The 115,343-nt window shown below is 68.4% G+C and carries 98 protein-coding genes, 3 tRNA genes and 2 pseudogenes (2 of these 103 cut by a window edge); 48 read left to right on the top strand and 55 right to left on the bottom strand.

Annotated elements, in window-relative coordinates:
* Positions 1 to 789, bottom strand: partial view of an alkaline phosphatase gene (locus tag FDZ84_RS18775; RefSeq protein ID WP_168586983.1) — the 5' portion only. It extends 750 nt beyond the left edge of the window; the window shows 789 of its 1,539 coding nt (coding positions 1-789); the start codon lies at positions 787 to 789; the stop codon falls past the left edge of the window.
* 183 nt (positions 790 to 972) lie between these two features.
* Between FDZ84_RS18775 and FDZ84_RS18770 the strand changes: the two genes are divergently transcribed.
* Complete coding sequence (locus tag FDZ84_RS18770; RefSeq protein WP_168586982.1) at positions 973 to 2,073, top strand: zinc-binding dehydrogenase; 1,101 nt, start codon at positions 973 to 975, stop codon at positions 2,071 to 2,073.
* Between the two features lie 23 nt (positions 2,074 to 2,096).
* Here the strand turns inward: FDZ84_RS18770 and FDZ84_RS18765 are convergent, their stop codons facing one another.
* A complete protein-coding gene (locus FDZ84_RS18765) occupies positions 2,097 to 3,002 on the bottom strand; it encodes a DMT family transporter (RefSeq protein ID WP_168586981.1) in 906 nt (301 codons plus the stop codon).
* Positions 3,003 to 3,113: 111 nt separating this feature from the next.
* Between FDZ84_RS18765 and FDZ84_RS18760 the strand changes: the two genes are divergently transcribed.
* Positions 3,114 to 3,968 (top strand): LysR family transcriptional regulator, encoded by an 855-nt coding sequence (locus tag FDZ84_RS18760; RefSeq protein ID WP_168586980.1) that lies wholly within the window; start codon positions 3,114 to 3,116, stop codon positions 3,966 to 3,968.
* A 60-nt stretch (positions 3,969 to 4,028) separates the two neighbouring features.
* On the opposite strand, the gene FDZ84_RS18755 is transcribed toward FDZ84_RS18760, so the two are convergent.
* The 3 genes from FDZ84_RS18755 to FDZ84_RS18745 all read right to left on the bottom strand — a co-directional run bounded on the left by FDZ84_RS18755 (position 4,029) and on the right by FDZ84_RS18745 (position 8,921).
* On the bottom strand, positions 4,029 to 4,511 hold the full coding sequence (locus FDZ84_RS18755; RefSeq protein ID WP_210435611.1) for a DUF4233 domain-containing protein: 483 nt from the start codon (positions 4,509 to 4,511) through the stop codon (positions 4,029 to 4,031).
* Positions 4,508 to 5,875 (bottom strand): folylpolyglutamate synthase/dihydrofolate synthase family protein, encoded by a 1,368-nt coding sequence (locus tag FDZ84_RS18750; protein ID WP_168586979.1) that lies wholly within the window; start codon positions 5,873 to 5,875, stop codon positions 4,508 to 4,510. The genes FDZ84_RS18755 and FDZ84_RS18750 overlap by 4 nt, the downstream gene beginning before the upstream one ends.
* Before the next feature lie 340 nt (positions 5,876 to 6,215).
* On the bottom strand, positions 6,216 to 8,921 hold the full coding sequence (locus tag FDZ84_RS18745; RefSeq protein WP_168586978.1) for a valine--tRNA ligase: 2,706 nt from the start codon (positions 8,919 to 8,921) through the stop codon (positions 6,216 to 6,218).
* Positions 8,922 to 9,048: 127 nt separating this feature from the next.
* Here FDZ84_RS18745 and FDZ84_RS18740 point away from each other — a divergent pair, with 127 nt between their 5' ends.
* The gene (locus FDZ84_RS18740) at positions 9,049 to 11,346 is read left to right on the top strand and encodes an FdhF/YdeP family oxidoreductase (RefSeq protein WP_168586977.1); all 2,298 of its coding nucleotides are present in this window, start codon (positions 9,049 to 9,051) and stop codon (positions 11,344 to 11,346) included.
* Positions 11,347 to 11,577: 231 nt separating this feature from the next.
* Here FDZ84_RS18740 and FDZ84_RS18735 read toward each other — a convergent pair whose 3' ends face one another.
* Positions 11,578 to 12,186: a DUF1963 domain-containing protein gene (locus FDZ84_RS18735; protein WP_168586976.1), complete on the bottom strand. Its 609-nt coding sequence runs from the start codon at positions 12,184 to 12,186 to the stop codon at positions 11,578 to 11,580.
* Between the two features lie 545 nt (positions 12,187 to 12,731).
* Positions 12,732 to 14,069, bottom strand: a complete 1,338-nt coding sequence (locus FDZ84_RS18730; RefSeq protein ID WP_168586975.1) for an OFA family MFS transporter — start codon at positions 14,067 to 14,069, stop codon at positions 12,732 to 12,734.
* Between the two features lie 105 nt (positions 14,070 to 14,174).
* Between FDZ84_RS18730 and fdhD the strand changes: the two genes are divergently transcribed.
* Both fdhD and FDZ84_RS18720 read left to right on the top strand, forming a co-directional pair.
* Positions 14,175 to 15,011 carry a formate dehydrogenase accessory sulfurtransferase FdhD gene (gene fdhD, locus FDZ84_RS18725; protein WP_168586974.1) on the top strand — a complete coding sequence of 279 codons (837 nt, stop codon included), beginning with the start codon at positions 14,175 to 14,177 and terminating at the stop codon, positions 15,009 to 15,011.
* Positions 15,012 to 15,084: 73 nt separating this feature from the next.
* Entirely contained in the window at positions 15,085 to 15,960 is an 876-nt protein-coding gene (locus tag FDZ84_RS18720) for an alpha/beta hydrolase family protein (RefSeq protein WP_168586973.1), read from the top strand.
* Positions 15,961 to 15,965: 5 nt separating this feature from the next.
* Here FDZ84_RS18720 and FDZ84_RS18715 read toward each other — a convergent pair whose 3' ends face one another.
* Complete coding sequence (locus FDZ84_RS18715; RefSeq protein ID WP_168586972.1) at positions 15,966 to 16,604, bottom strand: alpha/beta hydrolase; 639 nt, start codon at positions 16,602 to 16,604, stop codon at positions 15,966 to 15,968.
* Between the two features lie 258 nt (positions 16,605 to 16,862).
* The gene (gene clpX, locus FDZ84_RS18710; protein WP_168586971.1) at positions 16,863 to 18,143 is read right to left on the bottom strand and encodes an ATP-dependent Clp protease ATP-binding subunit ClpX; all 1,281 of its coding nucleotides are present in this window, start codon (positions 18,141 to 18,143) and stop codon (positions 16,863 to 16,865) included.
* 101 nt (positions 18,144 to 18,244) lie between these two features.
* Between clpX and FDZ84_RS18705 the strand changes: the two genes are divergently transcribed.
* A complete protein-coding gene (locus tag FDZ84_RS18705) occupies positions 18,245 to 18,421 on the top strand; it encodes a hypothetical protein (protein WP_168586970.1) in 177 nt (58 codons plus the stop codon).
* Between the two features lie 210 nt (positions 18,422 to 18,631).
* Here FDZ84_RS18705 and FDZ84_RS18700 read toward each other — a convergent pair whose 3' ends face one another.
* The 3 genes from FDZ84_RS18700 to tig form a co-directional block, all read right to left on the bottom strand.
* Positions 18,632 to 19,264, bottom strand: a complete 633-nt coding sequence (locus FDZ84_RS18700; RefSeq protein ID WP_168586969.1) for an ATP-dependent Clp protease proteolytic subunit — start codon at positions 19,262 to 19,264, stop codon at positions 18,632 to 18,634.
* A gap of 38 nt (positions 19,265 to 19,302) precedes the next feature.
* Positions 19,303 to 19,929 carry an ATP-dependent Clp protease proteolytic subunit gene (locus FDZ84_RS18695; protein WP_168586968.1) on the bottom strand — a complete coding sequence of 209 codons (627 nt, stop codon included), beginning with the start codon at positions 19,927 to 19,929 and terminating at the stop codon, positions 19,303 to 19,305.
* A 214-nt stretch (positions 19,930 to 20,143) separates the two neighbouring features.
* A complete protein-coding gene (tig, locus tag FDZ84_RS18690) occupies positions 20,144 to 21,499 on the bottom strand; it encodes a trigger factor (protein ID WP_168586967.1) in 1,356 nt (451 codons plus the stop codon).
* A 202-nt stretch (positions 21,500 to 21,701) separates the two neighbouring features.
* On the opposite strand from tig, the gene FDZ84_RS18685 reads away from it, so the two are divergent.
* Positions 21,702 to 22,640, top strand: a complete 939-nt coding sequence (locus FDZ84_RS18685) for a sucrase ferredoxin (RefSeq protein ID WP_168586966.1) — start codon at positions 21,702 to 21,704, stop codon at positions 22,638 to 22,640.
* Here the strand turns inward: FDZ84_RS18685 and FDZ84_RS18680 are convergent.
* Positions 22,597 to 22,809, bottom strand: coding sequence for a hypothetical protein (locus FDZ84_RS18680; protein WP_168586965.1), 213 nt, complete (start codon positions 22,807 to 22,809; stop codon positions 22,597 to 22,599). The genes FDZ84_RS18685 and FDZ84_RS18680 overlap by 44 nt on opposite strands.
* A 136-nt stretch (positions 22,810 to 22,945) precedes the next feature.
* Positions 22,946 to 23,019: transfer RNA gene (locus FDZ84_RS18675), tRNA-Pro, on the bottom strand.
* 115 nt (positions 23,020 to 23,134) lie between these two features.
* Here FDZ84_RS18675 and FDZ84_RS18670 point away from each other — a divergent pair.
* From FDZ84_RS18670 to FDZ84_RS18650, 5 genes are all read left to right on the top strand, one after another.
* A tRNA-Gly gene (locus FDZ84_RS18670) sits at positions 23,135 to 23,205 on the top strand.
* A 1,009-nt stretch (positions 23,206 to 24,214) separates the two neighbouring features.
* Positions 24,215 to 25,684, top strand: a complete 1,470-nt coding sequence (locus FDZ84_RS18665) for an MDR family MFS transporter (RefSeq protein ID WP_168586964.1) — start codon at positions 24,215 to 24,217, stop codon at positions 25,682 to 25,684.
* Between the two features lie 55 nt (positions 25,685 to 25,739).
* On the top strand, positions 25,740 to 26,366 hold the full coding sequence (locus FDZ84_RS18660; protein ID WP_168586963.1) for a 2'-5' RNA ligase family protein: 627 nt from the start codon (positions 25,740 to 25,742) through the stop codon (positions 26,364 to 26,366).
* A gap of 77 nt (positions 26,367 to 26,443) precedes the next feature.
* Positions 26,444 to 27,658 (top strand): GNAT family N-acetyltransferase, encoded by a 1,215-nt coding sequence (locus FDZ84_RS18655; RefSeq protein ID WP_168586962.1) that lies wholly within the window; start codon positions 26,444 to 26,446, stop codon positions 27,656 to 27,658.
* A 70-nt stretch (positions 27,659 to 27,728) separates the two neighbouring features.
* On the top strand, positions 27,729 to 28,565 hold the full coding sequence (locus FDZ84_RS18650) for a hypothetical protein (RefSeq protein WP_168586961.1): 837 nt from the start codon (positions 27,729 to 27,731) through the stop codon (positions 28,563 to 28,565).
* A 182-nt stretch (positions 28,566 to 28,747) separates the two neighbouring features.
* Here FDZ84_RS18650 and FDZ84_RS18645 read toward each other — a convergent pair whose 3' ends face one another.
* Complete coding sequence (locus FDZ84_RS18645; protein WP_168586960.1) at positions 28,748 to 29,440, bottom strand: B3/4 domain-containing protein; 693 nt, start codon at positions 29,438 to 29,440, stop codon at positions 28,748 to 28,750.
* Between the two features lie 38 nt (positions 29,441 to 29,478).
* Positions 29,479 to 30,087, bottom strand: a complete 609-nt coding sequence (locus tag FDZ84_RS18640; RefSeq protein ID WP_168586959.1) for a LysE family translocator — start codon at positions 30,085 to 30,087, stop codon at positions 29,479 to 29,481.
* Between the two features lie 137 nt (positions 30,088 to 30,224).
* Here FDZ84_RS18640 and FDZ84_RS18635 point away from each other — a divergent pair, with 137 nt between their 5' ends.
* On the top strand, positions 30,225 to 30,824 hold the full coding sequence (locus FDZ84_RS18635; RefSeq protein WP_168590169.1) for a phosphoribosylanthranilate isomerase: 600 nt from the start codon (positions 30,225 to 30,227) through the stop codon (positions 30,822 to 30,824).
* A 1-nt stretch (position 30,825) separates the two neighbouring features.
* Here FDZ84_RS18635 and trpC read toward each other — a convergent pair whose 3' ends face one another.
* The 8 genes and pseudogenes from trpC to FDZ84_RS18590 form a co-directional block, all read right to left on the bottom strand.
* Positions 30,826 to 31,614 (bottom strand): indole-3-glycerol phosphate synthase TrpC, encoded by a 789-nt coding sequence (gene trpC / locus FDZ84_RS18630; protein ID WP_168586958.1) that lies wholly within the window; start codon positions 31,612 to 31,614, stop codon positions 30,826 to 30,828.
* A 12-nt stretch (positions 31,615 to 31,626) separates the two neighbouring features.
* A complete protein-coding gene (gene trpD, locus FDZ84_RS37835; RefSeq protein ID WP_210435610.1) occupies positions 31,627 to 33,282 on the bottom strand; it encodes an anthranilate phosphoribosyltransferase in 1,656 nt (551 codons plus the stop codon).
* Positions 33,279 to 33,962 (bottom strand): YggS family pyridoxal phosphate-dependent enzyme, encoded by a 684-nt coding sequence (locus tag FDZ84_RS18615; RefSeq protein WP_168586957.1) that lies wholly within the window; start codon positions 33,960 to 33,962, stop codon positions 33,279 to 33,281. The genes trpD and FDZ84_RS18615 overlap by 4 nt, the downstream gene beginning before the upstream one ends.
* 74 nt (positions 33,963 to 34,036) lie before the next feature.
* Positions 34,037 to 35,464, bottom strand: a complete 1,428-nt coding sequence (locus FDZ84_RS18610) for a diaminopimelate decarboxylase (RefSeq protein ID WP_168586956.1) — start codon at positions 35,462 to 35,464, stop codon at positions 34,037 to 34,039.
* 201 nt (positions 35,465 to 35,665) lie between these two features.
* Positions 35,666 to 35,827, bottom strand: a pseudogene (locus FDZ84_RS18605) (sensor histidine kinase KdpD); the annotation flags it as partial.
* Positions 35,828 to 35,963: 136 nt separating this feature from the next.
* The gene (locus FDZ84_RS18600; protein WP_168586955.1) at positions 35,964 to 36,773 is read right to left on the bottom strand and encodes an Fpg/Nei family DNA glycosylase; all 810 of its coding nucleotides are present in this window, start codon (positions 36,771 to 36,773) and stop codon (positions 35,964 to 35,966) included.
* An 18-nt stretch (positions 36,774 to 36,791) separates the two neighbouring features.
* Entirely contained in the window at positions 36,792 to 37,121 is a 330-nt protein-coding gene (locus FDZ84_RS18595) for a hypothetical protein (RefSeq protein ID WP_168586954.1), read from the bottom strand.
* A 3-nt stretch (positions 37,122 to 37,124) separates the two neighbouring features.
* Positions 37,125 to 37,595: a ribose-5-phosphate isomerase gene (locus tag FDZ84_RS18590; RefSeq protein WP_168586953.1), complete on the bottom strand. Its 471-nt coding sequence runs from the start codon at positions 37,593 to 37,595 to the stop codon at positions 37,125 to 37,127.
* A gap of 56 nt (positions 37,596 to 37,651) precedes the next feature.
* On the opposite strand from FDZ84_RS18590, the gene FDZ84_RS18585 reads away from it, so the two are divergent.
* The 6 genes from FDZ84_RS18585 to FDZ84_RS18560 all read left to right on the top strand — a co-directional run bounded on the left by FDZ84_RS18585 (position 37,652) and on the right by FDZ84_RS18560 (position 44,582).
* The gene (locus FDZ84_RS18585; protein ID WP_168586952.1) at positions 37,652 to 38,341 is read left to right on the top strand and encodes a 2-phosphosulfolactate phosphatase; all 690 of its coding nucleotides are present in this window, start codon (positions 37,652 to 37,654) and stop codon (positions 38,339 to 38,341) included.
* Positions 38,342 to 38,568: 227 nt separating this feature from the next.
* Positions 38,569 to 39,153: a YbaB/EbfC family nucleoid-associated protein gene (locus FDZ84_RS18580; RefSeq protein ID WP_210435609.1), complete on the top strand. Its 585-nt coding sequence runs from the start codon at positions 38,569 to 38,571 to the stop codon at positions 39,151 to 39,153.
* 18 nt (positions 39,154 to 39,171) lie between these two features.
* Positions 39,172 to 39,477 carry an ESX-1 secretion-associated protein gene (locus FDZ84_RS18575; protein WP_168586951.1) on the top strand — a complete coding sequence of 102 codons (306 nt, stop codon included), beginning with the start codon at positions 39,172 to 39,174 and terminating at the stop codon, positions 39,475 to 39,477.
* The gene (locus FDZ84_RS18570; RefSeq protein WP_168586950.1) at positions 39,474 to 43,589 is read left to right on the top strand and encodes a hypothetical protein; all 4,116 of its coding nucleotides are present in this window, start codon (positions 39,474 to 39,476) and stop codon (positions 43,587 to 43,589) included. The genes FDZ84_RS18575 and FDZ84_RS18570 overlap by 4 nt, the downstream gene beginning before the upstream one ends.
* Complete coding sequence (locus tag FDZ84_RS18565) at positions 43,589 to 44,077, top strand: hypothetical protein (protein ID WP_168586949.1); 489 nt, start codon at positions 43,589 to 43,591, stop codon at positions 44,075 to 44,077. Before FDZ84_RS18570 ends, FDZ84_RS18565 begins: the two co-directional genes overlap by 1 nt.
* Positions 44,078 to 44,141: 64 nt before the next feature.
* A complete protein-coding gene (locus tag FDZ84_RS18560) occupies positions 44,142 to 44,582 on the top strand; it encodes a hypothetical protein (RefSeq protein ID WP_168586948.1) in 441 nt (146 codons plus the stop codon).
* A 237-nt stretch (positions 44,583 to 44,819) separates the two neighbouring features.
* On the opposite strand, the gene FDZ84_RS18555 is transcribed toward FDZ84_RS18560, so the two are convergent.
* Complete coding sequence (locus FDZ84_RS18555; RefSeq protein WP_371812902.1) at positions 44,820 to 45,077, bottom strand: endonuclease V; 258 nt, start codon at positions 45,075 to 45,077, stop codon at positions 44,820 to 44,822.
* 120 nt (positions 45,078 to 45,197) lie between these two features.
* A complete protein-coding gene (locus tag FDZ84_RS18550) occupies positions 45,198 to 45,812 on the bottom strand; it encodes a DsbA family protein (protein WP_168586947.1) in 615 nt (204 codons plus the stop codon).
* Positions 45,813 to 46,076: 264 nt separating this feature from the next.
* Here FDZ84_RS18550 and pepN point away from each other — a divergent pair, with 264 nt between their 5' ends.
* Together pepN and FDZ84_RS18540 are read left to right on the top strand one after the other, a co-directional pair.
* A complete protein-coding gene (gene pepN / locus FDZ84_RS18545; RefSeq protein ID WP_168586946.1) occupies positions 46,077 to 48,650 on the top strand; it encodes an aminopeptidase N in 2,574 nt (857 codons plus the stop codon).
* Between the two features lie 160 nt (positions 48,651 to 48,810).
* Positions 48,811 to 49,557 (top strand): response regulator, encoded by a 747-nt coding sequence (locus FDZ84_RS18540; RefSeq protein ID WP_168586945.1) that lies wholly within the window; start codon positions 48,811 to 48,813, stop codon positions 49,555 to 49,557.
* A gap of 291 nt (positions 49,558 to 49,848) precedes the next feature.
* Here FDZ84_RS18540 and FDZ84_RS18535 read toward each other — a convergent pair whose 3' ends face one another.
* Positions 49,849 to 50,352, bottom strand: a complete 504-nt coding sequence (locus FDZ84_RS18535) for a DUF5130 family protein (RefSeq protein ID WP_168586944.1) — start codon at positions 50,350 to 50,352, stop codon at positions 49,849 to 49,851.
* Positions 50,339 to 50,599, bottom strand: coding sequence for a hypothetical protein (locus tag FDZ84_RS18530; RefSeq protein WP_168586943.1), 261 nt, complete (start codon positions 50,597 to 50,599; stop codon positions 50,339 to 50,341). Before FDZ84_RS18530 ends, FDZ84_RS18535 begins: the two co-directional genes overlap by 14 nt.
* 389 nt (positions 50,600 to 50,988) lie before the next feature.
* On the opposite strand from FDZ84_RS18530, the gene FDZ84_RS18525 reads away from it, so the two are divergent.
* On the top strand, positions 50,989 to 51,318 hold the full coding sequence (locus FDZ84_RS18525; RefSeq protein WP_246869092.1) for a hypothetical protein: 330 nt from the start codon (positions 50,989 to 50,991) through the stop codon (positions 51,316 to 51,318).
* Positions 51,319 to 51,388: 70 nt separating this feature from the next.
* Here FDZ84_RS18525 and FDZ84_RS18520 read toward each other — a convergent pair whose 3' ends face one another.
* Complete coding sequence (locus tag FDZ84_RS18520) at positions 51,389 to 52,039, bottom strand: HNH endonuclease (RefSeq protein WP_246869091.1); 651 nt, start codon at positions 52,037 to 52,039, stop codon at positions 51,389 to 51,391.
* A gap of 225 nt (positions 52,040 to 52,264) precedes the next feature.
* Between FDZ84_RS18520 and FDZ84_RS18515 the strand changes: the two genes are divergently transcribed.
* From FDZ84_RS18515 to FDZ84_RS18485, 7 genes are all read left to right on the top strand, one after another.
* Positions 52,265 to 54,382 carry a prolyl oligopeptidase family protein gene (locus FDZ84_RS18515; RefSeq protein WP_168586942.1) on the top strand — a complete coding sequence of 706 codons (2,118 nt, stop codon included), beginning with the start codon at positions 52,265 to 52,267 and terminating at the stop codon, positions 54,380 to 54,382.
* Between the two features lie 167 nt (positions 54,383 to 54,549).
* Positions 54,550 to 55,521: a mechanosensitive ion channel family protein gene (locus FDZ84_RS18510; RefSeq protein ID WP_168586941.1), complete on the top strand. Its 972-nt coding sequence runs from the start codon at positions 54,550 to 54,552 to the stop codon at positions 55,519 to 55,521.
* A gap of 135 nt (positions 55,522 to 55,656) precedes the next feature.
* Positions 55,657 to 56,040, top strand: coding sequence for a globin (locus FDZ84_RS18505; protein ID WP_168586940.1), 384 nt, complete (start codon positions 55,657 to 55,659; stop codon positions 56,038 to 56,040).
* Between the two features lie 148 nt (positions 56,041 to 56,188).
* Positions 56,189 to 57,250 (top strand): DUF3459 domain-containing protein, encoded by a 1,062-nt coding sequence (locus tag FDZ84_RS18500; RefSeq protein ID WP_168586939.1) that lies wholly within the window; start codon positions 56,189 to 56,191, stop codon positions 57,248 to 57,250.
* A 93-nt stretch (positions 57,251 to 57,343) separates the two neighbouring features.
* The gene (locus FDZ84_RS18495; RefSeq protein WP_246869090.1) at positions 57,344 to 58,639 is read left to right on the top strand and encodes a heparan-alpha-glucosaminide N-acetyltransferase domain-containing protein; all 1,296 of its coding nucleotides are present in this window, start codon (positions 57,344 to 57,346) and stop codon (positions 58,637 to 58,639) included.
* A 109-nt stretch (positions 58,640 to 58,748) separates the two neighbouring features.
* Positions 58,749 to 59,015, top strand: a complete 267-nt coding sequence (locus tag FDZ84_RS18490) for a hypothetical protein (protein WP_168586938.1) — start codon at positions 58,749 to 58,751, stop codon at positions 59,013 to 59,015.
* Between the two features lie 3 nt (positions 59,016 to 59,018).
* Positions 59,019 to 60,335, top strand: coding sequence for a hypothetical protein (locus tag FDZ84_RS18485; RefSeq protein ID WP_168586937.1), 1,317 nt, complete (start codon positions 59,019 to 59,021; stop codon positions 60,333 to 60,335).
* 30 nt (positions 60,336 to 60,365) lie between these two features.
* Here the strand turns inward: FDZ84_RS18485 and FDZ84_RS40695 are convergent, their stop codons facing one another.
* A complete protein-coding gene (locus FDZ84_RS40695) occupies positions 60,366 to 60,599 on the bottom strand; it encodes a DUF397 domain-containing protein (protein WP_168590164.1) in 234 nt (77 codons plus the stop codon).
* 469 nt (positions 60,600 to 61,068) lie between these two features.
* On the opposite strand from FDZ84_RS40695, the gene FDZ84_RS18475 reads away from it, so the two are divergent.
* The gene (locus tag FDZ84_RS18475) at positions 61,069 to 62,694 is read left to right on the top strand and encodes an AMP-binding protein (protein WP_168586936.1); all 1,626 of its coding nucleotides are present in this window, start codon (positions 61,069 to 61,071) and stop codon (positions 62,692 to 62,694) included.
* On the opposite strand, the gene FDZ84_RS18470 is transcribed toward FDZ84_RS18475, so the two are convergent.
* The 7 genes from FDZ84_RS18470 to FDZ84_RS18440 form a co-directional block, all read right to left on the bottom strand.
* The gene (locus FDZ84_RS18470; protein WP_371812901.1) at positions 62,672 to 63,265 is read right to left on the bottom strand and encodes an NB-ARC domain-containing protein; all 594 of its coding nucleotides are present in this window, start codon (positions 63,263 to 63,265) and stop codon (positions 62,672 to 62,674) included. The two genes, FDZ84_RS18475 and FDZ84_RS18470, sit on opposite strands and share 23 nt — an antisense overlap.
* Before the next feature lie 387 nt (positions 63,266 to 63,652).
* Positions 63,653 to 63,850 carry a DUF397 domain-containing protein gene (locus FDZ84_RS18465; protein WP_371812865.1) on the bottom strand — a complete coding sequence of 66 codons (198 nt, stop codon included), beginning with the start codon at positions 63,848 to 63,850 and terminating at the stop codon, positions 63,653 to 63,655.
* A gap of 23 nt (positions 63,851 to 63,873) precedes the next feature.
* Positions 63,874 to 64,350 (bottom strand): DUF5753 domain-containing protein, encoded by a 477-nt coding sequence (locus FDZ84_RS18460; RefSeq protein ID WP_246869192.1) that lies wholly within the window; start codon positions 64,348 to 64,350, stop codon positions 63,874 to 63,876.
* 16 nt (positions 64,351 to 64,366) lie between these two features.
* On the bottom strand, positions 64,367 to 64,864 hold the full coding sequence (locus FDZ84_RS18455; RefSeq protein WP_168586932.1) for a DUF3558 family protein: 498 nt from the start codon (positions 64,862 to 64,864) through the stop codon (positions 64,367 to 64,369).
* Positions 64,865 to 64,881: 17 nt separating this feature from the next.
* Complete coding sequence (locus FDZ84_RS18450) at positions 64,882 to 65,229, bottom strand: hypothetical protein (protein ID WP_168586931.1); 348 nt, start codon at positions 65,227 to 65,229, stop codon at positions 64,882 to 64,884.
* A 365-nt stretch (positions 65,230 to 65,594) separates the two neighbouring features.
* Positions 65,595 to 65,789, bottom strand: a complete 195-nt coding sequence (locus FDZ84_RS18445) for a DUF397 domain-containing protein (protein ID WP_168586930.1) — start codon at positions 65,787 to 65,789, stop codon at positions 65,595 to 65,597.
* 20 nt (positions 65,790 to 65,809) lie between these two features.
* Positions 65,810 to 66,667, bottom strand: coding sequence for a DUF5753 domain-containing protein (locus FDZ84_RS18440; RefSeq protein WP_168590163.1), 858 nt, complete (start codon positions 66,665 to 66,667; stop codon positions 65,810 to 65,812).
* Between the two features lie 179 nt (positions 66,668 to 66,846).
* On the opposite strand from FDZ84_RS18440, the gene FDZ84_RS18435 reads away from it, so the two are divergent.
* Positions 66,847 to 67,068: a zinc finger protein gene (locus FDZ84_RS18435; protein ID WP_168586929.1), complete on the top strand. Its 222-nt coding sequence runs from the start codon at positions 66,847 to 66,849 to the stop codon at positions 67,066 to 67,068.
* A gap of 40 nt (positions 67,069 to 67,108) precedes the next feature.
* Positions 67,109 to 67,315: a hypothetical protein gene (locus FDZ84_RS18430; RefSeq protein WP_168586928.1), complete on the top strand. Its 207-nt coding sequence runs from the start codon at positions 67,109 to 67,111 to the stop codon at positions 67,313 to 67,315.
* Between the two features lie 279 nt (positions 67,316 to 67,594).
* Here FDZ84_RS18430 and FDZ84_RS18425 read toward each other — a convergent pair whose 3' ends face one another.
* Together FDZ84_RS18425 and FDZ84_RS18420 are read right to left on the bottom strand one after the other, a co-directional pair.
* Entirely contained in the window at positions 67,595 to 68,110 is a 516-nt protein-coding gene (locus FDZ84_RS18425) for a DUF3558 family protein (protein ID WP_168586927.1), read from the bottom strand.
* Positions 68,107 to 68,541: a hypothetical protein gene (locus FDZ84_RS18420; RefSeq protein WP_246869088.1), complete on the bottom strand. Its 435-nt coding sequence runs from the start codon at positions 68,539 to 68,541 to the stop codon at positions 68,107 to 68,109. Before FDZ84_RS18420 ends, FDZ84_RS18425 begins: the two co-directional genes overlap by 4 nt.
* 179 nt (positions 68,542 to 68,720) lie before the next feature.
* Here FDZ84_RS18420 and FDZ84_RS18415 point away from each other — a divergent pair, with 179 nt between their 5' ends.
* Positions 68,721 to 69,011, top strand: coding sequence for a hypothetical protein (locus tag FDZ84_RS18415; RefSeq protein ID WP_168586926.1), 291 nt, complete (start codon positions 68,721 to 68,723; stop codon positions 69,009 to 69,011).
* A 19-nt stretch (positions 69,012 to 69,030) separates the two neighbouring features.
* Here the strand turns inward: FDZ84_RS18415 and FDZ84_RS18410 are convergent, their stop codons facing one another.
* The 7 genes from FDZ84_RS18410 to FDZ84_RS18380 form a co-directional block, all read right to left on the bottom strand.
* Positions 69,031 to 69,672, bottom strand: a complete 642-nt coding sequence (locus tag FDZ84_RS18410; protein WP_168586925.1) for a hypothetical protein — start codon at positions 69,670 to 69,672, stop codon at positions 69,031 to 69,033.
* Positions 69,665 to 70,096 carry a thioesterase family protein gene (locus FDZ84_RS18405; RefSeq protein ID WP_168586924.1) on the bottom strand — a complete coding sequence of 144 codons (432 nt, stop codon included), beginning with the start codon at positions 70,094 to 70,096 and terminating at the stop codon, positions 69,665 to 69,667. Before FDZ84_RS18405 ends, FDZ84_RS18410 begins: the two co-directional genes overlap by 8 nt.
* Before the next feature lie 64 nt (positions 70,097 to 70,160).
* Positions 70,161 to 75,131 carry an NAD-glutamate dehydrogenase gene (locus FDZ84_RS18400; protein WP_210435608.1) on the bottom strand — a complete coding sequence of 1,657 codons (4,971 nt, stop codon included), beginning with the start codon at positions 75,129 to 75,131 and terminating at the stop codon, positions 70,161 to 70,163.
* Between the two features lie 303 nt (positions 75,132 to 75,434).
* Entirely contained in the window at positions 75,435 to 78,356 is a 2,922-nt protein-coding gene (locus FDZ84_RS18395; RefSeq protein ID WP_168586923.1) for a hypothetical protein, read from the bottom strand.
* A 107-nt stretch (positions 78,357 to 78,463) separates the two neighbouring features.
* Positions 78,464 to 80,140 carry an energy-dependent translational throttle protein EttA gene (gene ettA / locus FDZ84_RS18390; RefSeq protein ID WP_168586922.1) on the bottom strand — a complete coding sequence of 559 codons (1,677 nt, stop codon included), beginning with the start codon at positions 80,138 to 80,140 and terminating at the stop codon, positions 78,464 to 78,466.
* A 141-nt stretch (positions 80,141 to 80,281) separates the two neighbouring features.
* Positions 80,282 to 80,692 carry a single-stranded DNA-binding protein gene (gene ssb, locus FDZ84_RS18385; RefSeq protein WP_168586921.1) on the bottom strand — a complete coding sequence of 137 codons (411 nt, stop codon included), beginning with the start codon at positions 80,690 to 80,692 and terminating at the stop codon, positions 80,282 to 80,284.
* 122 nt (positions 80,693 to 80,814) lie between these two features.
* Positions 80,815 to 82,836: a cytochrome c oxidase assembly protein gene (locus FDZ84_RS18380; protein ID WP_168586920.1), complete on the bottom strand. Its 2,022-nt coding sequence runs from the start codon at positions 82,834 to 82,836 to the stop codon at positions 80,815 to 80,817.
* Between the two features lie 94 nt (positions 82,837 to 82,930).
* On the opposite strand from FDZ84_RS18380, the gene FDZ84_RS18375 reads away from it, so the two are divergent.
* The 3 genes from FDZ84_RS18375 (at position 82,931) to FDZ84_RS18365 (ending at position 84,317) form a co-directional block, all read left to right on the top strand.
* Entirely contained in the window at positions 82,931 to 83,515 is a 585-nt protein-coding gene (locus FDZ84_RS18375; protein ID WP_246869087.1) for a DUF3558 family protein, read from the top strand.
* Between the two features lie 134 nt (positions 83,516 to 83,649).
* Positions 83,650 to 83,726 (top strand) — tRNA-Arg (locus tag FDZ84_RS18370).
* A 429-nt stretch (positions 83,727 to 84,155) separates the two neighbouring features.
* Positions 84,156 to 84,317, top strand: a complete 162-nt coding sequence (locus tag FDZ84_RS18365) for a hypothetical protein (protein ID WP_168586919.1) — start codon at positions 84,156 to 84,158, stop codon at positions 84,315 to 84,317.
* 239 nt (positions 84,318 to 84,556) lie between these two features.
* On the opposite strand, the gene FDZ84_RS18360 is transcribed toward FDZ84_RS18365, so the two are convergent.
* The 3 genes from FDZ84_RS18360 to FDZ84_RS18350 all read right to left on the bottom strand — a co-directional run bounded on the left by FDZ84_RS18360 (position 84,557) and on the right by FDZ84_RS18350 (position 97,452).
* Entirely contained in the window at positions 84,557 to 84,826 is a 270-nt protein-coding gene (locus FDZ84_RS18360; RefSeq protein WP_168586918.1) for a hypothetical protein, read from the bottom strand.
* Positions 84,827 to 85,840: 1,014 nt separating this feature from the next.
* On the bottom strand, positions 85,841 to 96,694 hold the full coding sequence (locus FDZ84_RS18355; RefSeq protein ID WP_168586917.1) for a hypothetical protein: 10,854 nt from the start codon (positions 96,692 to 96,694) through the stop codon (positions 85,841 to 85,843).
* Between the two features lie 485 nt (positions 96,695 to 97,179).
* Positions 97,180 to 97,452: a hypothetical protein gene (locus tag FDZ84_RS18350; protein WP_168586916.1), complete on the bottom strand. Its 273-nt coding sequence runs from the start codon at positions 97,450 to 97,452 to the stop codon at positions 97,180 to 97,182.
* Here FDZ84_RS18350 and FDZ84_RS18345 point away from each other — a divergent pair.
* Positions 97,451 to 97,624: a hypothetical protein gene (locus tag FDZ84_RS18345; protein ID WP_168586915.1), complete on the top strand. Its 174-nt coding sequence runs from the start codon at positions 97,451 to 97,453 to the stop codon at positions 97,622 to 97,624. The two genes, FDZ84_RS18350 and FDZ84_RS18345, sit on opposite strands and share 2 nt — an antisense overlap.
* A gap of 413 nt (positions 97,625 to 98,037) precedes the next feature.
* Entirely contained in the window at positions 98,038 to 98,463 is a 426-nt protein-coding gene (locus tag FDZ84_RS18340; protein ID WP_210435607.1) for a DoxX family protein, read from the top strand.
* Position 98,464: 1 nt separating this feature from the next.
* Here the strand turns inward: FDZ84_RS18340 and folE are convergent, their stop codons facing one another.
* Positions 98,465 to 99,061, bottom strand: a complete 597-nt coding sequence (gene folE, locus FDZ84_RS18335) for a GTP cyclohydrolase I FolE (protein WP_168586914.1) — start codon at positions 99,059 to 99,061, stop codon at positions 98,465 to 98,467.
* Between the two features lie 170 nt (positions 99,062 to 99,231).
* On the opposite strand from folE, the gene FDZ84_RS18330 reads away from it, so the two are divergent.
* Positions 99,232 to 99,936, top strand: a complete 705-nt coding sequence (locus tag FDZ84_RS18330; RefSeq protein WP_168586913.1) for a metalloregulator ArsR/SmtB family transcription factor — start codon at positions 99,232 to 99,234, stop codon at positions 99,934 to 99,936.
* A gap of 59 nt (positions 99,937 to 99,995) precedes the next feature.
* Here the strand turns inward: FDZ84_RS18330 and FDZ84_RS18325 are convergent, their stop codons facing one another.
* Positions 99,996 to 101,231 carry a sodium:proton exchanger gene (locus FDZ84_RS18325; protein WP_168586912.1) on the bottom strand — a complete coding sequence of 412 codons (1,236 nt, stop codon included), beginning with the start codon at positions 101,229 to 101,231 and terminating at the stop codon, positions 99,996 to 99,998.
* Between the two features lie 267 nt (positions 101,232 to 101,498).
* On the opposite strand from FDZ84_RS18325, the gene FDZ84_RS18320 reads away from it, so the two are divergent.
* The 6 genes from FDZ84_RS18320 to FDZ84_RS18295 all read left to right on the top strand — a co-directional run bounded on the left by FDZ84_RS18320 (position 101,499) and on the right by FDZ84_RS18295 (position 106,891).
* Entirely contained in the window at positions 101,499 to 101,876 is a 378-nt protein-coding gene (locus FDZ84_RS18320; protein ID WP_168586911.1) for a helix-turn-helix transcriptional regulator, read from the top strand.
* Positions 101,877 to 102,102: 226 nt separating this feature from the next.
* Positions 102,103 to 103,431 carry a 2-hydroxycarboxylate transporter family protein gene (locus FDZ84_RS18315; RefSeq protein ID WP_168586910.1) on the top strand — a complete coding sequence of 443 codons (1,329 nt, stop codon included), beginning with the start codon at positions 102,103 to 102,105 and terminating at the stop codon, positions 103,429 to 103,431.
* A 14-nt stretch (positions 103,432 to 103,445) separates the two neighbouring features.
* Positions 103,446 to 104,621 carry a CaiB/BaiF CoA-transferase family protein gene (locus tag FDZ84_RS18310; protein WP_168586909.1) on the top strand — a complete coding sequence of 392 codons (1,176 nt, stop codon included), beginning with the start codon at positions 103,446 to 103,448 and terminating at the stop codon, positions 104,619 to 104,621.
* A complete protein-coding gene (locus FDZ84_RS18305) occupies positions 104,621 to 105,412 on the top strand; it encodes a CoA ester lyase (RefSeq protein ID WP_168586908.1) in 792 nt (263 codons plus the stop codon). The genes FDZ84_RS18310 and FDZ84_RS18305 overlap by 1 nt, the downstream gene beginning before the upstream one ends.
* A 110-nt stretch (positions 105,413 to 105,522) precedes the next feature.
* Positions 105,523 to 106,506: a LysR substrate-binding domain-containing protein gene (locus tag FDZ84_RS18300; RefSeq protein ID WP_246869086.1), complete on the top strand. Its 984-nt coding sequence runs from the start codon at positions 105,523 to 105,525 to the stop codon at positions 106,504 to 106,506.
* A gap of 13 nt (positions 106,507 to 106,519) precedes the next feature.
* A complete protein-coding gene (locus FDZ84_RS18295; RefSeq protein ID WP_168586907.1) occupies positions 106,520 to 106,891 on the top strand; it encodes a hypothetical protein in 372 nt (123 codons plus the stop codon).
* Between the two features lie 476 nt (positions 106,892 to 107,367).
* Here the strand turns inward: FDZ84_RS18295 and FDZ84_RS38965 are convergent.
* From FDZ84_RS38965 to FDZ84_RS18275, 3 genes and pseudogenes are all read right to left on the bottom strand, one after another.
* A pseudogene (locus tag FDZ84_RS38965) lies at positions 107,368 to 107,695 on the bottom strand (transposase); the annotation flags it as partial.
* A 96-nt stretch (positions 107,696 to 107,791) separates the two neighbouring features.
* A complete protein-coding gene (locus tag FDZ84_RS18280; RefSeq protein WP_256413757.1) occupies positions 107,792 to 108,109 on the bottom strand; it encodes an SAM-dependent methyltransferase in 318 nt (105 codons plus the stop codon).
* A 15-nt stretch (positions 108,110 to 108,124) separates the two neighbouring features.
* Positions 108,125 to 109,075 carry a LysR family transcriptional regulator gene (locus FDZ84_RS18275; protein WP_168586906.1) on the bottom strand — a complete coding sequence of 317 codons (951 nt, stop codon included), beginning with the start codon at positions 109,073 to 109,075 and terminating at the stop codon, positions 108,125 to 108,127.
* Between the two features lie 83 nt (positions 109,076 to 109,158).
* On the opposite strand from FDZ84_RS18275, the gene FDZ84_RS18270 reads away from it, so the two are divergent.
* Positions 109,159 to 109,920, top strand: a complete 762-nt coding sequence (locus FDZ84_RS18270; protein WP_168586905.1) for a sulfite exporter TauE/SafE family protein — start codon at positions 109,159 to 109,161, stop codon at positions 109,918 to 109,920.
* A 233-nt stretch (positions 109,921 to 110,153) separates the two neighbouring features.
* Positions 110,154 to 110,321, top strand: a complete 168-nt coding sequence (locus tag FDZ84_RS18265) for a hypothetical protein (protein ID WP_168586904.1) — start codon at positions 110,154 to 110,156, stop codon at positions 110,319 to 110,321.
* A gap of 36 nt (positions 110,322 to 110,357) precedes the next feature.
* Here FDZ84_RS18265 and FDZ84_RS18260 read toward each other — a convergent pair whose 3' ends face one another.
* Positions 110,358 to 111,650 carry a hypothetical protein gene (locus FDZ84_RS18260; protein WP_168586903.1) on the bottom strand — a complete coding sequence of 431 codons (1,293 nt, stop codon included), beginning with the start codon at positions 111,648 to 111,650 and terminating at the stop codon, positions 110,358 to 110,360.
* A gap of 298 nt (positions 111,651 to 111,948) precedes the next feature.
* On the opposite strand from FDZ84_RS18260, the gene FDZ84_RS18255 reads away from it, so the two are divergent.
* Positions 111,949 to 115,343: the 5' portion of a CHAT domain-containing protein gene (locus FDZ84_RS18255; RefSeq protein WP_168586902.1), read on the top strand. Its footprint extends 361 nt past the window's final position; 3,395 of the gene's 3,756 nt are visible here — the first part of the coding sequence; its start codon is at positions 111,949 to 111,951; its stop codon lies beyond the right edge, outside the window.

Genomic DNA, 115,343 nt, shown 5'->3' with positions numbered 1-115,343 from the left:
CAGGATCTCGTCCGGGTACCAGTTGTTGGTGACCTCGTGGTCGTCCCACTGCACCAACTGCGGGACCTGCGAGGCGAAGCGGCGCACGTTCTCGTCCAGCAGGTTGTAGGCGAACTGCCCGCGGTATTCGGCCAGCGTCTCGGCGACCTTGGACTTCTCCGGGGTCACGACGTTGCGCCACACCCGGCCGTCGGGCAGCGTGACGGACTCCTTCAACGGCCCGTCGGAGTACACCGTGTCGCCGCTGTGCAGGAAGAAGTCCGGGTTTCGGGCGGCCATCGCGTTGTAGATCGTCATACCGCCGAGGTCCGGGTTGATGCCCCAGCCCTGCCCCACGACGTCGCCGGACCACAGGAAGCGCACGTCCCGGCGGTTGCGCGGGGCGGTGCGGAAGGTGCCGGTCAGGGCCTCGCTCTCGACGCGCCCGTCGAGGTCCTCGGCGATGACGCGGTAGTAGGCCTGCTCCCCCGGCGGCAAACCGGTCACCTGCAGCTCGCCGGTGCCGTCCGTCTCGGGGGTCAGGACCGGACCGGGGATCCGCCGCGCGCCGCGGAAATCGGCGTGCCGGGAGATCTCCACGAACATCCGCGACGGCCGGTCGGCGCGAGTCCACACCACCGCCCCGTCTGGGCGCGGGTCGCCGAGCTGGACGCCGTGGGTCAGCACCGGGCGACCGCCGCGCGCGAACGCGGGGGCGCCGGAGAGGAACATGCCGGTGGCAGCGATTCCGGTGGCAGCGGCGCCGCGGAGCAGGGCGCGCCGGTTGAGCTGGGAGTGTTCGGGACTCATGCCGCTGGTTCTATCCAGGGCAGGAAGCTTCCGGATCACCGCTGGTCGACGCATAAGTGAAGTGTTCGTGCCGATCGGCCGCCGGTTCACCGACGGCACCTTCGCGCTCACACCTGGTGTCCGGCCGATCGGCGCGATAGCTTCACGGGCAAACCGACTGGCCGGTCTGACAAGGAGGTCCGGATGCGCGCCGCCGTGCACACCGCCGCGAACCAGCCGATGCGGATCGAGGAACTCGCCGATCCCCGACCGAAGGCCGGCGAGGTCGCCATCGACGTGCGATCCTGCGGCGCCTGCCACACGGACCTGCACGTGCTCAAGGGCGAACTGCCGTTCCCGACGCCGACCGTGCTCGGGCACGAGGTGGCCGGCGTGATCGCCGAGGTCGGGCCGGACGTCAGCGCGTTCGAGGTGGACGACCGGGTGGTAACCAGCTTCATCATGCCGTGCGGCCAGTGCGAGCAGTGCGCGCGCGGCAACGAGGAGATCTGCCAGCGGTTCTTCGAGTTCAACCGCGGCAAGGGGCGGCTCTACGACGACGAGACCCGGCTGTTCCGGCCGGACGGCGAGCCGGTCTGGATGTACTCGATGGGCGGCCTGGCGGAACGCTGCGTGACGCCCGCGACCTCGGTCTACCGCGTGCCGGACGGCGTGGAGCTCAGCGACGTCGCTTCGGTGGGCTGCTCGACGATGACCGCCTACGGCGCGCTGCGCCACGCGGCGAACGTGCACGTGGGCGACACCGTGGCGGTGGTCGCGGCGGGCGGCGTCGGTTCGGCGCTGATCCAGCTGGCGGCGGTGTTCGGCGCATCGGTGATCATCGCGGTGGACATCAGCGAGGAGAAGCTGGCTGGGGCGCGGCAACTCGGCGCGACGCACGCGGTCAACTCCGCAGAAGTCGACGCACCAGCGGCGATTCGCGAGCTGACCGGCGGGCGCGGCGTGGACGTCGCATTTGAGGCGCTGGGCGCGGTGCCGACCTTCAACATCGCCCGGGACTCGGTTGTCGAGGGCGGGCAGGTCGTGGTCGTCGGCATCGCCGCCAAGGGCACCACCGGGGAATTCGACCTGGCCACCATCGCCCGGCGGAAACTGCAGATCAAGGGCTCCTACGGCGCGAAGCCGCGGCGCGACATGCCGGTCCTGCTCGACCTGGTGGCCCGCGGCCTGCTCCGCCCCCAGGACGCGATCAGCCGCCACTATCCGTTCGCGCAGGTCCAAGAGGCCTACGACGCACTCAAGCGAGGCGAAACCGTCGGCCGAGCCGTCATCGATATTGGCTAGCGCTCATCCGCCCAGGTTCGGCGTCAGCGGGAGGTCCTGGCGAAGAGGACTCCGGCGATCACCAGGGCCCCGCCGAGCAGGGTGTTCCAGCCGACCGGTTCGGCGAGCAGGACCGCGCCCAGCGCCGTCGACCACAACGGTGTCACGTACGTGACAGTCGATGCGATGGTCGACCCGGCCGCGCGGATCACCCGCATGTTCAGCAGAAACGCGAGGCCGGTGCCCACCGCGCCCAGCAGCACCAGGGATCCGAACGCGGTCGCGCCAGGCCACGCGGGCACCGCCCCGACGACCGCGACCGCCAGCGCGAGTTGGGTCGTGGCGCAGGTGAGTTGCACGGCCGTCAGCGCGGTCGCCGACTCGGCGCGGCCGGAGAAAAACCGCCTGGTGTAGGCGAATCCGGCGCCGTAGCAGGTGGTCGCGGTCAGGCAGGCGAGGCTCCCGACCAGCACCCCGCCGCCGACACCGCGCCATACTCCGAGGACTACCAGCGCCCCGCCGAAGCCGATCAGCAGGCCCACCATCCGGCGCGCGGTCGGCTTCTCCTGCGGGACGAGGAGGAGGACGAAGACGAGCGTGGTCAACGGCGTCGTCGCGTTCCAGACCCCGGCCAGCACCGAGCTGACGTGCGTCTCGCCGTAGGCCAAGAGCGTGAACGGCACGGCGTTGAGCAACAACGCCACCACTGCGGCGTGCCCCCAGGTCCGGGGATCGCGCGGCACCGGAACCCGCTGCGCGGCGCATACCAGCCACAGCGCCACGGCGCCGAAGAGGCAGCGCGCCAGCGCCACCCAGACCGGTGCGACACCGGCGTCGACGGCGACCTTGATCAGCACGAAGCTGGATCCCCAGATCGCGGACAGCAGGACGAAGCCCGGTAACCACCGTTCGGTCCCGCGCTCCGCGGACTCAACCAGTCGCTCGGCCATGCCACCACCTTGTCTGTCGCCGCCGCCGTTCTCCGGCGGCTTTCCGCCATCGCACAAGAACGGGCATCATGAGTCAAACAAGCAGATCTGAGCCATCGATGAGGATTTCTCATGTCGATCAACATCGCGCAGCTCCGCGCGTTCCTCGCGGTGGCGGACGAGGGCGGGTTCAGCGCGGCGGCCGACGCGCTGCGGATCAGCCAGTCCGCGGTGTCCCACGCCGTGGCCGCGCTCGAGAAGTCGCTGGGCTGCCGGGTACTGGTGCGGCAGGGAAAACCCGGGCCGACGGCGTTCGGCGAAACCATCCTCGAACACGCCCGGACCGCCGTCGCCGCGACCGACGCCATCCGCGTGCTCGCGGAGCATCGGGACGGGCGTCCGACCGGCCCGCTCCGGCTGGCCGCGCCGCCGACCGTCTGCCAGGGGCTGCTGCCCGAGTTGCTGGCGCGCTGGCGGGACGAGTTCCCGCAGCTGACGATCCGCGTCTTCGAAGGCGAGGACGACGAGGTCGCCGACTGGCTGGCCTCGGCGACCGTCGAACTCGCGGTGCTCGTGGATCCGCCGCCGGGCGACGGGGTGCCGATCGGCGAGGACCGCTTCCACGCGCTGCTACCGCACGACCACCCGCTGGCCGACCAGGTCGAGATCGACCTCCGCGACCTCGACGACACCCCGTTCCTGCTGTCCTGCGGCGGCTGCGAGCGGCACGTCCGCGACGCCTACCGCCAGGCCGGGGCCCGGCTCGAACCCGCCCACCGCATCCGCGAGCTCGGCACGTTGTTCGCCATGGTCCGCGCCGGGGTGGGGATCTCGGTGGTCCCGGGCCTGGCCGAGCCGATGCTCGACGCCAGGCTCGTGCTGGTCCCCTTGCGCCAACGCGTAACCCGCAGTCTCGTCCTCACCGGGCCGCTGGCCAGGCCCTGGCACCCGGCCGCTTCGGCACTCGTCGAAGCGCTCCGCCGCTAGCTGCCCGTGAGTACTTTTCGGCGCTGTGACACCGAAAAGTACTCACGGGACGCGCAATGTTCAGTCGGCCTGTTCCGGCGGGTAGCCCGGCGGGTGGCCGAGCTGGTCGTAGAGCTGCCCCTCCCGCATGCGGCGGGCGACGTCGCGGCGCAGGTACAGGATGTAGCCCCACACCGCCGCGAAGACCGCACCCATGATCCCGACCGCCGGGTGCACGAAGGCGCACAGGATCATCGCGCCCTGCAGCGCGAGCGCGACGCCGAGTCCCCAGGGGCGGCGCTGCACGAACGCGACCGCCAGCATCAGCACCGAAAGCACCGTGACGATGACGAAGCCGATGCTGGAGACGCCACCACCGAGCTTCCCGACCACCGGCAGCGCGAGCATGAAGGTGATGAACTCCAGCACCAGCGTGCCCGCCATGATCCCGCGCAGGCCCTTCCACGGGTCGCGCACGCCGGCCGGTGCCTCGGGCAGGCCCTTTTCCGGTTCGGGTTTCGACTGATCGGTCACGACGGCTCCCGTTTCTTGCGGATGGCTCACGCCGGCTCCTTGCCGAACAGGGCGCGCGCCTCGCCCGCGGTCACCACGGACCCGGTGATCACCACGCCGCCGCCGGAGACCGACTCGCCCGGTTCCTCGGTCTCCTCGGCCAGCTGGATCGCGGTCTCGACCGCGTTGTCCAGCCGGGGTTCCACCACGATCCGGTCTGGTCCGAAGATGTCCTTGGCCACGCCCGCGAGTTCGTCGGGATCCATCGCGCGGGGCGAGGAGTTCTTGGTCAACACGATCTCCTCGACCACCGGTTCCAGTTCGGCGAGGATGCCGCGCGCGTCCTTGTCGCCGAGCACGCCGACCACGGCGACCAGTCGGCGGAAGGAGAACTCCGAGCTCAGTGCGTCGGCGAGGGCGCGAGCACCGTGCGGGTTGTGGGCCGCGTCGACGAGCACGGTCGGTGCCGCGCGGACCCGCTCCAGGCGTCCCGGGGTGACGACGCCGGCGAAGGCTTCGCGGACCCGCTCGACGTCGAGCTGCCGGTCCGCACCGGCACCGAAGAACGCCTCGACGGCCGCTAGCGCGAGCGCGGCGTTGCGCGCCTGGTGTTCGCCGTGCAGCGGCAGGAAGATCTCGTCGTACACGCCGCCCAGGCCTTGCAGCCGGAGCAGTTGGCCGCCCACCGCGACGGTCCGGGACAGCACCCCGAACTCCTGGCCTTCACGGGCCACGGTCGCGTCCACCTCGGCGACCCGCTCCATGATCGCCTTCTGCGCCTCGGCGGGCTGCGCCGCCACGACGGCGATCGAACCGGGCTTGATGATCCCGGCCTTCTCCTCGGCAATCCCGGCCAGGTCGGTGCCGAGGTACTCGGCGTGGTCAAGCGCGACCGGGCAGACGACCGCGATCTTCGCGTCGGCGACGTTGGTCGCGTCCCAGCTTCCGCCCAGCCCGACCTCGATCACCGCGGCTTCCACCGGGGCATCGGCGAAGGCCGCGAACGCCATGCCGGTGAGCACCTCGAACTTGCTCATCCGGACGTCGCTGCGCGAGTCCACGATGGACACATACGGGGCGACGTCCCGGTACGCCTCGACGTAGCCCTCGGGGCTGATGGGCGCGCCGTCGATGCTGATGCGCTCGGTGGCCAGCTGCAGATGCGGGCTGGTGTAACGGCCGGTGCGCAGCCCGAGGCCGCTCAGCAGCGCGTCCGTGATGCGCGAGGTCGACGACTTGCCGTTGGTGCCGGCGATGTGCACGACCGGATAGCTGTGCTGCGGGTCGGCGAGCAGCTCGGTGAGCGCCCTGATCCGGTCGAGCGACGGTTCGATCTTGGTTTCCGGCCAGCGTTCGTTGAGCTCGGCCTCCACCACGCGTAGTTCCTGCAGCGCGGCGGGATCGGTGCCGGACAAATGCTCACTCCCCTGCGATTTCTCGACTGGGCACGACGAATGTCGAGGTCAGTCTACGTCTCGACGTCGGGCGGGCCGTCGAAGACCCGTTCGGCGGCGGTGGTCGAGCGGCCCGGCGGGCGAGATCGGCGAGCGGCGGCCCCGTTCCGAGGGCCGCGTGCCCTATCGCGAGCCTCACTCAGGTTAGGCATGGCTAACTAATGCAACCGTTGAGCGTGGACGCACCAACCTGGCGACGCGCCCGGAAAGGGGTGCGGCGATTTCGCGCGAAATCGCCGCACCCCATGCGTGGTGGGTGGCGATTTCGCGCGAAATCGCCACCCACCACTCTCGTAACCGATCAGGCCTCCGGCAGCGCGGCCAAGCGCGCGTTGATGCGGGCGATGTCGGCCTGCGCCGTTTCGCGACGGGCCTTGATCTTGTCCACCACGTCGGCCGGGGCCTTGTCCAGGAAGGCCTGGTTGTTCAGCTTCTTGTCGGTGCCCGCGAGTTCCTTCTCCGCCGCGGCCAGGTCCTTGGCCAGCCGCTTGCGCTCGGCGACCACGTCGACGGCGCCGGAGAGGTCCAGCTCCACCGACACGTTGCCGCCGGTCAACCCGACCTCGATGGACGCCGACGAGGTGAACCCGTCGGCCGGCTCGGTGACCCGGGCCAGCGCCCGGACCGCGGGCACGTGGTCGGCCAGGCCCTGCTCCACGACGCCGCCAAGCTTGGCCGCCACCCGCTGACCCGGCTTTAGCCCCTGGTCGGACCGGAACCGCCGGATCTCGGTGATCAGTTTCTGCGCCGCGGCGATCCGCACCGCGGCCGCCTCGTCGGCAGCCGCCCCGGCCACCTCCGGCCACTCCGCGATCACCACGGACTCGCGGCCGGTCAACGCTGTCCACAGCGTCTCGGTGATGAACGGGATGGTCGGGTGCAGCAGTCGCAGCAGCACGTCGAGCACGTACCCGAGCACCTCGCGGGTGCGCTCCACCCGCTCGGCAGCGTCCTGCGGGACACCCGCACCCGGTCGCTGGTCATGGGCAGGCGAAGAATTATCGCCCATGCCAGCTCCAGAAGCGTTTAGCTGGACCTTGGACAGCTCCAGGTACCAGTCGCAGAACTCGTCCCAGGTGAAGTGGTAGAGCGCCTCGGTGGCCTTGGCGAACTGGAAGTCCTCCAGCAGCTCGTCCACATCGGACACCAACTGGTCGGCCCGGTCCAGGATCCACCGGTCCGCGTCGGTGAGTTCGCCGCGGTCGGCCAGCCGCTCCGGCACCCGCGCGCCGTTCATCATCGCGAACTTGGTGGCATTGAACAGCTTCGTGCAGAAGCTGCGGGATGCCGCCACCCACTCCTCGCTGATCGGCGAGTCGGTGCCGGGGTTCGCGCCGCGCGCCAGGGTGAACCGCAGCGCGTCGGTGCCGTAGGTGTCCATCCACACCAGCGGGTCGACGGTGTTGCCCGCGGACTTCGACATCTTCTTGCCGTGCGCGTCGCGGACCATGCCGTGCAGTGCAATGACCTTGAAGGGCTCCACGCCGTCCATCGCGTAGAGGCCGAACATCATCATCCGGGCGACCCAGAAGAACAAGATGTCGTAGCCCGTGACCAGGACGCTGGTCGGGTAGAACTTCCGCAGGTCCGTGGTGTCCGCCGGCCACCCCATCGTGGAGAACGGCCACAGGCCCGATGAGAACCAGGTGTCCAGCACGTCCTCGTCCTGGTGCCAGCCCTCGCCGGTCGGCGGCTCGTCGTCCGGTCCGACGCAGACGACCTCGCCGTTCGGCCCGTACCAGATCGGGATGCGGTGGCCCCACCAGAGCTGCCGCGAGATGGCCCAGTCGTGCAGGTTGTCGACCCAGTCGAAGTAACGCTTGGTCATCTCCGGCGGGTGCACCGCGACCCGGCCATCGCGCACCGCGTCGCCGGCGGCCTTGGCCAGCGGGCCGACCTTGACGAACCACTGCAGCGACAGCCGCGGCTCGATCGGCTCCTTCGACCGCGAGCTGTGCCCGACACTGTGCAGGTACGGGCGCTTCTCCGCGACGATGCGGCCCTGCTCACGCAGCGCCTCGCGGACGGCGACGCGGGCCTCGAAGCGGTCCATGCCGTCGAACTGCGTGCTGGTGTGGGCGATCCGGCCCTGCTCGTCCATGATCGTCAGCATCGGCAGGTCGTGCCGCTTGCCGATCTCGAAGTCGTTCGGGTCGTGCGCCGGGGTGACCTTGACGGCACCGGTGCCGAACTCCGGGTCGACGTGCTCGTCGGCGACGACCGGGATCTTGCGACCGGTCAGCGGCAGCTCGATCTCGGTGCCGACGAGGTGCTTGTAGCGCTCGTCGTCGGGGTGCACCGCGACGGCGGTGTCGCCGAGCATCGTCTCGATCCGGGTGGTGGCGACCACGATCGAGTCATCGCCGTCGCCGTACCGCATGGAGACGAGCTCGCCCTCGACCTCCTTGTGCTCCACCTCGATGTCGCTGATCGCCGAGCGCATCTCCGGCGACCAGTTGACCAGGCGCTCCGCCCGGTAGATCAGGCCGTCGTCGAAGAGCTTCTTGAAGATCGTCTGCACCGCACGGGAGAGCCCGGCGTCCATGGTGAAGCGCTCGCGGGTCCAGTCCACGCTGTCCCCGAGGCGGCGCATCTGGGACAGGATCGCCCCGCCGTGCTTCTCCTTCCACTGCCACACGCGCTCCAGGAACGCCTCGCGGCCCAGGTCGCGGTGGTCGACGCCCTCTTCGCGTAGCTGGCGCTCAACCAACGCCTGCACCGCGATGCTCGCGTGGTCCATGCCGGGCAGCCACAGCGCCTCGTAGCCCTGCATCCGGCGGCGCCGGGTGAGGATGTCCATCAGGGTGTGCTCGAAGGCATGCCCGATGTGCAGGCTGCCGGTGACGTTCGGCGGCGGGATGACGATCGAGAACGGCGGCTTGTCGCTGTTGGCGTCGGCGACGAAGTACCCGGCAGCTACCCAGCGCTCGTACAGCTCGGCCTCTACGTCGGCCGGATTCCAGGTCGACGGAAGTTCACGGGGCTGGGCAGCATGGGTCTGTGTCACGCACCGAATTCTACGAGTGTCTGTTCAGCGCGTTTTCCGGGCATTAGGCTGCGCCGCAACCAGCATCCGTTGTGACTCCCGACACCTCGGCGACGCCGGTCTGTGAATGGTGTCGCACGCTATTGCTATGTCGCGTGGAGCCCCAGAACAGGACATCGACGAGAACGCCCTCCGAGTCGGTCAGCCCGGCCACGCCGCGGCAGGCGTGAAGGGCGTGCTGGTCTCGCTGCAGCGCAGTTGGGAGCAGATGGGCCTGGCCCGGACCGCCCGGACGTTGCCGCTGCTGAACCAGCGCGCGGGCTTCGACTGCCCGGGCTGCGCGTGGCCGGACCCGCGCGAGGCCGAGGGTGACAAGCGCAAGATCGCAGAATTCTGCGAGAACGGCGCGAAGGCCGTGGCCGAGGAGGCGACGACGCGGCGGGTCGGGCCGGAGTTCTTCGCCCGCCACCCGGTCGCCGAGCTGGCCGGCAAGACCGACTACTGGCTGGGCCAGCAGGGTCGCCTGACGCAGCCGATGATCCTGCGCGACGGCGACAGCCACTACCGCCCGATCGGCTGGGGCGAGGCGTTCGAGGTGATCGCGGCGAACCTGCGCGGGCTGGCTTCGCCCGACGATGCCGCGTTCTACACCTCGGGCCGCACCAGCAACGAGGCGGCATTCCTCTACCAGCTGCTGGTGCGCAGCTTCGGCACGAACAACCTGCCGGACTGCTCGAACATGTGCCACGAGTCGTCGGGGTCGGCGTTGACCGAGACCATCGGCATCGGCAAGGGCTCGGTGTCGCTGTCCGATGTGGAGCACGCGGACCTGGTGCTGGTGGTGGGCCAGAACCCGGGCACCAACCACCCGCGGATGCTGTCGTCGCTGGAGAAGGTCAAGCGGCGCGGCGGGCGGATCATCGCGGTCAACCCGCTGCCGGAGACCGGCCTGATGCGGTTCAAGAACCCGCAGAACGTGCGCGGCGTGGTCGGCGACGGCACCCAACTCGCCGACGAGTTCGCACAGATCCGCATCGGCGGCGACCTGGCGCTGTTCAAGGCCCTCAACGCGCTGGTGATCAAGGCGGGGGCGGTGGACCAGGACTTCATCGACGCCCACACGCACGGCTTTGCCGAGTTCGCCGCCCAGGCCACCGACGTCGACTGGGCGGCCACCGCCGAGGCCACCGGGCTGGCCCGCGAGCAGATCGAGCGGATCGCGGAGATGCTGATCTCGTCGCAGCGCACGGTGGCGTGCTGGGCGATGGGGCTGACCCAGCACAAGCAGGGCGTCGCAACCATCCGAGAGGTGGTCAACCTACTGCTGCTGCGCGGAATGATCGGCAAGCCCGGCGCCGGGGTCTGCCCTGTCCGCGGCCACTCGAACGTGCAAGGCGACCGGACGATGGGCATCTGGGAGAAGATGCCGGAGAAGTTCCTGGACGCCCTGGAGCTCGAGTTCGGGGTGCCGGTGCCGCGCCACCACGGTCTGGACACAGTGGACACCATCCGGGCCATGCAGTCCGGCCGGGTCAAGGCGTTCCTGGGGATGGGCGGGAACTTCGTGTCCGCGACGCCGGACACCGACGCCACCGCGCAGGCGCTGCGCGGCTGCGAGCTGACGGTCCAGGTGTCCACGAAGCTCAACCGCTCGCACGCGACCCCGGGCCGGACCGCGCTGATCCTGCCCGCGCTCGGCCGCACGGAACGCGACGTGCAGGGCGGCGGGGAGCAGTTCGTGACGGTCGAGGACTCGATGTCGGTGGTACACGCCTCGCGTGGGCGGCTCGCCCCGGCGTCCGAGCACCTGCTCTCGGAGGTCGCGATCATCTGCCGGCTGGCCCGCGAGCTGCTCGGCCCGGACCATCCCGTGCGCTGGGAGTCCTTCGAGCGCGACTACGACGTGATCCGCGACCACATCGCGCAGGTGGTGCCCGGCTGCGCGGATTACAACCGCCGGGTCCGCGAACCGGACGGTTTCGTGCTGCCGCACCCGCCGCGCGACAGCCGCACCTTTCCGACTGCGACGGGCAAGGCGAACTTCACGGTGAACGTCCCGGAGCCGATCCGGGTGCCCGCCGGACGCCTGCTGCTGCAGACGCTGCGCAGCCACGACCAGTACAACACCACGATCTACGGCCTGTCGGACCGGTACCGCGGCGTCGAGGACGGCCGCCGCGTGGTGCTGGTCAACCCCGAGGACATCGCGGAACTCGGTTTCGCGGCGGGAGATCTGGTGAACCTGATCTCGGAGTGGACGGCGGCGGACGGCTCGCTCGAAGAGCGCCGCGCGGACCGCTTCCGGATCGTCGCTTACCCGACGGCCAAGGGTTGCGCGGCGGCCTACTACCCGGAGGCCAACCCCCTGGTCCCGCTGAACTCGGTGGCGGAGAAGTCCAACACCCCGGTCTCCAAGGCCGTCATCATCCGCCTGGAACGGACCTGACCTGTCGCTGGTGCCGACCGCTGTCGCCAACAGCGATCAGTTGAAGCACGACCAATCCCACGCCACGGGACAGTGTGTTATGTCGTAATCCCGAACCCCACCCCGAATGCAACCCGCGACCGGGATCATGCACACGAGCCACCGCAGCCCTTGGATCGATCTTGTTTCTCTCTCAAGAGCAATGACCAACCAAGGGCTGCACTCGTGATCAACTGGACTCCCGGCAACCACCTAGCAGCATTGCCAGAGGAAGCGGCCTTGGCCGGTTTTCTCGTCGAGGAAGGCGTAGGCGACACCCGCGTCGCCCAGGTTCATGTCGAACGGTTCGTCCGCGCTGTCCAACTGCGCCACGAAGCGCCAGGTGCCGGGTTCGTCCGGCCACTCCTCGCCCTGCAGCCAGCCCGGTTCGCCCCAGAGGCGGCTGCGCAGCAGGTCGTTTTCGTCGTCGATGGCGGCGTCGGGGTGGTGCGGGGTGAGTTCCGCTCGGTGGTCGGGGCCGAACGTCGGGCCGCGGCGGATGCTGGCCACCTGGTAGAAGTCCGCCGGTTCGCCGGGCTGGGCGAAGAAGGCGTTCTCGCCGCCGGCCGGGTCGTAGGTGCCGTCGACGAATTCGCCGGGATCGTCCTCGGTCATGAACAGGTAGCCGAGCCGGACCGCCTCGCCCGGCAGGCGGATCTGGCCGATGAACCGCATCGGCCGGCCGGTGCTCGCTGACAGCGGCCAGGTCGGTTCGGCCAGCCAAACCGGCTGGCCGCCGAACTTGGTGACCGGTTCGGTGATCGGCTCCGGCGCTTCCACGAAGCCCAGGTTCTGCCGATCGAGCGGGGTGCTGGTGGCCATCACATTCCTCACTGTGCGGGGTGCGCGACCGACGTTAGCGTCACCAACCACCCCCGCAGGCGCGGGGCCGTGAAGAGCCGAACAACCTCCTGGACCAGTTCGAAACCTGCGTAATTCGGTGGCGATTTAGTGCCTTGAGGTACTGCTGGTTCGACCGGGTGTCGTCCAGTAACCCGACAGGCTGTAACGAACACTGGCGCTACGGGCGATGCGTCACCGTTCTACCGGGCGGCCGGATCGACGACCTCGACGCGTACGGGTTGCAGAACAACGTCACGTCGATTCATCACGGCGACGAGTTCTCGTGCCCGAGCTGGGGATACATCGCCTCGTAGCGATCCGGCCCGGAGGTCCAGTCCCGCAGCGGACTGGACCTCCTGCTGCACGCGCGACCAGCGCGAGTCCAAAGAGGACAACCGCGCTTCGGATTTGCGCCGAGGGTCAGCCGGTGAAGAGCTGGGTGACCTTCTGGACGAGTTCGTACACGCCGTAGGCGAAGGGCACGCCGACCCACGCCCACGCGAAGAGGAGCAGTCCCCGGCGGTTCATCGCGCACCTCCCGTGGCCGGTTCGTGGAACCTGGGGTTGACCGGCCGCACCAGTTCGTTGGCCACGAACCCGACGACGAGCAGGCCGATCATGATGTACAGCGACGTCGTGTACAGGTCCGGCCCGGTGGCACCGGCCGCCTTGCGGACATCGGCGATCGCGTTGACGATCAGCGGCCCCAACACGCCGGCCACCGACCACGCGGTGAGCAGCCGACCGTGGATCGCGCCCACCTCGTAGCTGCCGAACAGGTCCTTCAGGTAGGCGGGGATCGTCGCGAAACCGCCGCCGTAGAACGAAAGGATCAGCATCGCGAACAGCACGAAGACCGGGACCCCGGTCGCCCCGAACAGCATGATGCCCAGGTACAGCAGCACCCCGCCTCCGAGGTAGAGCCGGTAGATGTTCTTGCGCCCGAGAATGTCCGATGTGGATGACCAGATGAAGCGCCCGGCCATGTTGGTCAGCGAAAGCAGCGCGACGAACCCGGCCGCGGCGCCGGTCGCAACCGGTGTCGAGCTCTCCGCGAAGAAGCTGACGATCATCGGCGAGGCCTTCTCCAGGATGCCGATCCCGGCCGTGACGTTGCAGCACAGGACAACCCACAGCAGCCAGAACTGCGGCGTGCGCACCGCGTTGCGGGCCGCCACGTTCGCCGTAGTGATCAGCGGGCGGGCCACCTGCTTCGGCGCCGCCGCGGGGCGCCAGTCCGGCGGCGGCACCCGCACCAGCGCCACGCCCAGCGACATGAACACCCCGTAGACCAGCCCGTGCACCAGGAAGGTCAGCGCGATCCCGGACCGACCGGTGCCGAAGGCCTCCAGCATCTGGGCCGACCACGGCGAGGCGATCAGCGCGCCCCCGCCGAAGCCCATGATGGCTATGCCGGTCGCCATGCCCGGCCGGTCCGGGAACCACTTGATCAGCGTCGACACCGGCGAGATGTAGCCGACGCCGAGCCCGATCCCGCCGACGAATCCATACCCGAGCACCACCAGCCAGTACTGGCCGAGCGAAACCCCGAGCGAGGACAGCAGGAATCCCAGCGAGAAGCAGGTGGTGGACACCGCCATGGCCCACCTCGGGCCACGGCGCTCCACCAGCGTCCCACCCAGCGCGGCGGACAGCCCGAGCATCACGATGCCCAGCTGGAACGGGAGCGCGCTAAGTGTTCCGGACAGGCCGAGGGCTCCTTCCAGCGGCGGCTTGAAGACGCTCCAGGCGTAGACCTGCCCGATGGACAGGTGCACCGCGAGGCCGGCGGGCGGAACCAGCCACCGGTTCCAGCCAGTGGGTGCGACGATTCGAGTGGGAGCGAGCAGGTCTGCGACCATGGGACCTCCCCGGCGCGGCGTTGATCACAGCGCGGCTGAGCATACTGTGTACAAGCCATCCGAATGAAGCGCGTTTCGCCGACGCAGCCTGGCAGGGAGGGCCCGATGGGACGCGTAACCATACGACGACCGGTGCTGAAGATCGCCGCCGACGGCGCCCGGACCAGGCCGGACACCCTGGCCGCCGAGGAGCCGCTGGAGATCCGGGTCAACGGCGCCCCGCTCTCGGTCACCATGCGCACGCCCGGCCACGACATCGAGCTCGCGCATGGGTTCCTGCTGACCGAGGGCGTCATCCACGACAAGGACCAGCTGTCCACGGCCCGCTACTGCGACAGCCCCGGCCCGGACGGCCGCAACACCTACAACGTGCTCGACATCCTGCTCGCGCCCGGCGTGCGGCCGCCGGACGCCTCGGTGACGCGCAACTTCTACACCACCTCGTCCTGCGGGGTGTGCGGCAAGGCCGCGCTGGACTCGGTCCGGCTGAGCACCCGCCACTCCCCCGCCGACGACCCGCTGACGCTGGAACCCGCCACCCTCATCGAGCTCCCCGGCCGGTTGCGGGCCGCCCAGCGCGTCTTCGACACCACCGGCGGGCTGCACGCGGCAGGCCTGTTCGATTCCGGCGGCGAGGTGCTCGTGGTGCGCGAGGACGTCGGCAGGCACAACGCGGTCGACAAGGTCCTGGGTTGGGCCCTGCTGGCGGACCGGGTGCCGTTGACCGGGTGCGTGTTGCTGGTGTCCGGCCGGGCTTCGTTCGAACTCGTGCAGAAGGCCGCGATGGCCGGGGTGCCCGCGCTCGCTGCGGTGTCCGCGCCATCGTCGCTGGCCGCGGACCTCGCGGCGGAGCAGGGCATGACGTTGATCGGGTTCCTCCGCGGCCAGTCCATGAACGTCTACACCGGAGCCGAACGCATCGTGACGAAGGACATCGCCTGATTGCGCCCCATCCGGTTGGTGGCGGCATATGCCGTTGGCACGATGAGAGCGGAACGGTCAAACGGGAGGGCGCATGGGCTACGGTGAATCGCGCGGCCGCATGCTGAGTCGGCGCAGCGTCCTCGCCTCCGGTGTCGCCGGGCTCGCCGCGCTGGGCGTCGGCCTGACCGCCGACCTCGACTCGCGCCCGGCGGTGCCGCTGGCCGACGCGTCGGACGTGTCCGTGGAGCAGGTGTACTCGCAGGCCCGCAACTGCCCCGTCCACCTCGTCACGATGTACCCGAAAGACGTTGCGCGCGAAGGACTTCCGGTCTGCCTGATGCTGCACGGGCGGTTCGGCGACGCGCGCAAGTCGGCGGGCGGGCTGCCGAACTGGCTGTCCGACTCGGTCGCGGCCGGCCGCATCCCGCCGTTCGCGTTCCTCGCCGTGGACGGCGGCGGGAACAGCTACTGGCACCGGTGGCCCGGCGATGATCCGATGTCGATGTTGCTCGACGAAGTGCCGCGCTGGCTGGCCGAACGCGGCCTCGGCGGCGAAGGCGGCCGACCGTTCGCGGCCGCCGGCATCTCGATGGGCGGGTTCGGCGCGCTGCTCTACGCCCGCCGCCGCCGCGAGCAGGGCAACCCCCTGTCGGCCGCCGCCGTGGTCTCCCCGGCGCTGATCACCAGCTGGCAGGAGATGAGCAAGCGGCGGGCCTTCGCAAACGAGGCGGAGTGGGCGGAGATGGACCCGCTCCGCCACATCGGCGCGCTCGGCGACGTCCCGCTGGGCGTGTGGTGCGGCACCGAGGACCGCTTCATCGACGGCACCCGCCGCTTCATCCGCGCCGCCCAGCCCGACTACGCCTCGACCACCCCGGGTGGCCACAACAGCCGCTACTACCGCAAGGCGCTGCCGGAGCTCGTCGACTTCGTCGGCACCCAGCTCGCCCGCTCAAGCGACAGGTGAAGGGCTCAGACCAGGCGTAGGCGTTCCTGGGACGGGCCCGCGGTGTAGGTGTCCGTGTCGAAGCGGTCGTTGAGCGGGACCGTGCCGTACAGGGACCACCCCAGCACCGCCGGCCACGGACCGTAGCCGCCGTCGGTGTTGAGATGCCCGCCGTCGAGGATCACGTCCACCTCGACCTGCAGGTCCTCGGCCAACGCGTGCGCCTGGTACATCGACAGGTAAGGGTCGCCGGTGCCCACCACGAGGCGGGTGATCCCGGCGGCCCGGCGCAGCGCCGAGGCGTCCGCCGGGTAGGGCGTGATGCCCTGGGCGCCCGGGTGTCGCCAGTCCCGGGCCGGCGGGGACACGAGCAGGACCCGGTCCGCGCGCCGGGACCGCCCGGCGATCGTCGCCGCGTGGTGCAGCCACAGCGCCACCCCGCAGGAATGGGCCGCGACGACCAGTTCGGCTTCCGGCGGCACGGCCTCCAGCCGTTCCCGAAGCACCGGCAGCCAGTTCTCGAGCATCGGCCGGTCGGGGTCGGGCAGGGCTGGCAGGTCCACCTGGACGCCCTGCTCACGGAGCTGCCCGGCGAGCCACTGCTGCCAATGCCAAGGGCCGGAACCGGTCATTCCGTGAACCAGCAGGACATGCATCTCGCTCATGGCACCGCTCCCGGAGAAACGTTGGTCTGGTCGCACCCAATGATCATCTAACCCTGATGGATCCACAGGCCGCGACCGGTATCCACCGATCCGGTAATGATCAAGACCAAGGGCGGCACCCACCCGAGAAGAAGCCCGAAGGGCACCGCCCTCGGCACCCTTCGCAACGACTCGTCAACCGCTGAACGCGCTCGCGACGCGCAGGCCCGGGCAGCAGACATCACCGCACGACCGACTGAGACACCGACCCAGCTGGCCTCAGGCGGACTTCTCGCGGCGCTCGCGACGAGTGGCCTGGCGGGCGACGATCGTCGGGTTGACGTTCTCACGCACCGTCTGCTCGGTGATCACGACCTTGGCCACGTCCGAACGGCTCGGGATGTCGTACATCACCGGCAGCAGGACCTCTTCCAGGATCGCGCGCAGCCCGCGGGCACCCGTACCCCGCAGGATCGCCTGGTCGGCGATGGCCTCCAGCGCGGTCTTGGTGAACTCCAGCTCCACGTTGTCCATCTCGAACAACCGCTTGTACTGCTTCACCAGCGCGTTGCGCGGCTCGGTGAGGATCTGCACCAGCGACGGCTTGTCCAGGTTGGTGACGCTGGCGACCGTGGGCAGCCGGCCGATGAACTCGGGGATCAAGCCGAACTTGATCAGGTCCTCGGGCATCACGTCGGCGAAATGGTCGGTGGTGTCGATCTGGTTCTTCGACCGCAGCTCCGCGCCGAACCCGACGCTGTGCTTGCCGACCCTGTCCTCGACGATCTTCTCCAGCCCGGCGAACGCGCCCGCCACGATGAACAGCACGTTCGTGGTGTCGATCTGGATGAACTCCTGGTGCGGGTGCTTGCGACCGCCCTGCGGCGGCACGCTCGCGGTGGTGCCTTCCAGGATCTTCAGCAGAGCCTGCTGCACGCCCTCGCCGGAGACGTCGCGGGTGATCGACGGGTTCTCGCTCTTGCGCGCGATCTTGTCGACCTCGTCGATGTAGATGATCCCGGTCTCGGCCCGCTTCACGTCGTAGTCGGCCGCCTGGATCAGCTTGAGCAGGATGTTCTCCACGTCCTCGCCCACGTAACCGGCCTCAGTGAGCGCGGTGGCGTCGGCGATCGCGAACGGGACGTTGAGCATCTTGGCCAGCGTCTGAGCCAGGTAAGTCTTGCCGCAGCCGGTGGGCCCGAGCATCAGGATGTTCGACTTGGCCAGTTCGACGGCCTCTTCACCGCGGCTCTCCCGGCGCTCACCGGCCTGGATGCGCTTGTAGTGGTTGTAGACCGCAACAGCCAGGTTCCGCTTCGCCGGGTCCTGCCCGATGACGTACTGGTCGAGGAACTCGTGGATCTCGGCCGGCTTCGGCAGCTCGTCGAGCTTGACCTCGCCCGCCTCGGCCAGTTCCTCCTCGATGATCTCGTTGCAGAGATCGATGCACTCATCGCAGATGTACACGCCGGGGCCGGCGATGAGTTTCTTCACCTGCTTCTGGCTCTTCCCGCAGAAGGAGCACTTCAGCAGGTCGCCGCCGTCACCGATACGTGCCATGACCGCTGACCCCGTCCCCTCCGGCGCGCCGTCCAGTAGCGCGCCTGACCGTATGTGCCTCCGACGGTACCTGTCGTTCCCCGTGTTCGGGGAGACTCACAGTGTCCGCCATGGCCGAGCGTGGTGTGACCAGCACCGCGTTCGGCGTGTCGTGGACAACGGACGGGCGTGGCGAGTCCGCCACTATCCGGCCGTCCGCCCACTTCTACCAGGTGCGCGACCGCGCACTGCGGTATCTGGCGGTTGCTTCATCCCGCAACCCGCATCGCGACGCTTGACGCGGCGTGCGCGGAAGCCGCCGCAAGCGGCGCAGCCGCTTGGCCCACCCTCGCAACCGGCACCGCCGCGGGTTCTCAGAGGCCTTCTCGCGAGGACAGCCCCGACGTGGCGTGTTGGGTCATACACGAGTCGGGGATCCCGGAGTCGAGAAAGCCTCTGAGGTTCCGCACTCGCACCGCTGCTCAGGACGAGCCGTGCATTCTTCTGAATCAGGACTTCTGCGCCGACAGCTTCCGGTAGGGCAGGACCTCGTCGATGATGCCGTACTCGGCGGCCTGCTCGGCCGTGAGGATCTTGTCCCGGTCGATGTCGTCGCGGACCTGCTCCTGAGACCGGTTGGTGTGCTTCGCCAACGTGGTCTCCAGCAGTTCGCGCATCCGCTGCACCTCGGCGGCCTGGATCTCCAGGTCGGAAACCTGGCCGTAGATGCCCTCGACCGACGGCTGGTGGATCAGGATCCGCGAGTTCGGCAGCGCCATCCGCTTGCCCTTGGTGCCGGCGGCCAGCAGCACCGCCGCGGCCGAGGCCGCCTGCCCGAGGCAGATGGTGCGCACGTCCGGCCGGACGTACTGGATGGTGTCATAGATGGCCATCAGCGCGGTGAACGAACCACCGGGCGAGTTGATGTACATCTGGATCTCGCGGTCCGGGTCGTCGGACTCCAGGAACAGCAGCTGCGCCATCACGTCGTTGGCCGACGCGTCGTCGACCTGGACGCCGAGGAAGATGATGCGTTCCTCGAACAGCTTGTTGTACGGGTTCGACTCCTTGACCCCGTACGCGGTGCGCTCGACGAACGAAGGCAGCACGTACCGGGACTGCAGTGACTGGTAAGGGTTCACGACAGGTGACTCCTCGTTGCTAGGTCCGGGCGGGATGATCAGCTGCTCGGAAGGTTCGCGGCACTCGCCACGTGGTCCACGAACCCGTACTCGCGGGCCTCCTCCGCGGTGAACCACCGGTCGCGGTCCGAGTCCTGAGTGATCTTCTCCACCGTCTGACCGGTCTGCGCCGCGATCAGCTCGGCCATCTCCTTCTTGTGCCTGGAGAACATCTTGGCCTGGATCTCGATGTCCGAAGCCGTACCGCCGAGACCGGCCGACGGCTGGTGCATCATGATCCGCGCGTGCGGCAGCGCGAACCGCTTGCCCTGGGCGCCCGCGGACAGCAGGAACTGTCCCATCGAGGCGGCCATGCCCATTGCCACGGTGGCCACGTCCGGCTTGATCAGCTGCATGGTGTCGTAGATCGCCATGCCCGCCGTCACCGAGCCACCCGGCGAGTTGATGTAGAGCGAAATGTCGCGGTCCGGGTCCTCCGCCGCCAGCAGCAGCAGCTGCGAGCAAATCTGGTTCGAGATCGAGTCCTCGACCTGGGAGCCGAGGACGATGATGCGCTCCCGCAGCAGCCGCTCGTAAACCGAGTCGTTGAGCGAGAGCCCGTTCGTCCCCGTCCGCATGGACGGCGACTGCGTGTCGGACGCCGGAACAGTCAGGTGCTGCGTCACGTCTCCCTGCCTTCTCCCACAATGGGCCGTTGTCCACCGGGGCCACTTCGGCCACTCCGCCCACTTCCACAGTGGACCGCGCCCCGGCGATGTCCTGCTTCCCTCTCGGGTGATCCGCTACAACCGACCCTAACGAACGTGGACGGCACCAGCTTCCCAGTACCGCCCACGTTCGCTTAGAGCATGCTATTCAATTGTCCGGTCGAGAGGCGGGTCACTCCGCCTTCGCGGCCTCGGCCTGCTCGGACTCCTGCGGGCCGAACAGCTCGTCGAGATCCAGCTCGTTGCCGGCCTCGTCGGTGACGGTGGCCTGGCGCACGACCGAGAACAGCGCCTTGCTGCGGCGCACGTCGGCGTACATCGCGCCGAGCTGGCCCGACTGCTGGGCCTGCTGGACGAACTGGTCCGGACTCATGCCGAAGCGCTGGGCTTGGTAGATGATCCGCTGGGTGAGCTCGTCGTCGGAGACGGACACGTCCTCGGCGTCGGCGATGGTGTCCAGCACGAGCTGAGTCTTGACCGCCTTCTCCGCCTCGGCGCGAGTCTCGGCGTCGAACTCCTCGCGGGTCTTCTCCTGCTGCTCAAGCCACTCTTCGAAGCGCGCCTCGTCGTGGTCGAACGGGTGCAACGCGTCGTGCTGGCGCGCCTCGATCTCCGACTCGACGATCTTCTCCGGCAGCGGCACCTCGACGGTCTCCAGCAGCGCGTCCAGGACGTTGTCCCGGGCCTCCATGCCCTGCTGCATCTTCTTGACCCGGCCCAGCCGCTCCCGCAGGTCGGCGACGAGCTCCTCGACGGTGTCGAACTCGCTGGCCAGCAGGGCGAACTCGTCGTCGGCCTCGGGCAGCTGGCGCTCCTTGACGGAGTTGAGCGTGACCGAAACCTCGGCGTCCTTGCCGGCGTACTCACCGCCCACCAGCTTGGTGGTGAACGTCTTGGTGTCGCCCTCGCTCGCGCCGATCAGCGCGTCGTCGATGCCCTCGATGAGCTGGCCGGAGCCGATCTCGTAGGACAGGCCGCTGGTCTTGGCGTCCTCGACCTCCTCGCCGTCGACGGTGGCCGACAGGTCGATGCTGACGAAGTCGCCCTCCTGCGCGGGGCGCTCCACCCCGGCGAGGGTGCCGAAGCGGGCGCGCAGCGAGTCGAGCTGCTCGGTCACCTCGTCCTCGGTGACGTCGACGTCGTCCACGCTGACCGACAGCTCGCCGAAGGCGGGCACGGTGATCTCGGGGCGGACGTCGACCTCGGCGGTGAACGCGATCTCCGCGCCGTCCTCGATCTTGGTCACCTCGATGTCCGGGGTACCGAGGGTGCGCACCTCGCTGCTGTTGACCGCCTCCAGGTACTTGGCCGGGACCGCTTCGTTGACGACCTCGTCGAGCACGGGGCCCCGACCGATGCGACTCTCCAGCACCCGCGCCGGGACCTTGCCCGGCCGGAAGCCGGGGATACGGACCTGCTGGGCGAGTGCCTTGTACGCGCGGTCGAAGTTCGGCTTGAGCTCGTCGAACGGCACCTCGACATTGATCCGGACGCGCGTCGGGCTCAGGTGCTCGACGGTGCTCTTCACGTGGTCTCCTAGTGCGAACGTGCTTGATTCCCGGCGCTGCCAACGGGCGCGGCATACCACCACGTCCAACGATGCCGGGCTGACCTCCGAGTCTATTGCTTCCCGCCGGGACACCCGGCCCGGGGTTGCAACTACCGGCGTTGGCAAGCCTCACCTAAGCCCGGATGCTCCGCCGAGCCGTTATCCGTGTTTGAGTGGAAACGTGCACCACACCGCAGCCGACGCCGCTACCTGCGCCGCACTGTCCGAAGCGCTCGCCGAGCCGATGCCCGGCACCGCAGCGGTGGCCGACAGCTGGCTGTGCCTGGAACAGCGCGGCCCCTGGGGCCACAACGCGCTGACCCAGAGCCACCTGGACCCCGAGCTCGGGCGGGCGCTATCCGCGCGGGCCGACCAGCACCGGGTGCGGATCCAGCTCATCCGGCACCCCGGGCGGCACGCGGACACCGCCGGTGACCAGCCGCGGCGGGTGTTCCTCGCGCACACCGCCCCCGGCACTGGCTGGCTGCGGACGGCGACCACCACGGACCCCGCCGAACTCCTCGAACTCGACTTCGCCCGGATCACGGCCGGCCACCACGATGGCTGGGGGCAGCCCGCCACCGAGCCGCTGCTGCTGGTTTGCACCAACGGCCGCCGCGACCGGTGCTGCGCCCTCCTCGGCCGCGAACTGATCACGGAACTCACCAGGCGGCACGACGGCATGATCTGGGAGTCCTCGCACACCGGCGGGCACCGCTTCGCGCCCGCCGCGGTCGTGCTGCCCAGCGGGTACACCTACGGGCGGCTGAACGCGCAAACCGCCGACGCGGTGCTGTCCTCAGCCGCGGCCGGGAAGGTCGTCCTCGACCACTGCCGAGGCCGATCCACGTGGAGCCGCGCCGGACAAGCCGCCGAACTCGCCCTCCGGGAGCGCCTCGGCGAATACCTCGCCGACGCCCTGCGCGTCACCGGCGAAGAAGCCCACCAGGTGCTGATCGACCACCAGGACGGCCGGAGCTGGCAGGTCGTGGTCCGGGAACGCGAACTCGACCCGCCCCGGCCCAACAGTTGCGGCAAGAAGGCGATCCGCCCCACCGCCTGCGCCGTCGAAACCATCAACCGCCGACCAGCGCCCCAACCGCCGAACCCAACTGAGTAGGCGTCACCGCGGTCACGATGCCCTCCGGCGGCGCCGACGCAGGCGAAACCGGCGGACCCGGCACGCATAGCGAAACGACGACCAGGAAAGCCACCGCAGCGCCCAGCACCGCGCACACCACCAAGGTCGGCAGCTGGATCCGGAAACCGGACAGACTCCAATCGCGCACGAAGGGAAGATCGGCCGCCCCCCACAGAGCGTTACCATCCGCGGCCGGCTGCTGCGACGCACATCACCACGCCGAACACGCCGACCGGCAAAAAGAAAACCGGCCACTCACCGATGGCGAGCGGCCGGCCGCGACGTCGGGGTGGCGGGATTTGAACCCACGACCCCTCGCACCCAAAGCGAGTGCGCTACCAAACTGCGCCACACCCCGTCCGACGTGCGGAGCACCCAGGAACCCCGGGTGCGTTGCGGAGAGCTTATCGCGACCCGCTAAGCTGTGACACGTAAGGTCGCCTAAACCCGCGAGGGCCAGGCGGAACCAGCACGCGGGCGTAGCTCAATGGTAGAGCCCCAGTCTTCCAAACTGGCTACGCGGGTTCGATTCCCGTCGCCCGCTCCGAGTTGGGTGCTTTGTGTCTAGTGGGCCTTCGGCCCACCTAGACCCTTACTCTTCGCCTTCGCTGTGGGGGGCCGAGCCCCCCACACCCCCCACCGCACGGGGGGCGCCTTTCGACCGCTTCTCGGCTTTCCGCGCTCCCGGCCCGGGCTTTGACCAGCCGCACCGTAGCGGCGACTTCGCGTGGCCCCAGACCTCCACACCTCGCCATGCTGCGGGGGCCGAGCCCCCCACACCCCCCACCGCACGGGGGGCGCCTTTCGACCGCTTCTCGGCTTTTCCGCGTTCCCGGCCTGGGCTTTGACCAGCCGCACCGTAGCGGCGACTTCGCGTGGCCCCAGACCTCCACACCTCGCCATGCTGCGGGGGCCGAGCCCCCCACACCCCCCACGGCGCGGAGGGCGCCTTTCGACCGCTTCTCAGCTTTTCCGCGCTCCCGGCCCGGGCTTTGACCAGCCGCACCGTAGCGGCGACTTCGCGTGGCCCCAGACCTCCACACCTCGCCATGCTGCGGGGGCCGAGCCCCCCACACCCCCCACCGCACGGGGGGCGCCTTTCGACCGCTTCTCAGCTTTTCCGCGCTCCCGGCCCGGGCTTTGACCAGCCGCACCGTAGCGGCGACTTCGCGCGAAATCGCCGCTCCCCATGCGTGCCGGGTGGCGACTTCGCGCGAAATCGCCGCTCCCCATGCGTGCCGGGTGGCGACTTCGCGCGAAATCGCCGCTTGCTCCTTCCCCGTTGAGGCGCGGTGTGTTCGTGAGCATCCGGTCTTGTCCTGCAGAGCGGCGCGCTGGGGCAGCGACCTTGCTCACAGTGTCCGTTGTGTCGCGCCTCCCGGGTGCGGCTTGCCGTTTGGGCGGTTCGTGCCGCTTCGCGGCTGTTGCGTTTTGGGTTGGGGTTCTGGGGAATAAAAAGGCTTTGGGTTTTGTCGGGGGGTTGGGCGAGGCTTGTGGTCGGGCTGACGGCGGCTCGGGCCCTTCTCGGCTCTTCTTGATCTCTTGGGGGTTTTGTGCGGCGGCTTGAGTACAAGTGGTTGGTCGGCATCACCTTTGTACTGGCGCTGATCATGCAGATCCTCGACGTGACCATCCTGAACGTCGCGCTGGCCACCTTGGGGCGGGAGTTCCGGGTCGACGCCGCCGCACTCCAGTGGGTGCTCACCGGGTACATGATCAGCCTCGCCGTGTTCATCCCATCGTCCGGCTGGATCGCCGATCGGTTCGGCAGCAAGCGGACCTTCCAGTCCGCCGTCGTCATCTTCACCCTCGCGTCCGTGCTGTGCGGGGTTTCCACCGAGATGTGGCAGCTCGTCGGCGCCCGGGTGCTGCAGGGCGTTGGCGGCGGGATGCTCGTGCCCGTTGGCCAGGCGATGCTGTTCCGGGCCTTCCCGCCCAACGAGCGCGCCAAGGCCGGGGCCGTGCTTTCCATCCCGATCACCGTTGCGCCCATGCTCGGGCCGGTGCTCGGCGGGTTGCTCGTCCAATACGCCAACTGGCGGTGGATCTTCTTCATCAACGTCCCCGTCGGGGCCTTGGCGCTGTTCTTCGCCGTGGTGTTCCTCCGGGAGGAACCGCGGCGCGATCCGGGGCGCTTCGACTTTCCCGGTTTCGTGCTCGCCGGAGCCGGTTTGGCGACGCTGCTCTACGGGCTCGAACAGGGTGCGCAGCTCGGCTGGGGCCAGCCCCAGGTCTGGTCGAGCCTCGTGGCCGCGGTGCTGCTCATCGGCGGATTGGTCTGGCGGGAGTTGAGAGTCACGCATCCGATGCTCGACCTGCGGCTGCTGACCGACCGGTTGTTCGGCACCGGCAACGTGCTGCTGCTGTGCCAGACCGGGGCGATGTTCGGGGTGCTCTTCCTAATCCCGCTGTACCTGCAGAACCTGCGTGGAGTATCGCCCATGCACGCCGGCCTCGTGCTGATGCCGCAGGCCATCAGCATGTTGCTGACCACCCAGGTAATCAGCCGGATCTACGGCCGGGTCGGGCCGAAGCGGCTGATCCTGGCCGGGTTCGCGGTGCAGGTCGCGATCGGCCTCGGGTTGCAACTGCAGGGCACCGACACCTCGTTGTGGCTCCTGGTCGCGTTGCTCGCGGTGCAGGGCGTGGCGATGGGGCTGCTGATGACTCCGGTGCAGACCGCGACATTCGCCCGGATCTCCGGTGCCGCCATGGGGCAGGCCAGCTCGATGTTCAACGTCAGCAGGCAGGTCGCCACCGCGCTGGGCACCGCGATCGTCGCGACCGTGCTGGTGGTGCTCACCGAGCACGGCATGTCCACAGTGGATCCCACCGCGGCCGGCCAGGTCGCGGAGGCGCAGCTGGGCGCCTACCACGGCGCGTTCCTGGTTTCGGTGGTCTTCGCCGGGCTCGGCCTGCTGCTGGGGCTGCGGGTGCGCGACTCCGACGCGGCGGCCAGCCTGGACACCCCGGCCGCGAAGGCACAGCCGAGTGAACGCGAGCCCTCGAAAACCGTGAGATAGCTCAAGCTCGCCCCACTCCCGGAGCCGCCCGGGCAGTATGTGAGGGGTGACCGACATGCCGCACGCCGACCAGGTCCGCAACCACGCCCGCTGGCGCTCGGGCTGGCACGCCGGGCGCACCGGCTACGCGTGGCTGCTGCCGCTGGCCGATCAGCCCGGGCTGCGCAAGCTGGTGAACGGCTACCAGTACGCGCTGCGCGATTTGCCCGGCTTCGACCTCGTCCCGCTGGAATGGATGCACATCCTGGTGCAGGAAATCGGTTTCACCGACGAGATCGACGAGTCGCGCATCGAACCGCTGGTGGCGGGCGCCCGTACCCGACTGGCGTCCGCGCTGCCCCTGACCCTGGCGTTCCACCACGCAGTGGTGCTGCCGGAGTCGCTGTCGCTGCCCGCCGAACCCCAGTCGACGGTGCTCGAACTCCGCGCCGCGGTGCGCGAAGTGACCGCCGAGGCACTCGGTGGAGCGACCCTCCCGGCGGAACCCGAAGACGTCGACAAGCACGTGAGCCTCGCCCACTCCACCACCGAAGGCCCGGCGATCTTCGCCGTCGCCACCCTCGGTGCCACGGTGGTCGAGCCGACCACGGCCAAGGTGTCCGCGCTGTCCCTGGTCAAGCTCAACCGGGACCACTCGTGCTCCGAGTGGGAGACCGTCGCCGAGGTCCCGCTCGGCGTCTGAAAGCACGGTTTCGCCGACTCCCGAGGACCGCCTGAAAATGAGTCGCACGCCGTTCCCGCGGGCGGTATGAACGTCACATGGCGGACCTCACCACGAGAAGTCTTTCGGCCGACGACCGCGATTTGTTCTTCGACGTCTTCACCGCTGCTTTCCTCGACGACAGCCGCGACTCGCCGATCGAGCGCTACCGCGAGCTCTTCGACCCGGCGCTGGCCCACGGAACGTTCGACGGCGACGAAGCGATCGGCGTCGCCGGGCGGTTCGAAACGGGCATTACGCTGCCGGGCCCGGTTCAGCACCCGGTCGCCGCCATCACGGCGGTCGGGGTCAAGCCCGGACACCGGCGACGCGGCGCGCTGACCTCGCTGATGCGCGCCCAGCTCGACGACCTGCGCGGCAACGGCTCCGGGCTCGCCGCGCTGTACGCCTCGGAAGCGTCCATCTACGGCCGGTTCGGCTTCGGCCTGGCCAGCTACGAGAGCCACCTGACCCTGCCGCGCGGCGCGGCTTTCTTGTCCACTGTGGACGTCGATGGGAGGCGGGTCAGCGAGGTCGACCGGGAAACCGCGCTGGAATTCGTGCACCAGCGATACCCGGCGGTGGCCGCGACCCGGACCGGCTGGCTGTCCAGGGCCGACGGCTCCTGGGAGGTCCGGATGATCGACGACCGCAGCGAGCGCGGCGACCTGGGCAAGACCCGGTTCGCGCTGCACCCCGACGGCTACGTCATCTACCGGCCCAAGCCCAATTGGACGAACCAGGGCCCCGCCTACCACCTGCGGGTGCTAGAGCTCGTCGCGTCGACCCCGCAGGCCTACGCCGCGCTCTGGCGGTACCTGCTCGACTTCGACCTGGTCGGCGAGGTGCACTGGGGCAAGGCCGCGGTCGACGAACCGGTGGTGGGCATGCTCGCCAACTCGCGCCTCGCGGAGCGGAACATCATCGACGGGCTGTGGGTCCGGCTGGTCGATCTCGACCACGCGCTGGAAGCACGCCGGTACAGCGCCGCGGTGGACGTCGTGTTCGACGTCACCGACTCGTTCTGTCCGTGGAACGCGGGCCGGTGGCGGCTGACCACAGGTGCCGACGGGGTCGCGAGCGTCGCCCGCACCGACGACCCGGGCCAGATGGCATTGGACGTCAGCGACCTGGCCGCGGCGTACCTGGGCGGCAACACGCTGTCCGGGCTGGCCCGGTCCGGGCGGGTAGCCGAGCTCGCGCCGGGTGCGCTGTTCGAAGCCTCTCGCGCGTTCGCCACCGACGACGCCCCGCACTGCCCGGAGGGTTTCTGATCGACCAGCGCCCCTGCTGAGCGGCGTACCGTCGGAACCAACGGGTGTTCCGCCGGGTCAGGAGGCAGGGGTGACCGCAATCGTCATCATCGTGATCGCCCTCGTGGTGATCGTCGCCGCGGTCTGGTGGTCCCGGCAGAAGGTCGTGGCGCACCAACGTAACCAGCTCGAAGACGCCAAGGCGGAAGCGCGACGCTGGGTGGAGCGGTTGGGCGGTCAGGTGCTCAACCTGGTCGGCACCAACGAAGCGGCCAAGCAGGCGCTCGCCGATGCGGCTGAACGGCACGGCGCGGCGGTCTCCCAGCTCGACCAGGCGCGCACCGGCGCGCAAGCCCGCCTGACCACGGAGTCCGCGCTGGAAGGCCTGTACTACGTGCGGGCCGCGCGGATCGCGATGGACATGGATCCGGGCCCCGAGCTCCCCGACCTCGCCGGCCAGCGCGGCGCGGGCAAGGTGACCGAGTACCGCGAGGTCGAGGTCGAAGGCCACCCGCAGGTGGCGTCGCCGAACCCGACCGAGCAGACCCCGCACTACTACCCGGGCGGCACGGTCGCCGGGCGACCGGTGCCGCAGGGCTGGTACAGCGAGCCGTGGTGGAAGCCGGCGCTCGTCGCGGGCGCCTGGGGCGTGGGCTCGTTCGTGCTGATGAGCGCCCTGTTCGGCGGCATGGCCGGGATCCCGGCAGAGGCGGCCTACGCGGACGGCTTCCAGGACGGCCTGGGCGCCAGCGGCGACCCAGGTATCGACGCCGCGAACGCGGGCGGCGACGACGGACTCGACCAGAGCGGTTTCGACCAGGGCGGTTTCGACCAGGGCGGTTTCGACCAGGGCGGATTCGACCAAGGCGGAATCGACCAAGGCGGATTCGACCAAGGCGGAATCGACGTGGGCGGTTTCGACCTCTGACGGTTCCGATGTCGCTGGCGACAACCCGCAATTTCAATAGAAACTAGACCAGCTATGCACATCGAGACCGACTACGGTGCTTCACGGGCCTGCAGGTTTGGCCGCCGGGCCACGGTGTCGCCATCGGCAGGGCTCATCCGCCAGCACGCGTCGGCTCGCCATGACCCAAACACCTGCGGAAGTCAGAATTCGAAGCGGCGGGACTGCGGCCCGAGGGTCGCTGACTTAGCCCGCACGCCCCAGACTGCTTCCAGTTCTTCCGCTACCGTCGCGAGTAGGCGGGTGACGTCCTCGCCTGCCGAGTCGTGCAGTGCCTCCACGACGATCAATACCTTGCCGGTGGACGGTTGCACTGCGGAGTAGCGGCTCTGCCGGTTGGTCCATCGCCGGGCGTGTGCCCGGTGCTGCTCATCCGCGAAGATCACCTCACCCGGCTCCGGGTTCTCCGTCTCCCCGCCGAAGGTCAGATATGTCTCTTCGCCCGAGGCCCGGCGGACCTCCAGGTGTCCGGCCACCTCGGCGATGTCGAAGACCGCGATCGGGATCGCGAAGGCGATCGACATCGCGTTGCACACATCGACGAGCGGGTGCAGCTGCGGCAGGGACTTGTCCTTGCGGAACCGGCGCAGCATCGCCTCCGACGCACACCGGTACTGGGTCGGCTTGAGCCCCATCCGGGAGAATGTGCGCCGCCACGCCTGAATCTCCGGGAACTCGCTCTCGGCGGCGGTGGCCAGCCGCTCGGTGGCGATGCCGGTGAACCGGTCGATGCGCGCCACCGTCGAGTTCTCGGCGTTCACGCCGTCGGCGACCAGCACCCCGGCGACGAGTTCGGGAAAGTCGTTCCAGATGTCGGTGGAATGCTCGAAATACATGATTCCTCAGCAGATCGGGTTGGCAGCGTCGGTCGGAGTCAGTTGTCGAAGACGAGGCGGGCGGCGAGCGCGATGAACGCGATGCCGAAGACCCGGCGCAGCCACGCCAGGATCTGCGGCTTGCTGATCACCCGCCAGCGGATGATCGCCGCGAACTTCCCGTAGAGCACGAACACCACGAACGTCGCCAGCATGAAGACCGCGCTCAGCTCCACCATGTAGAGCAGTGCGTTGGGCGCGTTGGTGTCGACGAACTGCGGCAGGAACGCGAAGAAGAACAGCGTCAGCTTCGGGTTGAGAATGTTGATCAGGATCCCGTGCACGATCACCCGGAGCGGCGACTGGGGCTCCACGTCATCTTCGATCTTGAGTCCGCCCCTTTCCCGTAGCACCCCCCACGCCATGTAGAGCAGATAGGCGACGCCGAGATACCGCAGCACCTCGAACGCCACCGAGCTGGCACTGAGCAGGGCGGCTAGACCGGAGATCGCCGCGATCATGTGCGGGACGATGCCCAGCGTGCAGCCGACGGCGGCGACCACGCCGGCGGCCATCCCCCGGGAGAGTGCGGCGGCCATCGTGTAGAGAACCCCCGTTCCCGGCGTGATCACGACGATGAGCATGGTCAGCAGAAACTCGACGGACACTGCTCTTCCTCTCGGCAAACAGAGGCTCAGGCTTCCCACCCGTAACGTTACCCAAGGTAGTATCCGGCTCGCTCAGTGTGTCGCCCGTGGCGTTACCGGACGGGACACTGCGGGTGGCCCCAGGTATGTTGGTGATCATGTTCGTGAAGCTGTGCGGGCTTCGCACCAGCGCCGACGTAGCCGCTGCGGTCGACGCCGGCTGTGACGCGGTCGGCTTCGTCTTCGGCCCCAGCCCTCGCCGGATCGACGCCGAGACGGCGCGGGCGTTGGTGGCGGGACTACCCGATTCCGTGCTCGCCGTAGGAGTGTTCGGCAAGGTGCAGATCGAGCAAGTCGCACCGCTGGCCGAGGCATCCGGCGTCGGCGCGATTCAGCTGCACGGCGAGTACCCACCGGCCGCGTTCGACTCGCTGGCCCCACACCGGCTCTGGCGCGCCACCACACTCACCCCGGAGACCGAGGTACGGGTCGGGGCCTTCGGGGAGGAAGTCCTGCTGCTGGACTCGCCGGTGGCGGGCTCGGGCCGCCGCTGGGATCTCGCCGGGCTGGCCGGCGCCCGTCCGCAGGGGCATTGGCTGCTGGCAGGCGGCCTGACGCCGGACAACGTCGCGCGGGCGATCGCCGAGGCGCGTCCGTGGGGTGTGGATGTTTCCAGCGGCATCGAATCCCGCCGCGGCGTGAAGGACCACGGCCGCATGCGGGAATTCGTCGCCGCGGCCCGCGAGACGGCAGCCTGAATCAGCGCACCAGTTCCGCTGTCGCGCGTTCCACGTCGGGGGCCCGCATCAGGCTTTCGCCGATGAGGAAGGTGCATACGCCGGCTTTTGCGAGCCGGTCGAGGTCCGCCCGGGTACTCAGTCCGCTTTCGCCCACCACGACGCGGTCCGGCGGGAAACCTGGAGCGAGCGTTTCCGTTGTGCTCAGCGAGGTTTCGAACGTCCGGAGGTCCTTGTTGTTGATGCCGACCAGCCGTGAACGCATCCCGACCGCACGGGCCAGTTCGGCCTCGTTGTGAATCTCCACCAGGGCGTCCATGCCGAGCGAAAATGCCGCTTCCTCCAGCTCTTGCGCCTCCGTGTCCGACACCGTGGCGAGGGTGATCAAGATGCAGTCGGCGCCCCACGCCCGGGCCTGGAACACCTGGTATACGTCGTACATGAAGTCCTTACGCAGTACGGGAAGTGAGGTGGCCGCGCGAGCTGCGGTGAGATGTTCGGGGCCGCCCTGAAACGACTTGACGTCGGTGAGCACCGACAGACAGGTCGCGCCACCTCGCTCGTAATCGCGGGCCAGCGCCGGCGGGTCGAAGTCGGTGCGGATGAGCCCCTTTGACGGGCTCGCCTTCTTCAGCTCGGTGATCAGCGCGTATCCGCCAGCGGTGAGCCGCTTTTCGATTGCGGCAAGAAACCCCCTCGGCGCCTCGGCATCGCTTGCTCGTCGCTCGAGTTCGGCCAGCGGCGTCCGCTGTTTCGCCGCTGCGATCTCTGCTCGCTTGTATTGCTCGATTCTGGTGAGGAAGTTGGCCATTTCGGGTCCTAATCAGGCGTTGTTGGACACGTGAATGAGTCGTTCGAGGCGGGCGAGTGCTTCTCCGGAATCCAACGATTTCGCCGCGATTTCCATGCCTTCGACCAGGTTTTGCGCCCGGTCACTGATGACCAGCGCGGCGGCGGCGTTGAAGGCCGCGATATCGCGGTAGGGTCCAGTGGCTCCTTCCAGTACGGCACGCAACGCTTCGGCGTTGGCCGCGGGGTCGCCGCCCTTCAGCTGGTTGGCGCGTACCGTAGGCAGCCCGGCGTCGCCGGGGCTGAGTTCGTAGACGCGGACCCGGCCGGCTCGGAGCTCCGCGACGGTCGTCGGCCCGGACGTGGTGATCTCATCGAGTCCATCACTGCCGTGGACCACCAACGCTCGCTCCGAGCCGAGTTCGCCGAGCACGGTTGCCAAGGGCTCGACCCATTCCCGGGAGTAGACACCGACCAGGTGCCTGCGCACGCCCGCCGGATTCAGCAGCGGACCGAGCAGATTGAAGATCGTCCGGGTGCCGAGTTCGACACGGGTGGCGGCTACGTGCCTGAGCGCAGGGTGATGATTCGGGGCGAACATGAACCCGATGCCGGCCTCGGCGATACAACGACCGATCGCCGCCGCCCCCAGGTCGATCCGGACGCCGAGTGCCGTGAGCACGTCGGATGCGCCGCTTCGCGACGAAAGCGCCCGGTTGCCGTGCTTGGCCACCGGAGGGCCCGCTCCAGCCACGATGAACGCCGCGCAGGTCGACACGTTGTAAGAGCCCGATTCGTCGCCGCCGGTTCCCACCACGTCGACGGCCGAGGCGGGCGCGTCGACGCGGAGCATCTTGCGGCGCAACGTACTTGCCGCTGCGGTCAGCTCGGCGACGGTTTCCCCGCGCATCCGCAGCGCCATCAGAAAGGCGCCCATCTGCGATTGGGTGGCCGTACCCGAGGTCAGGTGGTCGAACGCCTCGGACGCCGCATCGAAATCCAGGTCCGAACCGGTCGCCACCCGGCCGACGTATTCCCTGAAATCAGCCATTCCGGTCTCCAGCCGGGTCATTCGAGCTTTCGGTGGGGAAACGCTGGTCCCAGTCGAGTTCAGTCGTCGGTGTCGCGGGGCGGGATGTACTCCGGGTGCCAGCCGCGCCGCCACTCCTCGCCCATGGTTGATGTCGAAACCGGCCCGCTTCGCGTTGACCGCAGCCGCGCGATGCCAGCGGCGGAACGCGCGGATGTCCGCGGAGTCCATTTCCCTCGCTGTGACGGGGAAAATCCCTCTGGTGGCCGTGACACTGGGGGCGATCGGGGTCGCGCGGGACTCCAAGTTGGGCACGTGATGGCCGTTGTGCACCAGCTCGACCGCCGCGAGCGCGCCATGCCGGTGGATCTCGTCCGTCGCCCTGGCCAGGTAGGGCACGTCGCGGGCGTCCCAAATCCGCAGCTCCCGCAGATGGTTTCCGGAGTAGTGCACGTCGCACTGCTCGGTGCTGACCACTCCCCAGCCGCCCTCGGCCTTCACCCCGCGCATGGCGGCCATTGCGCTGCGGAAGGAGCGACCCATGCCGTTGCAGTGCGGGACCTGGTAGAAGCGGTTCTTCGCGGTGACCGGGCTGATGCGTACCGGCTCGAACAGCACGTCGTAGCGGGCAGGCCGGGTGACGGGAAGCCGCGCTGTCATGCCGGTCTTATCGGCGGGCGGGCGCCGAAGATCGCGCTTCCCACCCGCACGTGCGTCGCGCCGTATTCGACGGCGAGCTCATAATCGCCGCTCATGCCCATCGACATCGAAGACAGCCCGCTGCGTTCGGCGAGGCCGGCCAGCAGCTCGAAGTGCGGCGCCGGCGGCCGGTCATGCGGCGGGATGCACATCAGACCCGTCACATTGAGCCCGAAGTCCTGCCGGCATGACTTGACGAAGGCGTCGGCGTCCTCCGGAGCGACACCGGCCTTCTGCGCCTCCATACCGGTGTTGACCTGGACGAACAGCTCCGGCCACCGGCTTTTCAGTTCGCATTGGCGGGCGAGCGCGGCGCACAGGCTGACGCGGTCGACGGAATGGATGACGTCGAACAGCTCCACGGCCTGGCCCGCCTTGTTGCTCTGCAGCGGGCCGATCAGGTGCAACTCGACGTCCGGGTGCGCGGCGCGCAGCTCAGGCCACTTGCCGTTGGCCTCCTGCACCCGATTCTCACCGAAGACTCGGTGGCCGGCCATGATGGCCTCGGTAAGGACCTCGGCCGGGACGGTCTTGGACGCCGCGACCAGTTCGACGGAGCCGGGATCGCGGCCGGACCGGGCGCAGGCGTTCGCGATGGCCTCGGTGACCCGCGCCAGGCCATCCGACGGGTGGCGGGACATGCGTGTCCCCTTTCTTGGACGTACCCCGGCCTGCCCACACGTCGTCGGCGGGGCCGGACCGTTGACCAGTGGGCTCAGCTGAGCTTCTTACGGCCGAAAAGCAGGTTCCGCCACTTATCGAGGTCGTCGCCGCGGGAAGTGATCAGGTGGGCGGCGCCGTCGACGTCGACCAGCACTTCGGCCGGCGGCGGGACGTTGAGGAACTCCATGTGCTGAGTTGCGCAGTAGGCGCCAACGTCGAAGATCGCCACGTAGCTGCGCGCATCCACACCTGCGGGAACGGGGTATTCGCCGGGCAGTATGTAGTCGTTGCGGAGAATGGTCCGGCCGCGGAGCGCGGCACTGGTCGAGCTCTCGCCGGTCAGCTCGGCCATGTCGGCGTCGAAGAACACGATGTTGTGCCGGCGGTCGCGCAGCTGCGCCGAAGGCATGAGCATCCGGGAACCGTCGGTAGGTACCAGGCTCGATACGGGGTTGCTGATCACTTCGCGCTTCACACCGAGCAGCAGCACCGCGGTGTCGGCCAGCACGTCACGGGCCGGTTCGAACAGGAAACGCACGTGCGGCGGTATATCCTTTCGCCGCGCGGTCTCCGCAAGCGCCTGGAAATATTCGTGCCAGTCGAAATGTTTCGCCGATTCGTCCCATTCTTCGTACGCGAAACCGTGACCACCGGCGAAATTTACCGACCGCGCGGACGGAAAGTGGTCGTTGAAGATCCGGAACATCGTCTCGATGATGCCGATCATCTCGTCGCGCGAGTTCCCGCTACCGCAGTAGACCTCGAAGCATTCCAGCTCGCGATCGTATTCCCGCAGCAACCGCGTCAGCCGTTCGAGCTCGCCGATTTTGACGCCGGGCTTGCCGGAGTCGAGGCTGTCGACGCGGACACTGATCGTAGGCGCCTTGCTGCGCAATGCGTACTCGACCTCGCCGACACTGGAAAGAAACGTCGGGTGGCCGGTGCGGGACCAGAAGGTGATCTCCTCGTCGGCGACGTGGCCCGGCGAGACGATGAAGCGGTCGAAGCCGAACTGACGCAGGATCTCGTATTCGCCGGGCAGCTGAAGCAGCAGCCCGACGCCCAGTTCCTGCAGCGGGCGCAGCACGTGGGGATTGGAGTTGGGGAAGAATGGCACGTAGAGCTCGACGCGTTCGCCGAGGCCCGCGGCTTGCGCCGCCGAGCGCACGCGGCCGAGGTTGCGCCGCAGCTGTGCCTCGCTGTAAATGAACACCGGCGTGCCGACCTGGTCGGCAATCATCTTCAGATCTACGTTTTTCAACCAAGAATTAAAACTTCGCCCTTTTGGTGACGTCGGCTTTCTGCTTGGATCGGCGGATGCGAGCATGCCCTCACTCAACTTATCCGAACAGTAATTACGCAAAGCGAACCCGAACCGGGGTCCAGGGCCGGCGCGGCGATGTCGTGCCAAGAATCGGCAACATTCGTTGCCGGAAGTTCGACTCTCGAGTCGAACTCGCACTTGACTGGAAACCCCCATTTAACAGAACGTTCGACTGTATGAGTCGACACTATCCAGTCCGCGCTCCGTTGCTCAAGTGCAGGAAGGCGGAGATCACCTGATCGGAGTCGCCGGAAACGGCTCCTTACACAGGATGGCCGGTCCTACCCCGCGCGGCGGCACCACAACAATCCGCCACATGCCACCGCGTTGCTAATTTTGTCAACTCGCTGCGGTGCAGGTGAGGTTGCCGACGCGGAAGTAATTGCTCAGCGCCGCGTCGATCTTCTCGGGCGGGTAGACGTTGCCGTGGACCATGCGGCGGCGCAGGACTTCGGCGGTCATGTCGACGAGTTCGACCTGTTCGGCGCGGCGGACCACCTCGTCGGAGACCATCGATTTCCATTGAAATCGTGCGAGTTATCCACACCCTCCGGCGTGTCGTGACCCGACACGCCGGAGAACCGCAATTTCCATTGAAATCGGACCTTCGATTTCCATTGAAATCGCACACCTCCTGGGGAGGTGGGGACGTTCGTCAGTCTGTTTGGCAGGCGGGGCACCAGTAGAGGTTCCGGGCGGCGAGGGCTGCCGTGGCCACCGGGGTTCCGCAGATCAGGCAAGGCATTCCCGCCCGCCGGTAGACGTAGACCTCTCCGCCGTGCCGGTCTTGGCGCGGCGCCCGACCGGTGACCTCCGGCAGGTGCTCCGGCCGCACCGTGTCGATGCGACCCGCGCGCACCCCGTCGGCCATCAGCTCGACCAGGTCCGCCCAGATCGTCTCCCACTGCGTCCGGTCCAGCGACCGGCCCGGAGTGTAGGGCGGGATGCCGTGCCGGAACAGCACTTCGGCGCGGTAGACGTTGCCGACACCCGCCAGCACCTTCTGGTCCATCAGCAGCGCGGCGATGCTCGTGCGGGACCGCGAGATCCGCTGCCAGGCCTGCTCGGGGTCGGCGTCCCGGCGCAGCGGATCGGGGCCCAGCCGCCCGCGCAGCGCGGCGACCTCCTCGCCGGTCAGCAGCTCGCACGCGGTGGGACCGCGCAGGTCCGTCCAATGTGTACGGCCGATGATGCGCATCCGCACCTGGCCGCGCGGTTCGGCCAGCGGGAGCTCGGATTCCGTGAACGTGCCGTACAACCCCAGGTGCACGTGGACGACCCGATCCGGGCCGTAGAAGTGGAAGAGGTGCTTGCCGTGCGCTTCAGCCCGCTGCAACACCGAGCCGTTCAGCAGCGAAGCGCTGGTGGCGAATCTCCCCTGCGGGCTGCCCACCTGGACCTCCGTGCCGGCGAACAGCTCGCCGTGCAACCCGGCGAGCCGGTGCAGGGTGTGGCCTTCAGGCATGTCAACAGTCCGTCCGCGTCAAGCGAGAATCCACAGCACGACCGACTCCACGAGGTACGCTGCCACGCACCAAAGCGCGATCAGCAGACCGCGCCGAACCGGTCGATCGGGATGCCGGAACACCGTCCCGGCCAGCAGCGAGGCGCACAGCGCGATGACGCCGCCCACGATCAGCCACAGGCCCACCCCGAGCACGCAGTCGGGTTCGGTGCAGGCCGCACCTGGGCCACCGGCGAGGACGGGTGCGAGCGCGCGCTGCCCGAAGAAAAGCACCAGCACGCCAGCAGCGGTGCCCGCTGCCGCCACCAGAGGTGTCAGCAGCGCCGCGGTCCGGCGTGCCGGTGCCATCGATCAGCTGCCGGGCAGGGCCGGGGGCTGGCCGGACTTCTCGTAGTCGGTGAGCAGGTCGATCCGGCGCTGGTGCCGACCACCCTCGAAGTCGGTGGTCAGGAACGCCTCGACGATCTGCTCGGCCTCCTCGACGGTATGCATCCGCGCACCGATGCCGGCCAGCAGCGCGTTGTTGTGCTGCCGGGCGAGCTTCGCGGTTTCAACGCTCCAGGCCAGCGCGGCGCGGGCGCCGGGGACCTTGTTCGCGGCGATCTGCTCGCCGTTGCCGGACCCGCCGAGGACCAGCCCGAGGCTGCCCTCGTCGGCGACGACGCGGCGGGCGGTCTCGACGCAGAACGGCGGGTAGTCGTCCTGGGCGTCGTATTCCGCCGGACCGATGTCGGTCACGTCGTGACCCTTGTCGGTCAGCCACTTGACGAGGTGGTTCTTCAGTTCGTAGCCGGCATGGTCGGAGCCGATGTAGACGCGCACGCGGGCAGTCTGCCAAATGGCCCCCGCCCCCGCTCACCCCGGTTACGCTACCCGCTGTGACCAGCGCGAACCCCGACGTGCACCTCGACTGGGCGCTGCCCGGCCTGCGAGCCCTGGCGGACTGCCCGGTGCTGGTGGTGGTCGACGTGCTGTCGTTCTCGACGGCCGTGGACGTCGCCACGACCACCGGGGCCCGGGTGCTGCCGCTGCGCTGGCAGGACGCCTCGATACCCGCAGGTGCGGTGCTCGCGCAGCCCCGCAGCCTGGACGAGTGGTCCCTGAGCCCGTCGTCGCTGCGCACTCTCAACCCGAACGTGCTGCTGGGATTGCCGTCACCGAATGGCGCGACGCTCTGCGCTGAGGCGTCAGCCACCGGGGCCACCGTGTTCGTGGGCTGTCTGCGCAACGCGGAGGCGGTGGCGCACGCAGCAGCGCAGGAAGGTGGGCCGATCGGCGTCATCGCCGCAGGGGAACGCCGGGACGACCAGCTGCGGCCCGCGATCGAGGATCAGCTCGGTGCGGGCGCGATCATCTCCGCCCTGCCCGGCCGCCGTTCTCCCGAGGCAGAGCTGGCCGCGGCCGCGTTCCGGGCCGTGACCGGCGAGATCGGCTCTCTGCTCGCCGACTGCGAATCGGGTCGGGAGCTCGCGGAGCTGGGGTTCGCGCACGATGTCGCGCTGGCCGCCGAGGTGAACAGCAGCCGACAGGCGCCCGTGCTGCGAGACGGGGTCCTAGAGGCCCGGTGAGGTCACTGGAAGTCGGGCGGGCGGTAAGGCGAACGGCAGCTCTCCGTCGAGCGCCGATGAGCGACACGAACAGGATCAGCCCGGATCACCTGAACCCAGCAATTCCAATTAGTCCGTCCGTCGCAACGAAATGGGCCGTTGAGCCGTTTTGTGCGACTGAGGGGCACCGATTCCAATCGCGGCGCGTCATCCTTTCCCGAACAGGGGTTTCGCCCGGGGGAGGACGTGTGTCCGAGGATTTCGGCAGGGATATCGGCGCGGCCGAGCGGATGGTTCAGCAATGGCAGGAACGTGCTGCCGAGAAGGCCGAGAAGTTCGGTCGGATGCAGCAGGAGATCGAGCAGATCTCGGCCACTGAAACGTCCCGCGACGGCTCGATCCAGGTGACCGTCGGGTCGAACGGCATCCTGCAGAACATCCAGCTCACCGAGAACGCCAACAACCGCCCGATGGCGAAGCTGGGCACCGAGATCATGCGCGCCGTCCAGGCGGCACAGGCGAAGATTCCCGAACTGATGCAGCAGGCGGTGGCCAGCACCGTCGGGCTGGATGACTCCGCCGCGCAGCACGTGCTCGGCGAGGCCCGCAAGAACTTCCCCGAACCCCCGGCAGCCGAGGAAGAGGCGCAGCAACGCGGGTCCGGCGTGCCGGAGATGCAGTTCGGCGTCGAGGACGACTACGAGGAATCGCGGCAGCAGCAGCCCCCGCAGCGACCGGCCGCGCCACCGCCGCCACCACCACCGCGGCCCGTTCGCCGCCGCCCGGACGACTTCGACGACGACGACTTCAGCGACCGCTCTTTCCTGCGCTGATCACCGAGGGAGCAAACGATGGCAGACGAGATGAACGTCGTCACCGAGAACTTGCGCGCCCATTCCTCCAGAGTGGACGGGGTGGTGGATCAGCTGAACACCGCATTGGACGCGTCGCAGCAGGTGACTATGGACAACGAGGCGTACGGCATCCTCTGCCAGCCGTTCGCCATGATGCTGGAGCCCGTTGAGCGCAACGGCGTCGAGGCGCTGCAGAAGGCGATCTCGGCGATGGAGGAAATCGCCGAGAACGTCCGCGGCGCGGCCGAGGACTACCAGTCCATGGACGACGACAACAGCGCGCTGATCAACAAGGTGCAATGATGGCCAAAAACAACCTGGTCGTCACCGAAGACACCCTGCAGAAGGACCCGAACGAGACTCCCGACGGCATCAAGGGCATCGGGATCCTGGAATCCGCCCACGACATCAAGAGCCTGGAAGACGGCTCCAGCTGGGTGGAAGCCGGCTTGGCCTACGGCGGCATGGCGATGGAAGTCGTCAGCATGGCCGTGGACCCGATCGGAACCCTGCTCTCCTACGGCCTGTCGTGGCTGATCGAGCACGTCCAACCCCTCAAGGAGGCGCTGGACTGGTTCGCAGGCGACCCGGACGGGGTCAAGGCGTACGGGCAGACGTGGGGGAAGGTGTCCGAGGCGGTCAAGGCGGCCGTCGAGCAGTACAACAACGCGGTCAAGGCCGATACGGCGGAGTGGACCGGCGCGGCGGGCGACGCGTATCGCAAGCATGCCACGGAGAAGGCCGAGGCCGTTGCGGGCGCCGGCGAACTGGCGGGCACGCTGAGCTCCGTCGTGACGATCATGGGCGAGGTCGTCTCGTTCGTGCGCGAGTTCGTGCGCGATCTGGTGGCCGAGTGCATCGCGGCGATCATCACGTACGCGCTGGAAGCGGTGTGCACCCTCGGGCTGGGCACCCCGGTCATCGTCGCGCAGGTGACCGCGAAGATCGCCAAGGTCACCTCGAAGATCGGCGACGTCGTCAAGAAGCTGATCAAGACGATCAGCAACGTGGCGCCGAAGATCAGCAAGATGGTCGAGGTCCTCGGCAAGGTCATCAAGAAGCTCGGCAGCGCGCCGGACAAGATCGCCGAGGGCGTGTGGAAGAAGTTCGACGACGTCTTCGGCACGAACGTCGTGGGCAAGCACAACGCCAAGGTCGGCGGCCTGGGCGGCGGAACCGACGGCAACGGGTCCGGGGACAACGGCAGCAACGGCTCCGGTAACGACTCTGGTAGCGGGTCGGATTCGGGCTCCGGAAACAACTCCGGCAATGGGTCGGATTCGAGCTCCGGAAACAACTCCGGCAACGGCAACAACTCCGGCAGCGGATCTGATTCCAACACCGGCAGCGGCAACGATTCCGGTTCCGGTTCGGACGGCGGAACGGGCTCGCCCGGCAGTGGCACGGATTCCGGTTCGGGTTCGCCGAACTCCAGCAACGGGCCGAACTCTGGCAACGGGTCGTCGAGCTCCGGCGCCGACAGCGGATCCCCGAGGTCCACTTCGGACAGTGGCAGCGCAGACTCCTCCCCGAGCAGCTCCGGGAACGGCTCCGACTCCCCGAACAGCAGCTCGACGCCCGACAACGGCCCCCGAACCGATGCGCCTTCGGACCCGCCGAGCTCCCCGAACTCCCCGAGCTCGCCCGACACCAACCGTCCCACGACGTTCTCCGGCGACCTGTCCAGCAGCCCGAACGCCAGCGGAGCACCGAGCGGTGGCAGCCCGGACGCCCCGAGCAGTTCGCCCAGCAGTCCAGACGCGAGCACCTCAAGCAGTCCAAGCAGCCCCGGCAACGGCAGTTCGCCAAGCAGCCCGGACACCCCAAGCAGTCCCGGCAACGCCCCGAGCAACGGCGGCGGTCACAGCCCGGACGCCGGCAATTCGCCGAGCAGCCCCAGCTCGCAAAGCCCTGGCGGTTCGCCCGGCGGAAGCCCGGCCGGTGGTGGCGCCCCAGGCGGTGGCCCGTCGCTCGGCGGCGGCCCGTCGGCGCCGAGCAGCGGGCATTCGCCGTCCACATCGCACCCGAACACCCCATCAAGCACCAGTTCGTCCAATGTGGACGCTCCGACGGCGCCATCACCTACCGCCCCGTCTCCCAGCGCACCCCGTGCAGACCAGCCGGGCAGTGCTCCGGCCGGCGGCCCTATGGGTGGCCCGATGGGCAGCCCTGGCGGGCATAGCCCGGGCGGCGCGAGCCCGAGCAGCGGCGGAAGCCGTCCCGGCAGCGGCCCTGGCGGCGGCTGGACCGGCACACCGGGCAGTCCCGGCGCCGCCGGACGCCCGCCGTCGACCCCGGACGGACCACCACGGCCCCGCGGCCCGGAGGGCAGCAGCACGCACCCGAGCGCTGCTCCGCGAGGGAGACCAGACGCGCCATCCCGCCCCAGCGGTCCGGGCGGCCCCCACAGCCCGACGCGACCCCACGGCGGCCCAGATGGCCCGACACGTCCGGGCGGACCCGGCGGTTCGACACGGCCCCAGGGCGAACCAGACACGCCGCGTCCTGGCGGACCCGGCGACATGCCCCGGCCCCGGCATCCCGACGGCAGCGTTCCGAACACACCGGGCCGCAGCCCCGACGGTCCGTCGCGCCCAGGCCCCGACGGCCGAGGCCCGGGCGGCACCCAACCGCGCACCGACACCCCAGGCACCAGCACGGACACGCCAAGCACCCAACGCCCAACGGGCACGAACGGCCCGGGCCAGCGGCCGGACACCAACGGACCAGGGTCGACGAAGTCTCCGGACGCAACGAAGTCCCAGGACACGACCAAGTCGCCCGACACCGACAAGGCGCCGGACACGACGAAGCAGTCGGATGCCAACGACGCACCCGACAAGCCGAAGAACGAGACCGAGTCGCAGTCCAAACCGGATGGCCCGGACAACCCGAAGGACGGCGACAAGCCGAACGACCCGGACGCGGACGCCGACAAGCCGGAGCCGGGCACGCCGGAGTACGACCAGAAGATCGACGACGGCGTCAACAACCTGCACCAGACCGACGCTGGCGCGTCGGGCCACACCGACCCGAACATGCAGGACTTGGCCAACAGGGTCCCCAACGACGGCAAGCACTTCACGGTCGACGCCCATCACGGCCCGGACGGCCTCCAGATCGGCGGCCGGAACTACTCTCCTGACGAGCTCGCTGACGTGCTGCGCCGCTCCGGCTGGGACGGCGAAAGCCCCATCCGCCTGCTCAGCTGCGACTCGGGCGACTTTGCCAGCGACCTGGCCAAGAAGCTCGGCGTGGATGTGACGGCGCCGAACGGCAAAGCCTGGTCCGACGGCAACGGTAACGTCTTCGCAAGCAGCACGGCCCCGGACAGCGGCCCCACCTGGCCCCCGGACGGAGGCTGGGAAACCCACAGCCCCGACGGGTCGAAGTCGCCCGCCAGCGACGACGCCTTCCACCCATCTAAGGACGGCGAAGACCCCGGCGACCGCCCCACCGACGCCGAAGCCCGGGGGAACGACGAGTTCGACGAACCGCCGGAACGCCGCGTCGTAGAAACGATCGTCCATGACGACCTTCCATCACACTACGGTGATGCGGCCCAACAGGACGCGTTCCCCGACCCAATTACCGACTGGAACCGACCGGACGACGCCAGGTTCGAGCGAGGGCCAGGCGAAAACGATCCGGGAAGCCCCGTTCAGATCCCGGATTCGTCGAATCCGAAGCCACTGGACTCACTCGGTCCCAGAACGTCGCTGAGCTCGCTGTCGGAAAAGGGACAGCTCGAGCCTTGGACGCGTTACGAGATCGAAGGGCGAGGCGCCTTCTTCACCGACGACTCCGGCAGGATCAAATGGGCCGAGGTCGATACCACGGCCGACGGTTATGTCCGGCCGAACATCGAGCTTCGTCAACCGGCGGGCAACGCCCAATACCGGGTCGACGACAACTGGACCTTCAATACCAACGAGCATGGACAGACCGAACGCATGTCTGGTACCCCGCATTACAAGGGTGCTTCCGACTCACTGGAGAGCGACCGCTACTACCGCGACGAATACTCGCAGAACAAGGCTGGCGACGAGGGGCGCGCGGTCTACCCGAACCGCCACTGGGCAGGTGGTCATGCTGCGGCCCACGAGGCAGGCGCCCCAGGCGAGTACATCAACATGTTCCCGCAGATGGCGACGTCCAACAGCGGGCACAACATGGAGGGCATGAGCAACGAAGCGTCCTGGCGCAACCTCGAACAACACCTGTCCGATCATGCGCAGCGACCGGGCTGCAGTGTCGATCGAATCGAGGTGGAGGCTGTTCGAGACCCGGACGGCATCCCGACCGAGGTACGGTACCGCTGGATTGAGACCGAGAACGGTGTCTCGAAAGTCATGGAGGCGTGGTTCCCCAACCGGCCGGAATTCAATTACCGCGAATGGGAGGACTACAACTGATGTCGAACGGCCCTTCGCAACCAGCGACTGCTACCGGCGAACTCACCAACGCAATCGCCGACTCACTTATCTCGGATGCACCGTCCGATTGGGCGGAGCTGCGCATGACATTTCGTGGCAGCAGCACCATCTGCCAGGTGGAGCTCAGTGGGTCCAGGGCAGGCGGTGCTCAGCTACTGCTCGCCCCACCCCGGGCCCTGCCCCTCCTATTGCGTAAGCTCCGCGAAGATATGTATCAGCCTGATTTCGGAACCTGGCTTTCCGTGCAGGCGACCGTTCAACGGAACTCCGAGCCGAACTTCCAGTTCAACTACACGGATGATCCGCAGTGGTCACCCCCGGTAGCGCCGACGGTTTTTGCACTGGATCAGCAGGCTTTTCCACGCTCTCCCGAGTATATTCCCAGTTGGCTGAACGAACGCTTGACAGATGCAGCCACGTTTGCGGAGCGGTACCGTTACGGGGCGTCCGATCCAAGTACAGGCTGAAGATCGCCGTTTGCGGCACCGGTAGGCTGATGCACTCGCCGAGTTCAATGTGACAGGAGTATTGATGACACAGCCCGGCGGTTTGGGGCCGGAAGAACAGAAAGAGCTGGTGGACTCGCTGGCCACCTTGGTTCGCGAGACCGCCCCGGAGGCATGGCAGCGAATCTCCATCGAGTACAAGTGCATCGGCCGACACGTAGAGCTTGGGGTTGGGTGCAAGAACGCTGCTGGCGAGCAGATCGCCTGGGAGCTGCCGACCGAAACAGACACGATCTTCTGGCGGCTGCGGGTCGGCATGTACCGGGAAGGGCTCGGTACCTGGTTCTCCGCTTTCTTCCGGATGCGCCAACCAGGCGAGTACGAGATCTTCTACAACCACGACAACGAACCGCCGTGGGGCGCCGAGCCGGGGAGCTTCATCAAGGAGCAGGACCTGTTCCCGCGCGATGATGAACACACACCGGACTGGTTCCGCCGGCGTCTGGCAGAAGCCAGCAGCACCTGATCGCCAGGGCAGCGGAGCACTAGCCCGTCCATACGCACGGGCGGCAAGATCGCCGCGATGATCGCCGCCGCCCCGGCGACCTTCGGCGCGTCCACCGCGGGCATCGGTGCCGCGTAAGTGGATTTCTCCGACGGCGGCCGAATTACCAGGCGGCGTTTTTTGATGATGCTGGGAACAGGATTCGGCAAGAAGTCTCTTGAGCTCGCTGGAAGGGTCGTCGGGTGCCCTCCCGCTCAGTCAGTCCCGGGTTCGGCCCAGGTGGTCCGCCGCCCGGGTCGTCTCCGGGAGGCGGTACTTCGGGGCTAGGCGGAGGGTGAGGTCGCTGGCCCCGTCGAGGGTGTAGCGGTGGCCCACCGAGACGAACACCGGCTTCACCCCGCGCTGCGTGCGCAGCGCCCGGCCGACGACTTCGTCGTCCATCCGCAGCGGCGACCACTCCCCCCGCTTCTCACCTGGCGGCTCGTAGCGGCCCATCGCGGTCTTGCCGACACCGATGCTCGGGATCTCGTGTTACCGAACGACAACGGTCTTTCCCATTTCTGCGGGAACGCCCGCCGATCGCCTCGCCGAGCGCGCTGGGAAGGTGCCGGCCCGACACCTTCCCAGCCGGAAACGTCAGTCGAACTGCGGCGACTCGGTGCGGGTGCGCTTGAGCTCGAAGAAGTACGGGTAGCTGGCCAACGCGAGGGCGCCGTCGAACAGCTTCGCCGCCTCCTCGCCGCGCGGGATGCGGGTGATCACCGGGCCGAAGAACGCCACCCCGTCGACGTGGATGGTCGGCGTGCCCACCTCGTCGCCGACCGGGTCCATGCCCGCGTGGTGGCTGGCCCGCAGCTCCTCGTCGTACTCGGTGCTGCCGGCCGCCTCGGCCAGCGATGCGGGCAGGCCCACCTCGGCCAGCGACTCGCTGATCACCTGCTCGAAGTCCTTGTTGCCTTGGTCGTGCAGGCGGGTGCCCATCGCGGTGTAGAGCGGCGACAGCACGTCGTTGCCGTGGTGCTTGGCAGCGGCGATGGCCACCCGCACCGGACCCCACGCCTTCTCCAGCAGCTCCTGGTATTCGGCGGGCAGGTCGCGGCCCTGGTTGAGCACCGACAAGCTCATCACGCGGAAGTTCAGGTCGATGTCGCGGACCTTCGCGACCTCCAGGATCCAGCGCGAGGAAACCCACGCGAACGGGCACGCCGGGTCGAAGTAGAAGTCGACCTTGGGTCGGGCTGCGGCGCTCATCAAGCCTCCAGTGTTCTCCGGGACGGGCGTGGATCGCCCGGCGCCCCGGTGTTCGAGAAGTCCGGTCGCGGACGCGTTCCGGAACGCGTCGTCATGGGTACCAACCCCGGTAGAACCGAATGTCTTCCCACCCGACCCGACACGCCGACGACGAAGGCGGACCCGCCCGGCAGCACGCCCGCACGCGGACGTGATTTGATGCCTGCGCCAGGTGCGCCAGGCGCCCCTGGCCTGACGAGTCCCCGACGAGTAACGAGGTGATCCGTGGCCCCGCCGAACCTCACCCGCGAACAGGCCGAGCAGCGCGCGGCCCTGCTAGAGGTCCAGTCGTACGTGATCGAACTGGATCTCAGTGCCGGCGCGGGTGGCCCGGACGTGGAGACGTTCGGTTCCACCACCACGGTGCGGTTCCGCAGCAACGAGGCAGGCGCCGACAGCTGGATCGACCTGGTCGCCGACCGGGTGCACAGCGCCGTGCTCAACGGAGTCGAGCTCGACGTCGCCGACTACGACGAGTCCACCGGCATCCGGCTGCCGAATCTGGCCGCCGACAACGAGCTCGTGGTGCGCGCCGACTGCGCCTACACCAACACCGGCGAGGGCCTGCACCGCTTCGTCGACCCGGTCGACGGCGGCGTGTACCTCTACAGCCAGTTCGAGACCGCCGACGCGAAGCGGATGTTCACCTGCTTCGACCAACCCGACCTGAAGGCCACCTACCAGATCACGGTGGACGCCCCGGAGTCGTGGAAGGTCATCTCCAACGCCACCGCCGAGGTCACCGACTCGGCGAACGGCAAGCGGCACGAATTCGCCACCACCAAGCCGATGTCCACCTACCTGGTAGCGCTGGTGGCCGGGCCGTACGCCGAGTGGCGCGACGTCTTCCCCGGCGAGGACGGCCAGGACGAGATCCCGCTGGGCATCTACTGCCGCGCTTCGCTTGCCGAGCACCTCGACGCGGAGCGGCTGTTCACCGAGACCAAGCAGGGTTTCGGCTTCTACCACAAGGCGTTCGGGGTGCCCTACCCGTTCGGCAAGTACGACCAGTGCTTCGTGCCGGAGTTCAACGCGGGAGCGATGGAGAACGCCGGTTGCGTCACGTTCCTGGAGGACTACGTCTTCCGGTCAAAGGTCACCGGCTACCTCTACGAGCGGCGCTGCGAGACGGTGCTGCACGAGATGGCGCACATGTGGTTCGGCGACCTGGTGACCATGCGCTGGTGGGACGACCTGTGGCTCAACGAGTCGTTCGCGACCTGGGCCAGCGTGCTCGCGCAGGTCGGCGCCACCCAGTACGGCCACGCGTGGACGACGTTCGCCAGCGTGGAGAAGTCCTGGGCGTACCGACAGGACCAGCTGCCGTCCACCCACCCGGTGGCCGCCGACATCCAGGACCTGCAGGCCGTCGAAGTCAACTTCGACGGCATCACCTACGCCAAGGGCGCCTCAGTCCTCAAGCAGCTGGTCGCCTACGTGGGCCTGGACAACTTCCTGGCCGGGCTGCGGATCTACTTCAACCGGCACGCCTGGGGCAACGCCACCCTCAACGACCTGCTGCAGGCGCTGGAGGAGGCCTCCGGTCGCGACCTGTCGTGGTGGAGCGCGCAGTGGCTGGAGACCACGGGCCTGAACATGCTGCGGCCGCGGTTCGCCACCGACGACGAGGGCCGGTTCACCTCGTTCGAGGTGGTGCAGAACGGCGCCCGGCCCGGCGCGGGCGAGCTGCGCACGCACCGGCTGGCGATCGGCATCTACGACGACGAGGGCGGCAAGCTGGTGCGCAAGCACCGCGTCGAGCTCGACGTCACCGGCGAGCGCACCGAGGTGCCCGATCTGGTCGGCGTGCATCGGGGCAAGCTCGTGCTGGTCAACGACGACGACCTGACCTATTGTTCGCTGCGCTTCGACCCCGAGTCACTGGCCGCGCTGATCGACCGGATCGGCGACATCGACGAGTCGTTGCCGCGGGCGCTGTGCTGGTCCACCGCGTGGGAGATGACCCGCGAGGCCGAGCTCAAGGCGCGCGACTTCGTGACGCTGGTGCTGGGTGCGTCGGCGGAGGGTGGCATCGGTGCCGAGAGCGAGATCGGCGTGGTGCAGCGGGTGCTGCTGCAGACCCAGACCGCGCTTGCGTCCTATGTGGACCCGTCGTGGCAGGCGGAGGGCTGGCGGCGGTTCACCGGTCGGCTCTTCGAGCTCGCTCGCGCCGCCGAGCCCGGTTCGGACCACCAGCTCGCGTTCGTCAATTCGCTGGCCGGATCGGTGTTCTCCGCCGAGCAGGTCGCCGAGTTGCGCGGCTGGCTGGACGGGTCGGCGCCGCTGGCCGGGCTGACCGTCGACACCGACCTGCGCTGGCAGCTGCTGCAGGCGCTGGTCGCGCACGGCGCGGCCGGCGAGTCCGAGATCGACGCCGAGCTGGAGAAGGACCAGACCGCAACCGGTCGGCGGCGCGCGGAGCGGGCGCGGGCGCTGATCCCGACTCCGGAGTCCAAGGAGAAGGCCTGGCAGCGGGCGGTGCACGACGACCAGCTGCCGAACGCGGTCAGCGACTCGATCATCGCGGGCTTCCAGCACCCGGTCCAGCGCGAACTGCTCACGCCGTACGTGCGCCGCTACTTCGAGGAGATCGACGAGGTCTGGCAGCGCCGTTCCAGCGAGCGGGCACAGCCGACCGTGATCGGGCTGTTCCCGTCGTGGGCGGTCACCGACGACACGGTGGCGGAATCGGACGCGTGGCTGGCCGACGAGCACCCGTCGGCGCTGCGCCGCTTGGTGTCGGAGGGGCGCGCGGGCATCGTGCGCGCCCTCGCGGCCCGGGAGTTCGACCGCTCCTGACGCCCGTGCGGGCGAGAGGTGGAGGGCAGTTTCGAGCAACTCAACTTGCTCGAAACTGTCCTCCACCGCGTTTCCCGGGCAGGTGAACACGAATCGTGTCGTGGCGGATACGACGAGTAAGATTCCGTTGATCTGCCCGATGCGAGGGGTGGGAGCGTCGATGCCCGAACTGATCTCCGCCATCTCCGAGCTGCTGTGGCCGTTGATCGCGCTGATGGCGATCTTCGTGTTCCGCCGCGCCATCTGGCGGGTGTTGCGCACCGCCGAGAAGCGGGAGCTGGAGTTCGAGATCGGTGGCCAACGGCTCACCATGCACCAGCTCAACGATCAGCAGAACGACATGATCCAGGACCTGCAGCGGCAGCTGAGCCTGCTCAGCAAGCAGCTGGAGGAACGTGACCGGGCCGGCACCCCGGCGGAGGCGCCGGTGCCCGTTCCGGCGCTACCCGAAGCACCCGAGATCGTCGGCAACGGCGACGGGAGGCACGAGGCAGAGGTCCAACTGCCGCCGGTGCACTCGCCGGCCGGGCCGGAGCCGCTCGCGGTGCTGTGGGTCGCGGAGAAGCCGGAGGCGCACGCAATCCTGGCGGAGCAACTCCGGGACAACGGCGTGCGGGTGACGATGACGACGACCAACGATGCGGCGCTGGCGGAGCTGTCCCAACGCCAGTACCGGCTGATCGTGGAGGACATGGGCCGCAAGGAGAACGGCCGGTGGCGCCCCGACGCCGGGCTCGCGCTGCTGCGCGAACTGCGCGATCTGGGCGTGGACACCCCGGTGATCGTCTACAGCAGCCAGCAGGCCCAGCAGCAGTACGGCGAACAAGCGCGACAGCTGGGCGCGGTCGGCACGACGTCGTCGGCCTACGAGATGTTCCAGAACCTCCAGAGCTTCGACCTGCTCTGATCTTGGGCCGCTGCTGGAGAACTCTGAGAGCCTGTCGGCGAATGCCGTCCGCGCCTTTGGAAGCGGCGTAGCCGCTTGCATTCACCTTGCCAAGACGACCATCGGCGGGTTCTGAGAGGTTTTCTGGCGAGGACGGCCCCTCCGCCGCGTATTGGACATACATCAGGAGGGGCACCCGCAGTCCAGGGAACCTCTCAGGTTCCGCTAAGCGACCACCCACCCAGACCATTCACCAACAGGCTCTGAGGTTCCGCCACCCGCACCGCCTCGCAAAACGAGCCGACGGTCAGATCAGTGGCGGGAGCGGGACTGCTGGTAGCTGGTGCCGGCTGTGTCGGCGAGCATCCGCAGGGCCCCGATAAGGCCGTCGATCAGCTCGCCCTCCTTGAAGGACGCGACCATGCTCATCGCGGCGAGCTGGCAGCTGCGGTCCGGGATGCGCCGGTGCGCTTCTTCGCCGGTGACGATCTCGAACTTCTGCTGGCCTGGCGAAACCGCGATCAGCACGCCGTCGGAGGCGATCGGCCCGAGGTTCGCGTGCAGCTCCTCGGCCTGCTTGCGGGTGTCCTCGCCGAGATCGCCGAGGTAGATCGCGAACTCAAGCCCGGTGCTGCGGCTGGACAGCGCCAACGCCTCGTCCAGTCGCGCGAGCTGGCCGGGGCCGAACGGCAACTGCGGCCGGTCGGGTTCGACGTGGCGGGCGACAGACAGCCGACCGGTGGCCATAATCGCTTCGCCGATGCCGAGCTCACCGGCGTCCGCGGCGGGCCGCCCCGCGATCTCACCAGTTGCCACGTGCGCCTCCCCGAGCAGTGCTGGGCCGCGCATCGTCCTGCACAGCCACCGAATCCACGTCTGCCACCGGTGAAGCGGTGTTCACGCCCGCCGGGTTGGACACCCAGAACACCGGCGCGAAATCCCACTCCTGCCCCGCTCGATAACGCGGACGGGTGAGCCGAGGCCACATCGCGATGAGCACGATCAGGCCGTAGATGGCCGCGGGGATCACCGCCAGGAAGAGAACAGTCTCCAGGACAGTCACGCGAATACGGTATCCGATGCGCCCTGCTTCGTGCGCTCGACCTGTGCGGCGCGTGATCGAAGCCGTAGTTAACGCCGAGCCACCGTCGCAACACGTTCGAGTGGTTCGACGACGAGCAAAGTCGCTCGCAACGCGATTCCCGCTGGTCGGAACCTGAATACAGGAGCCCGGAACTACTCACGGTTACTAGTCAAGAGTGTTCTACATCACTTAAGATAACTCGTTCAGAGTAATCGCTGCCCCCGAATGGGGCCCAACCAGACGGTTGCAATGCGCGGCGACTTGGCGGCTTGTTCCTGAGGGCTCCTGCTCCTAGTTTTTCACCTGTATGGGTCTTGCATATTTGATCATATGCGTTCAAAGCGTCCTTTGGATGCGGGAGGCACACAATGTCGATCATCGAAACCGCCACTCAGAGCAGCGCCCTCACTCTTCCGGCGATTAACCGGCCACTGCTTGAACACGGCGTCCGGATCAGCGGCCGCAACCACGGTGTGCGCATCAGCGGACAGCACGGCGTCCGGATCAGTGGTCGGCAAGGCGTGCGGATCAGCGGCGAGCAAGGCGTGCGGATCAGCGGACAGCACGGCGTCCGCACCAGCTGGCGTCAGGGTGTGCGGATCAGCGGGCGTCAGGGCGTACGGATTTCCAGCGGTGCGCGGATCAGTGGGCAGCACGGCGTCCGCATCAGCGGACAGCACGGCGTCCGGATCAGCTGATCAGCCCACGTGGCATTGGACCCACGCCAACCCGGCGCGCGGCGGTTCTCCGGTCGCCCGAACCAGCACTTTAGGCCGCGGGCTCACCGAGGTATGGCAGCCACAGCGGGTCCGTTTCAGAAAGCCCAGCCAGCAACCGCCAGTGCCGCCCGCGCGGCGCGTGCGGTGCCACCGGGAGGCGCCAGCCCAGCTCGCTGAGCGTCTTGTCCGCCTTGCGGTGGTTGCACTTCGTGCAGCAGGCGACGCAGTTCTCCCAAGTGTGCGGCCCGCCGCGGCTTCGCGGCACGACATGATCTATCGTTTCAGCGCGAGCACCGCAGTACACGCACCGGTAGTTGTCCCGCAGCATCAACGCGGCTCGGGTCAACGGCACTCGGCCGCGGTACGGCACTCGCACGAAGTTGCTCAACCTGATCACCGACGGGACTTCGACGCTGGCAGTCGCGGAATGCAGCACCCCGCCGGCCGAATCGCCGTGCACGACCTCGGCCTTGCCGCAGACGAGCAGCACGATCGCTCGACGCAGCGGGAGCGCGGTCAACGGCTCGAACGTGGTGTTGAGCAGGAGCACCCGGCGTTTTCGCCAGGACGGTGCGTGACCGGGAGGCCGGTCCGACTGAGGCGGCGAAGTGCCAGCGCGGCTAGGCGGGCACAGCGGGGCTCGCGACGCGAGGCCGGTGGCCTTCAGCGCCGGTTGTCGGATCGGTTGTCGGTCGGGCACGCGACCACCTCCACCGGTGTCGGGCCTAGTCGAACACACAACCCTGCCCGAACGCACGTGTGATTCGACACGCCACGCCTGGTCACCGTCGAACGCACACCAAATCATTCCCGATCATGGACCGCGCCCCGACAATGATCATTCCGGGTGAATCGGGTCGGGTTCCGGCGAAATGATCACGCCGAGGTCAAGGGTCGACCACGGGATGCACGTATCGTCGCTGCCGTGAACGACGTGCAAGCAGCGCATCTGACCTACCCCCGCGCCGACCGCGACGACATCGTCGAAGACCTGCACGGCCACCAGGTGGCCGATCCGTACCGGTGGCTGGAGGACCCGGCCGAGCCGCGCACCGAGGCGTGGTCGACGGCGCAGGACGAGCTCGCCCGCACCTGGCTGGACGCGTTGCCCGGCCGCGAAGCGGTCGCGGAGCGGATGCGATCGCTGCTGGCCGCCGGTTCCGTCTCGGCCCCGGCCTGGCGCGTGGGGCGGGCGTTCTTCACCCGCCGGGAGCCCGGGCAGGAGTTCCCCGTGCTTTACGTGCGCGAGCCCGACGGCGCCGAGCGGGTGCTGCTGAACGTCACCGAACTGGACCCGTCCGGGCTGACCACGCTGGACAGCTGGACGCCGAGCCTGGAGGGCGACCGGCTGGCCTACCAGATCTCCGTCGGCGGCGACGAGGAGTCGCTGCTGCACGTGCTGGACGTCGCCACCGGCGACCTCGTCGAGGGTCCGATCGACCGGTGCCGCTATTCGACGATCTCGTGGCTGCCCGGCGGCGAGGAGTACTTCTACATCCGGCGGCTGGCACCGGAGCTGGTGCCCGACGGCGAGGAGCAGTTTCACCGCCGGGTGTGGCGGCACCGGGTGGGGGCCGACCCCGACCAGGACCTGCTGGTGCACGGCGAGGGCCTGGACCACACCTACTACTACGGAACCCGGGTGTCGCGGGATGGCCGTTGGCTGGTCGTCGAGGGCAGCCCGGGCACCGCGCGGCGGGATTCGGTGTGGATCGCCGACCTCTCCGAGGGCGGCGACGTGCCGGACCTCCGGCAGGTCGTGGACACCTCCGACGGGTACCGGGTCGGCGCCTGGGTGGAGCGCGATGGCCGGCTGTACGTGATGACGACGCTGGACGCCCCGCGTTGGCGGCTGTGCGTGACAGACCCGACCAACCCGGAGCCGGCGAACTGGACCGAGCTGATCGCCGAGGAACCCGACTCGGTGCTGGAGGCCGTGCGCTGGTTCGACACCGGTGACGGCGACCCGCAGCTGGTGGTGCTGCGGACCCGGCACGCGGTGTCCGAGGTGACGCTGCACGATCCGGCTACCGGCCGGCGGACCGCGGAGGTCCCGCTGCCGAGCACCGGACAGGTCACCGCGCTGACCACCGTGGACGAGGCCACCGAAGGCGACCGCGACCGGCTGTGGATCGGCTGGACCGACTTCGCCACCCCGTCGTGCGTGCACGCCTACTCCCGCCGCACCGGGCAGACCGCGCTGGACCAGCAGGCGCCGGGCACCGTCGAGCTGCCCACGGTGCACACCCAGCAGGTCACCTACCGCTCGCTGGACGGCACCCCGGTGCGGATGTTCCTGCTGAGCCCGGCGGCCGAACCCGACCGCCCCCGGCCGGTGTTCATGACCGGCTACGGCGGTTTCTCCCTGTCCCGCGAGCCCGGCTACACGCCGTCCGCGCTGGCGTGGGTCGCCGCCGGCGGCGTCTGGGCGTTGCCCTCGTTGCGCGGTGGCGGGGAGGAAGGCGAGGAGTGGCACGTCGCGGGCATGCGCGAGCAGAAGCAGCACACCTTCGACGACTTCCACGCGGCGGCGCAGCACCTGATCGACGAGGGCTGGACGACCGCCGAGCAGCTGGCGATCTCCGGTGGCTCGAACGGCGGCCTGCTGGTCGGGGCGGCGCTGACGCAGCGCCCGGACCTCTACCGGGCGGTGGTGTGCTCGGCGCCGCTGCTGGACATGGTCCGCTACGAGCAGTTCCTGCTCGGCCGCACGTGGAACGACGAGTACGGCACCGCCGACGATGCGGAGGAGCTGGGCTGGCTGCTGTCCTATTCGCCGTACCACAACGTGACCGACCAGACGGACTACCCGTCGGTGCTGTTCACCGTCTTCGAATCGGACTCCCGGGTCGACCCGAACCACGCCCGCAAGATGTGCGCGGCGTTGCAGCACGCCACCAGCTCCGACCCTGCGAAACGTCCGGTTCTGCTGCGCCGGGAGACCGAGGTCGGGCATGCCGCGCGTTCGGTGTCCCGTACGGTGGGTCTGGCGACCGACCAGCTCGCCTTCCTCTCGGAGGCCACCGGACTCGCCCTGGACTGAGCCCCAACTCGGTCCCGGCGGTCAGCTGTTCGAGACTCGTGCGCGGCGGGGCGCGCACGATGCTCGGTTGGCCGGTTGCCGACCCGGTGATGTGCCCCAACGCATCCGGCGCCGCCGTGCCGGTCACCACCGCGGGCCCTGGACGACAGCATGGAGAACCCCGACCCATGGATCTGCCGCTTTTAACCCAACCGAACTGTGCCGTGGACTCGGTCTGGTGCCGGACCATCTCCGATTGGACCGGCAACCGGTGGCTGGCGTCCTACGCCGACCTCCTCATCGCCAAGCCGGTGAACATCCTGCTCATCCTGGTCGTCGCATTCATCGTGCGATGGCTGGTGCACCGCACGATCAACCGCCTCACCCGCGGCAACGGCAAACCCCCGAAACTGCTGACTTCGCTGAGGGAACGCCGGGCGGACACGATGACGGCCGAGTTGCTGTCGGAGCGGCGCGTCCAGCGCGCGCGCACGATCGGCTCGGTGCTCAAGTCGATGGCCTCGTTCGTGATCTTCGGCCTTGGCGCGATCTACGTGCTGCAGGTGCTGAGCATCCAGATCGCCCCGGTACTGGCCTCTGCCGGTGTGCTGGGTGTCGCGGTCGCCTTCGGCGCCCAGAACCTCGTCCGGGACTTCCTGTCCGGCATGTTCATGCTGGTCGAGGACCAGTACGGCGTCGGTGACGTGGTCGACCTCGGCGAGGCCAGCGGCACCGTCGAGTCCGTCGGCCTGCGGGTCACCACGCTGCGCGACATCAACGGCACCGTCTGGTACGTCCGCAACGGCGAGATCCTGCGGGTCGGCAACTCCAGCCAGGGCTTCGCCGTGGCCGTGGTGGACTTCCCGATCTCGCACACCAGTGACGTGCAGAAGGCCATCGAGGTGGCGGCCAAGGTCGCCACCGCGGCGGCCTCGCGCGAGCCGCTGACCAAGGACGTGCTTAACCCGCCGGAAATGCTGGGCGTGGACCAGATCACCGCGGACACCATCACCCTGCGCATGACCACCAAGGTCCGCCCCGGCAGGCAGTGGGCGGTGCAGCGGCGGTTACGCGCGGAGATCAAGCGCGCCTACGACGAGGAGGACATCGAGCCGCCGTACCCGTACGGTCGGCCGCTGCATTCCGGCCCGGTTGCATAGCCGCTGGTCACGCCGGTCGTGAGTCCTTCGGGTCGCCATCCCTGCCCGGGGGCTCGCGGTCGGCGTGAGCGCAGGTGTGAGGCGTTCGTCGGCCATGCCGTCCAAAATCCACCGCGCCCCTGAGAGGATGGAGCCGTGACTTCCGTGGAGACCTTCTACCAGCAGGTCGGCGGCGAGGCGACCTTCCACCGGATCGTGGCGCGCTTTTACGAGGAGGTGGCCGAGGACGAGCTGCTGCGGCCGCTCTACCCGGAGGAGGACCTCGGGCCCGCCGAGGAGCGGCTGCGGCTGTTCCTGATCCAGTACTGGGGCGGCCCGCACACGTACTCCGACCGGCGTGGCCACCCCCGGCTGCGGATGCGGCACGCCCCGTTCAAAATCGGCCCGGCGGAGCGGGACGCATGGCTGCGCTGCATGCGGATCGCGATCGACGAGGTCGACCTCAAACCGGAGCACCGCGACCAGCTGTGGCAGTACATGGAGATGGCCGCCAACAGCATGATCAACTCCTGGTTCTGACGAGCTCGTCCTGCGCGGCGGCGCCGGTCGCGACCCCTGCGGGAGTTACCGTCATCGCCTCGCTGGCGACTCGTGCACGACGGCTGCACCGCTTCAGGGACAAGACCGGCAGAATTCGAAGACAGCCACTGAAACGAAGGACCTGGTGATGCGACGGGCGGACGCGCGGACACGCCACGGCGAACTGCCGTGGTGGTGGGACGCGGTGTGCTACCAGGTCGACGTCGGCTCGTTCGCCGACGGCGACGGTGACGGGGTCGGTGACCTCGCCGGGCTGACCGGCCGGCTCGGCTACCTGGAACTGCTCGGCGTCGACGCGGTCGTGCTGGCGGGGGTAGCCGGGCTCGATCCGTCGGCAGCGCCGTTCGCCGAATTGCTCGGCGAGGCGCACGAAGCCGGCATGCGCGTGATGGTCTCGCTCGATGTGGATCCCGCGCGCAGCGACCCCGAACCGGTGCTGCTGCCCTGGCTGGAGCACGGCGCCGATGGGTTCCACCTGGCGCCGCGACCCGACCCGACCGGTGCCATCGGCGCAGCGCTTGCCGGCTACCCGGATCGCGTGGTGATCGGCAGCGGACCGGGCGATTGGCACCTGTCGTTCAACCTCGACCTGGCCGTCGCCGGTTTCGACGCCGAACGGGTCCGCAAGGCGATCACGGAGGTGTTCGCCTACCCCGGGGCGCGCCAGGCGTGGGCGATGGCCAGCCGCGACACCGAGCAGAGCCGGGACGACGCCGCGCTGACCCCGGTCCGCGCGATGGCCCTGGTGCAGCTGGCGCTGCCCGGCGCGGTGTGCCTGCGGCACGGCGAGGAGCTCGGCCTGCCCGGGACCCAGCGCGTCCGGATGCCGTGGGAGGGCGACCGGCCGCCGTTCGGCTTCTCCACCGCCGAGGCCGACTGGTCGTCGATCCCGGCGGACTGGGTCACGTTCACCGCCGAGGCTCAGCTGGAGGACGAGACGTCCACGCTGTCGCTGTACCGGCACGCGCTGGAGACCCGGAGCACGCATCCGGCGTTCACCGGCGACGACGTCGAGTGGTTCGGGGCGCCGGACGGGTGCTTAGCGTTCCGGCGCACCGGCACGACCCTGATCTGCGCGTTGAACACCTCACCAGCCCCGGTGCCGCTGCCTCCCGGCGAGGTGCTGCTGACCTCGCGACCGCTGGAATCCGGGGAGTTGCCGCCGGGCACCGCCGCTTGGTTGGTGTGAGCCTGACCTCGCCTAGGCGACCGGGCGCGAGTGGGCCGGAGCCGGTGCCGGTAAATTTTGGTAGGACCGCCGCCTGACGACCCGCTGGATGCTATGTCTGCCCGTGCGCCCGAGCTGAGCCTTCCTCGGACGACGGAACGCACCCGCCGGTTGGTCGGCGTCGACATCGCCCGGTTCGTCGCGGTGTTCGGCATGTTCTGTATCCACTTCGGCGTGCCGTTCGCGCAGGGCGACGTTGAGGTTTGGATCGCGCAGTTCTCCAGCGGCCGGTCCACCGCGCTGTTCACCCTGCTGGCCGGGGTCTCGCTGGCGATGATGACAGGGCGCAGCGAGCCGCCGACCGATAGCGCGCTCCGCGAGTCCCGCGTCCGGGTCGCGGTGCGCGCGGTGCTGCTGCTGGTGGTCGGCCTCGCGCTGGCGCGGGCGACCAGCGCGACGGGCTTCCTGCTCACCGTGATCATCCCGTTCTACGGGCTCTACTTCTTGCTGGCGGTGCCGTTCATCCGGTTGCGGGCGCGCGGGCTGTTGATCGCCGCGGTCGTCGCGGCCGCGGTGGGTCCCCAGCTGTCGTTCGTGCTGCGGACCTGGATCGCCGGGGACACGCCGCTGCGCGCGGTCGTCGACTCGATCGACCTGATCGATCCGGGGCATCTGATCGCCGACGAGGGGCTGTTCGACCTGCTGCTGCTCGGCTTCTACCCGGCGGCGTCGTACCTGCCGCTGGTGCTGGCCGGGATGGCCGTCGGGCGGTTGGACCTGCGGTCGACCAAGGTGCGGATCTGGCTCGGCGCGACCGGGCTGGCCGTGTCGTACGCGGGGTACGAGCTGTCGAGCTGGCTGGTGGAGGCCACCGGCACGGCACTGCCGCCGGGGCCGAGCGAGGGCACCGTCCCGATCGACCACCCGGAGTGGCTACTGACCGCCTCCGCGCACAGCGGCAGCACGTTCGAACTGCTCGACTCCGGGGGCATCGCGTTGGTGATCCTCGCGATCTGCCTGGAACTGGCCGACCGGACCGGGCGGTCGCTCAAGCCACTGGCCACGGCCGGCTCGATGGCGCTGACGCTGTACGCGATCCACGCGCTGACGCTGGCCTGGCAGATCGTCGTCGGCGGCTGGCCGCTGAGCGGCGTGCCGGACACCCTGGCCCAGCTGGCCAGCATGGGCCCGGCGCTGCCGACGGACGTCCCGGACATGCCGGCGTTCCCGCGCGACGGCCACCACCCCGAGGGCGTGGTGGCGTTCGTCAACACCTACATGCCCGAGCTTTTCCTGATCTTCTCGATCGTGTTCCCGCTGATCTGGAAGCGGTTCTTCCGCCGCGGGCCGCTGGAGGCGGCCATCAGCGAGACCGTCCGGTGGGTGACCGAGCGTTCCCGCCAGCGCTGAGCAGGCAGAACGCCGGGGCTTCAGAACCGGTGGGACTTTCGCCTCTTAACAACCACGCGCCGGAAGTCGTTGCGTTGGGGATGGCGTCGCCCATCCGGAGGTGATCTTGATGAGTTTCCGGCACCGGCCCGACGACCCACCGGACGCAGTCGGAATCCCACCCGCCCTCGGCAAGGCCATGGCCAGCTACCGGTCGCTGCTCGACGAGCTGGAGGCGGGCAGCATCAACGACGCAACCTTCCGCCGCCGCGCTCTCGGCGTCGGGCTGATCGTGCGCGAGCGCGACGCCTGGATCCTGGACCTCTCGACCGAGCGGTGGTGGCGCTACGACGGCGTCGCGCTGTCGAGCCTGCGGTTCCGGGAAGTCGAGGGCTGAGCGGTGCCGGCCCCGACCGACCCGGCGATCCTCCGGGAACGCCTCGACGGCCTCGCCGACCTGCTCCGCGACGCAGAACCGGGCCCGTCCGGGCTGGGTGGTCCCCTCTCGGCGAGTCCGCTCCCGGTGGCCGCGCTGCAGGACCACCTGGGCAACGCGACAAGTTGGCTCGGCCGGGCTTGGGCCGGGTTCGCGCGGGACGGCGCGGCGGTGCGGCGGTGGCTGGTGAGCGAGCCGCTGGGCTCGCCCATCCCGCCCCAGGAACCGACAGCCCTGCCGCTGCGGAAGCAGTTCCGCCTCTCGCTGGCGACGGCGGCGCTCGGTGCCGGCATCGCCGCGGCCGCCTACACCTTGACGGCGCCGCTCGCGGATCCCTTCTTCGGCCTGATCCCACCGGGCATCTTCAGCCGGCTCCCGCCGTTCGCCGAGAACACGGTGCCCGCGCCGGATGGCGAGGCGCCCCTGCTCAACACCAATCCGCCCCACGACGTGGTGGCCCCCGGGCTGCCGCTCGTGGCGCGGACTCCGGGGCCGCCCCAACCACCCCCTCCGCCGCCAAGCGCGGCCGCCATCTCAGCCCCGCTGCTGAGCACGACTGTCACCCCTGCCCCGCCACCAAGCACGGCCGCCACCCCAGCCCCGCCGCCAAGCACGGCCGCCACCCCAGCCCCGCTGCTGAGCACGGCCACCACCCCAGCCCCGCCACCAAGCACGGCCGCCACCCCAGCCCCGCCGCCAAGCGCGACTGTCGCCCCGGCCCCGCCGGAGACGGGGGCTTCTTCGGACGGGACGTCGGGTTCGCCGGACGTCAGCACCAGGCGGCAGGACTCGACCGAGTCTGGAGCGGCGCCCATCCGGGCCCCGGAGCCGGCCGGGCAGCACGGTGCTCCGGCGAAGCCGGCCGAGTCGCCACCTGCCCCGCCACGGGAGATCTCCAACGGCCCGACCGCGGTGCCGCCCACTCACCCGCAAACCACGCCGACCCACCAACCACCACAGACCACGACTACCGACCCGTCGACGCAAACCACGCCCACCCCTCAACAGACGCGAACCACGACGACCGACCAGCCGACGCGCACTACACCGGCCAATCAACCGACACAGACCAAGGCTGCAAACCAGCCGACGCAGACCCAACAACCGACACAGACCATGCCTACCGACCCGTCGACGCAGACCACGCCGACTCACCAACCACCACAAACGCCGGAACCCACGCCGACGACGACCGCGACGAAACCCACCACTGATCCCACGACGACTCACAACCCCAGTACGACCGCGCCGGCCTACACACCGGATCGCGGCACGTCCTGAAGGCATCCGGTGCCGCAATTTCCATTGAAATCAGAGGGCCGATTTCCATTGAAATTGCGGGATGGACCTGGCGAAGGACTGCACAGCTGACCGCAGATGGCGTGGACCGGATTTCGCGGCGGCGATGAAAGTCCTCCACCGCCTGGCTGGCACGATCAGGACACCACCGGCCCGGTCCTTCGTGTCCCGCACCCCGGTGCGCTCACTCCCGACAGCCACCTCGACGCAGTCGCCCTTACCAATCCAATTCTTGTCGCACAACATCGGCTTCGGCGATGTGGCGGCGAAGCGCATCGAACGGGCACGACGCAGGAGGAATCTCACCGCGCGGTGTTCGTCACGGTGGACTGGTGCGATCACCCGGGCATCCGAGGGCCAGTACCGGTTGTCCCTGCGGTGCCTGGGTGCTCCAGAAAACCAGTCTCAACAGGGCAATCCGCGCTATCGGACAACGTCTGGCCGCGCCATGGCAGGAAGCGGCGGGGGCGTGTTCGCGGTTATGCGGATCGCGACGAGCGTTTCGGTAAGCAGGACGCCGTGAGTGTTTTTGGGTGCTATGGCACCCAAAAACGCTCACGGGTGTTCTTCCGCCACTTGCGCATGCCCGGGAGAGCGGACCAGCGGCTCCCGACCAAACACGCCGGGACACTACCCCCCATCCGGGCGTGACGGATGCGCCGAAGGACTCTACTGTCTGCGACTACTGCTGAGCATCGCTTTTCGGGAGGCAAAGGTGGCGACCGAGCAGCTGTCCTACGACTCGGGTGTTTCCGAGGTGCCGTTGTTGGGGGAAACGATCGGCGCCAACCTCGATCGATCGGTGGCGACGTTCGGGGACCGGGACGCGCTGGTGGAATGCGCCTCGGGGCGGCGGTGGACGTACCGGGAGTTCGGCGCGGCGGTGGACTCGCTGGCCGTGGGACTGCTGGATGCCGGGATCGGCAAGGGCGACCGGGTAGGGATCTGGTCGCCGAACCGGGCGGAGTGGACGCTGATCCAGTACGCCACGGCGAAGATCGGCGCGATCCTGGTCAACATCAACCCGGCGTACCGGGTGCACGAGCTGGAGTACGTGCTGAACCAGGCCGGGGTCCGGTTGCTGGTCTCCGCCCAGTCGTTCAAATCCTCCGACTACGCCGCGATGGTGGCGGAGGTCCGCCCGAAGTGCCCCGGCCTGGAGCAGGTGGTCTTCCTCGACACCCCGGAATGGACTGCTCTCACGGCCAGCCCGGCAGATCCGGTCCGGCTGGGCGGGATCGGGCTGTCCACCGACGACCCGATCAACATCCAGTACACCTCCGGCACCACCGGATTCCCCAAGGGCGCGACGCTGTCGCACCACAACATCCTCAACAACGGTTTCTTCGTCGGTGAGCTCTGCGGCTACACCGAGGACGACCGGATCTGCATCCCGGTGCCCTTCTACCACTGCTTCGGCATGGTCATGGGCAACCTCGCCGCCACCAGCCACGCCGCCGCCATGATCATCCCCGCCGCGGGCTTCGACCCCGCCGCGTCACTGGCGGCGGTCGCGGTGGAGCGGTGCACGTCGCTGTACGGGGTACCGACGATGTTCATCGCCGAGCTCGACCACCCGGACTTCGACTCCTTCGACCTATCATCGCTGCGCACCGGGATCATGGCCGGCTCGCCCTGCCCGGTGGAGGTGATGAAGCAGGTCATCGACCGGATGGGCATGGCGGAGGTCTCGATCTGCTACGGCATGACCGAAACATCGCCGGTGTCGATGCAGACCCGCGCCGACGACTCCCTGGAGCGCCGGGTTTCGACGGTCGGCCGGGTCGGGCCGCACCTGGAGGTCAAGATCACCGACCCGGCCACCGGACTGACCGTGCCGCGCGGCATGCCGGGCGAGTTCTGCACCCGCGGGTACTCGGTGATGCTCGGCTACTGGCAGCAAGACGACAAGACCGCGGAGGCCATCGACGCGGCCCGCTGGATGCACACCGGCGACCTTGCGGTGATGGACGCGGACGGCTACGTCAGCATCACCGGCCGGATCAAGGACATGGTGATCCGAGGTGGCGAGAACATCTACCCCCGCGAGATCGAGGAATTCCTCTACACCCACCCGGACATCCTCGACGCCCAGGTCATCGGGGTCCCCGACCAGCGCTACGGCGAGGAGCTAATGGCCTGGATCCGCATGCGCGAGGGCGCCGAGACCCTGACCGCGGAGGCCCTGCGGGAGTTCTGCACCGGCAAGCTCGCGCACTACAAGATCCCCCGCTACGTCCACATCGTGGCCGAGTTCCCCATGACGGTGACTGGGAAGATCCGCAAGGTCGAAATGCGCCAGACCGCCGAAAAACTCCTCAACCTCGACGAACAGCAATGAGCGAACGGCAGGAGCCGGTCGTCAGTTCCGGCTGACGCATGGCTTCTCCCTCGGATCCGTCGTCGCCTCGGCCCTCGCCTCGGTCCGGTCGGCAGGCCGAGCAGACGGAAAAGACGGGCCGCCTCGGTTGAAAGTAAGCGGTAGGACCAGGAGAAACCGAGCGCACGCCTGTTACCCCGCCCGCATCCAAGGCATCGAGTCGCTCCCGCTCGTCCTGCAACTGCGAGACCAGTTCGATCAGTGGAAAGCTCGGGTTCTCGCCTGCTCGGGCCGCAACGATGCCGAGCGCAAGAGGAAGGCCGGCGCAGTGCCGGATGAGCTCCCGCACCGCCTCGTGCTCTGCTGCCACCCGCTGATCGCCGAGGTAGCAAGCCAGCAGTAGCTCTGCTTCGTCCATTGTTAGGACGTACAGTGAAATACGACTCGCGCCTTCTCGAACGACCAACTCGTGCAACCGGTTCCGGCTGGTAACCAGCGCCAAGCAGCTTGAGCTGCCAGGCAGCAGCGGCCGGACCTGGTCGGCTCTGCGGGCATTGTCGAGCAGGATGAGCATCTGCTTGCCGTGCACCAGACTGCGGAACAGCGCCGCACGACCTTTAACATGATCAACATCAGGGTTCCGGCTGATCAGAGGGAACGTTTCATGATCCCCGGCGTATTACCCAACTCGCTCGATCACCGCTGCGGCGGGCTCGCAGGTCACCGACGTGAGGCCGCGGAAACTCGATTTACGCCATGGGCCGTCGGGACTGGCCGCTGCCGTACTGGGTAATACAGTGGGCCGGGTCGAAACCTAAGCGCCCCAAGGGAAATGCTGTCGAGCAATCAGCTAACGGGGAAACTCAGGCTAGTCGGACGCGCCGCACCCTCGCGCAGCATCACCGGGGAAGGGTGGCGAGTGAGGGGTGCCTTGACCGACATATCGGTCAAGGCATCCTTCGCACATCAGACCAGCGCTTCAGAGCTCGTAGTAGTCGGACTTCACAGCAGCGATGAAGCACCGCCACTGACGTGCCGACACGACCAGGGCGCCACCAGCCCGATCCTTCGTGTCCCGCACCCCGGTCCAGTCAGCCCCCGCGGCCACCTCAACGCAGTTGCCGTTACCGCCGCTGTAGCTACTCGTGATCCAACGCGCCTCAGCTAAGTCATCCACTGACATGGCTTTCCCTCTCCCGATCAGTCGTGCACCAGCGACTCGATGAACCTCACCGATTCAGGAGGCGACAGCGCGACGTCCCGCAGGTTCTCCGCTGCCATGCTATATCCGCGCATCCGCTCTTGATCGTGAATGTAGACGGCGTCGTCTTGGAGTTCGACATACCCGACCGAGTGCGCATAGTCGAAGCCAAGGATCGCGAAGGCACCGGTAAATCCACTGTGGATGCCGTCTTCAGGGCGCAAGACCTGCAGTTCGACATTCGGCAACGCCGCCAAACGAATCAGGTGCCGGTACTGATCTTGCAGGATGGCAGGGTCACCGACATCAAGGCGAAGCGCTGTTTCTCCGACGACAACAGCAAGCTCCAGCGGCTCCGAATCTGTCAGCACAGCCGCCCTGACCTGCCGGAAGGCCACGAACCGGTCGACATGATCTGGCCGTACCCGAGGCGTGGCCGACGTGACAGCGCGTGCATACGCTGGCTCACCACCTATCGTCTGATCCGCAGGCTCACCGGGGCATGCGCGGTGCGATCACCTGCGCCACCTTCAGCGCCTCAGCGCACTCGTCCAGCCCCTGGTCCATGACCTCGCTGACGTCGATGACGATGACTCCGCCACCCGCGTCGAACATCGCCGAGCAGATCCGCGCAGCCTGCCCGCTCTCGCTGGTGGCACTTGCCGCCGCCCGACCATCAATCTGCAACCGGTCGAACTTCGACCAGTTCTCCTTGTGACTGTAAGCCTCGACCGTCTTCTCCTGGTACTTGTAGAACGTCGCTCCGAGCGGTCTTCCGCTGAACGAGCAGCCAGGTTCCGAGGAAATAGTGGTTTCGGGCTCGCCGGGGCCTTTGAAGCCGAAGGACTTCAGCTCATCGGGAGTCAGCAGCGTGCACGGATCAACCGAAGCCAGACCTTGCGGCTGCGTGTCAGCAGGCTCCCGCTTCGCAGCCGGCCCACCGCAGCCCGCGATCATCAACGCGGCTACCCCGGCACACACAGCAGCCACGGTTCGAGACGGTGCATTCATTCCTGATTACCCCTCTGCAAGTCCTGGGCGATCTGCTCGTCAGCCCCGCCGCCAAGCGCGACTGTCGCCCCAGCCCCACCGCCAAGCACGGCCGCCACCCCAACGCCGCCGCCAAGCGCGACTGTCGCCCCGGCCCCGCCGGAGACGGGGGCTTCTTCGGACGGGACGTCGGGTTCGCCGGACGTCAGCACCAGGCGGCAGGACTCGACCGAGTCTGGAGCGGCGCCCATCCGGGCCCCGGAAACCGGCGGACAGCAGGGCGGTACTGCTTCGGCGAAGCCGGCCGAACCGCCACCAGCCCCGCCACGGGAGATCTCCAACGGTCCGACCGCGGTGCGGCCCACTCACCCGGAAACCACGCCGACCCACCAACCACAAAAGACCACGGCTGCCGACCCGTCGACGCAGACCACGCCGACTCACGAACCGACGCAAGCGACGGAACCCACGCCGACCACGACGGCGACGGAACCCACTGCTGATCCCACGACGACCGCTCACAACCCGACCACGACCGCGCCGACCTACACCCCGGATCGCGGCACGTCCTGAGGGCATCCGGTGCGCAATTTCCATTGAAATCAGAGGTCCAATTTCCATTGAAATTGCGGGATGGACTGGTGAAGGTGCCGTTCACCTCGAAAGATCGGGTCCAGCTCCGGCGACGGCCAGCGCGGCAGCACGCCCACCTGGCGAAGGACTGCACAGATCAGCGGTGGTACCGACCGGACTTCGCGGCGGCGATGAAAATCCCCCACTGCCTGGCTGGCACGATCAGGACACCACCGGCCCGGTCCTTCGTGTCCCGCACCCCGGTGCACTCGCCTCCGGCAGCCACCTCGACGCAGTTGCCGCCGCCGTTGCTGTAGCTGCTCTTACGCCATCGGGTCTGCGCGGGTAGCACATTGATCTCCCTGAGTGCGGCTATGTTTCCCGGGCCACCTTGCCGAGCAGCTTCGCCGAGTCTCGCGGATCCAACGCCGTTGCTCTCAGGTGGTCGAAGTTCAGCGTATACCGCTCGATTTCCTCCGCTTCCTCCAAATAGAGGCTGCCGGTGAGATACTCCAGGTAGACGACGTCTGGATCGACCGGGTCCGGGAACGACAGGATCGAGAATCCAGTGCCCAGAGACGCATGTGCCCCGGCCTGGAACGGCAGAACTTGAACGGTCACGTTCGGAAGCTTGGATCTTGAAAGCAAATGCTTCAGTTGTTCTCGCATGACGTCCGCGCCGCCGACCTGCTGGCGGATCGCTGCTTCCGAGATGATTGCCCAGAACTTCAGCGGCTCAGCACCTTCGGTCAGGCGCGCCTGTCTGGCCTTCCTGAGTTGTGTGCGCTGCTCATTGTCGTGATCCGGTTCGTCCGGAGCCCAGGACCCGATGATCGCGCGGGCGTACTGCTCTGTCTGGAGCAGTCCGGGGATCAGGTCGATCTCGAAGTTGCGGACAGCAGCGGCCTCCGATTCGAGTCCGATGTAGACCTCAAACCAGTCCGACATCACTCTGGAGTAGGGATGCCACCAGCCCTTCTTCTTGGCTTGCTTGGCCAGCTCAAGCAAGTTCTCCAACTCGGACCCGACCACACCGTAAAGGCCGCACATGGCTCGCGTGTCGTTGACGGTCACACCCGAACGCGCCGTCTCGATCCGACTCAGCTTGGACCGTGAGAAATCGAGTTCGGAGATCGCCTGCTCCCAACTGACGTCGGCGGATTCTCGAAGCCTCCGCAGCTCCGCCGCAAGTCGGCGACGCCGAACCGTTGGTCCACCGTGGACAACCATTACCCACCTCCATCGCGTCGACACCAGACACCTTGCCGCTAACGGCGCCAACACGAAAGGCTTTCTGCAGATCGTCACTCGAATCGGTTGCATTCTCCCTTTTAGCAAAGTGACCATTGCATTTTTACCGTTGCAGCGGGCACTCTGATCAAGTCAGTTGATCGATGGAAGGAGTTGGGATGTTGCCTGGTAGCGCGAAAATCGGGCGGTGGCAGCCGGTCAGCGGTGGTCGACACGCCTTCGATTCAGCCGCGCGGAGCGCCGAGCCGGGGCTGGTCGTCAAGGCCTTGTGCGGCGTTGAGGTCAGCACCGACGAACTGCAGCGCATCGCGTCGGAGATCGCCTGGATACGCGAGACCACCTGCATTGCGTGCTGGCAGGTCCTCGCATCCCGCCAGTAGCGCTCAACCACAACCGGATTCGACAGCGAAGGAAACCACGATGTTCTGGCTCCAGGTCGCGACGCTCGTGCTGATTAACGTCATCATCTTCGGCATGGTGTTCTCGCGCTTACCGCAAGCGCGGCACAGCGGCGGTGGCGAAGGCGATTACACGGTCTGGCATCTGATCGCCCAGATCGAGGCGGAACGCCAAGCGGCGCAAGAGGAATCCGGCACTGGACGACATCGTCTGCGCGAGCCGACCTGACGCCAACGACCCCGAAGCCGGACCGGTGCGGACTTCCCCGACCCCGCACCGGCCCACCCGGTGGCCGGGCGCACCGCCCCCTTTCCGCGCCCGGCCACCCAGAACGGCAACGGCACCTGATGAGGCGCTGAGGCGCCGCTGGCGTTGCAGCCGCCTTCGACCGCACCCCTGACCAGGTCTGGTGCCCGACCCCCGACCTCGTGGGCGCCAGACCTCCCAGGTGGGCCGGGCAGTCCCCTCCCCCTGCCCGGCCCACCACCTATCGTCTGATCCGCAGGCTCACCGGGGCATGCGCGGTGCGATCACCTGCGCCACCTTCACCGCCTCGGCACACTCGTCCAGCCCCTGGTCCAGGAACTCGCTGACGTCGACGAGGATCACGCCGCCACCCGCGTCGAACATCGCGGAGCAGATCCGCGCAGCCTTGCCACTCTCGCTGGTGGCACTCGCCGCCGCACGCCCATCGATCTGCAGCCGGTCGAACTTCGACCAATTCTTCTGGTGGCTGTAGGCCTCGACCGTCTTTTCCTGGTTCTTGTAGAACGTCACGGTCAGCGGCCTTCCGCTGAACGAACAGCCTGGTTCTGAGGAAATGGTGGTTTCGGGCTCGCCGGGACTATTGAAGCCGAAGGACTTCAGCTCGTCCGGGGTCAGCAACGTGCACGGGTCAACCGCGGCGAGACCTTGCGGCTGCACGGCGGGGTCCTGCTTCGTAGTCGGCCCACCACAGCCCGTTATCGCGAGGACGGCTGCCCCGGCACACCCGACGGCCACGGTACGAGACAGTGCGTTCATTCCTGATTACCCCTCCGCAAGTCCTGGGCGATCTGCTCGTCGCTAGCAACGTAGTCCCTGGCCGCCTCACGAAAGAGGTCCGCCTTCCGAAGCAGCTCATCACGAAGCTGCCCCAACAGTTCCGCAGCACCGTTGACCCCGTTGGTCGCCTTCTGGCCGAACTTGATCGCAAGCTCCTGCGCCGAGCGGTATTCCCCCAATCCCTCGACCCGCTCAAGCTGGAATGCCTTCTTCGCGAGCCTGTCAACCTCTTCGGCTTCGCGTTCGTAAACTGCGGCCGCCTTGTTGGCGCTGTCGGGATTCATCCGCAGCTTGCCTTCGGACAACTGTTGTGTCAGGTGGTCGTTCTGTTGCCTGATCGCACCCAGCTGGGCTCCAGCACCGGCGAAGCCCGCCGCCAGGTCACCCGATAAGAAGCTCTCCGCCATCATGCCCCTCCCGTTCCAGCCCCTGGGACGACCCTGGCGAGTCCGGACACCCGCCCACAGGCAAATCCGAAGAAAGATCACATCAGCCGAACTGCGTCATTGCGTTTGTGGCCAAGTTGCAAACGGCTCAATCGGGCCGGCGGTACGGTAATGAACTCAGGCAGAACGAGGAGTTCGCTGCGATGACCAACCGGCACCCAGAAGTTCCCGACGACGCGGACCGCGACCACAGCCTGCTGATCACGGAAGCACAACAGCGCGAATTGCTGGAGTTCTTTACTACGACCGAGTTCGAGTTGCGGGAGGTGACACTTCAGGCGCTGGCCGAAACCCCGATTGGCCGGGACGTCGCGGAACAACATCTTGCCGGACTAACCGAGCTCACCAGGCAGGCATGCGACGTCATAGCCAATGCTGTCACCGTCGAGGAACGGATCGCACACCTCGACTTTGTCCCTGGAGATCCCGACTAGCGGGAACGCTTTGCGACGATCAGATCAGTAGCGGGAGCAGGGCGTGGCGGCGGCGGACCACCGCGCCGTAGCGGGAGTCGAGGCGCAGCCAGGCGTCCGTGGCGCTCACCCGGACGATCTCCGACTCCGCCGGCTTGGGCACTAGGAAACCCATGCCGGACAACACGAACAGGCAGCGCAGCGGAACCTTCACCTCGAAACCCGAACCGCTGACCGTGAAGACCTCCTGGTCCAGCAAGGACGCCGGCGGTGTCCCCTTTGGACCGACGTTGTCCTTGGCCACGTCGATGCCGCGCTCCGCGACCTCCCCGACGAGCTTCGCAGGCAGATCGTCCACCCGGTGCCAGCCCTCGAATGGCGGCAGTTCGGAGCGCCACATCAGGTCCCGCGGCGGTCCGGGATCCATCACCGGGGCGCCCGCCACCGTCAACGCGGCCAGCAGTCCGCTGCCGGACACCGTCACGTCCGACGGCTCTACCTCGCCCTCGACCGACCTGGTGGATAGCGCGTCGAACGGCGTCGCCGCCCACACGTCGACGCGGCCTGCGCCAGGCCTGTTGCGCAAGCGCACCAGCGCCTGGCCGTCCAGCCGCACCGCGCGAGCCACGAACGCTCCGAGGTCCTCGCGCTCGACCGGGTCGGGCATCCGCAGCTCAGGCACGGCCCAACTCCGACTTCGCCGGTTCGAGCTGCCACTCAGCGAGGAAGTCCCGCTCCTCCGAGGTCAGCCGCCGCGGCCGTCCCGCCCGCAGGTCGTAGGGCACCATCAGGGTTTCCGCGGTGGCCACCGCCTCCTGCGCGTAGGCCGTGTAGTCGACGATGAACGACGCGGCCTTCAGCTCCCGCACCGACATCCGCACCTGCAACGACCTCGCCCGGTACAGCAGCGGACTGTGGTAGTCGACCACGACCCGGGCGACCACCATGCCCTCCGCCATCCCGAGCAGGCCCTGCCGTTCCGCCTCGGTGAACAGCAGCTCGGCCCGCGCCTCCTCCAGCAGCGTGATCGTCCTTGCATGGTTGACGTGCCCGAACGCGTCCATGTCGGACCAGCGCAGGGCCACCTCGGCTACGAACGCGCCCACAGGCGAGCTTCCTTTCTGCCGTTCGGGTGGCTCGCGGCCGGCACGACCGCAAGCCACCCGACGTTCACCGGACCATGCTGCGCAGCTGGCGGGCCGCCACCGACAGCGTGGCCAGATCCAGCCGACCGGAGTTCTTGATCTGCTCGAGCGACGAGTTGGCCCGCGCCAGTCGCGACTCGTTGGTCGACTCCCAACGAGCGATCTTCTCCTCCGGATTGTCCTCAGGATCGCTGGTCCGCAGGACGTCGATGGTGATCGCACGCAGCGTCGCGTAGAAATCATCCCGCAACGCCAACCGGGCCAGCGAGTGCCACCGGTTCCCGCGCTCCAGCTCGTTGACCGCCAGCAGCATCCGCTCGACGTCGAGGTGCTCCGCGAGCGAGTAGTACAGGTCCGCGCTTTCCCGCGGACTGCGCTCCGCCGCGACCCCCGCGTCGCGTTCCGCGAGCTCGGCGATCTCCCGGATGTCCAGCAGCGCGAACGAATCCAGCAGCACGCCTACGCGTTCCGCCAGGTCCTCCGGGACGCCGGCGGCCACGCAGTGGTCGATCATCTCGGTGGCGCCTTCGGCCGCCCGGCCGCGAAGCAGGCCGCGGACGGAGTCGGACAGCTCCGCCACCACCGGCTGGAACCGGCTGATCTCGGCACCGATCGCCAGCGGCTGCGGCCGGTTCGTCAGCATCCAGCGCGCCGCCCGGTCCAGCAGTCGGCGGCTTTCCAGCACCAGCTCGTCGGCCACCGAACTCGGCATCGAACCACCCAGCGCGTCGATCTGCGCCCACAGCTCGCGCAGCCCGAAGACGTTAGTGACCACCGCGAACGCCCGCACCGCGTCGGTCGTCGAAGCGCTGATCTCCTCCGACAGGCGGTAGGCGTAGGAGATGCCCGCTCCATCGACCATCTCGTTCACCAGCAGAGTCGTGATGATCTCCCGGCGCAGCGGGTGCGCCGCGATCGCGTCGCCGTATTGCTCCCGCAGGGGCTTCGGGAAGTACTCCGGGAGCCGACCGCTGAACGCCTCGGCGTCCGGCAGGCCGCTGGCCAGCACATCGCGCTTCAGCGACAGCTTGACGTGCGCCATCAGCGTCGCCAGCTCCGGCGAGCTCAGCCCCTCCCCGGCCTTCTCTCGGTCGCGGAACTCCTTCGACGTCGGCAACGCCTCCAGCTTGCGGTCCAGCCCCGTGGTCTTCTCCAGGGCGGTCACCTGGCGGGCGTGCACCGACACCATCGGGGCGGCGTGCGCCCGCGAGATGCCCAGCACCGCGTTCTGCGAGTGGTTGTCGGCCAGCACCAGCTCGCCGACCTCGTCCGTCATGTCCGCGAGCAGCTCGTTGCGCTGCTCACCGGTCAACTTCCCGTCGGCCACCAGGTGGTCGAGCAGGATCTTGATGTTGACCTCGTGGTCGGAGCAGTCCACACCGGCGGAGTTGTCCAGCGCATCGGTGTTGACCTTGCCGCCGGCGCGGGCGAACTCGATGCGCCCGAGCTGCGTCAGCCCGAGGTTGCCGCCCTCGCCGACGACCTTCACCCGCAGGTCGGCTCCGTTGACCCGGACCGGGTCGTTGGCCTTGTCGCCGACCTCGGCGTGTGTCTCGGTCGCAGCCTTGACGTAGGTGCCGATGCCGCCGTTCCACAGCAGGTCGGTCGGGGCTAGCAGGATCCTCTTGATCAGCTCGGCCGGGGCCAGCTGGCGCACCGACTCGTCGATGCCCAGCGCCTGCCGGATCTGCGGGTTCAGCGGGATCGACTTCAGCGACCGCGACCACACGCCACCACCGGCGCTGATCTTGGTGCGGTCGTAGTCGTCCCAGGTCGACCGCGGCAGCTCGAACAGCCTGCGGCGCTCGGCGAAGGACACCGCCGGGTCCGGGGCTGGGTCGATGAACACGTGCATGTGGTTGAACGCGGCCACCAGCTTGATGTGCTCGGACAGCAGCATCCCGTTGCCGAAGACGTCCCCGGCCATGTCGCCGATGCCGACCACGGTGAAGTCCTCGGACTGCGTGTCCACGTCGAGCTCGCAGAAGTGCCGCTTGACGCTCTCCCACGCGCCCTTCGCGGTGATGCCCATCGCCTTGTGGTCGTAACCCACCGAGCCACCGGAGGCGAACGCGTCGCCCAGCCAGAACCCGTAGGACTTGGCCACGTCGTTGGCGATGTCGGAGAACTTTGCGGTGCCCTTATCGGCCGCCACCACCAGGTAGGTGTCGTCGCCGTCGTGGCGCACCACGTCCCGCGGCGGGGCCACCTCGCCGCCGACCAGGTTGTCGGTCAGGTCCAGCAGCCCGGAGATGAACATCCGGTAGCAGGCGATGCCCTCGTCGAGGGTGGCCTTGCGGTCCACCGCCGGGTCGCCGGTGGGCGTCGGCGGCCGCTTCACCACGAAGCCGCCCTTCGCGCCGACCGGCACGATCACCGCGTTCTTCACCGCCTGCGCCTTGACCAGGCCCAGGATCTCGGTGCGGAAGTCCTCTCGCCGGTCCGACCAGCGCAAACCGCCGCGGGCCACCGAACCGAACCGCAGGTGCACGCCCTCCACCCATGGCGAGTACACGAAGATCTCGAACTGCGGGCGCGGCTCCGGCAGCCCCGGGATCTCCCTGGGCTCCAGCTTCAACGCCAGGTAAGAGCGCTCGCGCTGCTCGTCCCCGGCGAAGTAGTTGGTCCGCAGCGTGGCGCGGATCAGGCGCAGGTAGCTGCGCAGGATCCGGTCCGCGTCGAGGCTGGTGACCTCGTCGATCAGCTTGGTGACATCTTCGGTCAGGTCCGCCTCGCGGGACGCCCTGTCGTCCGCGCCCAGCGCCGGGTCGAAGCGCGTCTCGAACAGCCTGACCAGCGTCGTCGTGGTGGTGCGGTGCGCCAGGATCGCGTCCTCGATGTAGTCCTGGCTGTAGGCGATGCCGACCTGCCGCAGGTATTTGGCGTAGGCGCGCAGCACCGAGGCCTGCCGCCAGTTCAGCCCGGCGCGCAGCACGAGCGCGTTGAACCGGTCGACCTCGGCGTCACCGAGCCAGGCGGCCCGGAAGGCGTCCTCGAAGCGCTGCCGCAGGGTGTCCAGCAGGCCCCCGCTGGTCGCGCTGTCCAGCAAGCTCGGGTCCAGCCGCAGCCCGAAGTCGTAGATCCAGTACTGCTGGTCGGTGTCGCCGACGATCACCTCGTAGGGACGCTCGTCAACGACCTCGACGCCCATGCTCTGCAGCACCGGCAGCACCCGGGACAGCGTGACCCGGCCGCCGACGTAGAGCTTGAAGCGGCGCTGGCCCGCGCTGGCGTCGCGCGGCGCGTAGAACGACATCTTCAGGTCGCGGGGATCCGATAGCGACTCCAGCCGCCGCAGGTCCGCCAGGCCCTCGGCTGCGGTGAAGTCCTCCTTGTAGGACTCCGGGAAGCTCGACGCGCAGCTCTGACCGATCTGGCTGATCGCTTCCGACAGGCTGCGGGTCGCGTGCCCGTCGCGGCCGGCGCCGGACTGCTCGGCGTCGACCTCCTCGATCATCTGGTCGTCCCAGGTGTGGATGGCCTCGTCGAGCCGCCGCTGGATGCGCGCCAGGTCCGGCTCGACCTGGTTCTCCGGGTCGGTGTGCACCACGAAGTGCACCCGCGCCAGGGTGGATTCGCCGACCCGCGTGCTGTACTCCAGGCCGGTGCCGTGGAGCTCCTCCAGCAGCACCTCCTGCATCGCCAGCCGCGAACTGGTCGTGTAGCGGTCCCGCGGCAGGTACACCAGGCAGGAGTAGAAGCGGCCGTACGGGTCGCGGCGCAGGAACGGCTTGAGCTTGCGCCGCTCGGCCAGCGCCAGCACGCCGGTGATGGTTTCCTGCAGCGTGTCCGGGTCAGTGGAGAACAGCTCGGTGCGCGGGTAGTTCTGGATTTCCTCCAGCATCCGCTGGCCCGAGTAGGACTCCATCGGGAACCCGGCGCGGTGGATGATCTCCCGCACCCGGCGTTGGATGAACGGGATGTCGAGCACGTCTTCGTGAAGCGCGGCGGTGTTGAACAGCCCGAGGAACCGGTGTTCCCCGTTGACCTGCCCGGACTCGTCGAAAGTCTTGACACCGACGTAGAACGGGTGCACCGGACGGTGCACTGTGGACGGTGCGCTGGCCTGCGTGAGCACCAGCAGGTCCTTGGACAGCGCATTGGCGCGGCCGTCCGGCCCGGCGGTCAGGCTGCGCGCCGCGACGCTGTCGCTGCGCAGCACGCCCAGCCCGGAGGCCAGCACGGCCTGCAGCGCGGGTCCGGAACCGTCGACCAGCTCGTAGTGCCGGTAGCCGAGGAACGTGAAGTGGCCTTCGGCCAGCCAGCGCAGCAGCTCGACCCCGTCGTGGACGTCCTCGCCCGGCAGGCGCGGCGGGGTCCGCTCCAGCTCGTCGGCCAACGCCTTGGCGGTGGCGTGCATCCGCTCGGTGTCCTCGACGACCTCGCGCACGTCGTTGAGCACGTCGGTCAGGCCGTGCTGGAGGACGCTCAGCCGCTCTTCGTCGACGACCCGGTCGACCTCGACGAACATCCAGCTCTCGGCGATCGCGTCGGCGGGCGGTTCCGCCGGGTCCGCACCGGGCAGCACTTCCTGCAACTCGCCGGCCACGTCGCGGCGGACCACGAAGATGGGGTGGATGATGCGCTGGACCTCGGCGCCATCGCGACCAAGCTCGGCGATCACCGAATCCACCAGGAAGGGCATGTCGTCGGTGACGATCTGCACCACCGTCGCCTGGCTCTGCCAGCCGTCATCGGTCCGCTCCGGATTGGAGATCTGCACCAGCGGGCGTCCGGCGACGCGCGTCGAGGCGAGTCGGTAGTGCGACCGCAGGGCTCCGACGAGGTCGGTGGGTTCGTCGTCGACGAGCTCCTCGGCGGGCACATGCCGGTAGTAGGCGTGCAACAGCTCGGCGAGTTCCGGGGCGAACTCGACCGCTCTGTCCAGGAGGCGGCGCTTGGCCAGTTCGGGGTTCTCGGAGCGCTCGCCGGCCGCGTCATCCCCATCGGCTCGCGGGCGTTCTCCGGTCTTCAACTGTCCGGGGTTCGAGGTCATCTTCAGGCAGCTCCACGCTTGACGGCACCTCATTGTGCCAACAGGTTCCACCTTAAGACTGCCAGTTCCGGGAGCAGGCGGTGGGCGGCAACGGAGTCGAACACGTGAAAAGCGGCACAATGATCGATGTCTTTGACGTTTCAGAACAACGATCTTGAATCCTGTTCGCGACGAACCCTTGTCACGAACCGCTCCGGAAGGAATGTGGGATCGCCGACAGCGCGCTGTCCTCCTCGTACCGCGCAGCCGGAGATCGCGAAGTGCTCATTGGACAAGTCGGCCGCGAGGCTTCGGAAAAAGCCTTCAGAACAGCGGATCCACCGCCGTGGAGTCGATCGCGGGGCGGCGGTGTCGGGCAGCCAAGCCCGAACCTCGATCGTCCGATGTGGACAAATGTGTCGCGTGGGAAACCTGGGGAAGACCGGTGATTCCGGACACACGCGCTTCGCTGTGCCGACCGGACGGTGCGGTTTCCTCGGCTTCCGGCTGCGCGCGCCGACCGCTCTCGTAGGCCATCAGCGCCTCGGTCAGCAGCTCGGCGAGCCCGATCTTCCCCTGCGGACCCGCATCCTCTCCCGCCGACTCGGCTGCGGGCTCGGCGGCCGGTGCCTCTTCCCCCGGCTGTTCTGCGGTGGCTAACTCCGCAGCAAGCGGCACTACGATCGACGCCTCGACAGCTGGCGGCTCAGCAGCTGGCGGCTCAGCAGCTGGCGGCTCAGCAGCTGGCGGCTCAGCAGCTGGCGGCTCAGCAGCTGACGGCTCGGCAGCTGGCGGCTCGGCAGCTTCCCCGTCGCCGACAAGTTCCTCCGTTCGATGCCGCTCGACCACCAAGAGGTTCGGTTCGGTCGCCCAGTCCTGGCGGTGCCGGCCCAGCACTTCTGCGGCTGGAGTTGGTGGTGCGACCGCAGGGTCGGACGTTTCTCGTGCGTCGGATGACTCGACCGGTTCGGCCAGATCGGCGTGCCGTGCGCGGCGACGGCTGCGCGGCTCCGCGGACAGTTGGAGGCTGGCGCGGATCTCGGCCAGCGATTTGCCGCGCGACCGGCGTCCGCCCTGGCGCCGCTGCGTCCCGCCCGGCGGAGCCTCCGACACCGAAGTCCCGCTCGCCGGGGTCACCTCCGCCGCCGGAGTCCCACCCGTTGGTGTCTCCGCTGCCGGTTCGGTTTCGCGGCTGCCGTGCGCCGGTTCGTCCTGCGGTGCGTCGTGGACCTGGTAGTTACCCGGCTGTTCGATGGCGGGGAGGTCGTTGCCCGGCAGGTCTCGGCCGTACTGCGAAAGCCCGTACCGCGATTCCCGGGGGTGCAGGCCTTCCGGCGACGATTCCTCCGGTCGGTTGCGCGCCGCCGATCCGGTTCCCGGCAGATCAACCGGTTCGGCCGAGCCGGCCGGGCCGCCGATCACCGGCAGGATCGCCGTGGCGTCCATCGCACCATGATCGTCATCAGCGGCGGGCACCGGCCGGTAAATGTCGTCCGCCGCTGCGGCGAGCACTGCCGTGCTTGGCAGCGGCTCGACCGACGGAGACTCGGCAGGCCGGAACTCCACCGACAGCCGCTGCTGCGACTCGGCGGGCTGGGGTTCGTGCGTCACCGGCACTTCGGGGACAGTGCGCTCGGCGTTCTGCGGCTGTTCCGGATTCTCCGATGGCCACCAGCTCGCCTGCGCCGTCGTAGCGACCGGTTCGGCATGCTCCTCTGAAACCGGTTCGTGGCTCGGAAAACCTTGGTCGGCCGGCTCCGCGAAGGCGACCGCCTCGACCTCGGGCACCTGGATTGTCCGGGCGTTTTGGGCGTCCGCGGGTTCGGCGGCCGCCTGCCAGTCCTGCTGCCCGATCCCGGCCGCCTGGGACTCCAACGCCCACGAGTCGAACACGACCGTCTGCGACGCCGCCCCTTCGGTGGCTTCCGGCTCCTCGGCGGTCCGGGGTTCGGGCGGCTCCTGCCGTCGGTGTCCGCCTTCGCGCAGCTCAGCGGCCCGATTGGTGAGCGTCTCCATCAACCGGCGTGCCGCGTCGTGCGTTTCCTCGTACCCCGACCGGTGCCTGGACGTCGCCTGCTCCGGCTCGGAAGGCTCGGGAAAGCCCTGCTCGGGAAAGCCCTGCTCGCGAAGGCCCTTTTCGGGTCGCCGAGGTTGTGGCGCCGCGGGCTCCGGCTGCTCGGGTTCGGCCGCCCGGGTCCCGACCAGTCCAAGGACCGCCGCCTCCGGCCCGGCCGGTCCCGGATCGGGTGATGCGCTCGATTGCCGAGGCACCTCGACACCGCCCGAGTGCACCGGGTACTCCGCGAGCAACCGGACTCGTGCGGTGTGCACGGTCGCGCGCCAGCGCCGGTCGGCGGAATACGCGCCCCGGAGCGCGCGAAGCGCTTCGGGGAACTCCGCGCCGCGTTCGTGCACGTGGGACAGGGTGTTCAGGGTTTCGGCGAGCAGTCCGTCCAGCTTGTGCCGCTCGGAGATCGCCGCGGTGTCGTTCAGCGTCCGCACCGCCGCACCGTGGTTGCCGTCCGGCAGGTGCACGCGGGTGGCCATCGCGAGCCCCAACCAGCCGACCGGCCCGGCCGCCGCGGCGCGAACCGGCTGCGCCAGCACGGATTCCGTCGCTTGGACGGCCTCCGGGCGGCGCCCCAGTTCCAGCAGCGACAGCACCCGCTCTAGCACCAGCCGAGCGCGCATCTCCCCGCTGTCCGCAGCCGGGTCGCCGAGCTGCCCGAGCAGCGCCAGTCCGGCGTCGGCCACCGCGATGGCTTCGTCGAACTCGCCCAGCCTGCGGCGATGCGCCGCACGCGCAGCGCGGACTCGCGCGTTGAGCAGCCGGGCGGTGTCCCGGCTGAGCCCGCACGCCTCGTACAGCCACTCGGCCTCGTCGAGCGCCTCGGAGCGGTCCCCGTCCTGCCCGTGCGCGGGCAGCGACGCCGCCAACGCGAGCAGGGCATGCGCCCGCACCTCGGGCGCGATCCGATCCTGCTCCAGCACCGGGTTCAGCACGCGAACGGCGACCTCGCCGCTGCCCGCGCTGCTGGCACACCACGCCAGCTCGACCCGTAGCTCCGCCTCGACCTCGGCGTCGCCCGCCGCCACCGCGTCGCGAACCGCCGCGAGCGCCCGACCGCTGGCCGCGACCCCGCGGCCCAGCCGGTTCGAGGCGAACAACGCGAGGGCCTCGGCGCGCAGCCGAATCGCCCGATCACCCGCATGCCTGGCGAGCGCAACCGCGCGATCACTGAGCACCAATGCCAACTCGGGGACTCGCCACCGCATCTGCCGTGCGGGTTCGAGCAGTCCCTGTGCCGAGCTTGTGTTCGGTGAAGCGGGCACGCTCGCCAAGGCGCCTCCGTTCAGCCCCGGGTCAGTTTTCGGTGCGTCACGCGGTGCGGGCGGGCCGCGTCCGGACCCAGTCTCTCGAGCTTGTTCTCCTCATAGCCACCGAAGTTGCCCTCGAACCAGAACCACTTCGCTGGGTCCTCGTCGTCGCCTTCCCACGCGAGGATATGGGTGGCGACGCGGTCCAGGAACCACCGGTCGTGGGAAATCACCACGGCGCAGCCGGGGAACTGTTCGAGCGCGTTTTCCAGCGAGCTCAGCGTCTCCACGTCGAGGTCGTTCGTCGGCTCGTCCAGCAGGATCAGGTTGCCGCCCTCCTTGAGCGTCAACGCCAAGTTCAGGCGGTTGCGCTCACCACCGGAGAGCACCCCGGCCGGCTTCTGCTGGTCCGGGCCCTTGAACCCGAAGGCACTGACGTAGGCGCGCGAAGGCATCTCGACCTGGCCGACCTGGATGTAGTCCAGCCCGTCGGACACGACCTGCCAAACGTTCTTGTTCGGGTCGATGTTCGCGCGGTTCTGGTCCACATAGGACAGCTTGACGGTGTCGCCGACCTTGACCGTGCCGGAATCCGGCTGCTCCAGGCCCACGATGGTCTTGAACAGCGTCGTCTTGCCGACGCCGTTCGGCCCGATGACGCCCACGATGCCGTTGCGCGGCAGCGTGAACGACAGCCCGTCGATGAGGAGGTTGTCGTCGAAGCCCTTCTTCAGGTTCTCGACGTCGACCACGACGTTGCCCAGGCGGGGGCCCGGCGGGATCTGGATCTCCTCGAAGTCGAGCTTGCGGGTCTTCTCCGCCTCGGCGGCCATCTCCTCGTAGCGCGACAGACGGGAACGCGACTTGGTCTGGCGGGCCTTGGCGTTGGAGCGGACCCACTCCAGCTCGTCCTTGAGGCGCTTCTGCAGTTTCGCGTCGCGCTTGCCCTGCACGGCCAGCCGCTCGGCCTTCTTCTCCAGATAGGTCGAGTAGTTGCCCTCGTAGGGGAAGGTGCGGCCGCGGTCCAGCTCCAGGATCCAGCCAGCGACGTTGTCCAGGAAGTACCGGTCGTGGGTAACGGCGAGCACGGCGCCCGGGTAGGTGGCGAGGTGCTGTTCCAGCCAGAGCACGCTCTCGGCGTCGAGGTGGTTGGTCGGCTCGTCGAGCAGCAACAGGTCGGGCTTGCTCAGCAGCAGCTTGCAGAGGGCGACCCGGCGGCGCTCGCCACCGGAGAGGTTCTTGACCTCCGCGTCCGGCGGCGGACACCGCAGGGCGTCCATCGCCTGCTCCAGCTGGGAGTCCAGTTCCCACGCGTCGGCGTGATCCAGGTCCTCCTGGAGCTTGCCCATCTCCTCCATGAGCTCGTCGGAGTAGTCGGTCGCGAGCAGTTCGGCGATCTCGTTGAAGCGGTTGAGCTTCTGCTTGATCTCCCCGACGCCCTCCTCGACATTGCCGAGGACCGTCTTCTCCTCGTTTAGCGGAGGCTCCTGCTGCTGGATGCCGACGGTGTAACCCGGCGTGAGGAACGCTTCACCGTTGTTCGGCTGGTCGAGTCCCGCCATGATGCGCAGCACGGTCGACTTGCCAGCCCCGTTCGGACCGACGACGCCGATCTTGGCGCCGGGGTAGAACTGGATGGTCGCGTTGTCGAGGATGACCTTGTCACCATGCGTCTTGCGCACGTTTTTCATGGTGTAAATGAACTCGGCCATGACATGAATCGTAGTTGCGCCCCGTGTCGCACCGCGCACGCGGTCCCCCAGCCCCTCGCCGTCGGCCTCAATACGCCTCGTACCGGCACCTATCACCTCCTCCGGATCGAAGTTGTCGCTGGCCGGCGGCGAAGATCGCGGTCAACCGCCAGGCACGGAAACCAGCCCGCGCTCGCTTCCCGGACGTGGTCTTGACATGCCAGGCACCTCCGGTGGCGCGCCCCGCGCCAGGTCCAGCCCGATCGCGTTGGCCTCCAACTCGACGACGGTGCGCCACTGCCCGCCCGACTCGTAATCGCGGGTGCGCAGCCGCCCGGTCGCCACCACCGGATCGCCTTTGCCCAACGCGCTGGCGACCCCGTCGGCCAGCCGCTTCCAGCAGTTCACCGTGGCGTAGAACCGGTCGCCATCCACCCATTCCCCGGTGTCCCGGTCGAGCCGGCGGGAGGCGGCCACCACCCGGAAGTTGACCACCCGGTGGCCGTTCTGCGTCTCCCGCACGACGGGGTCGGTGAGGACGTAGCCCACCACCGTCACCTGCGTCTCGAACATCTGCCGCTCCTCTCGGTCCCGCGGGGCCGAACTCCGGCCCCTGACCAAGAGATTGCCCGAGCGATGTCACGCAGCGCGACAGATTTACCACGTTTCGTGCACATTCCGGCCGATCGGCCAGGTCACTTGCGACGAGGGGTGTCCTTCTCGGCCAGTTGCCTCAGCATTTCGTTGTACGCGGCCAGGTCCGCGCCGCCGTCCGCATCGGCCTTCCGGTCGATCCTCCGGGCCACCCGGGAATCCGCTCTGGACCACTGGATCAGGAGCGCCAGCATCACCACGACCAGCGGCACCTCGCCCGACGCCCACGCCAGGCCGCCGCCGAGCCGCTGGTCGGCGAGCAGGTCGGTCATCCAGGGCAGGTCGAGGCCGCGGTAGAAGGACGCCCCGATCACCGTCTGCGACATCATCAGCACGATTCCGAAGAACGCGTGGAACGGCATGGAGGCGAAAACCAGGCCGACCTTGCCCAGCGACGGCAGCGGGCGCGGCGCCGGGTCGATGCCGATCACCGGCCAGTAGAAGATGTAGCCGACCAGCAGGAAGTGCGCGTTCATCGCCAGGTGCGCCCAGTGCTGGGTCAGCGCAACGTCGAACAGGCCGGAGAAGTACAGCGCGTAGAAGGAGCCGACGAACAGTGCCAACGCCACGAACGGATTGGTCAGCACGCGCGCCACCGGCGAGTGCACGAACGCCAGCAGCCATTCGCGCGGTCCCGGCGGCTGCGTCTTCCCGGCGGGCTTGAACACGCGCAGCGCCAGCGAAGTCGGACCGGCCAGCACCAGGAAGACCGGTGCCAGCATGGACATCAGCATGTGCTGGCCCATGTGCACACTGAACATGGCGGGCGCGTACTTGCCGATGCCCGACGAGGTGGCCATGAAGATCGTCGCGCACCCGCACAACCAGGCGATGGTCCGCCCGACCGGCCAGGCGTCACCGCGCTTGCGCAGCCGGTAAACGCCCCACAGGTACAGCCCGGCCAGCGCGATCGCGAACGTGCCGTAGATCAGGTCGAACCGCATGTCGAACAGCAGCCGGAACAGCGTCGGCGGGGCGTCCAGCGGGTAGCCGATCAGCAGCTCCGTCCGGCCCGGCACCGCCTTGCTCCCCTCCGGCGGAGGGGTGCGTCCGAGGGCGACGGCGACGCCGATCGTGGCGAACATGATCAGCACCTCCGCCGCGCCCAGCCGCAGCAGCGCGGCCGCACCGGGCCCGTCGTCCAACCGCCGGACGACGCCGCGGCGCTGGAAGTACCCGAACGCGCCGAGCGCCACCAGGCCGACGACCTTGAGCACCAGCAGGAAGCCGTAGGTGGAGGTGAACAAGTCCGCCGGCGACACCCGGACCAGCGAGTTGATCACGCCGGAAAGCGCCATCGCGATCCAGCACACCAGGGCGATCTGCGAGAAGCGCCGGGCCACCAGGGGGAGGTGCGCACCCCGGCGGGCGGCGTGCGCCAGCAGCGCCACCAGGCCACCCACCCACAGGACCGCGCCGAACAGGTGGACGAGCAGGCTGTTGGTCGCGATGTCGTGCGCGCCGCCGCTGGCGGAGTGGCCGGTGGCGATCACCGGGAACAACCCGGCCAGCCCCAGGACGAAGGCCACCACGGTCCAGCCCCAGGACAGCACCACCCGGCAGACCAGGGCGACCACGAACGCGATCAGCGCGGTCAGCGCCCACGCCTTGGCTTCTTCCAACGCGTCGACCAGGCCGAAGAGCACGTCGACGCTGAGCACGTCCCCCACCGGGCGCCCAGCGGCCTCGGCGGCGATGAACGGCACCATCAGCGCCGCACCCACGCACCACACCGCGGCCGCCCAGCTGGCGGTCCGCACGGTGGCGTAACCGTCGGCGGCCAGCGGACCCGAACGCTTCGCCGGAATCCCGAACGCGGCCAGCAGCAGCGAGCCGATGCACACCACCGCACCGGATTCGGCCACCACCCGGACCACCGGCAGGCCGTACTGCGTGATCGGCCCGGGGTCCGGCAAGCCGAGCAGCACGTAGGAGGCGCCGGCGGAAAGCGCGGTCAGGACGGCGGCGATCAGCGCCGCCAGCACCCCGGCGGTGATGACCAGCACGCCGACCGTGCTCGACGTGCGCCGTTCCGGTGCTGGCGCGGGGGTCTCGGATGGCACATACCGAGCGTAACGGCCGATCCTGGGCGGCCACCTTGCAGGATGGCGGCCGGGAGCGTGGTTTGCCGCACGTGCGGGCCGCTACGGTTGCGGAGTGACCACTGTCCGTCGCTGTGCATTCATGTTGCCGATGTTGCTGCTGTGCACGGTGACCGGCTGCGCCTCGAAGATCCCGGGCGAGCCGATCCCTGCGGCGGGGTTCCACGAGAACCACCCGGCAGAGCCCGCCCAGCCGAGATCGACCGTCGCCGCACAGGCACGCATCGCGATCCCGCGTAACTTTGACGGGATCGATCCGTGCACACTGCTGACACCCGCAGACCTCGCGGTCGTCGGCGGTCCGGCCGGGCCGCCACACCCGGACAACCCGATCGCCGGGACCTGCTCCCAGGCGTTGGCCAGCGGCCCGGAGAACACCGCCGCGGCCGGCTTCTACGAGCCCTACGAGGTCGCGTCCGGCCGCCAACCGCGCGGCGTGCAGCTCGACATCGAGGGGCATTCAGCCTGGTTGTACTGCGAACTGGTGGACAGCCACCAGACCTGCACCGCGGCCACCGCGATCCGGTCCGACCGGACGCTGCTGACCATGCTCTCGATGCACGGGGCGGCCGCGGCCGACACCGCTGAGCAGCTGGGCAAGCTAACGGCCGCCGCCTTGCACAAGCTGCCACCGACCTGATCGGGGGCGGCGTCTGGTTGTCGATCAGCTTGCCGTTCGGTACCGGCTTGGCAACAGTGCGGCGTCAGTCCCACACCTGCGGGCGGCGGCGGCTACCCTGCTTGCTGCGGCTAAGGCGAGCCGCGCTCCGATCGGCCCCCATAGCTCAGCTGGATAGAGCAAAGGACTTCTAATCCTTAGGTCGCAGGTTCGAGTCCTGCTGGGGGCGCCACCAGGCAAGACGTAGGACTGACCCGCACAGCGTCTGGCGAGCAAAGGACTCGGCGACCGGAATCTCGGGTTATGCCGACTACTCAGGGCGCGCCCCGCGCTCCGCAGACCGCCGCGCTCGACGACCTCGGCGAGCTGCTGACGGACCGGCGGCGCCACCTGCGCGCCACGAATACCGCGCCGAGCATGATCGTGTCCTACCCCACGGTCGTCGACCGAGGTGCGCGATCACCCGCGAGCACGTCGAGCACTACATCGTCCACCTTCAGGAGCGGCCGAACCAGCGCACCGGCAAGCTGCTGTCGCCCGCGACGGTGGCCAGGCAGTACAGGTCGTTGCAGCAGCTGTTCCGGTGGCTGCGTGACGTCGAGGAAGAGATTCCGTCCAGCCCGTTCGAGCGGATGCAGGCACCGAAGGTGCCCGAGCAGGGGTGCCGCTGCTGCTCAGGTCGCCCCGTTCAACCTGTTGGCGCAACGTCGAAGCTGATCCCCATCGCGGCCAGTTCTTCGCCAAACTCGGCCACCACCGGCACGGCTGGATGCCGGTGAAGGCGCTTGGCGAAGTCCTGCAAGTAGAGCCGGGTACGCGCTGACTGCAACTTGCGGCCGAGGCGTAGGGCGTCACGGCCAACTGCGCATGCCTCGTCAATCTCCCGCAGTCGGCGAGAATGGACGCGAGCAAGACGGTGTTGAACAATACCCTGCACTCATTTCGAGGGACCGTCGGGCGAAACGCTCCGCCGCCCGCAGGTCGCCGAGTTCCCCCGCATCCAGTGGGCCGTCTTAGCGGCGAGGTAGGCGGCGTCGTAGTAACTGAGCCAAGACGGGTGCTTCACCTGGTCCGCTCGGCTGAACGCGTCCTCAGCGGCCCGGAGCGCCACATGCTGCCGCGTTTGTCGCGCACCAGGGCCAGGCCATGAGCTTCCATGACCGCGGTCTCGGATTCCAGAGCGGCGAACCCGGTTCCGGCGGCCGTGTCACGGGCCGCTCGCGCCAGCCCCACCGACACCGCTCCGTCGTGGGCGTGTGCGGCCTGGTGGCTCACGCCCGCGAGCATTTCGGCCGAAAGCGCGTTGTCGCCGACCCGTTGGCACAGCTGCAATGCCTTCTGGCGACGGTCGGGGTGTCGGTCGGCCGGATGTCGTCGGCTTCGTCCGTAATCCAGCGGGCGAGGGCGGTGAGGCTGTCGACGATGCTGCGCACGCGACGAAGCTCAACAAAGCGACTTTCGAGCAGAGACCTGACTTCCAGTATGTGCGGCGGGCTCGGCGTGTGGCGTTGACTGGGAAGCTGCACCGCTACCGCGAAGTCGATTTCTTCATACAGGTAGCCGTCATCTTGATCCGCGAGTTGGTCGCCGACCGCCGTCGGAATCGACGATCCGTCGTGTACTGCAACGACTTCCCGGGGATGTTGTCAGCTGCCACGAGCTAGGGACCACCCGATGGGGTTTCTTGCCACGGTCACTCATGGCAAATGACACCCGACGACCCTGCCCTGGCCCAGTACTGGGCCGACCGGCGAGGCAAACGCAGACCCGCGTAGCTGGCCGAATCCTGGGAACGCGACCTGCGGATCCAAAAAGGACGCTGCCCGCTCTGCGGGGAGCCGCTGCTCTACGCCGACCGCCCACCAGACCCCCCACCCAGTGGGAGACCTGGTATCGCGGGATACGCAAGGCAATAGCCCACAAGGCCATCGCCGAACACGGCAGCGGCCGGACGACCCGCCGCCTCGTGCACGTCCACTGCGCCCGACGCCACCCCGGCGATCAGGCACACGACACCGACCAGTAGACGCATGATGTCTGCCCGCCCACGCGGGCTGCTTGAGCCGTGTGCCGCGACGAGTGGCACGCACGGCCTGAGTGCCCTCTGAGGGGGGATCGGCGGGGCAACCCGCCGATCCTACCCGACAACGGGCTGCACTGGTTCCGCGACGTAACCCACGACGAAGACCGCAGCCAGATCCGCACCGGGTACGCACCCCAGGGGATGGCCAGCCTCCGCAACACCGCCATCAGCCTGCTCCGACTCGCCGGCCACACCAACATCGCCGCCGCCCGCCGACATCACGCCCGCGATTTCAACCGGCCCATCGAACTGCTCCTGACATGCTAAAACCCGACTTTGCCGGGACCCTGCTCGCCCCCGCCTATCGCCTGCGCCTCCTTCGCCCGGCCAGCGACGTGTCGCAACTTCCCCTCCGCCGCCCGCACCGCAGCCAACCCCGACCGAACCGTCTGCAACTGATCTGGAGTCCACTGCCCCTGGCTCACCCACTGCTTCGCCCGTTCGACCCGCTCACGCACACCGCCCGGGTTGTACTCCGGCGGCATCGCCTGCAAATGCTGCTCCATCCGATCCGTCAGCCCGGCCAACGCCGCAATCTCAGCCGGCACGGACGCCGCAACCCGCTGCTCTCCCCTCTCACCCAGGTGTTGCCCGGCCGGTTCACCCTCGCCGTTCACCATCTCGGCCAACTCCGCCCGCAACTGCTCGATACGCCGCTGCGCCTTTTCCCAGTGCTCCCGCAAACCCCCATCCAACCCCGGCAACACCGCCAACTCCGCCCGCTGACTCCCGTCCCAGCCCGCCAACGCCTCCAACGAAGCCAGCTCAGACTCGGCCTGCTTCAGCGACTCCCGCAGCCACGCAACCCGCACGTCCGGCTCCTCATCGCCGGTCGCATCCCCCCGCTCCTCCTCAACCAACCCCTCCCACGTCTCCGCCTGCTCCGCCCGCACAACCGCATCCGACTCCCACTCCGCCCCCGTCTGCTGGTCCTCGTCCCGGCCGGACAACGATGCCGCAGCCCGCTCCGGCCCGGCTGGATTCCCCATCACCTCCCCAACCCACGCACCAGAATCAACGCCGCTACCCAACCCCGCACCCCATACAACGCCACCCCGCTCCGCCGAACCCGCATCCCCCGACCCAGCCCCCTCCTCATCCGCCCAATCAAGCCACGCAACGAGATCTTCGCTTCCCCCCGACCCCGCGTCCTGATCAAAATGTTCGCCCCGATCAGCCCCAGCCCGCTCCCATACCCCGCTGGGCGGCATCGCATCCCACTGATCCTGCTGCCCACTTGCCCCCGCACCCACCCTCCCCCCAGCCTCATCCACCCCCTCAGCCAGCATCCTCTCCAGCGCCGCCTTATCTTCCTTCAGCCTTTCCCTCACCGCTTTCAAATCCTTCACAGAATCAGCCCGCTTAGCCCTCTGGTCCGCCAGCCTGTTCCGCTGAGCCCCGGTCGGTTCCGGCAGCGCCTGCAACGCCTCGATCTCTTTTTTCAGCCTCGACACTTGGGGCGCCAGCCGATTTTCCCCCTCTTGGCCCTTTTGTATTTTCTTGCGCAAATCGAGCTCGGCCCGCTGCGTCGGAGTCAGCTGCTCCTTCTCCTCCAACCACGCAATCGCGGCGGCGGCTTTGTTCTTTCTCGACTGGCGAGCGTTCTCTGCAGTTTTCCTCTTTTCCTCCTCCTTCATCAGCCGCTCCGCCAACTCCCCCTTCTGCCGCGCATTCAGCTTGTTCTGCCTCTCCAACTCCTGCAACTCCGCAATCCGGTCCTTATTATTCCGGCGCTGGTCCGCAACGCTTTCCGCGTTTTTCCGTCTCCGCTCCGCCACCTCCGGCCCAAACCGGGCCAGATCCTCCCTTTCCTTCTGCGTCAACGCCTCCCGCGGCTTCCCCTGCAACTTCTTAACCAGAGCGGCTTGGTCCTTTACCTTCTGGCGCCGCGTCGCGTCGTATACCTTTTTTTTCTGTTTCCGCTCCGTCACCTCCGGCCCAAACCGCTCCAGGTCCTCCCTTTCCTTCTGCGTCAACGCCTCCCGCGGCTTCCCCTGCAACTTCTTAACCAGAGCGGCTTGGTCCTTTACCTTCTGGCGCCGCGTCGCGTCGTATACTTTGTTTTTCTGTTTCCGCTCTTGCTCCGCACTCGGGTCCTGCTGTGCTGCCGGATTGGTCGGCGCGGGCCCGTCGCCCTCGCCGCCGTGATTCCCGGAACCAGCCTCCACAGCGGGTCCTGGCACCTTCGGCCGCTTGGGTGCCCGGGAACTCCCGCCGGCCTCCTTCCGTTTCCTCGTCGTGCCGGCCACCGGCCCACCGGGACGCTGACGCTGGGGACCTGCCACCTCGGCGGGCAGCCCAGCCCCCCAGCCCAGGCGCCGCAGCCCGGAACCACTGGGCGGCACCACCTCCCGATCCGATGCCACCTCCGACACCGGAACCACCCACACCCCTATCGCCGCGGAAACATCATCTTTGTCAGCAGCCTCCCCCTTCTGCGGATCCACCAGCACGACCCGCCCTTGCCCATCTACGTCGCCGGTATTCACCGCAGCGATCACATGCGCACTACCGTCCGCCCGCAGGTAAATCACCGGCACAGCCACACCCACCGGCACAGCCACCCCCACCAGCCCACCCCGCACATACCACTCAACCCCAGCAACACCAGCCACCCACCAGGCCCTCGCCCCCAACGCCGCCTCCAACCGAGCCGGATCCCGGTCACCCCCAGCCGGCCCCGCCACGAACTGCCGACCGAACCTCAGAGAATTATGGAACGCCACAAACGCCTCCAGGCAATTCACCCGGAAACGCTTCTCCCCGGAGAAATAATTGGCCCGGTTCACCCCCACCAGGAACCGATACCCGCCCCCCAGCTCGCCCCCGCCTATCGCCTGCGCCTCCTTCGCCCGGCCAGCCTCGCCTCGCAACTTCCTCTCCGCCGCCCGCACCGCAGCCAACCCCGACCGAACCGTCTGCAACTGACCTGGAGTCCACTGCCCCTGGCTCACCCACTGCTTCGCCCATTCGACCCGCTCACGCACACCGCCCGGGTTGTACTCCGGCGGCATCGCCTGCAAATGCCGCTCCATCCGATCCGTCAGCCCGGCCAACGCCGCAATCTCAGCCGGCACGGACGCCGCAACCCGCTGCTCTCCCGTCTCACCCAGGTGTTGCCCGGCCGGTTCACCCTCGTCGTTCACCATCTCGGCCAACTCCGCCCGCAACTCCTCGATACGCCGCTGCGCCTTTTCCCAGTACTCCCGCAAACCCCCATCGAACCCCGGCAACACCGCCAACTCCCCCCGCTGACTCCCGTCCCAGCCCGGCAACGCCTCGAACGAAGCCAGGCCAGACTCGGCCTGCTTCAGCGACTCCCGCAGCCGCGCAACCCGCACATCCGGCTCCTCATCGCGGGTCGCATCCCCCTGCACCTCCTCAACCAACCCCTCCCACGTCTCCGCCTGCTCCGCCGAACCCGCATCCCCCAACCCAGCCCCCTCCTCATCCGCCCGAGCAAGCCACGCAACGAGATCGTCGCTTCCCTCCGACCCCGCGTCCTGACCAAAATGTTCGCCCCGATCAGCCCCAGCCCGCTCCCAGACCCCGCTGGGCACCAGCGCATCCCACTGATCCTGCTGCCCACTTGCCCCCGCACCCACCCTCCCCCCAGCCTCATCCACCCCCCCAGCCAGCATCCTCTCCAGCGCCGCCTTATCTTCCTTCAGCCTCTTCCTCACCGCTTCCAAATCCTTCACAGAAACAGCCCACTTAGCCCTCTGGACCCGCAGCCTGTTCCGCTCAGCCCCGGTCAGCTCCCGCAGCTTCTGCAGCTCCTGCAACACTTCGATCTCTTTTTTCAGCTTCGACACTCGGGGCGCCAGCCGACTTCTTTTCTCCTTTTCGCCCTTTTGTATTTTCTTGCGCAAATCACGCTCGGCCCGCTGCGTCGGACTCGCAGCGAGATCGTCGCTTCCCTCCTCCGACCCCGCGTCCCGATCAAGATGGTCCGGATCAGCCCCAGCCTGCTCCCATACCCCGTTGGGCACCATCGCATCCCACTGATCCTGCTGCCCATTTGCCCCCGCACCCACTCTCCCCCCAGCCTCATCCTCCCCCTCAGCCAGCATCCTCTCCAGCGCCGCCTTGTCTTCCTTCAGCATTTTCCTCACCGCTTTCAAATCCTTCACAGAAACAGCCCACTGAGCCCTCTTGTCCGCCAGCCTGTTCCGCTCATCCCCGGTCAGCTCCCGCAGCTTCTGCAGCTCCTGCAGCTCCTGCAACACTTCGATCTCTTTTTTCAGGTTCGGCACTCGGGTCGACAGCCGCTTTTCCTCCTTTTCGCCCTCTTGTATTTTCTTGCGCAAATCGAGTTCGGCCCGCTGCGTCGGAGTCAGCTGCTCCTGCTTCTCCAACCACGCAATCGCGGCGACAGATTCGTCTTTTTTATTCCGGCGCCAGTTCGCAACCTTTTCCGTGTTTTTCCGTTTCCGGTCCGTCACCTTCGGCCCGAACCGGGCCAGGTCCTCCCTTTCCTTCTGCGTCAACGCCGCCCGCGGCTTCCCCTCCAACTTCTTAACCAGAGCGGCTTCGGCCTTTTCCTTCTTGCGCCGCATCGCGGCGTATACCTTGTTTTTCTGTTTCCGCTCCTGCTCCGCACTCGGGTCCTGCTGTGCTGCCGGATTGGTCGGCGCGGGCCCGTCGCCCTCGCCGCCGTGATTCCCGGAACCAGCCTCCACAGCGGGTCCTGGCACCTTCGGCCGCTTGGGTGCCCGGGAACCCCCGCCAGCCTCCTCCCGTTTCCTCGTCGTGCCGGCCACCGGCCCACCGGGACGCTGACGCTTCGGACCTGCCACCTCGGCGGGCAGCCCAGCCCCCCAGCCCAGGCGCCGCAGCCCAGACCCACTGGGCGGCACCACCTCCCGATCCGATGCCACCTCCGACACCGGAACCACCCACACCCCGATCGCCGCGGAAACATCATCTTTGTCAGCAGCCTCCCCCTTCTGCGGATCCACCAGCACGACCCGCCCTCGCCCACCTGCGTCTCCGGTATTCACCGCAGCGATCACATGCGCACTACCGTCCGCCCGCAGATAAATCACCGGCACAGCCACACCCACCGGTACAGCCACCCCCACCAGTCCACCCCGCACATACCACTCAACCCCGGCAACACCAGCCACCCACCAGGCCCTCGCCCCCAACGCCGCCTCCAACCGAGCCGGATCCCGGTCACCCCCAGCCGGCCCCGCCACGAACTGCCGGCCGAACCTCAGAGAATTATGGAACGCCACAAACGCCTCCAGGCAATTCACCCGGAAACCCGCCTCACCGGAGAAATAGTTGGCCCGGTTCACCCCCACCAGGAACCGATACCCGCCCCCCAGCTCGCCCCCGCCTATCGCCTGCGCCTCCTTCGCCCGGCCAGCCTCGCCTCGCAACTTCCTCTCCGCCGCCCGCACCGCAGCCAACCCCGACCGAACCGTCTGCAACTGACCTGGAGTCCACTGCCCCTGGCTCACCCACTGCTTCGCCCATTCGACCCGCTCACGCACACCGCCCGGGTTGTACTCCAGCGGCATCGCCTGCAAATGCCGCTCCATCCGATCCGTCAGCCCGGCCAACGCCGCAATCTCAGCCGGCACGGACACCGCAACCCGCTCCTCTCCCCTCTCACCCAGATGTTGCCCGGCCGGTTCACCCTCGCCGTTCACCATCACGGCCAACTCCGCCCGCAACTCCTCGATACGCCACTGCCCCTTTTCCCAGTACTCCCGCAAACCCCCATCCAACCCCGGCAACACCGCCAACTCCCCCCGCTGAATCCCGTCCCAGCCCGGCAACGCCTCGAACGAAGCCAGGCCAGACTCAGCCTGCTTCAGCGACTCCCGCAGCCGCGCAACCCGCACATCCGGCTCCTCATCGCCGGTCGCATCCCCCTGCACCTCCTCAACCAACCCCTCCCACGTCTCCGCCTGCTCCACCCGCACAACCGCATCCGACTCCCACTCCGCCCCCGACCCCGTCTGCTGGTCCTCGTCCCGGCCGGACAACGATGCCGCAGCCCGCTCCTGCCCGGCTGGATTCCCCATCACCTCCCCAACCCACCCACCAGAATCAACGCCGCTATCCAACCCCGCGTCCCATTCAGCGCCACCCTGCTCCGCCGAACCCGCATCCCCCGACCCAGCCCACTCGTCATTCGCCCGATCAAGCCACGCAACGAGATCGCTTCCCTCCGACCCCGCGTCCTGACCAAAATGGCCCCGATCAGCCCCAGCCCGCTCCCATACCCCGCTGGGCACCAGCGCATCCCACTCATCCTGCTGCCCACTTGCCCCCGCACCCACCCTCCCCCCAGCCTCATCCACCCCCTCAGCCAGCATCCTCTCCAGCGCCGCCTTATCTTCCTTCAGCCTCTTCCTCACCGCTTCCAAATCCTCCACAGAAACAGCCCACTGAGCCCTCTGGTCCGCCAGCCTGTTCCGCTCAGCCCCGGTCAGCTCCCGCAGCGCCTGCAACGCCTGCAACACTTCGATCTCTTTTTTCAGCTTCGACACTCGGGGCGCCAGCCGATTTTGCTCCTTTTCGCCCTTTTGTATTTTCTTGCGCAAATCGAGCTCGGCCCGCTGCCTCGGAGTCAGCTGCCCCTGCTCCTCCAACCACGCAATCGCGGCGGCGTCTTTGTCCTTTCTCGACTGGCGAGTGTTCGCGGCAGTTTTCCTCTTTTCCTCCTCCTTCATCAGCCGCTCCGCCAACTCCCCCTTCTGCCGCGCATTCAGCTTGTTCTGCCTCTCCCACTCCTGCAACTTCGCAATCCGGCCCTTTTTATTCCGGCGCCAGTTCGCAGCCTTTTCCGTGTTTTCCCGTCTCCGCTTCTCCACCTTCGGCCCAAACCGGGCCAGATCCTCCCTTTCCTCTTGCGTCAACTCCTCCCGCGGCTTCCCCTCCAACTTCTTAACCTGAGCGGCTTCGGCCTTTACCTTCTGGAGCCGCCTCGCGTTGTTTACCTTGTATTTCTGTTTCTGCTCCTCCACCTTCGGCCCAAACCGGGCCAGGTCCTCCCTTTCCTCTTGCGTCAACTCCTCCCGCGGTTTCCCTTCCAACTTCTTAACCAGGGCGGCTTCGGCCTTCTTCTTCTTCTGGTACGTCGCGTCGTATACCTTGCGTTTCTGTTTCCGCTCCTGCTCCGCACTCGGGTCCTGCTGTGCTGCCGGATTGGTCGGCGCGGGCCCGTCGCCCTTGCCGCCGTGATTCCCGGAACCAGCCTCACCAACGGGTTCTTGCACCTTCGGCCGCTTGGGTGCCCGGGAACTCCCGCCGGTCTCCTCCCGCGAACCCTGGGCAGCCGTCCCCCGCGTCCTCTTCGTGCCCTTCGTGCTCTTCGTGCCGGCTTTGCCCGCCACCGGCCCGGACGCACCACCCCGACGCTTCGGACCCGTCACCACGGCGGGCAGCCCGGCCCCCCCGTCCTGGCCTCGCCACCGGGAACCACTGGGCGGCAACACCACCTCCTCTTCTACTTCCACCCCCGACACCGCGATCACCCACATCCCGGTCGCAGCCAGGAGCTCAGCGGCCTCGGCTGCCTCCCCCTTCTGCGGATTCAGCAGAGCCACCCGCCCTTGCCCATCGCGGTCTTCGGCATGCACCGCAGCGATCACATGAGCGCTACCATCCTGTCGCCGGTAAATCACTGGCACAGCCACGCCCACCGACACACCCTGCACATACCGCTCAACCCCAGCCACACCAGCCATCGGCCGGGCCCTCGCCCCGAACGCCGCCTCCAGCCGAGCCGGGTTCCGGTCACCCCCAGCCGGCCCCGCCACGTACTGCCGGCCGAACTTCAGAGAATTATGGAACGCCACAAACGCTTCCAGGCAATTCACCCGGAAACGCTTCTCCCCGAAGAAATAATTGGCCTGATTCACCCCCCGCAGGAACCGATACCCGGCCCCCACCGGCCCACCCTCCGCTACCGGAGCTGAAACCGCCCACACCCCAGAATCCCGCCTCACCGCATCCGGCCCTGGCGCATCCGGCCCTAGCGCATCCTCCGGCGCTCGTTTCGGGCCCGCACCACCGGGTTCGTTGCCACCGGGCCTGGCCTGGTTCGCGCTCACACCACTAGGCCAGGCCCGGCGACGTGGTACACCAGCGGCGGGATCGGCGGAAGTGCGTCGGGCCCCCTCACCGGTCGCTTCTCCTTCCCGGGACGCCAGCCCGGGCTGTTCCGACACGCGGGAAACACCGCGCCTGGGCCCTACTACCGCCCCGCCCGAACCAGCATCACGGGACCAGGCAGCATCACCCTTTGGACTCGACCGCTGGAGCTGTCCCGCCATCGATTCCAGGCCGCGTTCCACAACACCAGCAGAATCAGCACCGCTGGACATGCCGGCCGCCTGGGCCACCGCCACGGGATCAGCCGACCACGGCACCGCGCCAGAATCCCCGAACTCCTCCCCCGCAGCGGTTGCATCAACCCGGCGCAGGTCCTGTTCCCGCCACGACGCCGACCGGGGGCCGGGAAGCCCTGTGCCCGCCTGGCCAGCGTGTGTGGTGGCCCCGGGCCGTGGGTACCCAGCCGCCGACCTCGCCTGGGCAGACGCCGTCTGGGTAGCCGATGCCTCACCCCCGGCCACCGTCTTGCCACCGGCGGCGGCCGGGACCGTTGCCGAGCCGTCCGCCAGACCGGCCACGCCCCCACTCCGCCCGCCGGCCAGCACCGCGGCACCAGGCCCGGCCAGCGGCTTGGGACGAGAACCATTCGCGGGGAACACCGTCCATCGCGGCTCGCGCCCGGCCTGTTCCGGCGTCGTCATCGCGACAACGTGGCGGCCCAAATCCCGCGCCAGTGCCGACCCCTGACCCCGCGTCACCACCACACCCGCAGTCGGATCGCTGGGGGACACCAGCAGCACAGGCCCGCCCGTGGAATCCGCGACACCGTCCGGCATGAAATCCGCCAACCTGCCACCAGCAGCCACATCCGCGGTCACCGGCACCCGCACCATGTCCGCCGGCAACACCGCCGGCAACACCGCCGGCGACACCGCCGCCGGATCCCGATGCAGGGACGGCGCCGCCTGCGACCCGTCCCCCGGCAGCGTCGCCGAATCCGCCGACACCACCGCCTCATCTTGGCGGTGCGAATCCCCACGCCCCGCAACCGAGTCCACACCGGGATCCCCATCGCGGCCGGTCACCCCACCCGGCGACCCCGGATACCCCCCGGCCACACGACCATCGGAATCCACGACAGACCCGGACCCGACAGTCTCCGATGCCGGATGCCCCGCAGGCACACGATCGTCGGGGCCCACGACAGACCCAGGCCTGCCGGTCTCCGGGCGCGGGGTGTCCGCGGGCACATCGGAAGCATGTGGGGTCACCGTCGGGGAGTCCGGTGTCTTCGAGGCAGACACCTCCAGCGGCCGTTTCCCGGGCACGGCCTGATCGTCACCGGGACCCGGACTGTACGGCGGTGGCGGTGTGCCCGGCCGGTCCGGGTCAACACCCGGTACCCCACCGGGATATGCCGGTGGTGGTGTGCCCGGCCGGTGCTGGCCGGCACCGGGCACCACCGGAACGTCACGAGCCGGGGTCCCGCCCGGCACACCGCCATCGGCACCCCGCTTACCGTCCGTGCCGTCCTTACCGTCTGTGCCGTCCTTACCGTCTGTGCCGCCCACAACAACGGCAGACACCACAGCGGAACCGGGCACCACCAGGTCATCACCAGAAGACACCGACACCGCAGCCGAATCCACCGACCCGGTATCCGAGAACACAGAGTCCACATCAGACACACTCGGGGAATCCGAGCCGGCCTCGGAATCCGAGTCGGCCCAGCGATCCGATCGCGAGGCATCCGATCGCGAGCCATCCGAGGCATCGGAGGCATCCGATCGCGAGGAATCGGAGGAATCGGAGGCATCGGAGGCATCGGATGGGATGAACGTGCTGTCTTTGTCTGGGGAGCCAGGGATGTCCCCTGTCTGCGACCCGGACCCTGCCCCCGGCAGCGGGGTCTTCTCCCCACCGGACCCGCCACCATCGTCGCTGCCGTCCCCGCCCCCGCCGGTGCCCTCGAGGTACGGGCTCGGGCCTTGCGGGTGCAGCTTGCCCCGCAACGCCAAACCCGCCAGAGTGCCCACACCGCTGAACACCGTCTCGAACCCACCCGCCGACAACGAATACGGGTTCCAGGTCAACGGCCCACCCTGCAACAACTGATACAACGCTTCCCCGAAAAACTCCGACAACGAGCCCGCCACCGCGTCCCCGAACCCGCTGCCCATCTTCACCAACCACATCGTCCCCACCTGCATCCCCGCATAGTTATCCAGACTCTTGCCCACCGCGTCCGCGAACTTCGCCATCGCCGATACCGGATACAACTCCGCGTGCTCGGCCACCGCTTTCTTCACCGCCGCCTCCAGAATCGCCGCATCCACGTCATCGCCCAGGCCCTTCACCAGGACCTTCGTCAACGTGTTGCTGACCAGACCGCCCACCGCCGAAAACGGCAGCGCCACCAGCACCGAGAACGCCCCCATCCCCGCCGCCTGCTCGGTCAGCGTCCCATCCCACTTCTGAGCCGATTTCTCACCCAGCATCTGCACCTGGGCCTGCAGATCCGGCACCACGTTGAACGCCACACCACCAGCCGCCATCCTCGCCAACCGCATGAACAACTGCCCCCACCACGTCGTCAACCGAAGCCGCATCGCCGCCATCCGCGCCGCCAGCCACAACAGCGACGCGCCACCGGTCGCCCCCGCAAACTGCATCGCCCACGCCATCTCTAACCACAGCAATTCCAGGCTATAAATTGTCATCAACTTCACATACCGCACCTGCTGCGACGTCTTCCGCACGAACACCGCTAAATCCAGTAACGCCGCCTGCCCCGAGGACAACAACCCATCAAAAATCCCCAACCCGTCCGCGAACCGGTCCACCGCTTTCCCCGAAAACCCCGTCCGCACCTTTCCCACCAGCTCCGCCACCAACGCCCGCACCTCGCCCAGCTCTGCCGCACCCGACTCCAACACGTCCGCCACCGCGAACAACGCACCCTCATCCGCATCCGTCATATCCTCACCGGTCAATACCTGAAAAAGCCGCCGCACCCCCTCCGGCACCATGATCGACGAAAACATCACACCCACCCCACCCCAACGCCACCACAACCCAAGGCAGCAACGAGGTATGCGGCAAGCAGCCCTTCCGCCCCGCTGAGCGCCGGCCCTGTGACCCGCGAGCGCGGTGAAGCACCAAAAACCCGGTAGCCGGGCGGCCTCAGCCGACCGGCTACCCGAACCACAACACGCCTCTCACAATGAGACCACGGCTCCTTCAAGCAGCAGCATGCACCCACGCCACTCGAACGTACAAAGATATCACTCTTAACGGATACACCTCTGCTGGTGGCAGGGGCTGTCAAGTTTTCGGTGTAACTGTTGATTTCCGTTCGATCTGCGTCTGGCGGACAGGCGTCCGTCGAAGGTGATCTCGAAGGCGTCGAGGGCCTTCTTCCAGGTGTGGTGATGAAGTGCTGCACGGCGTCGCTCCGAAGGCATGGGCGATCCGCAGGTGTAGCCGCCATCGGCGGATGTCTCTGTTGATCTTCTTCTGGGCGTCCTTGCTAATCGCAGGCAGAAACACGGTGAATCTCTGCCGTCGCCTTCACATCCCCGCCGAACAGGCGCCCGAACGGATCGCCGGTCTCCGCGGCAGTCTCCCCGGCGGCGTAGCGCTCGGGGTCAGTGGCGACCAGTTCGCCGCAGCCGGTCTCAACGGAGGCGCCGACCTTTGGTTCAGCGTCATCGGCGGACTGCTGCCCGAACTCTGCCTGGCCATCACCCGCGTTGCAGCCAAACGGCGATCCCAACCAGGCCGCGGCCCTGTCGGACCGCATGCAACCGTTGTGGGAGTTGTTCCGCCGCCACCACGGAGCCTGCGCGTTATGTCCGCAGCCGAACACCTGGTACTCATCGACCGCCCAACCTGCCCGGCCGCCGCGCGGTCTCGATCCGGACGTGCGACAGGAGGTCGCGGCAGCACTCGAAGCCCTCGACGTCTGGGCGTGAGCAGACTTGCAGCACTCGACTACGCGCCGTCGGCCGCCACGTGTCACGTGGAGCTCTCGTCACGGCTTCCGCGCTGCTTTTCGGCGTAGCGGTGGCGTAGCTGGTGTTCCTACTTCGTGGTGAACAGGGATCGCATTTGCTTCCCGTTGGCGAGGACGACGGCTCCGAGGAGAAGCAGGCCGCACGTTCCTTGCTCGAACTTCATCCACATCGGGGCCCATGCCGGGCAGCGAGATGATCATCACTATCGCCACCAGGATGATCGCCGAGACGGGTTCGTGTCATGAGTTGCCCGGCGACGGCCTCGGCCAACGGTGATCCTCCGCATCGCCCGCCAGATTGAGAACGCTCCGAGGTGGAAACACCTAGTGGTGTCGCGAAGAACCCGACCGGTTTTTTGGGGGTGGGCGGGTGTGACTCAAGAATATCCTGATCGACTGGGCGGCATCGCGCTGTCCGTGACGCGCATTGTCGTGTCGTTCCTGTTCATCCAGCACGGCGTGGCCGGCCTGTTCGGCGTTCTGGGCGCCCCGTACCCCGTCCCGCTGTTCGCGTGGCCGAGCTGGTGGGCGGGGTTGATCCAGGTCGTCGGCGGGGCCTTGGTCCTCCTCGGACTTTTCACCAGGCCGGCCGCACTAGTGTGCTCCGGCGCGATGGCCTTCGCGTACTTCACCGTGCACCAGCCCCGGGGACTGCTCCCGATCCTCAACGGCGGGGTTCCGGCCGTGCTGTACAGCTGGTTCTTCCTGCTGTTAGCGATCCTGGGGGCCGGACCGTTCGCGCTCGACGCGCTGCTCCGCCAAGCCCGGCAGGCCCCCGCGCCCACCCAGGCAGGCTGAGTCAGGCGTTGACGCCGGTGAGGGCGAAGAACTCCTGCCTCGACCGCGCGTCCTGTCGCAGGGTGCCCAGCAGCGTCGAGGTCACGGTGTTGGAGCCGGTGGCCTGCACGCCTCGCAGGGTCATACAGGTGTGCTCCGCTTCGATCACGACGCCGACGCCTTTGGGCTTCAGCTGTTCGCACAGCCAGTCGGCGACCTGCTTGGTCAGCCGCTCCTGAACCTGCGGACGGCAGGCGAAGTGCTCGACAACCCGGGCCAGCTTCGACAGCCCGAGGATCCGGTCGCCGGGCAGGTAGCCGACGTGCGCGGTGCCGACGAACGGCAGCAGGTGGTGTTCGCAGACCGAGCGGACCGGGATAGCCCGGGCGAGCACCAGCTCGTCGTACTGCTCCTCATTCGGGAAGGTCGTCAGGTCGAACGGCCGCGGCGTGAACAGCTCCGCGTAGGCGCGGGCCATCCGTCCCGGCGTGCCGCTCAGGCTCTCGGAATCGGTGGATATCCCCAACGCCCGCAGCAGATCACCGGCCGCTTTCTCGGCGGCTGCGAGGTCGATCTCGCCGTCGGGCTGGTGGGCGACGTGCAGGGCAGGTGCGGACATCAGGCGATCCTCTGGGTCGGTTGCGCCAGGCCACCTGGCTCGGCCACCCGGACTAGTTTCACCAATGAACGCTAGTATTTTTCACGCCAACGGGTCAATGCAGCAGTATGTGACCTCTCCATGCCAATTTCGGACACCACATTGGGCGCGAGAGGCGTTACCGTGGAGGCATGGTGTCCAGCGACGAATCGGCCGCGGGCTCGATGGCGGCGGTCGCAGTACTGGCGGACGACCTGCGGCGCGGGATGTTCGAGTTCATCCGCCGCGCCCGTCGGCCCGTCGGCCGGGACGAGGCAGCCGCCGCGGTCGGCATTTCCCGCAAGCTCGCCGCCTTCCACCTGGACAAGCTCGTCGACGCCGGGTTGCTGTGCGCGCGGTTCGAACCGGTGGGCGGCATCCGCAAGGTCGGCCGCACGCCGAAGGTCTACGAACCCACCGACGCCCACATCAGGGTGAGCATCCCGCCGAGGCGTCCCGACCTGCTGGCCGACATCCTGCTCGACGCGGTGCTCACCGAGGGCGAACGCGAGACCGCGATCGAGTCGGCGATGCGCACCGCGCGCGAACGTGGACACCTCCTCGGCGCCGAAGAACGCCTCCGCAGCCGCCCCGGCCGCCTCGGCGCCGAACGCGCGCTGACCAGGACCGAAGAGGTGCTCACCCGCTACGGATTCGAACCCGACCGGGAGACCCCGACCTGCGTCCGGCTGCGCAACTGCCCATTCCACCCGTTGACCGCCAGGTCGCCGGAGCTGGTTTGCGGGCTCAACCACGCCTTTCTGCAGGGCTTCCTGGCCGGGCTGCAGGCATGGTCCGTGGAGGCCGCCCTGGACCCGCGGCCCGGGGAGTGCTGCGTCGCCCTGCGCAGCACGTGAAGGCTGCTCACCAGCGGGCGCGAAACTGGGGGTGCGCCCGCTGATGGACAGCCGTTCGATCAGCGGACGGCGCTTGTAGGTTCGCGCGCTGCCGTGCTGTCGTCGCCTTGGCGCCGAAAGGGCGCGGCGAGGGTGGGCAGGATGTGGTGGCGGTTGCGGATGAGCGCGGCGATCGCGATCACGGCGTAGCTGCCGCACAGGACGTAGCGGGCGGTCTGGCCGGGCAGCGCGAACTGCGCCGCGAACAGCCCGAGCAGCGTCCACGCCGTCCAGCGCGGGAAGCGCAGCGCCAGCACAGCGGCCACCCCGAGCACCGTTTGGGTCGCGGTGAGCAGGAACTCCTCCACCTGGCGGGCGTCGAGTTGCAGCGCCGTCCCGCCACCGCCGAGCAGGTAGGCCACCGGCAGGCTGCCCACGAGCAGCGTCCACTGGTTGACCTTGGCGGAGATCAGGGTGCCGATCGCGTCGGCACCCTTGCCCCGGACGGCGAACAGGATCGCGACGATGAACTCGGGCGCTTCCGAGGCCAGCGGCGCGAGCCACTGCACGAGCAGGAACTGGTCGATGCCCAGCTGCGTGCCCGTTTCGATCAGCGAGTGGGCGAAGGGTTCGGCGCAGACGACGATTACCGCTGCGGCGAAGACGAACAGTGCGATCACCAGCGGTCGGCGGACGTGCTTGGGTAGCCCGCCGATGGTGGCGGCGGTGCCGACCAGGTCGGGTTCTTCCGCCTCGGCGCGCGAGACCTTCCACAGGTAGAACACGAAGAACCCGAGCAGCACGAACCCGAGCAGCAGCGAGATCTGACCGGTCGCGGGCACCAGGAACGCGATCATCGAGGCGATCGCGAGGAACCCGAGCTCCACCCGGTTGCCGGACTCCAGGGTCAACTCACGCACCGACTTCCCGGTGCGCCGCTTGACCAGCGCGAGCGCGACGACCACCACCAGCGACCAGCCCAGGCCGAGCAGGAGCCTGTTGGAGCCGGTCATGTTCGCCGCGGCGTAGGCGACGTACTCGGGATTGCTGCCCGCGGTGTAGGCGAAGTAGAGGTCGACCGCGTACTCAGGCAGCACGGCGATCACCGCGAGGATCGCGATCGCCAGCCCGCCGGAGATGTCGACCTGCGCCGCTTCCGCGGCCCAGGCCAGCACGAACGACGAGGCCACCACGGCCATCCCGGACAACAGCAATCCCAGCACCGGGCTCGGCGCGAGACCGGAGAACCGGAGGACCAACGCGGGAACCGCCAGCGCTCCGCAGAGCGCGAGCGGTCGCAGCAGCTTGGTGGACATCGAACACCTTCCCGGGCCGTGGCCTGCCTCGGCCGGGACGTCCAGGGGTCTCGGCCAGGCGCAGATCAGCTGGCCGAAGGTCTCGTCCACCCGCGTCGCGGGCGCCACCGCCGGAGAAGGATCTCAGCGTGTCGAACGGTGGGCTTGCGGACTACTCCCCTTCGGAACGAGATCACCCTGGCATTCATTTCGTAGTTTTCGCAACCAACGAAGCATTTCCGCGGCTTCCACCCGGGGGTTGCGCGATCAGGAACAATCGAGCTCGCCATGCCGAAAAATCGCACGCCGCACGCCGCAGAATCCGACCTGTCCAGGCGGGACGCCGAACCGACCGGGGCCCAGCTGACCGCTGCCGCGGCGACGTTCGCGCTGCTCGCCAGCCCACCACGACTACACCTCGTGTGGTTGATCACACACGGTTCCTACGACGTGGGCACGCTGGCCAAGCGGGTCGGCATCAGCATCGCGACGGTCAGCCAGCACTTGAGCAAGCTCCGGTTGGCGGGTGTCATCACCGCCCGCCGCGACGGCCGCCGCCACCTCTACTCCGTCGACGACCCGCACGTGGTGGCGCTGGTCGAGCAGATCTTCGAGCACATCGCCCCGGACGGCACCCTCGCTCCGGACCCGCCACAGACCCGCTGACGCCAGCGCCGCGGGCTTCGACGCAGCCCGCAGTGGGCGGCGGGAAGTGGGTGCGGACGCCCATTACGCCCGCAGCCTGGTCGCCAGCCTCCTGCGCGCGCCGGCGCAGGCGCGTTTCGGCAGCCGAGCCATAAGCGCGGCTTATGCCCACCTCGGGAATCGGCCCCTACTCGCGGCCTGGAGGTGGGGGGTTTGATGCCTGCTATCCCTACGAGGAGGTAGCGAGATGGCATCACCCCCGGACGCGGTATCGGCGGAGCAAGTGGCTCCCACCGAACAACCCCGGTCCTTCTGGTCGGTTCGGATCGGTGTCATCCCGCTGCCGTTCTACGCGCTGCTTGTCGTCGTGCTCGCGGTGCTCGCCTGGCAGGACGACCTGGCGGCCGACATCCCGACGATGGCCGCGCTGCTCGGCGTCTGCAGCTACACCTGCTACGAGGTCGGGCGGCGCATCCCGGGCTTCCGCTCGATCGGCGGGCCGGTCATCCTGGTGACCTTCCTGCCCGCGTTCCTGGTCGCCGCGCAGTGGATCCCCGCCGACTTGGCCAAGCACATCTCGACGTTCTACAAGTCCACGAACTTCCTGTACGTGTTCATCGCCGGGATCATCGTCGGCTCCATCCTGAGCATGAACCGCACGGTGCTGATCAGGGGCTTCCTCAAGATCTTCGGGCCGCTGGCCGCGGGTTCGGCGGCAGCGCTGGTCGTCGGCTCGCTGGTCGGCTGGGCGATCACCGGCGACCTGCACCGGACCGTGTTCTTCATCGTCGTGCCGGTGATGGGCGGCGGCCTCGGCGAGGGCGCCATCCCGCTGACCCTCGGCTACGCGCAGTCCGGCGCCGGCCAGGCGGAAACACTGCTGGCGCAGGTGCTTCCGGTGGTGCTGCTGGCCAACGTCTGCGCGATCGTGTTCTCCAGCGTGCTGTCCATGATCGGGCAGCGCTTCCCGCAGACCACCGGCTTCGGCAAGATCCAGCCCGCCGAGGACGAAGAGCTCGGCCTCGCCGATCGCGGGCACGTCGCCTTCGACATCCGCCAGCTGGCCGCCGCCGGGTTCATGGCCGTCGCGCTGTACCTGCTGGGCGAGGCCACGCACGCGCTGTTCGGCTGGCCGGCGCCGATCGTGATGCTGGTGGCCGCGATCCTGCTGAAGCTGAGCCGCTGGCTGCCGCGCAGCCTGGAGCACCACTCGGGCCTGGTCTACGACTTCATGTCGACGGCCGTGACCTACCCGCTGCTGTTCGCCATCGGGGTGTCGTCCACGCCGTGGAACGAGCTGTTCAAGGCATTCACCGTCGGCACCGTGATCACCATCGTCGCCACCGTTGTCACCATGATGGCCACCGCGTTCGTGGTGGGTCGCTGGATGGGCATGTACCCCGTCGACACCGCGATCGTCGTCGGCACGCACACCGGCATGGGCGGCACCGGCGACGTCGCCATCCTCAGCGCCACCCGGCGCATGGCGCTGATGCCGTTCGCGCAGATCGCGACGCGCATCGGCGGCGCGATCACGGTGACCATCGCGCTCATCGCCCACGCCAACCTGTACTGAGAGGTGGAAAGCAAGTGCGACCGCTCCGCGGCGTGACCGTAGTGGCCCTCGAACAGGCCATCGCCGCGCCTTATGCCACCCGGCAGCTCGCCGACCTCGGCGCGCGGGTGATCAAGGTGGAACGGCCGGGCGCGGGCGACTTCGCGCGCCAGTACGACTCCCGCGTCAACGGGTTGAGCTCGCACTTCGTGTGGGTCAACCGCAGCAAGGAATCGCTGACGCTCGACATCAAGGACCCGCGCGGCATGGCCGTGCTACGCCAGCTGCTCGGCACGGCGGACGTGTTCATCCAGAACCTCGCGCCGGGAGCCGCGGCCCGCATGGGGCTCGGTGCCGAGGAGCTGCAGGCCGGCAACCCCGGGCTGGTCGTGTGCGACATCTCCGGCTACGGCCGGGGCGGCCCGTACGAGTCGATGAAGGCCTACGACCTGATGGTGCAGAGCGAAGCCGGGCTGCTGTCGGTCACCGGCTCCGGCGACGACATGGCCAAGGTCGGCATCTCGGTATCGGACATCTCTGCCGGGATGTACGCCTACAGCTCGATCCTCGCGGCGCTGCTGGAACGGGCGAACACCGGCAAGGGCGCGCACATCGACGTCTCGATGCTGGAATCCACTGTGGAGTGGATGGGGTTCCCGCTCTACTACACCTACGACGGCGCCGAGCCGCCGCCGCGCGCAGGTGCGGCGCACGCGACGATCTACCCGTACGGCCCGTTCACCGCGGGCGACGGCAAGGTCATCATGATGAGCATCCAGAACGAGCGGGAATGGCGGGCGTTCTGCGACCGGTTCCTCGGGCAGCCGGAGCTCGCCGAGCATCCCGACTATGCGGGCAACGCCAACCGGAACGCCAACCGCGAGGTGTTGGGCCGGATCATCGCCGCCCGCTTCGCTGACCTGACCGGCGACGAAGCGACCGCGCTGCTGACCTCCGTGCCGGTCGCCTGCGCCCGCGTCAACACCCTCGCCGACGTGTGGGAACACCCGCAGCTGGCGGCGCGCGGCCGGTGGCACGAGGTGCAGACGCCGCGCGGCCCGGTGCCCGCCTTGGCACCTCCCGGGCCGGTCAACCCCGAGCCGCGGATGGATCCGGTCCCGGACGTCGGCGAGCACACCAGGAAGATCCTGGCGGAGCTCGGCCGCGGGGAGTCCGATGTGGACGATTTGATTCGTGACGGAGTGGTGTGATGCAGAACGCGGTCACCTGGCTGTTCGTGCCGGGCTCACGTCCTGAGCGGTTCGCTAAGGCCGCCGGGGCGGGCGCCGATGTCGTCATCGTCGACCTGGAGGATGCCGTCCCGGCGGATGCCAAGGCCGCGGCACGGAAGAACCTGCGCTCCGCGTGGCCGATCGGCTCCAGCGTGGCGGTGCGCATCAACGGGCGCAGCAGCCCGGAGTTCGACGACGACGTGGCGCTCTGCCGGAAACTCGGCCCTGCCGCAGTCGTCCTGCCGAAGACCGAAAGCGCGCAGGACGTCGCGGTAACCGCCGAAGCCACCGGAAGCCCGGTGCTCGGCCTCGTCGAAACGGCGCGCGGATTCATCAACCTCGGCGAGATCTGCACTGCCCCGGGGCTCGTCAGGCTGGTGTTCGGCAGCATCGACCTGGCCCTGGACCTCGGCGTCACGGTCGACGCGGCGTTGGACACGTCGCGCAGCGACCTGGTCCGGTGGTCCGCGGCGTGCGGGCTGCCCGCGCCGCTCGACGGTGTCACACCGTCGATCAACGACACCGAAGCCGTCGAACGGGATTCGCGCCGCGCCAAGGACTGGGGTTTCGGCGGGAAGCTGTGCATCCACCCCGCGCAGCTGCCGGTCGTCCGCGACGCCATGCGACCGAGCCCCGAGGAGCTCGCGTGGGCGCGGCGCGTGGTCGAAGCGGACGAGCAGGCGCTCGGAGCTGCGGTGTCGCTGGACGGTGCGATGATTGACCGGCCCGTGGTCGAACGCGCACGGCGGTTGCTGCGGGCGGCGGAATAGGGTCGCGTCGAGCGGCGCGGTGGTTTGGCGATTTCGCGCGAAATCGGCGTCTCCCACGCCCACCAAACGACGATTTCGCGCGAAACCGGCGTCGCCGAAGGCTCCGGACGATGCGTGATCGAATCCGGCTCGAGGTTCGTGGACGAGGCGCTGGAACGGGGGTCAACGTGGACATCGCCCACCTGCGCGACTTCATCGCCGTCGTCGACTCCGGCAGCCTGACCCGCGCCGCCGCCCAGCTCTACGTGTCGCAGCCGGCCCTGAGCCAGCGGATCGCCCACCTGGAATCCGGGCTCGGGGTCCGGCTGCTCGAACGTGGGCCGCGCGGCGTGACGCCCACCGCGGCGGGCCGCGCCCTCTACCGCGACGCGCAGCAGCTGGTGCGGCAGTTCGACCGCATCGCGGGCGATGTGCTCAGCGGCGACCGCATCCACGGACCGGTCGCCGTCGGGCTGCCGACGACCGTCTCGGTGCGCCTGGCCCCGGCACTGTTCTCGTGGACGAAGGCCCACCACCCCGGCATCCACCTCCAGCTGTTCGAGTCGATGAGCGGCTACATCCAGGAGCTGCTGGCCCTCGGCCGCCTCGACCTGGCCGTGCTGTACCGCGACGACGACACCGTCCGCCCCGCCGAGACCCTGCTGTACTCGGAGGACCTTTTCCTCATCGGGCAGCCGAAACCGCCCGCTGCCGACGAGGACGAGATCGGGTTGGTGGACCTGCAGAACACGCCGCTGGTGGTGCCCGGCGGCCGCAGCAACCTGCGGGAGCTGATCGACCGGGCCTTCACCGCGCAGGGGCTGGTGCCGTCCATCGTCGCGGACGTGGACTCGCTGGGCGCCATGATCCGCATCGCGGCCGGCGGCGAGGCGTGCACGATCCTGCCGCTGTCGAGCGTCGCGGACCAGGCGAACCACCGGGAGCTCGGGGTGCGGCGGATCCGCAATCCGGTCATCTCGCGGAGCGTCGCGGTCTGCAACGCCGTCGAGTACTACCCGGCCCGGGACGCCGTTGCGGCCGTGCGGGAGGGCATCTCGGTGGTGACGCGGCAGATGTCCGCAGCCGGGGAATGGCCGGGAATCCGGCTGGCCTAGCGCTTTTCCGGGGGTGTTCTGGCAATCTGTTCGGGTGCTGGAGATCGCGGACAAGCTGGGCTCGGTGCTGTCGGCCCTGATCGGGCTCGTCGGGCTGGCCCTGACGGTGTACGGCCTCCGACTACAACGCCGCGCGACGCGGGCCGCCTCGAGTCCACCGATGCCAACCGCTCTCGCCGAGTCCGATCAGGCCCGGCTGGAGGTCCCGGAACGCACGGACTGGGTGCCGCCCTCGAAATACCTCCCGCCCGCAGGCTGGTCGGGCGAGCAGATGATGCGCGGGGAGCCCCCATCGTCGGCATCGCCGCGCCGAATGGTCCTGGTCACCGGGCTGGTGCTGCTCGCCATGGCCGTCGTGCTCGGCGCCGCCTCCTGGCTCTGGTAGCGACGCGTATTCCTTCGTCGACGGGTGCTGCGACACCACCAGCTACAGCGGGTTCGACGTCGCCGTGAGTGGTTTTGGGGGCTATAGCGCCGAAAACCACTCACGGGCCGGGAGCGGCGAAAACGGAGTGCACATCGCACGGCCGCTCCGTGAGCGACTTCTGCGAACAGCTGACCGGCCTCACCCAGGCCGAAGTCGACCGGGGCGTCGACTTCCGCGAGGCGTGCGCGCTCCTCGCCGAGCGCCACCGGGCGGGACGGGACGCGGCGATGATCGGGGCGGTGTTGTCAGGACGCATCGGCCGACGTCTCCCTGCTGGTGTTGGCTTCGCCGTTCTCGAGCGTTGTGATGATCTTTGCGAGGTTGTCGGCAACGTGGCGAATCATCTCCACCATGCGGGTCTGGCCCCGCGCCTCGGCCGCGGTGATGATCTGCAACACCTGCTGTTGGTGGTGCCGGTGCTGGGGGAGGAACTCCCACAAATACACGTAGTCCACTTCGGACAGATTGCGTTCGGTGAACACGCGGTGTTCGGTCTTTCACTGCTCGGTCAGTTTCGTGATCACTGCGGCGGATAATCCCTTGCTGCTGCTCAGGAACTGCCCGAGTGCGGGCACGAAGTCCCCGCTGGACAGGCCGTGCAGGTACGGCAGCGGCAGTATCTCGGTGATCTTCGGGGTCTTGCGCACCCACGGTGGCAGGATCGCGGAGGAAAACCGCATCGCCGGTGGCCGGGTCGGTTCGCTTGTCGTTGACCCGTGGCGCGGTGACCTCCACGGCGCCAGCGCTGGTGAGGACTTCGCGGGGCTGTGCGGGCACCCCGCCGAGGAAGTGGACCTCCGCCGGCTTCCGCATGTCCCCGAGCTCGAAGTGCATGTACTCGTTGTCGACCAGCAGCGCTCAGCCGTGCGCGACGACCGACGGGTCGATGTCGAAGTAGACCACCCGCGCCTCGGGGTTGATGCGCTGCGCCTTCTGGTGGGTGTTCACCGCGCTCGGCAGGCCCGAGCCCAGGTCGAGAAATTGGTCGATGCCGGCCTGCCCCGCGAGGTCGCGGACCACGCGGAGCAGCCAGTCCCGGCACTGCCGCCCGACCTGCACCGCGTCCGGGGCGATCTTCTGGACCCCGCGCAGCACCTCACGCTCCGCCTCGAACTTGTCCTTGCCGGCAATGAAAGCGTCGTACACCCGCGCCATGCTCGGTTTGGAGGTATCGATCTGGGCGGCGGCCGGTCAGCCGTCGTGGCGGGGACGCCGGTCGATGGGGTCTGCGTACGTGCTGTGGGAGACAGGATCGAAAAGGGCGGCGTGGCGCAGGTGTTCAGCGAGCGCGGCGACTGCCGTCGAGGCGGCGTGGTCCTTGACGCCCCAGGCCAGCAAATGGTGGCGGCGAGCCCAGGGGTCTTGCAGTTCACACACCTCGAGTGGCTGGTGGGGGTCGAGGACGGGACGCGGTACGACGGCGAGTCCGACTCCGGCGGCGGCGAGGGCGACGAGGACGTTGAGATTGGCGACGGTAGTGCGGTAGCGCACCACCGGAGCGTGTGACACGAGGTGCTTCTCGATCCAACGGCGCAGCGAGGAATCGGCGTTGAGCCCGACGAGAGGGTGCTCGGCGACCTCGCTGTAGGTCAGCGCGGTCCGCCCGGCGAGGATTCCTCCGGCCTGGCCGATCACGACGAGGGAGTCGTCGCCGAGGGGCTCCATGTGCAGGCCGCAGTCGCGGGTCTCGTCGTCGAGGACCACCCCGAGGTCCGCCTCGCCGTCGGCGAGCATCCGCACGGTCTCGGGGGTGCGGCTCTCGGACACCGTGACGTCGACGTCCGGATGTGCTCGGAGGAACGAGACCAGGGCCCTCGGCACGAGCCGGTGCATCGCGGAGCCTCCGCCCAGCAGGGTCAGCGGAGCGGTGGCGGGCCGGGTATAGCTCGCGACGGCGCTTTCGAGCCGCGCGGTCTGGGCGAGCACGTCCCGTGCGTGGCGGGCCAGGGTCGTCCCGGCTGGTGTCGGCCGCACGCCCCGCCGGCCGCGGATCAGCAGTGCCACGCCGACCTGGCCTTCCAGCGAGCGCACCCTGGTACTGGCCGAAGGCAGGCTCAGGTGCATCCGGCGAGCACCCGCCGTGATCGACCCCTCGGTCACGACGTGGAGAAAGAGCCGCAGGTCGTCCAGGTCGTAGCGCATCGCCTCAGCCTAAGGCCCAGCCTTAGGCTGGGTACGTCGATTACGCATTGTGGACCCGCTGGTCACGGGACGATGCTCGGGCTGTGATCGAGACATTGCTCGTTTTGCTGACCGGTATCGCTGCCGGGGCGCTGAACGCCATCGGTGGTGGGGGTACGTTCGTCGCGCTGCCCGCTCTCGTCGCGTTCGGCCTGCCGCCGGTGACCGCGAACGCGTTATCGCGGGTCGCCCTCGTGCCCGGGGCCGTGGCCAGCGCGTGGGTCTACCGACGCGAGCTCACCCCGGTCGGGGAGACGTCCACGAAGGCGCTGACGGCGATCAGCATGGTCGGCGGCGGGATCGGTGCCGGCCTGCTGGTGGCACTGCCGGCATCGTCGTTCGACGCCGCGGCGCCCTGGCTGCTCGCCGCCGCCACGCTGATCCTCGCTTTCGGGCGCCGCCTCTCCCAGGCGTTGCGCAACGCACTGGGCCGCTCGGTCAGCATGAGTCCCCGAGCCGTCTTGATCGGTCAGTTCTTCCTCGCCATATACGGCGGATACTTCGGCGGTGCCGTAGGAATCACGATGATGGCGCTGTGGAGCATCGGGCTCGGACTCGACGCCGCGGCCAGCAACCCGATGCGGGTCGTGCAGCTCGCGGCCGTCTTTCTCAGCGCGGCCGTGCTGTTCCTCTTCGCTTCGGACGTACTGAGCGCTCCGCTCGTTCTCGCAGCCATGCTGGTCGGCGCGGTGGCCGGCGGCTGGGCCGGCGCCCACCTCGCCCGCCGTCTCCCCGCCTCGCTGCTGCGGGGCAGCATCATGGCCATCGCTGTGACCATGACTGTCATGTATTTCTTGCGCGGCTGAACATTCGGAGCGCCAGCTACCACGCCGCGCACGGATGCGGCAGGCGCGATGCGGGTGATGGCCTGCGAGGGGTGAGCGCCGGCCGTCCCGCGCGTAATGCCGGTCCGATCGGTGAGCACGAGCCGAAGCCCGACGGCACCACCTGTTCGCCCTGGCACCGCGCCGATTTTCACGGCCTGGTCCCAAATTGACGACATACCGAGAAGCACTCCCGGCCCGCTCGGAGGAGAGAGATGGTCACACCATCGTCCGGCACACCGTCCGATGTTTCCCGGCTGCAGCGACAGTTCGCCGTGCGCGCTTTGGCCCTCGCGCTCCTCCTCGGCATCACGGGCCAAATGCTGCTGACCATTCTCGTCGCGCTCATAGGTCTCGGACTTCTCGTGCTATCGGCCGAGTGACGGCGGTTCCGGCCCGGGAGGTTCCCGGACCGGATCTCACACCGTTGCGCGGGGCACGCTGTAGAGCACGCGTTTGCCCGGGTGCTCCGTGACCGTCCAGACCTCGTTCTTGCCCGGCCAGTACGACAGGTCCTCCACGCCGATCGCCACGTCGCGCTCCGGACCGTCCACTGTGAGCACTCCCGGCCCGGTCGCCTTGTCCGGCAACGCAGCCTGGAAGTGGCCCGGACCGGTCGTTCCTCCGCCGGTGCTGCTGAGGTACCAGCGGCCGTCCGTGGCCGTCGCGCCCTGAACGCGGGGCTTCGCCAGCCGGTACGCCGACTTCGCGCGCCAGACGCCGTCACCGTCCGGCTTCGGTAGGCCCGTCGCTGCGTCCAGGTCCCAGCGCGCCACTCGGCCGTTGAGGTTCGGATCGCCCTGGTCCGCGCAGTATTCGCCGGTCAGCAGGGTGTCCGGCGTCGTGCTGCGGTCCAGCGACACGTACGAGTAGCGCTGCCTGCCCGCGGCCGTGCACTTGTACTCGCCCGGCAGGTCGATCACGCCCTCCGGGTTCGACCAGCCCGCGACCTGCGGCATCACGTACCGGTAGCCGAAGCCGTAGTAGACGTTGTTCTGGCGGCCGACCTGGTTCTGGTCGGCGGTGTCGCCGTTGCTCGCCGACTTCAGGTCGAAGATGTAGCGCATGTCGAAAACCCGGATGCCGCGGGCGGTGTCGACGAGGTAGAGGTAGTTGCCGTACCAGACGATCCCGCCGGAGTGGACGCTTCCGCCGTTGCCCGCCTGCGGCGTGGTCACCGCCTCGTAGGACGGGTTCCCGTTGCTGTTGATGTACGGGTAGACCAGCAGCACGTGCTGGTACTTGCTGGTCGCCGGGTCAAGGAAGGAGACCCGCACACCCTTGACCGGGCTGGTGTCCTTGTTGTACCAGCTGACCAGCAGCGCCTGCTTCGTTCCCCACTGCTGGTCGTCCTGCGCGTCGGCGACGGTGGTGATGCCCTGCGGCATCCACACGGTCGTGTCGGTGTCCCCGGCGTTGAAGCAGAACTTCCGCAGCGTCGGTTCCTGCATCGTGTCCAGCGCGGGCGAGGTGCATGCACTTCCGGTGCTGCCCTTGCGGTTGGCCTGGTCCAGGATGTTCTGCACGCCGAGCTTCGGCAGTTGGGCGTCCAGCTTGTCGACCCTCGACTGCAGGTCACCGCTGGTGTTGTTGAGCACGAAATCGTTGAGGTTGGGCGCTTCGTCCGGGGCCGCAACGGCGGGCAGCGCGGCCAGCGTCGCCGTCACCACGGCCGCCGACAACGCCGCGGCCAACAGGTTTCGTCTGCCCACCGGTGTCTCCTTCGGGTCGGGAACGGCGAACATCGGGAGGTTACGCGGACAACCGATGCGGCAGAACGGAATTCACCTGTTCGCCCGCCGCCGTTCGGCCGGCTGCGGAAACCGCACCGGCCCGAAACGCCCAACCCTGGCGCGCCGCAGTCCCGGGGCGGCGATTTCGCGCGAAATCGACACCGGCCACACGTGCGGAGCGGCGATTTCGCGCGAAATCGGCGCTTGGACCGGTGGGGGTCCAGCTGTGCTGGCTTTAAGCTGGGGCGGGGTTCTTGATCATCTCGGGAGGTGCTCGATGACTGCCGATCCGGCGGAGCTCGACGAGGCCATCGCGCAGCGGTATGCCCAGCTCGCCGGGGAACTCGACGACGAAACCGCCTACCAGATCCTGGTGGAGCTGGCCGACCTGCTGCTGCACCGCGCCCAGACCACCGGCGCGGACGTCGACGAAGTCATCGAGGTCGCCGGGAACCTGCTGCACCACCTCGCCGAGGACTCTCCCGCCCGCGCCGCGCCGCTCTACCAGCTCGGCCTCGCGCACGCTTTGCTCGCCGAGCGCGGGGACAAGGAGGAATTCCGCACCGCCGTCGGCTATCTGCGGCAGCTGCGGCCGCTGCTGTCCGACGACGCGGCCGAGATCGTGGGCCGGATCGGCCTGATCACCGGCCAGATGGTCGTCAACCTGGGTGCCCTGGAGGAGTCCGACGCGGCACTGGCCGACCTGAACACGGCGTGCGCCCTGCTGCCGGATTCGCCGCTGCGGAACCAGCTCCGCCTCACGCGTGGGCTGATCCACACCGTCCGGTTCCTGTCGATGGGCGGCGACGAAACCGATCATCGGAGCGCGACCGAAGATCTCACCGACGCGCTGGAACACCCGCTCGACACCAGCATGTCGGATGCCTGCCACATCGGCCTGGCCTTCCTCATCGTGGCCAGGGACGTGCCCGCCGAGGTGCGCCACGGCCGCCTCGACGCGAACATCGGCGACCGGATGTCACTCCCCACCGATGAGCTCCCCGAGGTTCGCCGTCACCTGGACGCGCTTTCCCCGGACGCCGCCGCCGAGAGCTCCGTGACCACCTGGAAGGTCCTCGTCCAAGCCGCGGGCAACCTGGACAACTCGTCCCGCGAGGACTGGGAGACGGCGATCGGCGAGCTCGACGACGCGGCGCGCAGCTGGCCCGAGGGCGAGCCGGGCAAGCAAGAACTCGCCGGGCTGCAAGCAGGTCTGGCCGCCAAGCTCGCAGAGGTCACGGGCAGCTCCGAGGACACCGACGCCGCGACTGCCCAGATCGCCGCGGCCGCCGCGGCCTTACCGGCCGACCACCCCATGCGCCCATTGCTGCTCAGCGGTTTGCGCACTTCCTTGGTCACGCCCGGCAAGGAGCCCTCCGATTTCGACCGGGCCGAGCATGCCGCCATCATCCAGCGGCTGGAACACGCGTTGGAGTATTTCGCGGACGACGATCCGGATCGCGCCTCGGTGCTCACCCAGCTGACGATGGCGCTGCTGGGCTCGGTCGTGGTCGACCGTGCGCAGTCGCCGAAATCACTGGCCAGGGTTCGGGAAATGTGCGAGCGGGCAATCCGCCGCGGCTTGGCCGATCCGGTCAACACCGGCGTCAACCACTTTCTGCTGGGCTCCGCCGACGGCCTCCAAGCCATCACCGATCGCACCGATGAACTGCTCGACACCGCGGTGGAGAACATGCAGCGCGCCGACGAGCTGCTGCCCGCGGACCACCAGCTGCGGCCGTTGATGATGCCGTGGCTGAGCGCCCTGCTCACCCAGCGGTTCATGGCCCTTGGCGCCCGGGAGGACCTCGACGCCGCGCGCTACTACGCGGAAAGCGTCGGCGGGGACGACGTGCTCGCGCGGTTCACCTCCGCGGTGAGCCGGATTTCCCCGAGCCGCACCGATCCCGACGCGTTGGACCAGGCAAGCGCGGAACTCGGGCAACTGCTGTCGGAACTTCCGCCGGACAGCGTGCTGCGGCCCCGGTTCGCGAGTGCGCTGGGTTCGATCCGGCTGCTTCGGAGCATGATCAACGGCGGCGAGTTCCGCCTGGACGCCATCGACAAGGACGAGGTGCGCAGCGCGACGGACGCCATTCTCGATGCGCTCGACCAGGTGCCTGATCACCACTTCGACCAGCCGAACGAGGCGCTCGGTGCCGCGGTGGCTTGCGTCGGCCAGGCGATGGCAACCCGGGATCTCGGGATGCTCAACCGGGGCATCGGCATGATGGTGGAGATCTGCGCCAAACCCGACGTGTACCCGCAGAACCGCTGGCAGGCGCTTTACATGTTGGCGACCGCGTTGCGGACCCGCTTCGAATTCACCCGCGCACCACGTGATCTCAGCAACGCCATCGACCGGTTCGAGCAGGTGCTTCGCGAGTTCGAGCTGGAACCCGGCGCGTTCGACACCGCGAACCTGCTGCACTCGCTGGCGGACTGCTACTTCACCCGCGGCGACGGCGTGCGTCGCGATCCGCAGCGATCCGTGACCACCGGGCTGGATGCGTTGCGCGAGCGGGCCCGCAGCGTGCTGCTGCAGTCCAGCGCGCGCCGGGCGTTGGAGACGGCGAGCACCGCGGCCGGCGAAGCAGCCGACGTGAGCCGTTGGTGTCTCGCCGCCGGACAACCGGAGGCTGCGGTGCAGGCGTTGGAGTTGGGGCGCGGCATGGTGTTGCACGCTGCGACGGTCGACGCGAACATGCCGGCCCTGCTGCGGGAGAACGGGCACGCGGACCTCGCCGACCGGTGGGAATCCGAGGTTGGGCAACAACAACCTTGGGACAACGGCGCTTCCGGCACCGCGAGCGTGGCCGATGCCGCGCTGCCCAGCGACCTTCGTTCCCGGGTCCTCCGTGCCTTCGAAGGAACGAACGTCGAAGCCCAGCTGCTGGCCCCGCCGCCGGTGGCGGAGATCGCCGCCGGGCTGCGCGCCGCGCGCACCCGGGCTCTGGTCTACCTGCTGCCCGGCGTCGCGGTGCTGGTCACCGCCGACGGGCGGGTCGAGCGGGTGGAATCGGCGCAGCTCACCGAGGACGGCCCGGTCGCCCGGTTCGACCGGATGCAGCGCGAACGCTCCCGCGAGGTCGAGGACCAGTGGCGGGCGGCGTTGGAGAACGTCTGCGACTGGGCTTGGACCGCGGCGTTGAACCCGGTGCTGGACCTGGTCGCCGCCGGGTCGCGCGAGCGCCCGCTGCGAATGGTGCTGGTACCCGTGGGAAAGCTGGGCACGGTGCCGTGGCACGCCGCACGGCGGCGAGTGCCCGGCGGTAAGGTCCGCTACGCCTGCCAGGACGCGATCATCTGCTACGCGGCGTCGGCACGGCAGTTCGTCGAGGCCGGCCGGCGCGAAACCCGTTCCTGGGCCAGCGAACCCATGCTGGTGCGGATGCCGGAGCTGCACTTCAGCCGGCACGAACTCGGCCATATCCACGACACGCACTACGCGCACGGCGCCTACCTGGGGAAACCGTCCGATCCGAGGCGGCGCAACCGGAGCCGCAAACCGCCGAAACCGGCCGAGGTGCTCGCCCAGTTGCCCACCGCCTCGCTGCTGCACCTGGCCTGCCACGCCACCCCGGCGGAGCTGCCGACCGAATCGGCCCTGCTGCTCGGCTCCGAAGAAGTGCTGCCGGTGCAGGACATCCTGCGCCAGGCGCGGGACCGGCC

Source organism: Saccharopolyspora sp. ASAGF58 (assembly GCF_012277335.1).
Taxonomy (GTDB): Bacteria; Actinomycetota; Actinomycetes; order Mycobacteriales; family Pseudonocardiaceae; genus Saccharopolyspora; species Saccharopolyspora hattusasensis.
Note: the sequence above shows the minus strand (reverse complement) of the source record. Positions and strands in the feature narration are given on the sequence as shown.

Excerpts from the sequence above, each read along its gene's own strand:
- trpD (WP_210435610.1), bottom strand. The coding sequence starts at position 33,282 with ATGACAGCGCGGCTTCCCGTCACCCGGCCTGCCCGCTACGACGTGCTG.
- FDZ84_RS18325 (WP_168586912.1), bottom strand. The coding sequence starts at position 101,231 with ATGTCCACCAAGCTGCTGCGACCGCTCGCGCTCTGCGGAGCGCTGGCG.
- FDZ84_RS18300 (WP_246869086.1), top strand. The coding sequence starts at position 105,523 with ATGCGTGATCGAATCCGGCTCGAGGTTCGTGGACGAGGCGCTGGAACG.
- FDZ84_RS18495 (WP_246869090.1), top strand. The coding sequence starts at position 57,344 with ATGTCTGCCCGTGCGCCCGAGCTGAGCCTTCCTCGGACGACGGAACGC.
- FDZ84_RS18635 (WP_168590169.1), top strand. The coding sequence starts at position 30,225 with ATGTTCGTGAAGCTGTGCGGGCTTCGCACCAGCGCCGACGTAGCCGCT.
- FDZ84_RS18610 (WP_168586956.1), bottom strand. The coding sequence starts at position 35,464 with ATGGGGGTTTCCAGTCAAGTGCGAGTTCGACTCGAGAGTCGAACTTCC.
- FDZ84_RS18730 (WP_168586975.1), bottom strand. The coding sequence starts at position 14,069 with ATGGTCGCAGACCTGCTCGCTCCCACTCGAATCGTCGCACCCACTGGC.
- FDZ84_RS18570 (WP_168586950.1), top strand. The coding sequence starts at position 39,474 with ATGATGGCCAAAAACAACCTGGTCGTCACCGAAGACACCCTGCAGAAG.
- ettA (WP_168586922.1), bottom strand. The coding sequence starts at position 80,140 with ATGGCCGAGTTCATTTACACCATGAAAAACGTGCGCAAGACGCATGGT.
- FDZ84_RS18265 (WP_168586904.1), top strand. The coding sequence starts at position 110,154 with ATGGTCACACCATCGTCCGGCACACCGTCCGATGTTTCCCGGCTGCAG.
- FDZ84_RS18720 (WP_168586973.1), top strand. The coding sequence starts at position 15,085 with ATGGGCTACGGTGAATCGCGCGGCCGCATGCTGAGTCGGCGCAGCGTC.
- clpX (WP_168586971.1), bottom strand. The coding sequence starts at position 18,143 with ATGGCACGTATCGGTGACGGCGGCGACCTGCTGAAGTGCTCCTTCTGC.
- FDZ84_RS18355 (WP_168586917.1), bottom strand. The coding sequence starts at position 96,694 with ATGTTTTCGTCGATCATGGTGCCGGAGGGGGTGCGGCGGCTTTTTCAG.
- FDZ84_RS18440 (WP_168590163.1), bottom strand. The coding sequence starts at position 66,667 with ATGGTTGTCCACGGTGGACCAACGGTTCGGCGTCGCCGACTTGCGGCG.
- FDZ84_RS18315 (WP_168586910.1), top strand. The coding sequence starts at position 102,103 with ATGGCATCACCCCCGGACGCGGTATCGGCGGAGCAAGTGGCTCCCACC.
- FDZ84_RS18655 (WP_168586962.1), top strand. The coding sequence starts at position 26,444 with ATGGCGGACCTCACCACGAGAAGTCTTTCGGCCGACGACCGCGATTTG.
- FDZ84_RS18550 (WP_168586947.1), bottom strand. The coding sequence starts at position 45,812 with ATGAGCGCCGCAGCCCGACCCAAGGTCGACTTCTACTTCGACCCGGCG.
- FDZ84_RS18765 (WP_168586981.1), bottom strand. The coding sequence starts at position 3,002 with ATGGCCGAGCGACTGGTTGAGTCCGCGGAGCGCGGGACCGAACGGTGG.
- FDZ84_RS18595 (WP_168586954.1), bottom strand. The coding sequence starts at position 37,121 with ATGGCACCGGCACGCCGGACCGCGGCGCTGCTGACACCTCTGGTGGCG.
- FDZ84_RS18735 (WP_168586976.1), bottom strand. The coding sequence starts at position 12,186 with ATGGCCACCAGCACCCCGCTCGATCGGCAGAACCTGGGCTTCGTGGAA.
- FDZ84_RS18500 (WP_168586939.1), top strand. The coding sequence starts at position 56,189 with ATGCGACGGGCGGACGCGCGGACACGCCACGGCGAACTGCCGTGGTGG.
- FDZ84_RS18320 (WP_168586911.1), top strand. The coding sequence starts at position 101,499 with ATGCCGAAAAATCGCACGCCGCACGCCGCAGAATCCGACCTGTCCAGG.
- FDZ84_RS40695 (WP_168590164.1), bottom strand. The coding sequence starts at position 60,599 with ATGTTGTGCGACAAGAATTGGATTGGTAAGGGCGACTGCGTCGAGGTG.
- FDZ84_RS18770 (WP_168586982.1), top strand. The coding sequence starts at position 973 with ATGCGCGCCGCCGTGCACACCGCCGCGAACCAGCCGATGCGGATCGAG.
- FDZ84_RS18430 (WP_168586928.1), top strand. The coding sequence starts at position 67,109 with ATGTTCTGGCTCCAGGTCGCGACGCTCGTGCTGATTAACGTCATCATC.
- FDZ84_RS18575 (WP_168586951.1), top strand. The coding sequence starts at position 39,172 with ATGGCAGACGAGATGAACGTCGTCACCGAGAACTTGCGCGCCCATTCC.
- FDZ84_RS18560 (WP_168586948.1), top strand. The coding sequence starts at position 44,142 with ATGACACAGCCCGGCGGTTTGGGGCCGGAAGAACAGAAAGAGCTGGTG.
- FDZ84_RS18400 (WP_210435608.1), bottom strand. The coding sequence starts at position 75,131 with ATGACCTCGAACCCCGGACAGTTGAAGACCGGAGAACGCCCGCGAGCC.
- FDZ84_RS18645 (WP_168586960.1), bottom strand. The coding sequence starts at position 29,440 with ATGTATTTCGAGCATTCCACCGACATCTGGAACGACTTTCCCGAACTC.
- FDZ84_RS18660 (WP_168586963.1), top strand. The coding sequence starts at position 25,740 with ATGCCGCACGCCGACCAGGTCCGCAACCACGCCCGCTGGCGCTCGGGC.
- fdhD (WP_168586974.1), top strand. The coding sequence starts at position 14,175 with ATGGGACGCGTAACCATACGACGACCGGTGCTGAAGATCGCCGCCGAC.
- FDZ84_RS18525 (WP_246869092.1), top strand. The coding sequence starts at position 50,989 with ATGTCGATCATCGAAACCGCCACTCAGAGCAGCGCCCTCACTCTTCCG.
- trpC (WP_168586958.1), bottom strand. The coding sequence starts at position 31,614 with ATGGCCAACTTCCTCACCAGAATCGAGCAATACAAGCGAGCAGAGATC.
- FDZ84_RS18715 (WP_168586972.1), bottom strand. The coding sequence starts at position 16,604 with ATGAGCGAGATGCATGTCCTGCTGGTTCACGGAATGACCGGTTCCGGC.
- FDZ84_RS18330 (WP_168586913.1), top strand. The coding sequence starts at position 99,232 with ATGGTGTCCAGCGACGAATCGGCCGCGGGCTCGATGGCGGCGGTCGCA.
- FDZ84_RS18540 (WP_168586945.1), top strand. The coding sequence starts at position 48,811 with ATGCCCGAACTGATCTCCGCCATCTCCGAGCTGCTGTGGCCGTTGATC.
- ssb (WP_168586921.1), bottom strand. The coding sequence starts at position 80,692 with ATGTTCGAGACGCAGGTGACGGTGGTGGGCTACGTCCTCACCGACCCC.
- FDZ84_RS18425 (WP_168586927.1), bottom strand. The coding sequence starts at position 68,110 with ATGAACGCACTGTCTCGTACCGTGGCCGTCGGGTGTGCCGGGGCAGCC.
- FDZ84_RS18740 (WP_168586977.1), top strand. The coding sequence starts at position 9,049 with ATGTCGCGTGGAGCCCCAGAACAGGACATCGACGAGAACGCCCTCCGA.
- folE (WP_168586914.1), bottom strand. The coding sequence starts at position 99,061 with ATGTCCGCACCTGCCCTGCACGTCGCCCACCAGCCCGACGGCGAGATC.
- FDZ84_RS18275 (WP_168586906.1), bottom strand. The coding sequence starts at position 109,075 with ATGCGCTACGACCTGGACGACCTGCGGCTCTTTCTCCACGTCGTGACC.
- FDZ84_RS18615 (WP_168586957.1), bottom strand. The coding sequence starts at position 33,962 with ATGTCCCGCCACCCGTCGGATGGCCTGGCGCGGGTCACCGAGGCCATC.
- FDZ84_RS18510 (WP_168586941.1), top strand. The coding sequence starts at position 54,550 with ATGGATCTGCCGCTTTTAACCCAACCGAACTGTGCCGTGGACTCGGTC.
- FDZ84_RS18345 (WP_168586915.1), top strand. The coding sequence starts at position 97,451 with ATGCAACCGTTGTGGGAGTTGTTCCGCCGCCACCACGGAGCCTGCGCG.
- FDZ84_RS18760 (WP_168586980.1), top strand. The coding sequence starts at position 3,114 with ATGTCGATCAACATCGCGCAGCTCCGCGCGTTCCTCGCGGTGGCGGAC.
- FDZ84_RS18415 (WP_168586926.1), top strand. The coding sequence starts at position 68,721 with ATGACCAACCGGCACCCAGAAGTTCCCGACGACGCGGACCGCGACCAC.
- FDZ84_RS18350 (WP_168586916.1), bottom strand. The coding sequence starts at position 97,452 with ATGCGGTCCGACAGGGCCGCGGCCTGGTTGGGATCGCCGTTTGGCTGC.
- FDZ84_RS18420 (WP_246869088.1), bottom strand. The coding sequence starts at position 68,541 with ATGATGGCGGAGAGCTTCTTATCGGGTGACCTGGCGGCGGGCTTCGCC.
- FDZ84_RS18490 (WP_168586938.1), top strand. The coding sequence starts at position 58,749 with ATGAGTTTCCGGCACCGGCCCGACGACCCACCGGACGCAGTCGGAATC.
- FDZ84_RS18600 (WP_168586955.1), bottom strand. The coding sequence starts at position 36,773 with ATGCCTGAAGGCCACACCCTGCACCGGCTCGCCGGGTTGCACGGCGAG.
- FDZ84_RS18305 (WP_168586908.1), top strand. The coding sequence starts at position 104,621 with ATGCAGAACGCGGTCACCTGGCTGTTCGTGCCGGGCTCACGTCCTGAG.
- FDZ84_RS18565 (WP_168586949.1), top strand. The coding sequence starts at position 43,589 with ATGTCGAACGGCCCTTCGCAACCAGCGACTGCTACCGGCGAACTCACC.
- FDZ84_RS18435 (WP_168586929.1), top strand. The coding sequence starts at position 66,847 with ATGTTGCCTGGTAGCGCGAAAATCGGGCGGTGGCAGCCGGTCAGCGGT.